We start from the raw sequence: 115,343 nt of genomic DNA on the forward strand, positions 1-115,343 counted from the left end.
CGACCACAAGCAAAAATTGCCCTTTTTGAAGCCTTGCAAATTGGTATGGGTGATAGTGGGCGCAATGCTGGGTTTTTAATTGATGTTCCCCATTCTTTTGGTGAGCCGGGGATTACGATTGCCGATCATAAATATCGCTTTCATTTAAATAACCTCATCATCAAACGCTTGCGCAAGCTTAAAAATGACCATCAGCTTGCAATTGATTGGCTGGATTGTGGCAAATATCTTGCCGGCCACGAGCAAAAATATTTAAAAAATCTTGATGCAATGGCAACAATCCTTGATCAAATTGGTGCGTCAAGCCAATTTGTCGAGCATGACGAATTAGTCACGCGCATGGGCACGCATTATTATAAGCGCGCTTTATATACGGCTGGCACTTGCCTTATTAATCCATCTGAAACGGTGCGGGCTTTTGCCAGTGTTTTGCCTAAAAATGTCGATGTTTTTGAACAGTGTCCTGTCTTAAAATTTGACGATGGCAAAGTGGTAACCATTACTCTCACCAATGGCAAAACCGTAAAAGCTGGGCAATTATTGCTATTGGCGGGGGTTTTTATAGATCGTTTTGATATTGAGAAAAAAGGGCGGATGACGCCTGCAGGTAGTTTTGCAGCTTTTAGCCGTGAATTAAATAAGGATGAACTCGCATCGATTAAAAATATTGCGCCATGGGGTTGCACTTCCGCCCATGCAGCAGGTACTACGGTGCGCTTTACATCAACCAACCGCATTTTTGTGCGCAATGGCTTAACCTTTCCCACTCATTTAACCCTGTCACCAGAACGGGTTTTTAAAGCACGTAAACAATTGCGCAAAGCCTTTGAAAATCGCTTTCCAAGTTTAAAACATGTTAATTTTGAATATGTCTATGGTGGTATGATACCGCTTACGATGAATGGCGATTCCTTCTTTTTTCAAAAAAGCCCCCATATTTATGCCGCGGCAGTGGGGGATGGCTGCGGGCTAACACGAAGTTCGATGCTTGGCACTTATCTTGCGGATCTTGCTTGCAATGTTGATAGTGAAGAAATGCGCTATTTGCTAAAAACCAGTAATCCCAAATGGTGCCCACCAGAGCCGATTAAAACCATTGGTGCAACCATTCGTATGAGCATTGAAGAGTGGCAAGCCACAGGAGAAATATAAAGCGGAAGAAATATAAAGCGGGAGAAATATAAAGAATTTCCCGCATTTTCGCGCCATAACTTGGTCAATGAAGCCAAAACAGTTAAGCGGCATTTGGTTATATTGCCGATTGCCAACCTTTGCTATCACATTTCATAATGCTTAGTTTTTACAATTCGCCTGCAACAGCAATAAAATGCACGGAAACCACTTGGGCATGAGGAAACCGCAATTCCTTTGGCGGATTAAATTGTGATAGCACCAATTCTTGCGCATTGTGGCGCACAAAACGTTTGACAAAAGCATGAGGGGTTGAAAATTCATCCATTTGGATTTGCGCCACCACATAATCGCCTTGCTTTACACGCCTTTGCGGGTTGAGAAAAACCACCTCACCATCTTCATAGCGCGGCGACATAGAGTCTCCACTCACCACAACGCCATAAGCATCTTTTACATCACATAATTGTGGTGGGCATATAACATCATAAAGCACGTTGCCATTGAGCAAAAACTCTCCATCAACCCCTGCAACCGCTTGGCCATAAATAGGAATTTTGCGGCTTGTATCAAAATGGATGGGACCCACTATTTTAGCATTGGGCGCGTCAAGGCTAAGCCTCGCGGCTTGCTCTGGTGTGCTTGCCTCTAAAAGCTCTGCCATATCTAACTCAAGCGCTTGGGCTAATTGCGCAAATTTATCGTTCCTAAAGGATTTTTTACGCCCCGATAGGAAATCTCGAATATAGCCTTTTTCAAGCCCAACCTTGGTGGCAGCTTCAACTGCACCGATATTGAGCGCTTGCAAGCGTGCTGCAATAATTTTACGTAATTGTTCCATATTTGTCATTATAGGATATTTCCAACTTTTTTGAAAGAGGGAAAATTACACTTGCAAAGTTGGATAAATACAACTATTATCCAACTATGAAAAAACGAGTCGTACAATATTTTCTAGCTCATTACCTCAGATTTTCTGAAATAGATAAACTCAAACTTTTTACTAAAAATAACTTTAAAAACAATATGAAAGCGAGCATTGGCACGCTGATCCCTCAATTCTTAACCCATTATCAAAGCCTAAAAAATTACAAAGCCAAAATTATAAGTGGTTTTTATACCGCTTTATCCCTTTATTTGCTGCTACCAATAAGTTGGATATTAATAAAGTTGAGGTGGCGCAATGAGTGAAACATTTTCACAAGCGGCAAAGCGGCTATTAGCGGGGCTTGATGCCAAGGCCAAGCTTGTGCATTTGCCAGTAACACCGGCAGGGCGCGCATTATTACGCCACGTCCTACAGCAAAATAAAATGAATGGAGCTACATTTTCTAACCGCAATTTTGACCATGAGGCCGCCACTCATTTTTCGCAAAAAATGGGTCGTTTTAACCTTAAAAAAAGTGAGCATTAGTTTATGGCCGAATTTTCAAATGCATCGGTTAATCAAAACGCTTTTATACCCGAAATCGAGCAAGATTTGCTTGGTGGTTGCCTGTTGGAAACAGAATGTTTCATCAAGGCATCGGCTATTTTATCGGCTGATAATTTTATTGAGCCACTGCATCAAAGTGTTTTTAATGCCATGCAGCGCGGCTTTGATACCTATCAATCAACCACCTTGCCAATTATTGTAAAAGGCTGCCCGCAAGGGGTTGAAGAACAATTAAAAGCGCGTGGCTTTGTTAATTGGGCAGAATATTTGGTGCGCCTTACCATGAGCACCATTACCCGTCCTGGGAGTGTTGAAGAACGGGCAATGCGCGTGCTTGAACAATGGGGCAGGGTGCAATTATCCGATCACGCGCAAAATATCGCTATTGCTGCACAAGACCCGTTAGCATCGCTTCAAGGGCTTGTTTCTTCAACTGTTGCAGCCTTTGATGATATTTTGGTAAAATGCCGTAAATCCACCAGCAGCAATGCTAGAACATCCCTTTCACGCGCCATGCAAAGTGCTTTTATTGCTGCAAGAAAAGCAGCAAGCTCTAACCATGGTTTAACGGGTTTAAATTGGGGGCTTGTTGATTTAAATGCGATTACCGGTGGTATTCAAAAACGTGATTTAATTTTAATTGGTGCGCGCCCATCGATGGGTAAAACCACTTTTGCCACCGCTATTGCCCGTGCGGTTGCTAAATCTGGCAAGCATGGCGTTGGTATTATTTCGCTTGAAATGGATAAGGATAAGCTAGCGGCGCGTATGGCAAGCGATATTGCTTTTGATAAGCGCATGGATATTCCCTACACCCATATTATCAATGGCAAAATTGCCCTTAATGATTTGGAGCAAATGGAAGAAATTTGCCAAGCTATTGGTAATTTGCCGATTTTGATTGATGATCAATCAGGCATTACCATTGCACAAATCCGCGCCAAGGTTGAAGCGATGAAAGCTGAATTTATCAAAGGCGGCGCTGAATTATCGGTGTTGATTATTGACCATTTGGGGCTTATTCGCGCGAGCAACCGCTATAGCGGCAACCGCAATAATGAAATTGCCGAAATGACCGCAACCTTAAAAGCCATTGCCCGCGATTTTGATATTGCTGTGGTGGTGCTATCGCAGCTTAACCGCGAGGTGGAAAAGCGCGGTGATAAACGCCCTCAACTATCCGATTTGCGCGATTCTGGTGCCATTGAGCAAGATGCTGATACGATTATGTTTTTGCATCGTGAAGCCTATTATCTTGACCGCGAAAAATATGCCGATTTTGACAAGGAAAGTGCGCGTGTCGAGCGCTTAATTGACACGCAAAATACAATGGAAATTATTGTGGCCAAACAGCGCAATGGCCCGTTGAAAACCATTGGGGTTTTTGCCGATATGGCATGTGCAGCAATTAGAAATGGAGCAAGACCATGAGTATAAAAGCTGTTGCTTGGGTTTTAGATCAAACAATAAAAGACCCAACCGCCAAACTGGTGCTTATATCATTAGCCAATTGCTTAAACAGCAAAACAGGCAAATGCTTCCCAACTTTTGAGCGCATCAGCCAAGAAAGTAGCTGCGCGCGCAGCACGGTTATTCGCAAATTGCAATGGCTTGAGCAAAATGGCTGGATTAGCATTAACCGTGAATTTGGTGATGATGGCCGCCAATTAGCAAATAGCTATATTTTGCATTTTGAGGGTGGCAATTTGCTATCCGTGGATAGCAATTGCAAAGGCGAGGGTGGCAAGCTGCAACGGGCGGGTGTTTTGGCACATACGGGGGAGGGTTGCATTGTTGATACTCCTTATAAGAAACTGGAAGAAATACCAGAAGATTATTCTTTGTCGGAAAAGCATTCCGACCCACAGGAAAACTTAGGCGAAAACCAAAAAGAAAAATCACAAGAAGAATTATTCGCGTCAAAAGCTAAAAACAAAAAGCCAAACTATCCACAAACATTTGAAAATGCTTGGAAATTATACCCAACTGACTGCAATATGTCAAAAAAACAAGGTTTTAGCGAGTGGCAGCGTTTAGATGCGAGCGACCGCGCTTTGCTACTTGCTGCTATCCCCAATTTTAAGGCGCATTGCCAGAAAAACCCAGATTATCGCCCAGTGCATTTTTGCCGTTTTATCAGCCAAAGGCGCTTTGATGGCTTTCAACCCCAAGAGGTAAAACCTTTGGCGCACGATTGTAATATTAGCGGCTTTGATGATCAACGCTGGCAAAAAATATTAGATTTTGGCCGCAGCCGTAAAGAGTGGCAGGTAAGCCTTTGGGGCCCAATGCCCAATCGTCAAGGCTCACTTGTGCCAGCTAAGCTTGTTTTGCCAAATGATGGCATAGGCTGGGCTGAAACATATTTAGCCGCCGCGCAATAACGCCACAATAACGCAATTTATCAATTTAAAAATAGGAGAATGATCATGGCACAACAAAAAGCAAAAACAAAAGCTCAACATGTTAAAAAAAGAGGCGGTCGTCCACGCATACATGGCAAATTGCGCGAGCCTAATGGGCGTGTTTCAAGGGCTAAAGGGCCACAAGAACCAATTGATAAATTAGCAATTGAAGTGCGGGCGCGCCGCTTTGGTTTAAATGTTCATGAGGCGAGAAACCCGATGGCCGCGACTTTTATTGGCCGTTTAGCGATGAAAGGCGCTGCCAACGGTTTAAGCCAAGATCAATATGATGCCGCCCTGCAATTTTTAAAAATCCGCAATGATTATCGCTGTTCGCTACTGTCGCCTGGTGCATTTTATGAAAAAACAGGGCAGTCCATGAATGTCGATAATATGCAAGAATACACCGATTGGGTGTTGAGGGCGCGCCAGCGTTATCAAAATGCGATGAAAGCCATACAAGAAGCGCAATTTGATAATGGCCATGAAAATCTTTATGCAGCACTGCAATATGTGATTATTAATGATGTTGAACTTGAAAATTTAATTGGCGCCGCCCGCATGGTTTTAAATGCATTAGTGCGCCATTTTTGCGCCAAAACTAACGCTCCTCGCCGTTTTTCATAAAAAATATTTTTGTCAATTTTTTTGTTGACGAAGCATATGTCATAAACCTCTTATATAAATTGTGGCTAAAGAACAAAACATGAACTAAGCCGCAATTGCTAAGACGCCTTCAAAACTTAGCAGTTATGAAATTTATACTACAAAGGCTTTTTCTTAAAAAGCTAGCGTGTGATTTAAATGAAAGGAATTTAAAATGGCAAATATTATTCAAACCAACAGTGAAGGACGTTATTTGGTTAAAGGCGGGGTGGCACTCAATGTCATGTCCCATACTGCCTTCACCAAGAATGGTTTGATCGTACCTTTGGGGCATCCTGATGGTATTGTTTATGCTGGACGCATAGTAAGTCAAGATGATCCAGATAATACCAATGGCCAAGATGGTGATGTTGCAGTAAACGTTCAAAATTATAGTAGTTTGCAATTTTTTGCGTCAGATTTAGCCAAAGAATTTGATGTAAAAATTGAAAATCTCAATCAGCAAGTTTACTTGTCTTTTCCTGAAACTCTTCATACTACATCAGGTACGGGGCGTGTGCCTATTGGCACTTTAACAAGTGTGAAAAAAAATAATAATACGGACCCAACTCGTGATCCTAATGAAATTGTTTATGAAATCAATACAAGCAAAACTGCGCCGATTTTTCGCTAATTTTGGGTTGGCGCTATGCTGATAAAGCGTTGCTGTAATAGCGATGCTTAAAGCCAAATTCTCAACAAAATATAAAAAATTTGCTTAGTTTTGTTAACGAAGCGTAAGTCAAAAAATTCTTATATAAATTGCGGCTATGGAACAAAACGTGAATATAGCCGCAATTGCTGAATAAATTTAAACTATCAAATTAAAAACTGCCGCTGCTAAAACGAGGCGGGCAAAACGAAATTTACTTGAAAGGAATTTAAAATGACAACTACAAATTTATCAATTGGTTATACTTACCCAGAATTAAATCGTGGTTTAAAAGGTGGTATCAAGCTCGATTTTGATATGTTGGTCGCCTATACAGAAGAACGCTATTTGGTGCCTATCGAGCATCCAGATGCAGCCAGTTTTGCTGGCATTACGCTAGAAAAATATGTTGGTGATCCTGAACTTGAGGTAATGTATAACTCTACGCACATGGAACAATTTTTAGATAATAGTAATGGTCAAGATGGCGATAAAATGGGTAATTTTTATAGACCTATCTGCGGTTTTCCTATTAGTGATTTTGCGTCTTTGGAGTTTAGCCAGCAGGATTATGGTCAAATTGTTTATGCATCCGCTAATCGCACATTCCATAAAACACCAGGTAAAGGTCGTTTTCCCATCGGTATTTATCTCATGACTGGCCCTGCAAAACACAATATATCTGGTGAACTTTCCATCGAACTTTTCCACTGGATTGATACAAGTGTAAATTTGCCACGCTATAAAGCGTAAGCCCATATTTTAAAATATATAAAGGCAGCCACATTGGTTGCCTTTTTCCAAACAGCCTATTGGCTTGGCAAAGCATAAGTCAGAAACTTCTTATATAAATTGCGGTTATAGAACAAAACGTGAATATAGTCACAATTACTGTATAGATACAGAATAAAAAATTAAAAATGCCGCTGCAAAATCAGGACAGGCGAAATGAAATTTACTTAGAAGGAATTTAATATGATTATTAAAGGTGTAATTGAGGCTCATATAGATAATTACTATCCAGTAAAAGCGGGTGTTAATTTGAGAGGAGGTAATTTATTGGCATTAACAAAGAATAGATTGCTTGTTCCAATTAATCATCCTGATGCTGTTGTATTTATTGGTTACGTGTCAACACAATACGAAGAGGGCATGTATGACAATACAAATGGAGAAGACGGCGATATTAAAGTTCGACCAATGCAGGGGGGAGAAGTAATGTTTATGCCTGATGCTTTGGTAAAGCCATTAGACGTAACAATTGTTAATATTGGCCAAACTATTTTTGCATCAAATCATGATGCGTTACATTTATCACCGGGTGAGGGACGTTTTCCAATAGGCATTTTAAAAGACATTGGCCCAGCTGCGCAATGGTCTATTCCTGTTGGGGGAGATGCCAATGCAATTTATTATCAGCTCTCCCTAAACACTTTGCCTGTATTCTATTCATAAATAAGATTTAAGGTTTAGCCCTAAATCTTATAGTTCGGGCACTATTTACGAAAAAAATGTTGGGCAGTAACTAAAAAAAATCTGCTCAACATTTTTTAATGCTGATCGACCGAAACACCATTTTCGTTAAGTTTTAGTTCAATGCCTGATGGTTGTTTTTCTTGCTTATAGGTGTAGTAACCAAAACCAATAACAACGACAATAAGCGCACCAATAATGAGATAAAGAAATCGGTTCATAATTTAGATCCTAAAAATATTGTAACTTTAGATCTATATGGAGCGAAAATAAGCGATTCAAGGTGCGGCTAAACATCATTATTAATATTGGCAAGCTGTAAGTTGAGGTAAATGACTGGTTTTGCTCTCTTTATTGTGACTTGCGGTTAAGCTAAATATGGATATTGATGGGTTATATTTCATCTGCGAGTAGTTATATTATGACATCATTATTTGTTAGAACGAACCCTAAAGATCGGCTATTTGGCGTTGCTGTAATTGTCGGTTTAGCCGGTGGCATTATATCCGGTTTTGTTAAATCTGGAGTTGAAGGTGTTCTGCCTCCGCGCACCCCCGATAGATTGATCCCACCTGCGGAAGTGTTGCAAAGCTTTGGTATTGATTCCAGCAATATGATTTATCATTATTCAGATCATATAGTTAATTGGGGCGTATCGGGCGTTCATTATTTATTTTCGATTGTTTTTGCTGTTGCTTACTGTATCGCCGCTGAAATTTTTCCAAAAGTTAAACTTTGGCAAGGTCTTTTATTTGGGGTTGTCGTGACAATCGGTTTTCATGGCTTGGTGTTACCAGTCGGTGGCTGGGCGCCGCCAATTTGGAAATTGCCTTTTGACGAATTATTTTCAGAAAGTTTCGGGCACCTAGTTTGGGCATGGACGATTGAAATTTTTAGACATGATTTAAGATATAGAATAAGTGGTAAAACGGATGTAATGGCAGCTTAATAATGAGTTGTAAGCATTGGCAGACAAGCAAAGATATAAGATTAGGCTAAACTATATGCTTGCCTGCCAATAGCTTAAATTGCTAACCATATTACTTTTACATTAAACATAACCGCCTTTATGAGGCGGTTTTTTGCGTAAAATAACCTTGATGACATCTAAAATAACCGCTAATGCCAGTTAAAAAGTGGCTAAAATGATGCTAAGGTGTATGGCAATTATGTTCTTTGTCTTTGTATCTATATTGTCATTGGTAAACTGTGAAATAAGTTCCAAATATTCTATCAACTGGGCTCGTGCATAAAGACTAATCGCTGCGCATTGGTAGCAGAAGACCAAAAGCGCTTAAAACAATTAAACAATCAAAAAATTGACATTGAAAATACGGTATAAGGCTTAGGCCAAATTTATTGCTACCACCACCCTCTTGGAGTAACGACAGGTCTAAAGAAAATATGGGCATTTTTGTCTAATGTAAAACCCAAATTTTGCATGCATAAACTTGTTTTTACATTTACGTTATTCTTAGCTGCATCGTTCAAGGTGTAATTGATAATGTTATTTTTACTCTTTTGGAAGCAATCACCAAGCGCTTTTTGGGTATCTTCAAGGCTTACCCCTGGTTTATGAAAAGAGGCGGCAGTTGGTAAAGGAGGTTGAATAACTTGCGGCTGACAACCAATTAAAAGGCATAATAAAGGAAAATAAACTAAGGAGAATAATATTTTTTTCATGTTTAATCCTTTGTATAAATAAACTTAAATAGATATATATAGTACTCAATTATACTAATTGCTGCAATCATTTATAAAATAAATCTATACTTTAGCTTATCGGAATTTATTAATATTGAGCCATGTAGAAGTGTCAATATGTCACAAATTGCAAAATAAAAGCGGTTCACTGCCAAATAAACTATCAACTTTAATGCAATTTAAGCCGCCTATGCGCAGGCTACAGCCATAAAACAGCCAATGGGCAATCTTTGTTTAAGTAATGCAAAGAAAACTAAATATTAAAACCTTTTATTGCCATTTGTTGTCATGATATTAGCTAAAAAGATAATAAAGCCATTGTGGATAGATGTTTTCAATCTTTAAAGCATTTTGATATTTTTGAAAAATTGGCTGGGGAACCTGGATTCGAACCAAGACTAGCGGAGTCAGAGTCCGCTGTTCTACCCTTAAACTATTCCCCAAGACAGATTAGCGGCAAATATATTGAAGCCGAATCTTCTAGTGCGGTGACTTCTATCATATTTTTCAAGCCAATCAAGATAAAAAGCATCAATTGCATATTCTTTTTGCTCTGTTTTTAAATTCTATTGCGCAAATATGTCAGCGACAAAATATCGTCTTTTTGACTAACTTTTATAATCATTGGTAAAATAAATTGATGATCGCCGTTTAAACGCCGTAATTTTTGGCGATGAAAACTGCAAGCCTTGATGATGTTTTTTGCTTTTTTGCAGAAAAATACGTCAAAAAGTGATAAAAATTTCAAGTTTATCGTTTGTTAACCATAGTTATTGAATTGCCTTTAATGAACTTAGGCTAAAGACAAATTATCAACAGACCAACTAAGGGAGTGCCGGCACATGCGCCGTTTCCAGACAATTATACGCCATCCCGTTACGGTAGCACTTTTTCTTTCGCTTACCCTTGCTGGTTGCGCTAAGAAAAACACCGGTTTAGATGCCAATGGCCAATTTGGTGCCAATGGTCAATATGGTGCCAATGGCCAATATGGCTCAGGTAGTGCAAGACCTGGAACAGCACAAGATTTCACCGTAAATGTTGGTGATCGCGTGTTCTTCGAGCTTGATTCATCCTCTATTCGTGGCGATGGTCAGCAAACTTTGATGCGCCAAGCCCAATGGTTGAAGCGTTATCCTAACTATACCATCACCGTTGAAGGCCATGCCGATGAACGCGGTACCCGTGAATATAATATCGCCCTTGGACAGCGCCGTGCAGTTGCTGCCCGCGATTTCTTAATTTCACAAGGTATTTCACCTAATCGTATGCGCACCATTTCTTATGGTAAAGAGCGTCCGGTTGCTGTTTGTGACGATATTTCTTGTTGGTCACAAAACCGCCGCGCTGTTACAGTGGTTAATAATGCGCCAAATAGCTAAATCTTGGCTTTATTGCGGGCTTTAGAGCGCATTTCGATCTGATTGGATCAGATCAGCGCTTTAATCCCTTGTTTACACCGCGTTTTTTGTCCGAAAACCGCTTCACACTTTTCTAAAAAACGCTCTAAGATTTAAGTATTTATAAAAATGAAAGGCTTATCCGTTATCATATGGGTAAGCCTTTTTGTTATTCGCAACTTAGATGGAAAGACCATAATGCGTGAAGAATCAAATGATATAGAGCTATTACCTGCCAAGCCTGATGTATTATTGGCCCGCAAAAATTGGCTTGAAAATCTTTTGCATACACGGCGCTTATCAAACTTGACCATTGAAGCTTATGAGCGTGATACACGGCAATTTTTGCATTTTCTTGCCCAATATAATGGTGATGCGGTATCTTTTGGCGATATAAGTGCTTTAAAAGTGAGCGATTTACGCAGCTTTCTAGCAGCAAGGCGGCGCGATGATATTAGTGCGCGCAGTTTAGGGCGTGGTCTTGCCGGTATTCGTTCATTTTTTGATTATCTTGGCCGCCAAGACCTTGCCCATGTTCCCGCCGCTAAAGTTATTCGTAGCCCCAAACCAGATAAGCGTTTACCAAAACCGCTTGCGCCGCAAAGCGCGCGCGACGTGGTTTCCATCGCCGCGCAAGATAGCGACGAGCCGTGGGTTTGCGCCCGTAATGCTGCCGTTTTAACACTGCTTTATGGTTGCGGCTTGCGTATTTCGGAAGCCTTGTCGCTGCAAGCGAAAGAGCTTGAAAATGCCGCGCAAACCAGCCTTTATATCACCGGTAAGGGCGGCAAAACTCGTCTTGTGCCAATATTACCAGCAGTTTTTACCGCTGTTAATCATTATCGCAAGCTTTGCCCTTTTGCCTTGGAGCGTGAAAAACCGCTATTTCGCGGGGTAAGGGGCGGTGCTTTGCAGCCAGCTATTATTCAGCGTGCTGTGCAGCATATGCGTGGCAGCCTTGGGCTTCCAGATAGTGCAACACCCCATGCATTGCGCCATTCTTTTGCAACCCATTTATTAACCGCCGGTGGCGATTTGCGTTCTATCCAAGAATTGCTTGGCCATGCCAGTCTTTCAACAACGCAAATCTATACCCAAGTGGATACAGAGCGTTTATTGGCGGTTTATCAAAATGCCCATCCGCGCGCTGATCGATAATCATATGCACAAAAAAGCCTGCTGCAATGTTTGAAGGACTGCAGCAGGCTTATTGTTGGTTATGTCTTAAAGATTAATCTTTCTTTTTGAAAGATACATCATAGCCAAAATATTGATTGGATAATTTGCTCACCGTGCCATCAGCAGTTAATTCGCTAATTGCTTTATCAACGCGAGCCTTTAATTCGCTATTGCCTTTTTTCATCGCAACGCCAATGCCTTGGCCAAATTCAGGATAATCAGCACCAGTAAGGATTGGGCCAAAGCGTTCAATCTTATGATCGTCCTTCAATAAGCCTTCCCAAACAGTAATTTCAAGAAGAGCAGTATCAAGACGGCCAGCTAAAATGTCGTCCACGATTTGTTCATTGCGCTCATAAATACGCACATCGGCATCTTTAAAATGGGCTTTTACCACAAATTCATGGGTGGTGCCACTTTGTACGCCAATAACCTTATTTTCTAAAGCTTTTTCAAGCTCGGCAGTGGTTTTAACGCTTTTAAGCGGGCTATCAGCTAGGGCTGCAAATTGATAAGGTGATTCACCATAAGGAATGGAGAAGTCGACATTCTTTGCCCGTTCTTCAGTGATGGAAATGCCAGAAAGCAACATGTCAAATTTACCAATTTGCAAGCTTGGCAATAAGCCATCATAGGCTTGGTTGGTCCATGTGCAGGTGGCATCAATCTTTTGGCAAATTGCATCGCCCAAATCGCGCTCAAAACCGGTAATTTCGCCACTTGGTGTGGTGAAACCCCATGGTGGGAAATCGGCGCTTATACCAAGGCGCAGATTTTCAGCATTGGCATTACTGATAAAAAGCGCTGCTGCCATCGTGGCAATTGCAAATAATTTCATACTCGTTCCTTTTAACCCAATATTCAACCCTTAGCCTAACATATGCCATAAACCGCGTTTGTTAAACCTGTTTTTTGTAAATTTTATTGGGGCTTTATTGGAGTGGCTTTATTTTGTTAAATTTGAAAAATCGTCAAAAACAGCTACAAAATCCCGTCATGGGCGCTAACAGCTGTAAGATATTGCTAATAACCTAAATTTTAAAGCAAATGCTTTCAATCAATACTTGTTTGATTTGCCTTTTCAATGTTAAAGGCAATAGATATAAATTTATCAATTAACTCATGTATATACATGTATATATGGGTTTTAAAGACAGTAAACGAAAAGACAAAGGCGAAAGCAAATGGCTAAAGACAAAGAAAAAACCAAGGCAAGACTACCGCGTGGATTTGTTGACCGCCATCCTGCCGAATTGCGTGCCGCCGAAGAAATGATGTCAACCATTCGTAGTGTTTATGAGCTTTATGGTTTTGAACCCGTTGAAACTCCGATTTTTGAATATACTGATGCTTTGGGCAAGTTTTTGCCTGATCAAGATCGCCCTAATGAAGGGGTATTTTCGCTACAAGATGATGATGAACAATGGTTATCGCTGCGTTATGATTTAACTGCGCCATTGGCGCGTTTTGTTGCTGAAAATTTTGAAACCTTGCCAAAGCCCTATCGCAGCTATCGCGCTGGTTGGGTGTTCCGCAATGAAAAGGCAGGCCCTGGTCGTTTCCGCCAATTTATGCAATTTGATGCCGACACGGTTGGCGCTGAAAATGTAACAGCAGACGCTGAAATTTGCATGATGGCTGCCGACACATTGGAAAAGCTTGGCATTGCGCGCGGTGATTATGCAATCCGCGTTAATAACCGCAAAGTGCTTGATGGCGTTTTGGAATTGATTGGCCTTGGTGAGGCGCAAAATAGCGCTAAGCGCCTGACGGTTTTACGCTCAATTGATAAGCTTGATAAATTTGGCGAAGAGGGCGTACGCGCTTTGCTTGGTAAAGGACGCGCGGACGAAAGCGGCGATTTTACCAAAGGCGCAGAGCTTAGCGAAGACGCCATTGAAAAGGTCATTGCTTTTACGGCTGCTGGCGGAACAACTGGCAGTGAAACAATTGCCAATTTGACAAAAGTGGTTGAAGGCAGTGAGCGCGGTCTTGAAGGCGTGCGCGAATTGCAAGACATGAACGTGCTATTTGATGCAGCAGGCTATGAAGGGCGGGTTAAGATTGACCCTTCCGTGGTGCGCGGCCTTGAATATTATACTGGTCCAGTTTTTGAAGCCGAATTATTATTTGATGTGGTTAATGAAGATGGCCAAAAGGTTGTTTTTGGCTCGGTAGGCGGCGGCGGTCGTTATGATGGTTTGGTGTCGCGCTTTCGTGGTCAGCCAGTGCCAGCCACCGGCTTTTCCATTGGTGTATCACGCCTTATGACTGCGCTTAAAAATCTAGGCAAGCTTGATCTTTCAACCAGCGTTGGTCCTGTTGTAGTATTGGTTATGGACCGCGACAGTGAAGCGCTGGTGCGTTATCAAAAAATGGTGGCTGATTTGCGCCTTGCCGGTATTCGCTCCGAGCTTTATGTCGGTGATACGGGCATGCGCTCGCAAATGAAATATGCGGATCGCCGTAACGCGCCTTGCGTTGTCATTCAAGGTTCTAACGAGCGCGAGGCAGGCACAGTTGAAATTAAGGATCTATTGGAGGGGCTACGCCTATCGGCTGAGATTGCTGACAATGAAACATGGCGTCAAAGCCGCCCTGCGCAAGTAACCGTTGGTGAAGCCGATCTTGTGCAAGAGGTGCAAAAAATCCTTGCCGCCCAAGAAGAAGATAGAAAAGCGGCAAAGCCGCAATAAAAGCGTAATAAGAATAGATCAATATTATTCTTTAACCTATGAAGGCGGATTATTGGCTTTCATAGGTTACGTTACTAAGTATAAAGACAGGCAACATCATGACAGCAGAAAGACCAACAAACGCGGCACGCGTCACCGCAGTTTTTAGCCAAATGGGGTTAGAACCTGTAAATGTGCCGATTTTACAACCTGCCGATCCTTTCCTTGATATTGTTGGTGAAGACTTGCGCCGCCGCATTTTCATGACTGAAAATGAAAATGGTGACAGTCTTTGTTTGCGCCCTGAATTTACCATTCCTGTTTGTTTAAACCACATTGCTGAAAATCATGATACGCCGCGCCGCTATGCCTATATTGGCGAGGTGTTCCGCCAAAGACGGGTTGGCACCGGTAGCTTTGTGCAAGCAGGCATTGAAGATTTGGGCGAAACCAATGAAGCCGAGGCTGATGCGCGCTCTCTTCATGATGCATTTACACTGGTTGGTGACGTTTCATCGCTAACGATTGATAAGATTTTAATTGGCGATCAGGCACTTTTTGCCGCTGTTTTAAATGCGCTGGGCCTACCTCATGGTTGGCAAAAAAAGCTCATGCGTTGTTTTGGTAATGATCAGCTTTTGCAAGCACTGCTTGCGGATTTTGCAAAACCCCGCGAGCCGCTAGAATTGCCCGCTCATATCGCACAAAAAATTGCAAATCATGATAAGGATGGTTTGCAAGACTTGCTTGAAGCGGAAATGATTAGTGCTAATATTTCGCCGGCATTTTCGCGCAGCCCTAAAGAAATTGCCCAGCGATTAATTGAAAAGGCAGAGCTTGCAGAAGTGCAATTAGATCCAAAATCTATGGCGGCTTTGCAAGAATTTTTGAAGTTTGATGTCGCGCTTGATAAAGCGGTTGATATTTTAAATTGCTTTGCCAAAACAAACCATTTGCAGCTTGATGATGTAATTGAGCGTTTTTCTGCCCGCAGCAAAGCGATTGTAAAAGCAGGGTTTGATCTTGATAAATTACATTATGATGCCGCTTTTGGCCGTCCGCTTGATTATTATACCAGCCTTGTTTATGAAATCCGCTCGCAAAATGGCGAGGTGATGATTGGCGGTGGGCGCTATGATAGTCTTTTAACCATGCTTGGTGCAAAAAAGCCTATACCTGCCGTTGGTTTTTCCATGTGGCTTGATCGGGTAGGGGGAGATTTATAAAATGGCAATTACTTTAGCACTTCCCTCCAAGGGCAGATTAAAAGAAAAGTCGTTGGAATTATTAAAAAAGGCAGGGTACGAGGTGGTCTTGCCTGAAGATGACCGCAGCTACCGCGCCCATATTGCCAATGCACCAAAAATAGATTTGCAATTCTTGTCAGCCTCTGAAATTGCCCGCGAGCTTGGCTATGGCCGGGTTGATCTTGGTGTTACTGGTGAAGATTTAATCCGTGAAACCCTTGCCCATGCTGACGAGCGGGTTAAGGTGGAATTGCCCTTGGGCTTTGGCCATGCGGATGTGGTGGTGGCTGTGCCGCAGGTTTGGCATGATGTATCAACTATGGCTGATCTTGATGATGTGGCGGCAGATTTTCGTCAGCGTCATGGCCGCCGTTTGCGCATTGCCACAAAATATTGGCGTTTGACGCAAAAATTCTTTTCGCAAATGCATGGCATTCAAGTCTATCGCATTGTTGAAAGCTTGGGGGCAACAGAGGGCGCGCCTGCCGCTGGCTCTGCCGATATGATTGTTGACATCACCTCAACCGGGGCAACTTTAACCGCCAATCAGTTAAAAGTGCTTGATGATGGGGTGATTTTGAAATCAGAGGCTTGCCTTATTGCATCAAAGCAAACCAAAGAAAAAGCTCTAAGTGATGAGGTTATAAGCCGCATGAAGGCTATTATTTAATTTAACTATGGCAAGATTATCGCGTGTTTTTATAAAATATTAAGGGCTTTATTTCACTTTGAATAAAGCCCTTAATAGTTGGCTATTGAATAGTTGGCTATTGTTTTACCAAATTGCTATTATAAAGTTGTGGCCAATCCTCTTGCTGAACGAGCGCGCAAAAAGGCATGGCACGAGCAGTGCTTAACTGCCAAACCTTGCCATTATAGACAAAACCAAAATCGCGGCCGCAATCATTATTGGAACTAAAACGAATGGTTGAACGCAATTCAAGTCCAGCATTATTTGCGGCTAAATTATATAGCCAATTTTCTTGAGATAAATTCGCTTTGCCATCAAATTGAGCCGCTATCATACCTTGTGGGTTTTGTTTTTGTAAGCGATAATTATCTGTATATCTATTTGTATAATCATCACAAACTGCAATGAAGTGTTCACCATTGTTTAGCTTAATATTTAAGTCTATTGGTTTATCACTTTGGCAATTCGAACTATCTTCACCATGTAGCGCAATTGGCGTATTAAGGGTAAAAGCGAGAGCCGAAATTTTCGGCAAAGGCGAAATTTTATTGCCAAAAAGCGCATTAGCATTATCTTTTTGAGTGTTATAAAAATTTGCAAATTCTTTAAGGGAAATATTAGCGCGAGGTAGGTCTTCAACATCAACACCAAAGGTTAATTCTTTTTCGGTTAAAAGTGCCTTCATAAAATTTGCGCTGTCTTTATCGCCAATATGAGCCGCAAAAATGACGGGTTGAGGGGCGCTATCATTAATAAGCCCAAATTTAAGATTTTTCTTGGAAAAATGATAGATAAATTCACCGCTTGTAATATGTTGATCATTGCTTGCCACAATGAAGCGTATAAGAGGTGGTTTCGTGCTGTTATATTGCCAATGGATTGCGATATATTGGCCTTTATCATATATAGTATCAATATTAGGGTAGCCAATTGCGGTGCAGCTAAAACCTTGGTCGCAACCAAAAAGCCAATCACCCTTGTGCGATATTTTACCAATATTGGCAAAATCTGATAATGCGCTGGTTGTGGCTGTATCATTCCCAAAGGCTAGTTGTTGAATGCGGTGGTCAATAATTGCACTTTGGCAGCTTTGATATTGGAAATTATTATTGGCATTTTCATCAAGATATTGGGTAAAGAGGCAAGCCTTATCCAAAAAACTTTTAAAATTATTTTTATCACGTAATGCATCTTTTTCAAAATTGATGCCATAATCCTTTTCAAGCTCAGCAATTTCTTGAGCGCTGTTTTCTTGATCCGGATCACTTTGATTGAAACTTTTTTGATTTGGCGTCTCAAAATAATCAAGAATAGATTTTTCCGTTTTAATATCGATAAAATCACGTTCAACCTGTTGATCAAAGCCACATTTTTCTTGATAACAATAATGGTTGCGCAGTTCGTCAATACGGTTAGCAAGTAAGCTATTATTACAGTTGGGAGCACTGAGCACTTGTCCATCGCGGCCCCAATAACCGCTTTCATAAACTGCACAAACATTTTGGCGATAGTTTAACCATGCCCGTTGCTCTGCAATTAAGCTTTTGCGAATGCCTTCAGCTTTGGGGTGGCCGTCATAACTTGCTAAAACAATTTTCCAAACCGCATTTAATTGGTTATCAAGCCGTTTCCAGTTTTCACTACCGCATGCAGTCCAATCTGAATTAGTACCAAATGGATTTTCTGCCATACATTGATCATAAAGTGGATCAGCTTTAAGTGTTGGGATTATTGTGAAGTAAAATAGTACTATAAAAATAAAGGAAAAAAATAACCGCATATTATTCATGGCCCCACACCTTGCCGAAAATTTATTAGTGACTATAATATTTTTAAAACATTATTTAAAGTACTTAGGGTCAGGACCTATTAATTTAAATGAAATGGCACAATAAACAGCAAAAATATACAAGGAGGAAAGCGAAAAGTGGGTGGTATACCCAGTTAAGCTTTACGACGCAGTAGATTGCAGCTGTTTTTGTGTCCTTTCAGGATATGGGAAATTTTTGCGATAACTTTGTCGAAGCCCCTTGAAAATATTTATATTTCCTGCGTTTCTTCTCCTTGTTCTCACAAAAATTCCCTCATACCATTTTGTTCAAATTAATAGGTCCTGACCCTAACTATCTAAAAGTAATTTATTTATGGGTTGTTATAAATATAATTGCTTAAACATCTTAGCCGGTGATTTAAAGGAATGTTTCGTGCGTCATTTGCAAGTTTGATAATGGTTACCTATATAGCAAATATTTAAAGCAATGAAAAACCGCAATGGTTCTTAAAAAAGCTGTTTTTTGTTTGGCTTATGCTCTAAAACAGGATAAGGTTGACCAAATCTTATCCTTGTTGTGTAAGAATAGTTCATTTAGATTTTAAGGCAGGAGACTGACGAAAACAATGGAATTTGATGTTGTACTCGTAGTATTTTTCGTATTGGCAGTTGTCATATTTTTGCAATTGCGCAGTGCGCTTGGTAAGCGTACCGGTAATGAAAGACCTCCCTTTGATCCGATGAAACGTACACCAGCAAGCAGCCCAGCGCGCGGTGATGATAATGTCGTACCAATGGCGAAAAAACAAAATCGCCGGAGCGATGATTTTTCTGATATTGATGCAGTTGCCCCGCAATCAAGCCGTTTAAATGAAGGATTGCGCGCTATTCGTGCCGCCGATGGCTCATTTTCACCGCAAAGCTTTAGCGATGGTTCGCGCATGGCCTATGAAATGGTGATGACTGCCTTTGCTAATGGCGATACCAACACTTTGAAGACGCTTTTAGCAAAAGATGTTTTTGATGGTTTTAATACCGCAATTAGCGAGCGTGAAGCAAATGGCGAAAAGGTTAAATTTTCGTTTGTTGGTATTGATAAGGCGGATATTGTTGCTGCCGATTTGAATAACGGCGTTGCAGAAATTACGGTGCGTATTGCAAGTGAAGTGATCTCTGCTACCTATGATAAAATTGAAAATTTGGTTGAAGGTGATCCGCAAGAAGTAACTCAATTGCATGATTTGTGGACCTTTGCCCGTGATCCACGCTCGCGTGATCCCAACTGGCAAGTGATTGCCACCGATGAGGATGCGTAAGGATTATTCCTTGGATTTTAAAAGCCGCTTTTAGCGGCTTTTTTATTGAAAAATAAAATCTGTTTTTTTAAATGACAAAATTAATCAAAAAAATGAAATTTTAAAAATTGGTCTATTCGCTCGATAGGTGAATATGCTATATAGCACAAAATTAGAAATATTGGTTTTAAAATGCAAAGCGATTTCGGCAAGAAACAACAAAAAAATACAAGTGGCAAAAGCCGCTTTAATGTTTTGCGCCCTGAAGACAAAGCTTTGTGGGATGCGGTGGCAAAATCCATTCGTCCCTTGCGCATGAGTACCGCTATTGCTCAAGCTGATAGCGATCCGGCTGAATTTAAAACCATGCTGGCTAGCGGTGATATTGCACCTTTGGATAAAAACAAAGCCAAACGGGCGCAAGCAGATAATTATTCGCCAAAATCTAGCCGAAGAAATAATGATGGTGGATTAATCAACCCGATTGACCGCAAAACCCACCGTAAAATCGCTAAAGGCAGGCTAGATATTGATGGCCGCATTGATTTGCATGGTCTTACGCAAAGTGAAGCTCACACGCTGCTCTTGCGGTTTTTACAATCGGCACAATTTCGTGGCTTTCGTCACGTTTTAATCATCACCGGCAAGGGTAAGTCGTTGCAAAGTGATGGCATTTTGCGCCAACTTGTTCCCCATTGGTTGTCAACCCCAGCTTTTCGCATCTATATTAGCGCTATTAATGATGCGGCGCGTCATCATGGTGGCGATGGTGCAATCTATCTAAAATTGCGCAAATTATCAGCATAATCAACAGGCAGTAATCAATGACCCCTTTTGGTTTGAAAATGCAAAGCTTGCGGCGCAAAAAGGGCGTAAGCCAAAAGGAAATGGCTAAGGCGCTTGATGTTTCAGCCGCCTATCTGTCCGCCCTTGAACATGGGCGCAAAGGTGCGCCGCCTTTTGCTTTTGTGCAGCGGATTATCGCTTATTTTAATATTATTTGGGATGAGGCGGATGAAGTATTAAAATTAGCCGATTTTTCCCATCCGCGTATTATTATTGATACTAAGGGATTATCGGCAGAAGCTACCCATTTTGCTAATCGCCTTGCTAAGGATTTGGCAAAAATTGATAATGCTGACAAATTATTATTAATGCAAAAATGTCTTGATGATTTACTTGCCGATTTATCTTAAAATTAGCCGATATATCGTTAGATTGTGAGGCATTAATTAAACACCTCACAATTTTAAGTTTTTAAAGACCGCTTGCTAACTCTTTGACCAAACGGCTTGTCGCTGCAACAATATCGGCTTTAACCGCGCCATTGTCATCAAGGCTTTGTGCGACCGCATTAACAATCGCTGAGCCCACCACAACGCCATCGGCAAGCTTCGCAATATTGGCAGCTTGTTCTGCGGTTTTAATCCCAAAGCCAACCACGACTGGTAAATCTGTATGCTGCTTAATGCGCGCAACAGCATCGCCAATTTGCTCAATTTGCGGCAAGGCTTGGCCGGTAATACCCGTCATTGACACATAATAAACAAAGCCAGAGGTATTTTGTAAAACCTTTGGTAAGCGCTTGTCATCGGTTGTTGGGGTTGCAAGACGAATGAAATTAATGCCAGCTTTTAAGGCAGGCAAACAAAGCTCATTATCCATTTCAGGGGGGAGATCGACCACCAATAAGCCATCAAGTCCTGCTTCTTTGGCATCTTTCAAAAAGCGATCGACACCATAAATATAGATTGGATTATAATAGCCCATCATTAAAATTGGCGTAACATTATCATGGATGCGAAAATCCCTAATCAATTGCAAGGTTTTTGCAAGAGTTTGGCCATTTTTTAGTGCCCTTTGGCCGGCAAGCTGAATGGTTGGGCCATCGGCCATTGGGTCTGAAAAAGGCATGCCAAGTTCAATAATATCAGCACCAGATTTTGGCAAATCCAACATAATCTTTAAGGATTCATCATAATTAGGATCGCCAGCCATAATATAAGTGGCAAGAGCACTGCGACCTTCAGCTTTTAAGGCCGCAAATTTATCATCAATACGCGTCATAGTTAAAATCCTTAAAAAGCGTTACATTGCCATGCCGAGCAAATTGCCGACCGTATGCACATCCTTATCACCACGCCCCGAAAGATTGACGATGATAATTTGATCTTTGCCCATTTTAGGTGCGCGTTTTACTGCCTCTGCCAAGGCATGTGAAGATTCAAGCGCTGGAATAATACCTTCAGTACGGGTTAATAGTTGAAATGCGTCCAAAGCTTCATTGTCAAGAATAGGCACATAACTAACCCGCTTCGTGTCTTTAAGCCATGAATGTTCAGGGCCAACACCTGGATAATCAAGACCTGCAGAAACTGAATGGCCTTCAAGAATTTGCCCATCACTGTTCTGCAAAAGATAGGTGCGGTTGCCGTGAAGAACGCCGGGGCTTCCAGCACTCATTGATGCGCAATGCTCATCGCTATCAAGGCCGTGACCACCTGCTTCAACGCCAATAATTTCAACACTTTTATCATCAAGGAAGGAATGGAAAAGCCCAATAGCGTTAGAGCCACCACCAACGGCGGCAATAATCATATCAGGCAGGCGGCCTTCACGTTCTAAAATTTGTGCGCGCGCTTCATCACCGATAGTGGTTTGGAAATCGCGCACCATTTCAGGGTAGGGGTGCGGGCCGGCGGCAGTACCAATGAGATAATAAGTATCATCAACATTGCTAACCCAATCGCGCAAGGCTTCATTCATCGCGTCTTTTAAAGTGCCATTACCAGCCGATACTGGCTTTACTTCAGCGCCAAGAAGGTTCATGCGAAACACATTGGGCTTTTGCCGCTCAACATCGGTTGCACCCATATAAACAACACAAGGAAAGCCAAAGCGCGCGGCAACGGTTGCAGTAGCAACCCCGTGTTGACCGGCACCCGTTTCAGCAATAATGCGTTTTTTGCCCATGCGCTTTGCTAAAAGCACTTGGCCCAAACAATTATTGATTTTATGGCTGCCGGTGTGATTAAGGTCTTCACGTTTTAAATAGATTTTTGCGCCGCCAAGATGTTCTGAAAGACGATCGGCATAATAGAGCTTTGATGGACGGCCGGCATAATGGGTTAAAAGATTGGACAGCTCGGCTTTAAAGGCAGGATCATTTTTTGCTTCATCATAAGCATCTTGAAGCTCCAATATAAGTGGCATCAAAGTTTCAGCAACAAATCGACCGCCAAAAATACCAAACATGCCATCTTCATCAGGACCTGTCCGATACGAATTTAAGTCAATTGCGCGATCATCTTGCGCCCCATCAACCAGCTTTGTCACATCATTCTCCATTATTGCCATCTTCATTCAACTGTCGAATTTTATTAAATACTGCTTATAGTCATAAAAAACCAATTTAGGCAAAACATTTTAAATTGGTGGTGCCGTGCAAAGCATTGCATCGTTATTTTTGCTGGGCGATTAAAGCATTTTGTACCGCGTTAAAAAAACCGTTCATAAGGGCAAGATCTTTAACGCCTGGTTCACTCTCAACGCCTGATGAGACATCAATGCCACTTGGGCTAATCGTTGTTAATGCATCATGGATATTTTCAATGCGCAAACCACCAGAAAGCATGTAATCCATGTCGCTATCAAAATTATTTAATAATTGCCAATCAAAAGACACGCCATTCCCCCCGGGAAGATTAGAACCTTGTGGGGCTTTGGCATCAAATAAAATGCGGTCGCTAACTTCCCTGTAGGGAATAGCGTTTTGTAAATCTGGCGCGGTATGGACTGAAATTGCTTTCATCACGGGTAGATTATAGCGCTTTTTAATTTCAGCAACGCGGCGCGGCGTTTCATGGCCATGTAATTGCAGCATATCGGGCTTTACAATATGGACAAGGTCATCAAGAAAAAGATTATCAGCATCAACCGTTACGGCAACGGTTTTGGCGCGCTTTGCGACTGTTTCACAAAGCGCGGCTGCTTGCAAAAATGAAATATTGCGTGGACTTTTGGGAAAAAAGATAAAGCCAATATGGCTTGCACCATTGGCAATGGCCGCTTCTACCGCCTCATTTGTCTTTAATCCACAAATCTTTATATCAAGTGCCATTTTGGTTTTCCCATTTTGGTGATCCAAGTGAATTCTTTATTTTTTAAAAAGCCGATCATAACTTCATATCGGCCTAGAATCGTATTGATCTTTCTGTTTTGGTTCTCTTTTACTGCCAGAAAGTGATTTGTGCAAATAGGTCATCATGGCTGCTGCAAATAGCGGTGTCAATAAATTGAGTATCGGAATGGATAAAAACAAGGCAATCACCAAACCTGCACAAAAAACGTTCCATCGGTTTTGTAAGTAAAATTCATGACCACCTTTTTCAGCACGTAAGCGGCTTGCGGCAAATTCAAAATATTCTCGCCCTAAAAGATAGCCGTTAATGACAAAAAAGCCTATGAGATTAACCCCCGGTACCAATAATAATAAAAGCGCAATAATATTGCCGATGATGGAAAGGCAAAGAAAGCGCGCCGCGATAATCATCGAGCGACCAAGCGGCATTGCAGTTCCGACTTTATCTTGTGGGTAATCTTGCTTTTCAATAATTTCAGCCACATCATCAATAAAAAGCCCACCGATAAGTGCGGTAATTGGCCCCACCAATAAGGCAAGAATAGCTGCAAGCCCAAAGCTAAAAGTAATAATCCACACAATGCCAAGCCAGCCAAGCCAATCAGGCATGCCAGAAAAATAGGGTGCAAGCCAAGGAAAAACCGATTGAATAAATATTTGGCGTAAGAAAAACCATAGAAAAATCAAAAGACCAATTGTATAGCCAAGGGACTTCCAGAAAATTGTTCTAAATTGCGGCGACCATAAACGTTGTAGAGCCCAAAAGGCAGCGTTGAAAATCATTTTTTTCCTGACTTAAAACTGAAAAAGGCGAAACGAGGTTTTATTTTTATACTGGCATTTATTTTTTTAAAGCATTAATAATCATATATCGTAAAGCCTTGCCAATTTTAAAAGTGGATTGTCCGATATTTTTGGTTCTGATATGCTTTTTTAAAATTTTTTGTGCATTGGCGTTCAATGTCCGTTTTAACCAAATCCTATGGGTAAATCTATTTATCCTTTATATAAATCTAACTGTTCAAGAGTTTAAGTCTTTTATCCATTTAAATGTATAATTGTGTTCTTGTTTTGAACTTATGGAGCTTTTAATCCATGCCGAAATTCGATGTTTTAACTATTGGCAATGCCATTGTTGATGTTATTGCCCGTTGTTCTGATGATTTTCTTATTCAAAACGGCATTGTAAAAAATGCGATGAATTTGATTGATAGCGGCCGTGCTGAGCTTTTATATAGCCGTATGGGGCAAGCCATAGAGTCTTCAGGCGGTAGTGCTGCCAATACGGCGGCAAGTGTTGCCAGCCTTGGTGGTAAAGCTGCCTTTATGGGCAAGGTTGCAAGCGATCATTTAGGGCAAGTCTTTGCCCATGATATGCGCGGCCAAGGTGTTTCTTATGATACGCGCCCCTTAGAAAATGGTGCGCCAACCGCAAGATGTATGATTTTTAATACGCCCGATGGCGAGCGGTCGATGAATACTTATCTTGGCGCATGTATTGAGTTTGGCCCAGAAGATATTGAAATTTCCAAGGTTGCTGAAGCCAAAGTTACTTATTTTGAGGGGTATTTGTGGGATCCTCCACGCGCCAAGGAAGCAATGCGCCTTGCTGCACGTATTGCTCATGAAAATATGAATGAAGTTGCTATTACTCTGTCAGATTCATTTTGTGTTGAGCGCTATCGTGATGAATTTTTAGAAATGATCCGCTCTGGCATGGTTGATATTGTTTTTGCTAATGAAGCAGAAATTCTGGCGCTTTATGATACAACCTCATTTGATACAGCTATTCGCGCTATCCGCACCGATTGCAAGCACATTGCTTGTGTAACGCGCGGTGATAAGGGTTCGGTTATTGTTCAACGTGATGAAACCTTTACGATTTCGCCGATAGCGGTTGAAAAGGTTGTTGATACAACTGGCGCTGGTGATCTTTATGCGGCAGGCTTCCTTTATGGTTATACCAATGGGTTAAGCCTAGAAGATGCAGCGCGTCTTGGTTCGCTTGCTGCCGGTCTTGTTATTCAGCAAGTTGGTGCGCGCGTACAATATTCTTTGTGTGATGCAGCTATTCAAGAAGGCTTGATTGAAAAACGCTAAAGCAATTTTGAAAAATTGATCATACTATATAATCAGGGCACCTCTTCATTTTTGGGGTGCCTTTATCATTTTTGATAAATTAACAGCAAAATTCATCACGATTATTTCCATAGATTTGTTGTTGTCTTTTTGCTAGAAATTTTATCAATGTGATTAGAGCGTTTTTTAGAAAAGTGTGAAGCGGTTTTCGGACAAAAAACGCGGTGTAAACAATGCATTAGAGCGCCAATCTGAACCAAACAGATCGAAATACGCTCCAAAAAGGTGTAGCAAACATGATGACATTTTTGCCAGAATGGTCAATTTTTTTAAAATTTGCGCTTTATTCGATTATCTTGACACTTGTTCCCGGCCCTGATCTTACATTGCTTATTTCACGCTCTATCCTTGATGGGGCAAAAGCTGGCTTTGCTTGCTTGCTTGGCGCTTATAGTGGCATTTTTATCCACGTTATTGCCGTGTCTATTGGGCTTTCTGCGCTCATTATTGCCTCGCCAACTGCGTTTTTTATCTTAAAATGGCTTGGTGCTGCTTATCTTGTTTGGTTGGCTATTCAATTATTTCGCAACCGGTCAACTTTTAAGCTTGATATGGAAAAGACCAAAACATTTTCTTTCAAAAAGAATTATTTGGCTGGCTTGATGTCCAATTTGTTAAATCCTAAGGTTATTTTATTTAATATGACCTTTTTGCCGCAATTTGTGTCGGTGACAGATCCTCATGCTGCGGGTAAATTGGTTTTTTTGGGGCTATCTTTCATTCCCGTTTCCATGCCTTTTGTTGCCGCAATCATTATTGCAGCTGACCGCGTTGCTAAGCTATTAAAGGAAAACCCGCAATTTATTCGCGGTTTGAATTGGGTGATGGGAGCAATGTTCATGGGTTTTGCAGTAAAACTATTGGCCATTCAAGCAAAATAAAGCATGTCGATAAAATAAATGGGAGGATTTATGAACAAGGTTATTGCATTTGTTTCTCGTTATAATGGTGAGGAAACACAAAATTGGTTGGACGCATTAAATAAGGCATTTAATGGTCAAAAAATTATGGCAATATCAGCAATGAGCGATATGCAAAAGCATGATTGCTCGGTGGCAATTGTTGCTAATCCCGACCCTAGCGAGCTTGCTTTGCTGCCTAATTTACAACTTATCCATAGTTTATGGGCCGGGGTTGAAAGATTGGTTAGTGAGCTTCCACTAAATTGCGCGCCAATTATCCGCCTTATTGATCCTGAATTAACCCGCACCATGGCGGAAGCTGTGCTTGCTTGGAGCTATTATATTCAACGTGATATGCCGGCCTATCGGATCAGCCAAATTGCAAAACAATGGCAACCGCGTGAATATCGCCCACCTCATAATATGACTGTTGGCATTGTTGGCTTGGGGCTGCTTGGGCAAGCGTCAGCAAAATTTTTACAGCATGCCGGTTTTAATGTCATTGGTTGGAGCCGTAGCCCAAAAGCTATTGATAATCTTGAAAGCTTAACAGGTGATGACGGTTTAACGACATTGTTGCAGACAAGTGATATTGTTGTTTTACTCGTCCCCCTAACCAATGAAACCACTGGCTTGATGAATGACAAGCGGTTTTCTCAAATGAAAAAAGGTGCAGCTTTAATTAACTTTGCCCGTGGGCCAGTTGTTGAAGCGCAAGCCATGCTAAAATCTATTGAGCAAGGGCAACTCGGACATGCTATTCTTGATGTCTTTAATGTTGAGCCATTGCCGCCAACATGCCCCTATTGGCATAATCCAGCGATTACCATATTGCCCCATATTGCCGCGCAAACGCCTAAGGAAACTGCGGCAAAAATTGTTGCACACAATATTGCCACTTGGCAAAAAACCGGTGATTTACCGCCATTTGTCAATCGCAAATTGGGCTATTAATGCTGATTACAAAATTTATCTAAACTTTAGATAGAGCATTATCCAAGCAAAAACTATTATTTATAGGAAATTTATTAGTCGGCTAATTATTTAGTTGTGTTAAAAGAGTCACTAAAATAAGCAAATATGAATTTACATATATAAATTGAAGCTTATCAATTGAATTGCTAACAAGTCAATGTTATTTAAGGGAAAATTTTTTAGCAAGTTTAGCGGGATTCCCTATAATGTATAGACATAAACTTTTTTCATGGAAAAAAATTATTTTTTGCAGCACTTTTTTATGTTGTTTAAACACAAGTTTTTCTTATTCACAAATGGTCAATGACACCATTATTAGTTCGCCAGATACAGCATTAACACTTGATAATAATTATAACGGTTTAACCTTTGAAAATACAATAACCGGTCAGGTTTTGGGGGTAAACCGCGGAATACTTGTTAATGTAAACAATACAGTTAGCATTACCAATGCTGGTATGATTTCTGCCATACAAAATGCAGATCGTTTTTGGGAAGATGCAGGTATTCAAAACAGGGGTGTTATTACGAGTTTTGTCAATTCAGGCACGCTAAAATCGTCTTTGGGCTTGGGGCTGTTTAATCAAGGCACGATTGGTTCAATATATAACACGCAAAGCGGCGTTATTTCATCAGATAACACGACAGCTATTTTGTCTACTGGTGCTATTGATAGTATAACCAATGATGGCGTTATATCAGGTGTTGACGCGGCTATTATTACCACGGCTAAAATCAATACTTTGACTAATTCTGGCGTTATTTCTGGCTATAATGCAGGTATTCAGTTGGATGGTCCAGCAGCGATTGATAAGATAATAAATAATAATATTATCGAAGCGCGCGGCGATCATACAACTTGGTACAATGCCGCTATTTTTACCAATGGTGGTACGGGATATATCGGGTCTATTGATAATCATGGCCAGCTTAAATCTAGTCAATATGGTGTATTGACTTATAATGATATTGGCCAAATTAATAATTATGGCACCATTGAAACAGGCCAAAGCGCCATTATTCAAAATAGGGGTACGATTGGAGTCATTAATAATTATGGGACTATTGGTAGCAAGGATGTAGAAAACTCCCAAGCCATTATTCTTAATAATATTAATCCCATTGCACAAAGCAATGTCATCAATAATTATGGTACTATATATGCGCGTCAATCATTGGGTATTATGGTCAATAATACAAATGGCAATCAAAATACTGTAAGTATCAATAATTATAAAGACATAAGCGGTGTTGTTGGTATAGAGCTTACTGGCAGTACGGGTAGTGTTGTTATCGAAAATAGTGGCAATATTAATGGTGTTAATGTGGGGGTCGAATCCTCTTTCCAAAATGCTATTATTAAGAATTTTGAAGGTGGCGTTATCCAAGGTGGCGGCGCGTCTATTTCTGTTTCGGCAAATGGTCAAGTCTTAAATTATGGTTCTCTTTTAGGTGAAGTGAATTTACGCTCTGCATCTCTTTACGCTCTTGGTGATAAAAGCATTATCAAGGGTAATGTGATTGGTGATGAAGATGCATTATTTTCTGTTGGTAAGGGTACACAAACCGCAAATTATGACGCGCAGGATTTAACTGTAGTTAGTGTTGGAAAAATTGCCGTTGAAGCCAATTCATCTTTAAAACTGTATGACACGACAAGTTGGGAAACATTGTCTAGCGAACAAGATGCGTTTAAAAATCTAGGCACTTTATACATTAATGGTAATGTCAGCTTAAAGTCTAATGTTACGAATGATGGCATAATTTCATTCTCTTATGATAATACTTATAAGACTCTAAAAATTGATGGTAATTATGCTGCCAATAATGGTCAAATTTTTATTAATACCGTATTGGGTGATAGCAATTCTTCAACCGATCAATTGCATATTTTAGGCGATGCAACGGGTAGTACTTGGGTTAATATCCTTAATCGCAATGGTATTGGCGCACTAACAACTGGAAATGGTATAAATATCATTAAAGTTGATGGTACATCTTCTGCCGATGCATTTACTTTAAAATCTGATTATTCGTTTGAGGGACGCTCAGCAATTATTGCAGGTGCTTATGCCTATTCACTTTATGCAAGCGATGCTGCGGGTAATTTTGATGGCAATTGGTATTTGCGTTCGCTTAGTACAAAAGATGATGATGATACTGAAGACAAACCAGTAAAGCCAGTAAAGCCAGTTTATTCAGCCACTGCGCCCTTATATGAAGCCTATCCGCAAATACTTCAGCAGTTGAATAAGGTTGGAACGCTGGAACAGCGCGTTGGTAACCGCACTTGGCTCAACACGTCAAAAGATTCACAAGCCAATACAATTGATCAAGCGGATGGTCGTGGCTTTTGGATGAAGATTGATGGTGGTACAGGCCACATTAAATCTGATATTAGTAAAACCAATTCTTCATATGATATCGATTTGGTAAAAACATTATTAGGATTGGATTTTATTGCCCAAGAAACTGCTCATGGTAAATTTATTGGCGGTGTTTATTTCCAATATGGTCATGCAAAAGCTGACATTGATTCACGCTATGGTGATGGTGAAATAACTACAGATGGTTATGGCTTTGGTGGAACTTTAACTTGGTATGGCGCCAATGGGCTATATGTTGATGGTGTAGCTCAAGTGATGTTCTATGATAGTGATATCCGTTCCAATTGGCTAGAAAATGGATTTGGTAAGCGCGTTGTTGATGGCAATCGCGGTCGTGGTTATGCTCTTAGCATTGAGGCAGGTAAGAAAATTGCTCTTAATCAAGAATGGGCAATGACCCCACAAGTTCAGTTAAGTTATAATGATGTCGATTTTAATAGTTTCAATGATAATTATGGCGGCCATGTCAATGCAAAAGATGGTAATGCATTAACGGGTCGTTTGGGCATGCAATTTGATCGTGAAGTAAGCTGGAAAACATCAGAAGGTGATTTACGCCGTTTAAAGGCTTATGGTATTGGCAATCTTTATTATGATTTCTTAAATGGTACCAATATTAATTTGACCGGTGTTAATTTCCGTAATCGTTCAGATCGTTTCTGGGGTGGTCTTGGCACAGGTATTTCTTATAATTGGAAAGATGATGCCTTTACCATCTATAGTGAAATTGATGCGCGTACCAGTTTTACAAATTTTAGCGATAGTTATAGTTTTAATGGTACAGTTGGTTTTAAAGCCCGCTTTTAAGTGTCGTTTCTTTCATCAAAAAAAAGGCAGCCAATTGGCTGCCTTTTTATTTTTAAACACTATTCATGCTTTGTATATGAGGTCATGACCCTAGATCATTTGTGCAATCGTGAAACAAGGTTATTGGTGAAGCGTTTTGAAGCGGGCAATTTCCTTATAGCCAATATCTTGGCGGCAAAAACCTTGTGGCCAATTGATCTTATCAATGGCGGCATAGGCTTTTTGTTGGGCTTCTAACACGGTTGCGCCCTTAGCGGTAACATTTAAAACCCGTCCACCATTCGCAATTAATTTCCCTTCCTTTAACGCGGTTCCAGCGTGGAAGATGACAACATCTTTTTCTTTGGCTGCTTCTTCAACGCCTTCAATAATCGTGCCTTTAAGTGGATGATCGGGATAGCCTTCGGCAGCTAAAACAACGGTGAGTGCCGCCTCATTTGCCCATTTTGGTGTAACGCCTGCTAGATTGCCGGTTGCCGCCTTCTCAAGCAGTGGGATAAGATCATCTTGCAACAGCATCATTAATACCTGACATTCAGGATCACCAAAGCGCACATTATACTCAATCAGTTTTGGACCATGGTCGGTTAGCATTAAGCCTGCATATAAAATACCGGTAAATGGCGCATCAATGGCAATCATGCCGCGCATGGTTGGTTCAATAATTTCGCGCATGGTTTGGGCAATAAGTTCATCACTCATGATTGATGCCGGTGAATAGGCACCCATGCCGCCCGTATTAGGCCCAGTATCACCATTACCTACGCGCTTATGGTCTTGGGCCGTGCCAAAGGGAATAGCGTTTTTGCCATCGCAAAGGCAAAAAAAGCTTGCTTCTTCGCCTTGTAAAAATTCTTCTACCACAACTTCAGCGCCCGCTTCGCCAAAAGCACCATCAAAGCAAGCATCAATGGCATTTAATGCGTCTTCCAAGGTCATAGCAACAAATACGCCTTTGCCGGCGGCCAAGCCATCGGCTTTAACCACGATTGGTGCACCTTGTTGGCGAATATAGGCTTTGGCGCTATCTGCATCACTAAAGCGGCCATAGCTAGCGGTTGGGATATCAAAGCGGCTACAAATATCCTTGGTGAAGCCTTTTGAGCCCTCAAGCTGTGCGGCTTGCTTGGTTGGGCCAACAACTTTAATATTAGCGGCGATCAAATCATCGCAAATGCCAACAACAAGCGGTGCTTCAGGGCCAACCATAACAAGGTCAACACCATTATCTTTACAAAAAGCAATAACCGCTTGGTGATCGCTAATATCAAGACTGATATTTTCAGCAATGTTTGCAGTTCCAGGATTGCCGGGGGCGCACCATAATTTTTCTAATAGGGGGGAACGTGTCATTTTCCATGCCAAAGCATGCTCGCGCCCACCAGAACCAATAAGAAGAATTTTCATGCCACAGCCCCATTCCCTGTTAAAAGTCATCATTGAACTTTAATCTTTAAATCATCTAACATGGATGCGGCAAGCAAATAACATCAAAAAATTATGTTAAACACATAAAGCATGCTTCTTGCAAAAGCAGGCTAGCCTTTTGGGGGAGGGGGCAATTTTTATATGCCCTATATCAGATAATTTTTGTAAGTTAGAATAACAAAGCTTGGCAAAAGGCCTCTCGCGGATAACCTATCATATAATAACCAATTACCGAACAATCACCAATTCTTCGGCGGCACGGGTTATTGCGGTATAAAGCCAACGCTCTCTTGTTTCACGAAAGGCATAGCTTTCGTCAAACAATACCACCTTATCCCATTGTGAGCCTTGCGCTTTATGGGTGGTTAAGGCGTAGCCATAGTCAAAATCATCATAGCGTTTTTTCAAGTTCCAAGCAATTTCCGCATCGGGATCTTCAAATTGCGCTTTTAATAATTTGATTTTTGCCATGCCGCGATCATCATCTTCTGGGTTTATCAAAAGATTAATACCCGGCTTTACTGTTTCTTTAGAGGATTGAAACACTTTCCAAAGCGAGCCATTAAGCAAGCCTTTTACAGGGTCATTGCGCAAGCATACGAGTTTATCGCCAGCTTGCGGATAAACAGCGTCAAAGCCTTTTAACTCTCGCAAACGTTGATTATAGCGCTTTCTTGTCCGATTGGTGCCAACCAATACTTGATCTGCCGCCAAAACCAGTTCTTGATTAACATCGTTACGGGTGATGATCCGTGCTTTGCCATAATCACCATAAGCAATATCGCGCCCCTCGCGCACATCAAGTGCAAGGCGAATAATTGGATTGTCTTTGGCTTGACGGTGAATTTCAGTTAATAAAAAATCAGGCTCTGCCTCGGTAAAAAAGCCGCCACCGGAAATAGGTGGCAATTGCCCGGGGTCACCTAGCACCAAAATCGGTGTGCCAAAACTCATCAAATCGCGGCCCAATTGCTCGTCTACCATTGAACATTCATCGACAACGATTAAAGCGGCTTGGCTAACGGGACTTTGGCGGTTAACCGAAAACATCGGCGCAATTGAGGTTTTACCAGTAATTTCGTCTTCAACCGCTTCTTCGCCGCGTGGCCGATAGATAAGCGAATGCAGCGTGCGAGCATTGCTTGCGCCTTTGGAGCGCAAAACTTGCGCGGCTTTGCCGGTAAAAGCGGCAAATTGCACCGTGCCATCAATTGTTTCAGCAAAATAGCGAGCAAGGGTGGTTTTACCCGTACCGGCATAGCCAAAAAGCCTAAAAATAGGAGACCGCCCCGCTTTTAACCAGCGAGCCACTTCGTCCAATGCTTTTTCTTGTTCAGGTGAAAACTTCATGAAAAGAACAAAACAGGATTCGAGTAAAAAGCGCAAGCTTGAACTATCTTTGTACACGCGATTTTTATTCAGTAAAGAATAACATATTTAAAACACAAGAGGATCATTATAGTAAAACATCTATAATGCTTGTTAGGAATAGTTATTGGTTAATCTAAGGTGGAAAAGGGCGCGCTATGGAAAAATTATTCACAACGATTTGGGAGGCTCGTGATAGCTATCTTATTATTCTAAACGATAATGGCATGATCTATCACACCCAAACCGGCGGTGAATTACACGATGAAGAAGAGGCGCAAGGGTTTTTGCTACCTTTTCCAATTTATAAAAACAAAGAATTTTGCCATGCTATAATTTCTTTATTTCAAGACCACTATTATCAATATAGTGACCAATGCTATTTACATCACAATCCGCAATTGCGTCAAAACTTGAGTAACCTTTTTGAAGAATTTCAACTTGCGGAGCTAATTGAATTAGATGAGGGTGAGCTCGATAAATCTTATAATCAATGGATTTATGTTAATATTAAAGCCGGATTTCAAGATATGTTCACCGTACCACAGCAGCAATTACCGCTCAAAGCTGTTTTAACATGGTCTTTCAATGATCCATTTGTTGAGCGGCCAGATTATCATATCTATGCGGAAATGGTAAAAAAATCACAAGAAATTATACTTAAGGCAAAGAGGCGAAAAGAGGAAATGGGGCGCAATGGATAAGGCAAATAATCCACCTAACAAGGCGTTTAAGCTGATACTGCATATCATTTGCTTTATTCTTGCCTGCATTGTGGTTATAAATGCCGAGCTATCGCTAATTGCTGATACATGCAATCAATCAATGTCGGATAGTTTTCAAGGCATTGTCTTTTCGGTGATTATTTGGGCGGTTCTCATTGCACTGAATCTTAAAAGCAAAAGCTATTTAAACTTTTGGATAAGTTTGCTGTTACCAAGTTGCTATTTTATTGCCGTTTTACCGCGCAGCATTGCGGTATTTAACCATGTTGTTATGAACAATCAAAATATTTGCACGATAAATATGATGATGGTTGAAGGTCGTATTGATACGGCGGACTTGGTTGGTGGGTTTTGTTGGCTTTTCCTAAGCCTTACAGCAATTTATATTTTTGCCCTTGGCTTACGGCGGCTTTTAGCTTGGGGCAAAAACAATATAGCAAACATAAAAAAGCGCTTTAGCAAATGTTAGGCAGCTAAAGCGCTTTTTAATTTCTATTTTTTACCAATCAATATTTATTCTTTTACAACGCCAACAAATGGCAATTGGCGGTATGAATGGGCAACGTCCATGCCGTAGCCAACCACAAATTCATCAGGGCATTCAAAACCAACATAATCGGCAGAAATATCTGCTTGGCGGCGTGTATGCTTGTCAAGAAGAACGGCAATGCGGCTTGATTTGGCACCGCGTTCACTCACCAAATTTTGCACAAATTGCAAAGTGTTACCTGATTCAAGAATATCATCAATCAGCAAAACATCGCGGCCAGCAATATCACTATCAATATCATGGACAAGGCGGATATTACCGGGGATCTTGCTTTCGCCATAGCTTGATACAGTGATAAATTCAACCGATGAAACGATGCCAGTCTTATGCAAAGCACGGATCAAATCGGCAGCAAAAACAAAAGAACCTTTTAAAATGGGCAAAACCAAAAGACGGCTAGGATTTGAAGCTGCAATTTCGGCGGCAATAAGATTATTGCGCTCTGCGATTTGTTCTTCTGAAAAAAGAACATCAATTTGTCGACCGTCTATATGGGGCATTAACTTTTTCTTTTTGCTAGGAATTAAGAATCAATGGGGAATGGGCTCTATTTATAAGCTATTGAGGATTGGCGCAAAGGAATTCGTTAAAAAAAACTTTTTCCAAAGCTTGCAACCATTTTTTTGTAGTTTTAGCTAGGCTTGAAAACTAAGTAGATGATAAAAGTTGTTTTTAGCGCTGGCCTTAATGCAAAAGATTGTAAATGCCGACTAATCACCTCAAAATTGCCTTATAGAAATATTTAATTAGAGTTAAGCTAAAAATTATCAGCCATAGTTTCATATGTCTTAGGTTAAAACTGATTAATAATATTTGCGACAAGGTTAGGGGGGTAATCCTAAATTGGTTGTTTGAGTTCATGAATATCAATCTTATTGAAATAATTAATTTTACTCATGGGTAAAAGGCTTTTAAAAGCTGCAAGCAGAAAAAACAGGGTAAGTATTACGTGATTCGCTTTGATAATGTAGGTTTGCGCTATGGTATGGGGGCTGAAATCTTAAAAGATGTCAGCTTCAATATACCATCAGGCTCATTTCAATTTTTAACTGGTGCATCAGGTGCTGGCAAAACCACGCTTTTGCGTTTGATGTTTTTGGCATTAAAGCCAACGCGTGGGCTTATCACCGTTTTTGATAAGGATACATCCTTGCTCGCGCGTAATGAAATGCCGCAATTGCGCAAGCGCATTGGCATTGTTTTTCAAGATTTTAGGCTTCTTGATCATTTAACCACTTATGAAAATGTGTCGCTGCCCTTGCGCGTGCGTGGCCGTGAAGAACACACCTACCGCGCTGAGGTAGAAGAATTATTGCATTGGGTTGGCCTTGGCGAGCGCATGAATGTTTTGCCCCCTGTATTGTCTGGCGGTGAAAAACAGCGTGCAGCAATTGCCCGTGCCTTGATTGATCAGCCTGAAGTGCTTTTAGCCGATGAGCCAACCGGTAATGTTGATCCGCCAATGGCACGACGTTTACTGCGCTTATTTATTGAGTTGAATAGGCTTGGCACTGCGGTTGTGATTGCCACCCATGATTTACCACTAATGGACCAAGTTGATGCACGCCGGATGATTTTGGAAGAGGGAAAGTTGAAAATTTATGACTGATGCTGTGCAGCAAAAATCACCCAAGCGTCCAATTGGCCGGTTTTTGGGAAAAAAATCCAATGGTCTTACCCCGATTGTTCCTGAAGGTGACATTCGTGGTTTTGCTTTGGCTGTAGTGCTCACCATTATGACATTTTTAGCAAGCCTTTCCCTTGGCGGTGTTAATCTTATCAACTCTTATGCAAAAAGCTGGCAATCGGATATATCGCGTGAAGCAACAATTCAAATTATGCCGGGCGATAATGTCAACATGGAAGACGCGCTTAAAAATGCTGTGCGGCTTGTTACTGACTTTCCGGGGGTTAAAGAAGCGCGCGTTCTTGACCGGGAGGAAACGCAAAGCCTGCTTGAACCCTGGCTTGGTAGTGGTATTAATGTCAATGAGTTGCCAATTCCGCGCTTGATTATTGTGACTTTTGATCAAGGTACGGCTCCCGATACTTTTAGTTTGCGTGAGCTGGTTAAGCAAAATGTGCCTAATGCCTATTTTGATGATCATCGCATGTGGGTCGATCAATTATCTAGCGTTGCCAATAGCTTTGTGGCAGTTGGGCTTGGTGTCTTTATACTGGTGCTTGTTGCATTGATTTTAACCATTGTTTTTGCAACACGTAGTACACTTTCTAACAATAACCATATTATTGAAGTCTTGCACTTTATTGGAGCCGAAGCTGGATTTGTGGCGAGACAATTTGGCTGGTATTTTTTCAAAACCGGTTTAAAAGGGGCGACTATCGGTGCTTTGGCGGCTTTGTCGCTATTTTTTGCTTTTTCTTTTTGGTCATCTTATAATAGTCAATCGCCGCAAGCTATGGAACTTACCATGTTGCTTGGTACCTATTCTATCGGCTGGTTAAGCATTGTTGAGACGTTTTTACTTATTTTCTTTGTGGCATTTTTGACCATGTTTACTAGCCGTATTACGGTCATTCGCCAATTGCGTGAAATTGACAGCAAGGAAACAGGCTTTTTTGCTATAAATGCGTAACAATTCATTCTAAAGTATAAGTCCTTATCATTTGCTGACTGATAAGGACTTTTTAGAGCGTTTTTTGAAAAGTGTGAAGCGGTTTTCGGACAAAAAACGCGATGTAAACAATGCATTAGAGCGCCGATCTGATCCAATCAGATCGAAATGCACTCTAATGTTGAGACTTAAATCAGCGACTTTACAATACGTTCTAATAAAGCAAGATCTTGTGGGCGGGATAAGCGATGGTCGCCATCATGCACCAGGGTTAAAGTCACATCATTGAGCGGCAAATGTTCCATCAGCTTCATAGTTGATTGATAAGGAACCACATCATCTTTCATGCCTTGGACAATATGCACTGGACAGCCAGTGTCAATAATGCCCTTTAAAACAAGATTATTGGCGCCATCATCAAGCAGTTTTTTTGTATAGGGGGTGGAGCCATATTCTGTTTCAATTGTAAAATAGCCTTGTCGAGCCAAATCTTCGCGGTTTTGGTCGGTAAGACTTGGTTCAACAAGGGTTTTGGTAAAATCAGGCGCTGGTGCCAATAAAATAATTGCTGCCGGTGTAATGTTTTTCTTCTTTAATTCTTCAACCATTCGCAAAGTAATCCAACCGCCCATGGATGAGCCGATCAAAATTTGTGGGCCGTTACTAAAATGCTCAAAAATAGCAAGGCTTTGGGCAAGCCAAAGAGAAATTGAGCCGTCAAAGAAATCGCCTTTTGATTCACCATGGCCTGAATAGTCAAAGCGTAAAAAACTATGGTTTTCTTTAACCGCCAATTCTTCTAAAAATACTGCCTTTGTTCCAAGCATATCTGAACGATAGCCGCCAATCCAGACAAGCCCAGGAGCTTTGTCGCCTGTTTTTTGGCGTAAAGCAATGTCAATACCTTCAACATTATAAAATTGCGCGGGGTTTATATCAACATTGGTCATCTCACCATATCCTTTATTTGCAATATCTATTTCGCAAGCCATGCTATCATATTTGTTAAGGGGCAGATCAACTTAATTTTGATAAAATATGAAAAGAAAATTGCGGGCATCATTTTGACGGCGGCAAAGCTATTGTGAAAATTTAAACCTATTTTAAAACGCCTCCCACAAAGCTGCAATCAATAATGACATAAAACTCATTCACATATTTTGATAGATTAGCAGGTCCTGACCCTAAACAAGATTAATATAATTAACTATTTTTATAATGCCATTATTTCTAATCTAAGACTAATTGCTGATTACTTGTTGCTAGGGGTAATTATTTGTAAATCAGGTAATATTGTTATTTATAAAATTGTACTTATTATGGTTATTTGATAGCAATTTAAAAAATCTACGTTGGATTTTACTGGCTTAGCGTTAAAGCATAATAGAATCACTGTGTTTAGTCTATTTGAGTTCTTGTTTGATAAAAGCTTATTTTTGGGGGGGGGTGCTTTATATCAAATTTCAAAAAATAGGGTCAATTGGTTATTGAAAAGCTTGATAATAACTAAAAATAGTCATCTTTAGTGCAGCTTGGTTAATTGTCAGCAGTTTAATAAACTGATAAACTACAATTTATTGGCTATTCAATTGTAAAGTTCTTGCATTTATAGTCAAAAATGTGCAATTTGCTCAAACTTGAAATGTGGGGTTCCCACATTTATATATATAGGCGGTTAAGCCCTTTAAATTAGAGAGATTTAGAGCCTAACTGTTCTGGTAATGTTAATAATTTTAGGAGAATAAGACCATTCGCCGACCGTTTAAAGCAACCCCCGTTCAAAAAGACGGGCCACGTTCTAATCAAGATATCCGTGTTCCACGCATCCAATTGATTGATGCGGAAGGGCAAAATCATGGAAATATTGCAACAAGTGACGCACTTGCTATGGCACAAGAGGCAGGGCTTGATCTTGTAGAAATCGTGCCTAATGCTGAACCGCCTGTCTGTAAAATCATTGATTTGGGTAAATTAAAATATCAAAATCAGAAAAAAGCAGCAGAAGCGCGCAAAAAGCAAAAGACGGTTGAGATTAAAGAAATCAAGATGCGTCCCAACATTGATACCCATGATTATGAGGTAAAAATGAAAGCTGTTGCACGTTTCCTTGATGAAGGCGATAAGGTTAAAGTAACATTGCGTTTCCGTGGTCGCGAAATGGCGCACCAAGAATTAGGCATGAGATTGCTTGAGCGCATGAAAGAGGATACTGCTGAAATTGCAAAGGTTGAAGCAGAGCCTAAACTTGAAGGCCGTCAAATGATGATGGTTATTGCGCCGCGCTAAACCTAAGTTAAAAATCAAGATCACGCAGTTATTTGCATGGTTTGATAATTATAATTTGAAGCCTTGGAGGAATAGATTTCCTCCAAGGTTTTTTTTATGATTACTATTCACATTTTGGTTGAATATTGCAGTGTGGTTTTACTTTATCGCTAAATTGTTTTAATCTGTTGACCTAGCCATCTGGAATAAAGTTTAAAATGCTAAAAAAACTCAATAAGATTATTATGTTTATCGCTTATGCGGCCATGCTTGCCTTGTGCATTATTTTGCTGGTTGTATCGTTTAGTAAGGCGCAGGATAAAGAAAATAATGATAGACTTGCCGTTTTGGGTACACCTGTCACCATGCAGCCACCGCAAGGATTTAAACCATCAGCTGAGTTTACGGGCTTTTTAAACCAAGATACCAATGCTAGCATTGTGGTTGCGGTGTTTCCTGATGATGTTGCCCCCCAAATAGGTAGCCTATTTACCAATAGAGAAAATTTTACCAAGCAAATGGCAGCGCTTGGCTTTGAAGTGCAAGGCGTAAGTGAATTGCAGCGCATTAATTCCGATGTGCCGCTTATGGTTTATAAAGGCATTCAAACAGATCAAGGTAAAAAATATGATAAATGGGCAACGCTGATTGCCCATGGCGGTCTTTATATGGTGACAATTCAAGCCCCTCAAGATAATCCGTTAAGTGAAGAAGAAGTTGACGCCGCATTTCAATCCATAGATTTTACCGCCAATTTTACACTTGCGGATCAAATTCTTCATCTACCATTTTCTTTTGTGAGTGAAGCACCTTTTGAGCCGAAAGCAACCATTCTTGGTAATGGTGTCAGTCTTGAAATGAAAGATGCAACTGGCAAGACTGGCGATGCAACAATTTTTATTTTACGCGATAGCCAAGCGCTTGATATAAATAACGCGATTTTGGCGCAAAATCTTTATCTAGCTTCAATTATCAAGGTTTTTAAGCTACAAGAAACCACTATTGAGCGCGATGAGCAGTTTTTGCAGCGCAATGGCCGCTTGTTGATTGGTAGTGGTGTCAGCGCAGATGGAGTTGAGCAGGATATTATCCTATATAGCGCGATTGATAATGACCAACACCCGATTTATTTACAGGCGCTTGCGCCAAAAGGTGAATTAGCGGCTTATCAAGCAATTATTCAAAATATTGCAGCAAGTGTAAAATCTAAATTATAATGGCAAATAGTTTCTTATTGCGCCGTTAGAGCGTTTTCAAACAAAAACGCGCTGTAAACAATGGATTAGAGCGCTGATCTGATCCAATAAGATCGAAATGCGCTCTAAAATTAGAGAGATGAACGGCTTGCAATTATAAGATCAAGAGTGGATCATCTTTAACTGCCTTGATGGTAAGGGCAGTTCTAACCCCATCAACATTGGGGGCAGCAGTCAAGCACTCGATAACAAAAGTTTGGAAACTGCTAAGATCAGGGGCAATGCAATAAAGCAAAAAGTCAGATTCGCCTGATACCATCCAAGCTTTGCGCACAAAAGGCCATTCATTGGCGCGTTCAGCAAAAGCTTTTAAATCGCTTTCTGCTTGGTGGTGCAGGCTGACTGAACAAAAGGCAACGAGATCTTGCCCTAAAATTTTGCCACTAAGCAAGGCGCTATAGCCCTTAATAATGCCAAGTTGTTCAAGCCGGCGCACCCGTCTTAAACAGGGCGGCGCTGAAATGCCAATTTTTGCTGCAAGTTCAACATTGCTCATACGCCCATCATCTTGCAGCTCTTTTAAAATCTTCCAATCGGTTTCATCAAGATCTGCTTTGATCGGCATTGCATTCCAGTCCTTAAAAATAAAATGATAAGCCTTTAAGGCAAAAAATATATTGCCTAAAGATGCCCAATTATTGATTGGATTATCAAATATGAATTCCATTTAAATATATTGAGCTATAATCAATTTAGATTAAACTAATAATAATTTTGGCTCAAATATGCGTCACGCAAAATGAATCATAAGAAATGATCTAATTTACTTGGCGACAAGTTTTACCATTGAATTTATAAAAGGTCACGCAATAAAATTACTTGTTAGAGTGGTTTTTTATGGCAATCATTACCAAGTCGCTTGATGCAGGTGGTAAAATGATTGCCGTTGTTGGTTTAAAGCGTTTTTGCGAAAAGTGTGAAGCGGTTTTCGGACAAAAACGCGCTATAAGCAATGGATTAGAGCGCCGATCTCACCCAATCAGATCGAAATGCGCTCTAAGAGCGCAGCGCAGTCATAGGGGATTGTCGCCATGCCATGAAGGCAGGTACAAGACTAATGATGGCGGCGGTAAAGATAAGGCGCAATAAATTGCCAAGATCTTCATCGCTTAGCTCAATTGGCAATGGAATACCACTTGCTTGCCCTAAATGGCTAGCAATGACATGGCTTACTAAAAAGCCGCCACTATAGCCAACGGCTATACCAACCATAATCAACACCATCAATTCCAGCCATACCATGGTTAAAATTACACTGCGCGAGGCGCCAAGGGCACGCAATGCACCAATTTGGCGGCGCCGGTCATGGATATGGGTAATTGCCACAAAGATAAGTGCCGCAGCAACTAATATTTGCGCCCCATCAGCAATAAGGCTCAACAGCTTTCTGACATCGCCAAGTGTACCATAAAGGTTGGTTAAAATTTCACCGGGAAAGACGGCCAAGGCTTGATCATTGCGATAGGCTTGGCGAATTTTATAAGCATCTGCGATCGATTTTGGTTTGACGATAACCGCAGGCACTCCCGGTAAACCGGAAGCGGATAGCCGATGGTCGTGTTGACTATTATTGTAATTTTTAAAATCAAGGCTTGGATATGTCGCTTCAGCATTGTCTTTGGTGTCTTTTTTATCTTGGTTTTCTTGGCTATTTGCGCTATCCGCCACACTTGGCTTATTATCATCGCCTTGCTTGCCAAGGCCATGGACATTCCAAACAGTTTCAATTGGTACAAAAATTGCCTTATCCCAAGCTGTGCCAGATGGCTTTAACTTGCCAATAATCTTATAGCGAACGTCAGTGTGGATATGGCCGCCTTCACTAAGGCTGCCATGCATGGGAGCAATGTGCTTACCAATGGCAATATCCACATGAGCACCAATAACCGCTTCACCATCTTTTGGCATAAGGCTGCCACTTTCAACATCATGGAAAAGGCTTTTTAAGATGGATTCATCAACGCCGATAATTGGATAATCTAAAAATGTGTCGCCCATGCCAACTGGGCTTGCAAATTCCACTCTTGGATCATTTTTCAATTGTTGCAATACATCGCCCGACATTAAGGGCAGGGCAGAGGGTTGCAAAAAAACAGTTGAAAGCACCAATTGGGTTGGGCTGCCCGGCGCACCGATTATAATATCAAATTGGTCTGCAGCCCTTGCGCTGCCAAGGCGAATAGCGCGCTCCATTAAGGTAACGGTTAAGCCAAGGGTAACTGCAAAGCCAATTAAGATAATGATAGCCATAGCGCCAAGCCACATGCGCCTAAGGTCAGCTTTAATAAAACGTATCATCGCTTTTACAGCCTTTCATCTTTTACAATGCGGCCGCTATTTAATTCAAGTCGCCGATCCATGCGTTTTGCAAGCTCAGTATCGTGGGTGACGATAATCAAACTGGTATTTTCTTCGCGCCCTAATTGCTGGATTAAATCACCAATGATTTTACCATTATCGCCGTCAAGACTGGCGGTTGGCTCATCGGCTAACAATATATCGGGCTTACGAAGCAAGGCGCGTGCAACGGCAACCCGTTGCATTTCGCCGCGTGACATCATTTTAATATCGCGTTCTGGCTTTTTTAAATTGGTACGCTCTAAAAGCTCTAAAGCGCGTTTTTTATCATCCGCGCGTACAAGACCAGAAAGCGCCAAAGGCAGTAAAACATTATCAATTGCACTTAGACCTTGAAAGAGATGAAAATCTTGCATGATAAGACCAATATTTTTGCCACGCCATTTATCGCGCTTACCTTGAGATAGGGTGTAAATGTCACTATTGCCCCATTTAACCGCACCTTTATCTGGCTTGGTAAAACCGGCAAGCACATTAATAAAAGTTGTTTTGCCGCAGCCCGATGGTCCGGTTATGGCTAGATGCTGGCCGCTTTCAAGCGTAAAATTGGCAATATCAAGGGCTGGCGCTTCAAGACCAGAAAATTGAATCTCTAAATCCATTATATCAAGGGATAGCATTTTATACCTGTCACTTATAGTCAATCAACGCGATATTGCGCATCAAGCAAGCGTAATTGGCTCACAAAGCCAGTTTCTGGATCCGTCCAAGAGCCGACATCAAGGCGGCCAGTGACGACAATATTTTGCGATGGTTGAACAAAGGTTTGCTTTTTATCCAAATAAACAACCACAATATTATCAGGCCAGTCGGAGTCTGAGCTGCAAAAAGGGCAAATGGACATGGGAATTTCAGTCAGTACAAAAAACTTGGCTTCAGCTTTTAATGGCGGTGCCATAAAGCCGCGCATATCAATTTTCTTTTGGTTAAGGTCATGAACCTTTTGGGAAAACTCAAGCCCAAGTACGGTTATTTTGCTATAAAGTTCGCGGAACTTTAATTCTTCCGACATTGCTGGAGTTATAAAAGCAATAAAACCAAGCGAGCTAAAAATTAAGCAAAAGACCCGTCTAAAAAAAGTGCGGTCCAGCATTTGGGTAATTCCTTGCCAATCAAATGGCGAATAATGCAAAAAATAAGTGGTTGAAGCCTTAGCAATGTCGCATATTACTCGATTTTATCAGTTACAGCATGCTTTAAACGACACTTCAAAGACGTGGCTGGACCTAAAACCCAGCCACGCGGCGCATTAATCAAATGCCTATTGTATATTCTGGCAGCAAAAGGCATTTGCCTATTGCGCGCTATTATTCGCCTTTGCCGCCAAAGCCCAATGCGTCAGCAAGAACTTTATAGACATCGCTTTGTTCCATATAGCCACGGAAGTTTTCTGATTGTGGACCTGTTGCTTGCAACACCACATCATCAACCGCATGGATTGCTGTGTCGTTAGAGCGTGGCAAATTACCGGCTCTAAAGACTGCACCAGGAACATCCTTATAGGCTTCGTTGGCTACATATTCGCCTTTTTCATTTTTGACAGCGGGCACAAATGGGCCATCAAGCTTGGGGCGGAATGTTTCATAATAATCAGGGAAGTTGCTAGAAAAGACTGCAAGGCGGTGACTTACATCAACGCGGTCTGGGAAACCATCGCCATTGCTATCAACATAATTGGGGAAGCCAGCATGCTGATAAACACCAACTTTTTCGCGCATTTCATCGCCAGCAATTTCATCATTTACTGTGCCAACAACAGAAATACCATGGGTATGATCGCCGGTTACCACAATTAAGGTATCTGGGTGGGTTTTAGCAAATTCCATGGCAACGCCAATGGCTTGGTCAAATTCGATTGTTTCATAAAGAGCGCGATCCCAATCCATAGGGTGGGACATTTTATCAATTGACGCGCCTTCAACCATTAAGAAAAAACCGTTTTCATTTTTGGATAAACGCTCAAGGGCAACCTTGGTCATATCAACAAGGCCGGGTTGTTCTGGGAATTTTTCAACCGTGCCTTTTTTAAGCTGTTTACGGTCAAGAACCGTATCAAGGTTGCCGGTATGGAAAAGACCAAGCAATGGGCCATCGCTATCATTAGCGGCAAGCAATTCTTTTTCAGATGTTACCAATTTATAGCCAGCATCTTCAAACTTTTGGATATAATTAATGTCGTCTTTACGTTTTGAGCCATTGGTGGTTTTTGGCAAGAAGTAAGCAGAACCACCACCTAGCAAGACATCAGGTTTAACATCAAGCAACATGCCGACAATTTCAGGCTTGTCATAACGATTGCGCGTATGGCTAACCACTGCAGCAGGTGTTGCATCTTCTACTTCGGCTGTTGTTACAATACCAAGGGATTTCTTGGTGGTGCGGCGCAAGGCCTCGGCGATATTTTCAATGCGAGGATCATCAAGGCTATCAGCTGTGCGGTCAGCATAAACGCCAATTGCATTAACCGATGATTTGTGACCAGTCATATAAGCAGACATAGTATTAGCACTGTCGGTTGCAATTGAGTTAACCGCTGATGTGCCGATAAAGGCCATACGGTCAAGATCATCCATATTAAGGCGGCCATTGGCCTTGCCCTCGGTCATGCCTTTTGACATGATACGCGCGCCAGTTCGGTGAGCAACCGACATGCCATCACCAAGCAAGAAGATGACGTTTTTGGCTTTTGGCGTTGCAGATGCACCATAAACATGCCAATTGACGGTTTTTTCTTCATTGCCAGCTTTTACAACAACCTTATATTCGCCCGGTTCGCTAATTTTTACATTGCGAAGAATAAGGGCGGAACCAAGTTCCTTGTCGTCTTTGCCTTTTTCAACTTCGACAAATTCGCCTTTTTGACCAAGGGCAGAATCATAATCCTTGCCATTGATTGAAATAGAAATGTCGCCAGCTTTGATTTTATTGTCAAACTCAACCTTGAAATCAAAAGGCGAGTTGGCAAGAACCGTTGCACGATCAATGGGATAGACGCTCGCAGCTGAAGCTGCCGACATCATAAATGTAGACGCAATAAGGGTAACTAATAAAGAACGCATAAGATAAGCTCCAAGTTTATCATGGAGCGGAAAATATGGAAGCTATGTTGCGATAATGTTGCGGCTAGATGACAGTTTTATGACAGGATGTGCGTTAAAATTAAGCTAATATTTGAAAAATAACGCGAATATGGCAATTTGGATAGAATTTTATTTTAAAAATAAATTGATAAGCGTAACAATGAGCTTATAAAAAAGCGCCAAGGTTAATTGGCGCTTTTGGGCATATTATTCAACAACGAAGCGTAAAATAAATAAAGCAGCAATAATCCAAGTTGCTAGATGGACATCACGCCATTTACCAGTGCATGTTTTTAGTATGACATAGCTGATAAAGCCAAATGCCAAACCATTTGCAATAGAATAGGTAAGAGGCATCATGACGGCAGTTAAAATGGCGGGAACAGCTTCGATTAAGTCATTCCAATTTACCTTAGCAAATTCACGCGCCATCAAGCAGCCAACAAATAATAGCGCTGGTGCTGTGGCATGGGCTGGAATAGATGTGGCTAAGGGTGAAAAGAAAAGCGCAATAGCAAAGAAAAATGCAACAGCCACGGCGGTTAGACCAGTGCGTCCGCCAACGGCGGCTCCTGCCGCGCTTTCGACATAGGCGGTGGTGCTGCTTGTACCAAGGAGCGAACCTGCAACAATGGCTGTACTATCTGCAAATAAAGCCTTGCCAAGATTATTGGGCTTATTGGGAGTAATAAGACCTGCGCGTGTGCCAACGCCGATAAGTGTGCCTGTCGCATCAAAAACTTCAACCAACACAAAAACAAGCAAAATATAGAAAAAACCTTTTTGGAAAACCCCCATAAGATCAAGCTGCAAGAAAGTAGGCGCTAGCGAACTTGGCATTGAAATAACACCATTAAATTGGCTGATGCCCATAAGCATAGAAATAAGGGTGATGAAAAGAATACTGGTTAGCACGGCACCGCGAAAGCGGAAGTGATCAAGAACGATGATAAGAAAAAATCCAAAACCAGTTAAAATAGCGCTCATATTGGTCAAATTGCCCAATTGAACCATCGTAAATTGATTGGCTACAAGGATGTTAGTGCTGTGTAGCGCGACAATAATGAGAAAAAGACCAATACCTGCAGCAATCGCGCTGCGTAGGGATTGCGGAACACCGTCAATAAGCCAACGACGAATACCCGAAGCGCTTAAAACGATGAAAATAACACCTGAAATAAATACCGCTCCCAAGGCTTGTTGCCAAGTAAAACCAAGCTGGGTCACAACAAAGGCAAAAAATGCGTTAAGCCCCATGCCGGGTGCCATACCAATTGGCCAATTGGCAATAAACCCCATGATGAGGGAACCGATGATGGCTGCAATACAGGTGGCGACAAAGACCGCGCCGCGATCCATACCCGTATCAGCCAAAATATTGGGATTAACTGCCAAAATATAGGACATGGTCAAAAATGTGGTTAAACCGGCAAGAATTTCGGTTTTTACTGTTGTGCCATTGCGCGATAAGCCAAAGAGCTTTTCTAACATTTTGCAAATACTTTCTTACGCTCCAGCCCCTAAAATAATACCGTTTTTCGCATTGAATTAGGGTGGATAATAAAAGGTCTTTATGCCACTAACCTGTTTAATAAAAGCCAAGTTAATTAGGAGACCGGGTTGAGCTTAGTTTAAATTTGAGTACGGTAATTTTTCTTAAAGCAAATATTTAATTTGAAATAAGGCGTTGCTTTGCAAACGCAACCATTTCTCGACTAAATTTTTATTGCTAAACTTTTCTTACCCTATCTTGTCAAATTATGCCATGGGGCCATTGCACAATTTTGCCATAATTCACGCAATTTCGTGTTTTTAAGCCATTACCAAAGATAAGATTTATAAAATTTAAAAAATACTATCGATCGCTTATTTTATTAAATATGCCGTTAAAGACATAAAAAAAACCCGTCAACCAAATTGCCTGATAAATTAGGTGACAATGGTTGACGGGCGTGAAACCGATTGGAGGTCGAATGTTTCAAGATACTTATAGCTATTCATTGTGGCAAATTTATTAAATTAACTATATTTAATATTGGCTGGCACAATGGGTTTTTAATGCAGTTTAATGCGTGTTGATTGCTTGCGCCGCATAATAACCAATGGCGGTTGCAATAAGGCACAAAACAACCGATAAAACTATATTCATAAAAGCCCTTAATGGCGCACCATTTATCAAAAGCTCAAATGTATTTAAACTAAAACTGGAAAAAGTGGTAAAGCCGCCGCAAATTCCTACCATAACAAACAGCCTTATGTGTTCAGGCATTGGAAAACGGCTATTCATCAAGGTTAAAACGGCAAAAAAAGCAATAATAAACGAGCCAACAACATTAATTGAAAGTGTACCTAAGGGGAAATTGCGGCTAAGTGGCGCCATTAAAAGCCCGACCCAAAATCGCGCAACACTACCTAAGGCGCCCCCCAATGCAACCCATAGCGTTTGCATCCATAAAATATGTGTCATTGGCTTTTACATCCTTAACAGTTTTACAACCCTTGATTATTATCGTTTTTTACACTTGTAATAAGGTGATAGCAGTTTTTTTAAACTTGCAATATTCGTTGTTTTTTAAGGAAATGCAAGAAATGAAAAGACAGTTTGAAAAGAAATACCTTATCAATCATGACAGATTTTTCGACGTTTTCGAATATTATGTTAAGACTGACGAAATGTGTTATGTGGATATTATGAAAATTTTTAGGGGCTGGCATAGATAGCGAAAATAGCTATTGGTACTAAATAGCTAAGTCGCAATGCAAAGCTCGTATTTTACAACCCAAAACTGCTTTTACTCTTTCGCAACAGGCTTGACTGTACATTTTCTGCTATTTTAGCGATCGGAAAAGCATACCTTCACTCTATTTTTATAAGCAACAATCGCATTTTTATAAGACATTTTTAAAGGGAAAAAATGCTATTATGGTTTGTTTTGATAAGCGATTTAACTTAAAATACTCTGCTTCACGCTTTGCTTTAGCTTTAGTATTTGGTACAGCTATTGTTGCAAGCCTAGGATTAGCCAATGCGATAGCTGATACAATTAGTTATGATGATACATCATCATCAGCTACATTGAAAAACGCACCAACTTATGTCTCTTTTGGTTCTAATTCGCTTTATGTTGGTACATTTACCTCACCGGCGGCTTCCAACAATACAGTGACGTTAGATTATACAGGGGCAAATAAAACTTCGCCTAATAATGTCTTTGGTGGTTTGGTCAGAAATGGAACCTCTGAAAACAATGTGGTCTTGATTAAAAACGGCAGTGTAATTTCTACTGGGATTGGTGGTAATGTTTATGGCGGTTATGGCGCCGGTAGTCAAAGCGTGACTGTTAAAGGCAATAGCGTTAATATTAGCGGTGGCAATATTGGCGGTTCTGCTTATGGTGGTGTTAGTGCTGCTAATGCTGGAGTTCTTATTGTTAATGATAATTCTGTTACCCTTGGTGGTACTGGCAAGGTTGCAGGAAATTTGATTGGCGGTATGGCATTTGGTCTTAACAATGCGTCATCAATTACAGTTAATGGCAATTCAGTAACTGTTACCTCTGGCAGCGCACGCAATATTAACGGCGCTGTTATACAAGGCAATAAAAGTCTTGACACGACTGCTAACAATAATTCAGTTACAATAACTGGCGGTCAAACTGGTTCTGTTAGCGGTGTTTTTGCCCATGGCAATGGCATTATTAATGTTAACTCAAATGTTGTTAATATAACAGGCGCGACAGTTCGTGGTAATATTTACGGCGGCGATGGCGCAAGTACTGATTCCGTTACCGTTAACAACAATTCTGTTCATATTAATCATTCGGGTATGGTTGAGACTATTTCCGGTGGCAAAGGTGAAGCAAACAACAGTGCCACGGTTAGTAATAATTCTGTAGAGATTAGTGGCAATGGTTCGGCGGTTTTTGTATATGGCGGTCAAGTCTTTAGCGGTGGCAATGCAACCGTTGCAATTAGCGGTAATAGCGTTTTAATAAATGAAAGTTCTGCTGGGCAAATTGCTGGCGGCTTTAATCTTACTGATTTTGGCACTAATACTAATTCAATAATCAGCAATAATTCTGTGATTATTAACGGCGGTACAGTCGGTAGTATTTCTGGTGGTTATAGCGATGGTGCAAAGATAACGATTGTCAATGGTAATTCAGTCAAAATTAACGATGCTACAGTCTCTTCTGTTTATGGTGGTTATGCAATAAGTTTTAGTCAAGGTACAGCAACTGTAAAAGTTAGTAACAATTCTGTAGAGATTAGTGGTACAAGTACAATTGGTTTTATTGTTGGCGGACAAGTCTATGCATCTAGTAAAACGGATATCAATGTAACCAATAATACTGTTACTTTGATAGGAGACAAAATCACTATTGCTACCTATAGTGAAGAAGATGATTCATTAGAAGCTTATGGCTCCATTTGGGGCGGAAGGGCTCTCGCCAATACAGACGTTACTGATTTTGATAAGGTTGTACAAGGGAATACATTAAATCTTGTTGGTTATCGTGGTACAGTTTCGGGTATTTATAATTTTCAAAACTATAATTGGACATTGCCAAGCAATGTTGTCAATGGCGATACGCTTGTAACAATTGCCGATGGTGGTACAGCGGTTGATCTTACCAACACCAGGCATAGTATAGCTGACATGCAAGTCAGTGATAACCGCCTTCAAAATGGTGATAGTGTTACATTCATCTCCAAAACAACCGGTGATTGGTCGGCCTCTAGCCCTTATACAATTAAACAAGGGCAATTTATTATTTATGAAGCAACCCTTGCTCAGCAAGCAAGCGGAGCTGGGAATGCGCTTGTATTAACCATTGGCGGTAAAACGGATACAACACCGGCTGGGTCTAAACCTGTTGATGGGATTGGTCAATCAGCTGCACAAGTTAACCCTCAGTCTGAATCTTACTCAGAAGGACGAGCCGCATCGCTTGGTTTTGCCAATCAAGGTGCCGATCTTATTTCAAGCGAATTGGGTGGCATTGCGAGCGAATCTTCTGCGCAAGGTAATGGTGCATCAGCAATGCCCTTCATGATCATGAATGGTTCATCACAACGCAATAATACTGGTAGCCATGTTGATATTAAAGGCTTTAATATGGCGCTTGGTATAGCAACGGGTTTTGATTTTAGCGCCGGCCATAAGGTTACGCTTGGTGCTTTCTTTGAATATGGTCGTGGTACCTATGATACCTATAATAGCTTTACAAACTTTGCCTCAGTGCAAGGCGATGGCGATAGCGAATATAAAGGCGGCGGTGTTTTTGGTCGTTTAAATCTAGCCGGTACTGGACTTGGACGGGTTAGCACACTTGCCCCAGATCAAACAGATGGTGTTTATCTTGAGGCATCTTTGCGGGCTGGGCGTATCAGCAGCAATTTTGATGCTGGCCGCAATATGCGTAGTTTTAGCAATGATGGCGATGATTATCGTGGTTCCTATGATAGCAAAAGCAGCTATTATGGTGGGCATATTGCTGGTGGCTATGTGTTTAATTTTGATGAAAAGCAATCGCTTGATACTTTTGGCCGTTATTTATGGACCCATATGGATGGTGATACAGTTTCGGTTGGTAATGAAAAGCTGAGCTTTGATAGTAGTACGAGTTCACGTATGCAAATAGGTGGTCGGTATGGCTATGCTTATAATGAGCAATTCAAACCCTATTTAGGTGCTGCCTACGAATATGAATTTGGTGGTGAAGTTGCAGCTAAAGCCTATGAGTTTGATATTGAAAAACCATCGCTTGGCGGCAGCACTGGCATTTTTGAAGCTGGCTTTAACATTAAACCAATAAGCACCAATAAGGCTTTAAGTTTAGATGTTAATGGGCAAGGTTATGCTGGCCAACGCCAAGGCGGCGGCGGCGGTGTAAAGCTTAAATATCAGTTTTGATTTTTGTCTAAAATTATTATCTAAATTATCGTCATAAAAAGATAAGAGCCAATATATTTATATATTGGCTCTTTTTATTTTTAAGCAATAATATGCTCGAGGATCAGGAGCCTAGCTTTCTCTAAACGCGCGGTTAACTTGGTCCATAAGCGGTTTTATAAAATAAGAGGCAATTGTGCGTTCTTGTGTGGTAATAAAGGTTTCAACCGGCATGCCTGCCACTAATTCCACATCACCAAGGCGCATAATTTCCGCTTCGTCAATCGCAAGGCGCGCAATATAATAGGTTTGGCCAGTTCTTTGATCGGTGGTAATATCTGCCGATACGCGCTCTATATGACCGTTAATTTCTGGCGTGGTTTTTTGATTAAATGCCGAAAAGCGCAATCTTGCAGCTTGTCCTTTGTAAATCTGGTCAATGTCTTGGGGGGCAACTTTAGCTTCGACCACCAACTTATCCACCTTGGGCACAATCATCATAATGGGTTCTCCAGCAGATATAACTCCGCCTTTCGTATGTACTGTCAATTGATGCACAATACCGGTTTGTGGTGCGATAATATCAATACGGCGTAATTGATCTTCCGCCGCTATTTTACGCTCACTATATTCGGCAATATTATTTGCCATTTCGCGTAAATCATTGCCAACTTCTTCGCCCCATTGCTCATCAACTTGAATAATTTGCAATCGGGTTTCTGCTATTTTTTCATTAACTCCGGCAATGGCTGATATTAGACGACCAATTTCACCATCAATATTGGAAGCTTGTCTTTGTATTGCGCTAAGGCGGCTATGCTCAACCAGTTTTAGTTCATAAAGTTGCAAAAAGCGTGATAATTCGTCCTTAATCAGCTCACGAGAATGTTCATTGGCTTGTTTTTGCGCCATTAGCCCTTTAATTTCGTCATCAAATTGAGCGATACGGCGTTGTAATTGTTGTTTTTTACTGATGCGGACTTCTCGGCGGTTAGAAAGTAGGCGCTCTTCTGCCTTCATCATCGCCGCAACGTCTTCATCACTAGCACGCGCCAATATATCCTTATGAAATTCTATATAATTTAAATGATCGCGTTCACTTTCAAGACGGGAACGGCGTACTATAAATTGGTCAAGACTATTGCTAATAATTGCAAGATTAGCCTTGGTGGTGGTGGCATCAAGCCGCATAACTACATCGCCTGCAGTGATGAGGTCGCCTTCTTTGACCAATAAATCCTTAACCACACCACCAACAGGATGTTGCACTTTTTTCAAATTGCTTTCAACAACAATTGATCCTTGGCTAATCACAGCGCCAACGATATTGGTGTTGAGCATCCAACCAATAACACCAACCAATAAAATAACCACGGCCAAACAACCAATTAACAGATGTCTGCGTAATGAGCGTTGTAATTCTTGCCATTCATTCATCTTTTTTTCCTCAAGCGTGAACAACTTTTAGGGTTGCTGATGGTGTCGGTGTTAATACTTTGGCTAAGACTTCATCTTTAGGGCCAAAAGCCTGCAATTTTCCACCATTGAGCATCAACACTTGATCGACAGCAATGAGAGCGCTTGGACGATGGGCAATGACAATGGCAATACCATTTCTTTGGCGAATAGATAAAATTGCGGCGGTTAAAGCCTCGTCTCCTTGCGCGTCAAGGTTGGAGTTTGGCTCATCTAAAATTGTTATGAAAGGATCTCTAAAAAGGGCGCGTGCAAGTGCAATACGCTGTTTTTGTCCTGCCGATAATGGGTGGCCAAGTTCGCCAACTTGGGTATCATAGCCATGCTCAAACGTAATTATAAGATCATGAACCCGCGCATTTTGTGCAGCGTTAATAATTTCAGCAGCGGTTGCCGTTGGATCAAAGGCTGCAATATTTTCAGCAATTGTACCATCCAATAATTCGATGCTTTGCGGCATATAGCCGATATGCCGCGCAAGGGTTGCAGGTGCCCATTGGTCAAGAGTTGCGCCATCAAAGCGTATGGTGCCACGGGCAGGCAACCAAATGCCGGCTAAAATTCGCGCTAAGCAGCTTTTGCCTGAACCGCTTGCGCCAATAATGCCAAGTCCCATGCCTGCTTTTAATGAAAAACTGATATCGTGCAGCACGGGATTTTGAAATTCGGGCGGGATAGCTGTAACATGGTCAATCGTAAGTTCGCGCGTTGGTGCAGGCAGATCCATGATTGCCTTATCATCTGGCAATAGTTTTAAAATATTTTTAAGCCGTGTGCGGCTTTGGCGCGCGCCAATAAATCCCTTCCAGTTAGCAATGGCAAGATCAACCGGGGCGAGTGCGCGTGCTGAAAGAATGGAGCCTGCAATAATAATGCCCGGTGTTGCTTGTTGTTGTATAACTAGCCAGGCACCGACTGCTAAAATACCCGATTGCAATAGCATACGCAGCGCTTTGCTTAAAACGCCTAAGCCGGATGAAATATCGCTTGCTTGGCGCTGATGGCGGGCATAGCTGCGGCTTTCTTCATGCCAGCGTTGCTTTAAATGCGGTAGCATACCATGGACCGTTGCAATATCGGCATTACGCCTACTCATATCAATCATGCGGCTACGTTTTATCGCTTGGCGTGCGGCTTCCTCCACTGGGCGCCGTGTAACCATTTCGGTGACAAGGGTAACCAATGCCAGAATAATCGCGCCGGCAAGGGCTGTCACCCCAAGCCAAAAATGAAAGAAAAAGCAAATGGCAATATAAAATGGCAACCATGGTAAATCAAAAAGGGCGATGGGACCGCTACTTGATAAAAAGGCACGAATACTATCAAGGTCGCGCATGGGTTGGTTGTTACGCGCGCTAATTGGCATGATTAGTTGGATGCGCATAATAATATCATAAATGCGCGGTGCCAAAGCTTGATCAAGACGATCGGCAATGCGGATTAATAATCGTCCGCGTAAACTATCAAAAACGCCTTGAAACGCATAAAATACAATAACAAGTGCCAATAAGGCAATTAAGGTTGGTATGCTGCGGCTTGGCAGAACTCGATCATAAACCTCCATCATGAATAAGGAACTGGTTAAATAAAGCAAATTGACAAAGGCACTTAAAACAGCAACACCGATAAATGCTGTCATGCAGCCAGAAAATATGCCACTTAAACTCTTTGATTTATTTTCCGTATTAGGCTTATTAATCATAAATTATTTTCCCTCAAAAACCCTTGCATCTGCTGTTTTTATCAACGCCTTTTGACAAAGTGATTTCAGCAAAGGCAATATTTGACCTTTGCTGAAATCTTTTTTAAAAACTCATTGAGTGCATGTTCACTTAATGATGTTGCAGGGCAGTAATCATGGCCTAAGCAAAGCGGAAATCATCAATGCTAAAGTCTTGAATGCGAACACCATTTACGGTTATTGTTGATCCATCATTGAGAACAATTTGAGCGCCATTGGCGGTGTCTGTTATATGACCTGATGTCATTAATGCATCAAAATCGGCAAAGATTTCTTTGGCAAGAACAATGATATCGCCATTAGTTGCACCGGGCTTAAAATCCATGATCAAATCATGACCATTATCAACAGCTTGGAAAACAAATGTATCATTGCCATCGCCGCCCCATAATATGTCATTGCCTTTGCCACCGATTATGTAATCATCGCCGGTTCCACCATTGATTTGGTCGTTGCCATCGCCGCCATTCAAGACGTCATTGCCATCATTGCCCATAATGATATCGTTGCCATCACCGCCGTCAACAATATCATTTCCCGCGCCGGCCATGATGCGATCATTGCCTTTGCCACCGCTGATAAGATCATCACCATCGCCAGCTATGATTGTATCATTGCCATCAAGTCCATCAATCATATCATCGCCATTTGTACCGATGAGAATATCAGCCGCGTTTGTACCATGAATGATGTTATAAGGGGTATAACCATCAATACGGATGGTTGCGGTGCCTGTGGCTGTGCCGCCATTGCCATCGCTAATGGTATATTCTAGTGTGACTGTGGCAAACTCCCCTTTATTTAATGCCGCAAATACATTTGCAGGATCGGCAAATAATTTACCATCAACAATTGAAAATGCGGCTTGGGCTTGTTGCGGAGTAAGCGCAATGCCTTCGACAGTAGTTACTTGAAAACCGGTTAAACTGATCGTGTCACCATCGACATCAATGTCATTGGCGGTAAGGTCAAAGAAAGCCGTTTCATTTTCAGCAACACTGCCAAAATCAGCAACCGCAATAGGCGCATCATTCACTGGTGTAATGGTGATATTGATGGTGCTTTCAGCAAAACCACCATTGCCATCACTGACAAGGACAATAAAGCTATCAAAGCCATTAACATTTAGATTAGGTGTATAGATCCATGCGCCAGTCTTTGCATCAACGGTTGCGGTACCATTTTTAGGGCCATTATTAGGTTTAATGGTATAAGTTAATATGTCGCCATCAACATCACTTGCAACGACTTGTCCACTAATTGCCTCATCTTCCTTAGTTTCAACGTCAATTGATGATGTAACTGGTGCATCATTAACTGGGCGAACCACAAAAGAGGCGCTTGCTTGGCTGGTGCCACCACGGCCATCACTTACCACATAGTTAAATGAGGCAGTGCCGTTGAAATCTTGGGTTAAAGAAAAGCGAATAGCATCCCCTTCAATCACCGCTGTTCCACCAATGGGCGTGCCAATGGACACAATCGTTAAACTATCACCATCAAGGTCATAATCATTTGCAAGTAAGGAACTAAATGGAATGAGGAATGATGGCGTATCTTCATCAACTGTTGCAAGCACATCATTACCCGCTGATGGACCGCGATTGGTAAGATTAGACAAGATTTGCTCGCGGTTTAATACAGTACCGTCAGCAAAGGTAATCAATTCAACGCCGCCATCGCGCATTTGCAGGTTAAGCCGAATTTTTGAACCATCGTTCACAACCAATTCAACCGCATCATGGGATTTATATAAGGTGACTTCGCTGCGGTTAATATCATGAAATGCCAAAACATCTTGCCCGCTATCTTGTGCAGCTTCGGTAATATTATCCGAGCCATCGCCGCGCCCATAAATATAGGTATCTGAGCCATTACCACCTACCAATAGGTCATCACCACGCCCACCTTCGATAATGTCATCGCCATTGCCGCCAAAAAGCGAGTCATCGCCATCTTCGCCCATAAGCACATCATTACCATTACCACCTTCAAGACGATCATTGCCGGTGCCGCCCATCAAAACATCATCGCCATCGCCGCCGTATAATTGGTCGTTGCCACCAAGACCGAGCAAAGTATCATTGCCGGCAAGCCCATAAATTACATCATCACCATCGCCGCCGGCCATTATATCGCTAGCATCGGTGCCGATTTTGGCATTTTGGTCTATGGTTGATAAATCGCTTACGGTAAGATCATCAAAAGCAAGCCCTGCATTGCCCCAAGAATAAAGGCCAAAAGTACCTGTATCATGACCGCGATCGCCAATTGGCTCTGCAAAAAGCTGTTCGCCATTAAGATAAGCCATGATTTTATCGCCTGAAACTTCTAGCCGCAATCTCATTGGCTCATCGGGTTGATATTTACCCGGCATTTGCGCAAGGATTTGCTCCACACCATCTTTCATGCGGATCAAATTAAAAATGCTTCCCGCGCCATTTCGTGCGTTGCGGTCGAAAGTACCACTGGCATCAAGTTCAAGCTTATAATAGTTTTTATCGTCTGTATAACGGAAAAGGAAACCAAGCACATCATCATCAGGCGTGGTGATTGTGGCTTCAATTGCATAATTTTGCCAAGCCATGGCGGCTGAATCATTATATAAGGCATAAGTACCAAGGCGCAACACATTGACACCATCGCCAAGCGGGCTCCAGCCGCGTTGCCAATAGTCGCTTGCGGTTGCTCCTTGCCAAGTTAATTGGCGGCTAGCAAGTTCAGTTGTTTGCACCAATTTACCATCTTGCCAAATCCATTGCGATTTGCGGCCATCGCTGCCAATGCCGCCAAATTCACCTTCGTCAATAATTGTGAAGCGTGAAAGCGAGTCTTGGTTTGAAAAGTCTTCATGCATTAATATTTTTGACTTATTCACCACGTTAATATCAATGCGATCTGTTGAAACCAAACCATCACTATCGGTGACTTTTAACAGTAATTGATTGTTTCCGGCAGGAAGTTCGGTGGTTAAAGTTTTGCCAGTACCAATCACATTGCCATTAAGATCAGTCCAACTGTAATCGACAATGTTTTTGGTGCTAAAGGAAGCACTCGCATCTAAAGTAACTGCAGCGGTGCCGTTACCATCAAAATCATAAACATTTTGATCAATTCCAGCTTTTGCAGTGGTAATGGCTTTGGTTACCACAAGATCATCAAATACAGATGAGCGTTGTCCACTTGAGTAAACGCCAACTGTACCGCCTTTTATGGTCATTGTATCATCAACAACGGGTCCGCCAAAAACATTTTTATCATTGATAAAAACGTTGATATTATTATCGGTTATCGCGATGGTTATTGGCAAGCGGATGTTAAAAGGCGTACCTTCATTTACTACCGCTAGCAGCGTTTCTTGACCATTTTCTACTTTGATTAATTGACGTTGGTTATTTTCGCCATCCATGCTGAAGCGATAGTAATTATTGGCATCTTGATAGTAGAAGTAAACACCTAAAGCATCATTGTCGAGCTGAGTGAGAGTTGCTTCAAAAACATAATTGCTCCAGTCTTTAGAGCCTTCACCAATATAAACGAGCTTATTATTGGCAGCATCACTTTGATCGTAAAGGGAAGCTTGGGGCGCGGCTAAACCATCATCATGAGCGGGGCGAGAAAATACAGTGCCTTTTAACAAAAATTTACCCGTATCGCCATCAGCTGCACCATAATCGGTCGCCCAACCTTTAGCATCACCGTCGTTAAAGTCTTCCACCATTAATGTCCGATCGCCGCGCACAATAACTTGGATTGTATCGGTGGTTTGAATACCATTTTTATCAATGGCGGTGAGTTTTAAGTTATGTTTACCAAGGCCAAGCTCTGCAATTGCATCCTTACCATTTGCAACGATATCACCGTCTTTATCGGTCCATATCCATGATGTGACCGCATCTGGCAAAAGCGATTTTGCAGCAGATAGATTAACGCGTGCAAATTCGGCGCCCTCGGTTGCTTGGGCTATAATGTCATCACCCGCCTTTGCCAATGCATAAGCTTGTGCAGGACCTAGATCAATATTTTCAATAACTTCTTGATGATCCTTATATGGACCAGTTAGACCATCGCGATCAAGCTCTTCTTGGGTGCGATATCCATCAAGATATTTATCCAAAGCAACAAAATAGGTCTCAGTGGTGATACGATTATTGTCAGGGTCAATCGTTACCAGACGAATAGCACCGTTACCGCCATTATTGCCCTTTGATTCATCGCCATTTCCGGTAATTTCGCGTGATACACCATTTTGATAATTGACAAGAAATTGATAAACTGGTTGGCCATATTGATTATAAGAAATATCAGTTTGTGCGCCATCACCAAAAATATGACCCGAAAATGTCATCACAATATTAGGGTAACGGGTTAATAATTCTCGTGCAATGGTTTCACCATCAGTTGAGCCGCGTTGATCCTTGCCTATTCCATAATCATAGCCTGCGCCTTCATCATAAAGGGGAAGCGAAATATTGTCTTGCCGGCTAGCATAACTTGTCAGCGCGTGGGTGGTTAGCATCACCTTATAATCAGGATGGGCTTCAATCACATCACCTGCCCAACGAATAACATCATCGCGTGGCCCAAATTCTAGTGAAATGGATAGCCATTTTGTTCCATCTGGTGCGGTAAATGTGCTATATGTGTTACGCGCGCTATTGGTTTCTTGATCATAAGCGCCGCCAAAATTATTGGGATTGGTGGCTTTTTGCTTATCTGGCGAAAAACGCTCATCAAGGTGGATAGATGAGTGATCTGCGGCACTACCGCCAGTTGCCTGATCATGATTGCCTGGCAATAAAGCATAGGGAATTTTACCATCAAGCTTACGTAAAGCAGCCTCTGCAATATCCCATTGACGAGTGGTATTATTGTTCGTAACGTCACCGACATGGGAAACAAAGCTAATATTATGGCTATCCTTATTATCAACCAACCATTGCATCATATCGCCAAATATATGGGCAAGACCGTCACTTGCGGTATAATCTTGCGTATCTGGAATAACTGCAATTGTATAGGCATTAGGACCTGCAACACGCACACGAAAATCATCGACAACTGATGTTTTTCCGCTACTGTCGGTTGCTGTAACTGAAATATCGGAATGACCAAGAGTATTAAAATCAAGGATAAGCTGATTGTCAACCAGCGTTGCAGCAACCACATCGCCATTTTTATTGGTAATAGTGTAGGTTAACCCCTCACCAGAGAAATATTGTGAAAGGTCTATTGTGACATTTTCTGCGTCTGGGGTTACCATAATATCACGAATTGATGCAACTTTTTGCACAAGCGCCGGGTCGGTTGTACCAGATCCGCCGCTATCTTTCTCAACGGTAAGGGGTGTGTTAATGCCTTCTAATGAGGCACTGCCAAAAATTGGCTCTGCTGTGCCGTTATTAAAGCGAAATTCACTGCCGTTAAATTTTACTGCTTCATCATGAAGACTATCAGGAATAATACCACTTGGCTGAAAATTGCCAAGAGCGCCCATCTCGTCGGCGGTAAGCACTCTTTCACCGTAGAAAAAATTGCTAAGCTGTGCGGGCGATGTTTCGCCATCATTATCGGAAAAAATCAAAAATCCTTTTTCATTATCAATAATATAACGCTCAGCATTACTGCCGGTAATTTGTTGGTCATCTATATGGATACCATTGATATATTTATGCATGGTAACGCTGTTATCAGCATTTTTTTCAATGGTTATACCAATGCGGTTCCAACTATCGAGTTCGGCAACGCCGCGATAATTTCCGCCTATGCCAATACCATAGCTGGTTCCGCCCATTTTGCCAAAAATATCAGCATCATTTGTATTGGTTACGTCAGATTGAAAAAATGAAACCCAGCCGCTTGTAGCAGTCTGTGCTGGAACATAAACATCGAAAATTAAACTAAAAGATGTGACTTTTCCCGTGCCGCCCGTATTGACATGAATGGCTTGATTTGGGTTGAGCGCATCAATTTTCAAAAAGCCATCTGCCGCTGTATTAAAAAGCGATGTATCTAACGGCAATGTCATTAAAGGTGGTGTATTTGAATTAGCTGATATTGTACTCATAAAGGTTTTCCTCAAAGCAAGTAAAAGCAGGTATTTTGCCGTTAAAAGCTATGGTGGAAATATGACAAACAGGTTGCATTTGTTTTGCTAAGCTATGAAAAACCGATAGTTTATTTCTATATGGGGTATTCATTTTTTAATGTGTCATACAACTGTAAATAAAAGATCTTAGCGTAAAGTAAGGTGTTTAGGCGTGTTATTCGCAAGGACTTAGGGGGGACTATGTCATTTACACAACTAAAGGCTTTTCACTATGTTGCGCTTTCTAACAGTTTTTCACGCGCATCACGTCAAATGGCCATTAGCCAATCAACTTTGTCAACTCATGTGCGCCAATTAGAAACCAAATATGGTCTTAACCTGTTTGAACGTAAAATGAATGGTGTTGTGTTAAGCGCTGTTGGTAAAGATCTTTTTGAAATAACCACCAAGCTATTTGATGCCGAGCAACAGGCGCAGGAATTTTTAAAAGGTGAGCGGCTTGTTTATACTGGACGTATAAGGGTGGCGGCTGATGGCCCAATATTGGTTTTGCCAATTTTAACCCATTTGAAAAACTGTCATTCAAATTTGACTTTTTCATTATCGATTGATAATTCTGTGCATGTTGTTGAGCAACTTATTAATCAACGTGTTGATATTGCTATTAGTGCTTTTTTGTCAAAAAATCAGGAACTTGCAGCCGAACATTTTTTAAGCATGCGCCTTGGCCTCTGTGTTTCTTGTCACCATCCCTTAGCAAAACGAATTTCGGTTTCGATGCAGGAAATCAAAAATCTACCTTTTGTATTGCGTGAGATTGGCTCAAGAACGAGAGAAGTTTTTGAAGCAAATATAAACCACCACGGTCTTTCATTAAAAAATATTGTTGCAACATCATCGCGCGAGGGCGTAGCTGAAGCAGTAGCCTTGGGAGTTGGAGCTAGCATTGTCGGTGATCGGGAATTTGGCAATGATGACCGACTTTGTTTCATTCCAATTAATGACGCAGATATAACTATTGATGAATATATTATCTATTTTAAAGAACATAAAAATTTTTCGCTTATCAAAAAATTTATAGAGACTGCAAAACTCCTCTATCAATAGAATATCTTGTTACTTCATGTAAAATCAATAGGTTCTAACTCTCGCTAAAGCTTGCGACACCATCATGCCCAATTTTGTTTTGACTTATGAGCGCAAACAATACAAATTGCTTTTCTAAAATGAGTTGATTGCTAAGGCTTTTGGGGTTTTTATGAAAAGCTGCAAGACTATAGTGAGGGAGAGCCACATTGAAAGCAGGACGCAAAGAACTTCAAGCTTTTTTGAATGATCTTGGCATTCGTGTCAAAACCTATGATCATGAGACGGTTTTTTCTGTTGGCGAGGCGGAACATCTTAAAGAAACTATTAGTGGTGCTCATAGTAAGAATTTGTTTTTAAAAGATAAAAAGAGTAACTATTTTTTGATAACTGTTGAAGACAATGCCATTATCGATCTTAAATCCATACATCATAAAATTGGTGCATCGGGGCGTGTTTCTTTTGGCTCGCCAGAAAAACTTGATGAATTTTTAGGTCTTTATCCTGGTGCAGTTAGTATTTTTGGCGCGATTAACGACAAAAATCAGCAAGTAAAAATTATTATTGATGAGCCATTATTTAATCAACCATTGATTAATGGCCACCCCATGAGCAATGATGCGACCATGAGCATTGGTAATGATGACCTTGCACGTTTTATCAAAGCAACTGGCCATGAGCTACACATTATTAAAGTCAGTGAATAGCTTTATTGAAGCCTTGAAAACTATCTTTGAGAATACGATTTTATAAGAAAAATATTTTGAGTGTCTATCATTGATAGATAAAAGATTAATCGCTTAGAAACAGGAATTGGAAAAAATGAGTACAATCAATGGTCTTGCAAACGGCGCAATAGGTAGCCAACCAAGCCAATGGGTAAGCGATACGACGACTGCAACCTTTCAAAAAGACGTGCTTGAGGTGTCTAAAAAACATGTCGTTCTCGTGGATTTTTGGGCGCCATGGTGCGGGCCATGCAAGCAGCTTGGGCCAACGCTTGAAAAAGTAGTCAATGAAGCCAAAGGCGCTGTTCGGTTGGTTAAAATGAATATTGATGATCATCCATCAATTGCTGGGCAGCTTGGCATTTCATCTATTCCGGCAGTTGTTGCATTTGTTAATGGGCAGCCAGTTGATGCTTTTATGGGCAATGTACCAGAAAGCGAAGTGCGTGAATTTATCAGCCGTCATTCATCAGCAGATCAAAAGCCAGATATGCAAGAAGCGGTTGAAGCTGCGCAAGAATTGCTTAAAAACGGTGATTTTGTTCAAGCACTTAATATTTTTTCGGCAATTTTACAGCAAGAGCCTGAAAATATTCCTGCAATCGCCGGCCTTGCAACGTGTTTTCTAGAAGCCGGTGAGGTGGAACAAGCCAAGGCTATTCTTGCGACCGCCCCTGAAAATAAAAAAAGTGATGCAGCTTTAAGTGCGGTTTTGGCTCGTATTGCCATTGCAGAGCAAATTAAAACGCTTGGCGACCCAATTGCATTGCAAAAACAAATTGATGAAGATCCCAAAAACTTTTCGGCGCGTTTTGATCTAGCCCTTATTTTTAACGCCCAAGGTGAACACGCAAAAGCTGCTGATATGCTGCTTGACCTCATGCGTGAAGACCGCACATGGGAAGATGAAAAAGCCAAAAAACAGTTGCTACAGTTTTTTGAAGTTTGGGGCGCAACTAATCCTGTTACTTTATCCGCGCGACGCAAATTGTCTTCACTGCTTTTTGCTTAAGATGAGGTAAGTAAAGTTTATAAAGGCCAGTGGATTTTTCTATTTACTGGCCTTTTTATCTCGTAGGACAATGGATATTTTTAAAAAATTTGATTTTTCTAATGGGCAAAGGGCGTGAAAATTTATTATGAAAAATTTGGGCCTTGCCGCAAACTTTAAATAAAATATATTTATTTCCTAACCCTAATATGTTGTAAATATCTTATCGCTTAACAATAGCGAATACACTTAGCTGTAAACCGAATATTAATCATTGTGTCAAAGTAGCAACGTTTAAAGTTATTGCTTGCCTAATGGTATAATTTTCTATTTAATCTTAATGGATTATAGGTTTTAAAATAGGAATACTCAAAAATGAGCTTTTCAAAGACATTTTTTACGCTCATGCAGAGTAAGGATAATATTTAAGCTAAGGACAATTAAATGTATTTTGAAGAAATTACTAAATTAATTGCAACTTTGAGAAGCTATAAATCCAAGGTAAAATTGGTATCTGCTGGTAATTTTGACTTAGATTTATTTCCTTGTATGAAAATACGCGGTGAAATATCGCAATTTGGCTATTTTAAGCGCAATATTGACAATGAAGATCATGGGATTAACTGGGATAAATACAAAATTATAAAAAATGCGATAATCAATAATGGAACAGAAGAGGACGTTGCCGACAATTTTTTACATTGCATGTTATACCTTTAACAATCTAAATTGTATCTATAACTATATTTTTTTGATAATTGTTAATCAATTGCGTTCGGTTTAATCTAACCAATCCATTTGATGTTTCCGCTTTAGCGGATTTGATTTAATAAAATTTGTTCTGTGTTCTTTTATTATCCAAAAAATAGACCCGTGATAAAAATCTTATGGTGTTGTGGTGTAAACCGCTTTCCAGTTTTATGAAAATGCTTTAGTTAATCGATAAAAGCTTTGTTTAAACAAAAACCATGTGTATCATAAAGGCCATATGACAAACGATCTGTTTCAACCAACAAAAATTGTATCTGTGCTCATTCCTGTACCGACTGAGCGGCCATATAGCTATGCCGTGCCAGAAGGTATGAATGTCGAGGTTGGCTCTATTGTGCAAGTGCCGCTTGGCCCAAGACAGGTGGCGGGTCTTGTTACCGATGATGCAACCGATAATGTACCGATAAAAAAGTTAAAGGCAATACATCAAGTTTTTGATTGCCCGCCAATAAAAGCCGAGCTTTTACAATTTATCAAATTTGTTGCAAATTATACGCTGTCGCCGCCCGGTATGGTGGCACGCATGGCCTTGCGTGTTCCAACTGCCTTTGAGCCAGAGCCGATGATTACAGGTTTTCGCTGGAATGGGAATGAAGTTGAACGGCAAACTCCGGCGCGATTACGCGTGATAGACCATATTCAAGATGGCTTACCTTGGACGAAATCCGGCCTTGCTCATGCTGCGGGTGTTTCCACTAGCGTTATTGACGGGCTTATTGCGCAAGGCCTATTTGATGAAGTAAAGCTGCCACCACCTGCCGTTGTTGCCGATCCTGATCCTGCTTATTCACCACCAAAGCTTGAACAAGACCAACAATACGCTGCTGATGCTTTGGAAATTGCGGTTTTTGATAATGCTTTTAGCACAACCTTACTCGATGGTGTCACCGGTTCTGGCAAAACTGAGGTTTATTTCGAGGCGGTTGCCCGCGCTATAGAGCTTGGCCGCCAAGTTTTAATTCTTTTGCCTGAAATTGCCCTTACCCAACAATTTCTTGACCGTTTCCATGCGCGTTTTGGTGCGCCACCTGCTGAATGGCACTCAGATATGTCGCCGCGCCAACGCGAACGGGTTTGGCGGCAAGTGGCAGAAGGCAGAGTTAAGGTGGTTGCCGGCGCGCGTTCCGCTTTATTTTTGCCGTTTAAGCAACTTGGGTTGATTATTGTTGATGAAGAACATGATGCTGCTTTTAAGCAAGAAGATCGCGTTTTTTATAATGCGCGTGATATGGCTGTTGCGCGTGGTGCTATTGCCAAAGTTCCGGTCATCTTATCATCGGCAACACCATCAGTTGAAAGTCAGGTTAATGCCCTGCAAGGGCGTTACAAGCAAATTAAGCTTACCAGTCGCTTTGCTGCTGCTGCAATGCCTGATCTTCATGCAATTGATTTAAGAAAAAACGCACCAGCGAGCGGCCATTTTTTGTCACCGCGCCTGATTGAATCTATTCATAAGACTATTGAAAAAGGTGAGCAAAGCCTATTATTTCTTAATCGGCGTGGCTATGCGCCGCTAACCCTTTGCCGTGTGTGTGGACACCGTTTTTCATGCCCCAATTGCTCAAGCTGGTTAGTGGAGCACCGCTTTCGTGGTGAGTTATTATGCCACCATTGCGGTTATCACGTACCAACGCCGGAAAGCTGCCCCGAATGCGGTACATTTGACCATTTGGTTGCCTGTGGCCCGGGGGTTGAACGGATTGCCGAGGAAACGGAGGCAGAATTTCCCGATGCGCGTATTCTGGTGCTTTCCACCGACCTTATTGGTGGTGTCAAACGTTTGCGCCTAGAACTTGAAGCAGTGACCAAGGGTGAAGTAGATATTGTCATTGGCACGCAGCTTGTCGCCAAGGGCCATCACTTCCCCAATATGACCCTTGTTGGCGTGGTCGATGCTGATATTGGTCTTGCTAATGGTGACCCGCGCGCGGCTGAACGCACTTTTCAACTTTTATCGCAGGTGACGGGACGCGCTGGGCGTTCAGGTGCGGCGGCAGAAGGGCTTATTCAGACCTATCAGCCTAGCCATCCGGTGATGCAGGCAATTATATCGGGTAATGCACTAGCCTTTTATGAGCGCGAAATTGCAGCGCGTGAGCGTGATCACTTGCCTCCCTTTGGGCGCTTGGCGGCCATTATTATTTCAGCTGAAAGCCGGCAAGAATCTGAAAATTATGCAAGGCTCTTGCGTCAAGCCGCCCCAAAAACCAATGAAATCAGTGTTCTTGGACCGGCTGAGGCACCGCTTGCGATTATTCGAGGTCGCCACCGCTTTCGCTTACTTATTCATGGCTCAAAACGCGCTGATATTCAAAGCTTTATTAAAGCCATCATTGCAACCGCGCCACCACCACGTGGCTCGGTAAGGATACAAATTGATATTGATCCACAAAGCTTTTTATAAGTATTTTTTGTCGTTAAAAATAGCCAATGGTTCGTAAGTTGTTATTTATGATTATTAATGGGGCCTGACCTTCATATGATTTATTGATGATTGTTCTATCGGTAGCTGCCCATAGTTTAGATAACACCACTAGCAAAAAGTTGCGTGCTGCGCGTGAATATTAGCGCGGTTACTGGATCATATAAGACATGAGTTTTACCGCAGCAGCATATTGGATGCACTTGTAGAGCCGCTTTGAGGCCGATGATTTTTAATTGATTATTAAAAACTCCTTGCGTCATTTTTAAATGCTGTATAATTTTATTTCTTAATTTAAAGGGGAAAGATTATATGCTTCATATTCGCGCTGCCACTGAGGATGATTTGCCAGTTATTACCGATATTTTTAACGAAGCAATTTTAAATAGTGATGCTATTTGGACCGAGCATGTGGTTGATATTGCAAACCGCAAATCATGGTTACAAGACAGACAAAAATCTGGCTTTCCGGTACTGGTTGCGGAGGTTGATGGCATAACTTGTGGCTATGCAAGTTATGGTCCATTTCGCCAGTTCCCCGGCTATGTTCATTCAAGTGAATTATCGATTTATATTGATAAGAATGCGCGGAATAAGGGTATTGGTAAAACCTTGCTTGGCGCTTTGATTGAAGAAGCGCAAAATAACAATGTCCATGTTTTAATTGCAGGAATTGAAGCTGAAAATAAGGCCTCAATTGCCTTGCATGAAAAATTTGGCTTTAAGGTTACAGGGCATATGCCGCAGGTTGGTATAAAATTTGGCAAATGGCTTGATTTGGTATTGATGCAGTTAATTTTATAACTTACTGATTAGAGCGTTTTCCGAAAAGTGTGAAGCGGTTTTCGGACAAAAAACCCGGTGTAAACAATGTATTAGAGCGCGGATCTGATCCAATCAGATCGAAATGCGCTCTAATAAATGCACTTTGATGGATTAAGGTGCATAGTATGTTGAAAAAAGCGCGGGCTATTAAGGGGAGATTTTCTGCTATAGCCCGTTAAAAATACCATTGCTTTTTGACCATAAGCTATTGATTGCTTGCAACTTATTATTTTGCAAAAAAAATATACATTTACATAAATATTGCTTGTCATGAAAGAAATAGTTTTATACTTTAGTTTGCTTGTTTAATACTAAAATATAGTTGAAAAATTAAATTATTTATGTTTTTCTGATATTTAGCAAGACCTGAAAATTAAATTTAAAAAAAAATCCCAAATTTGAAAAATTGTCATTGAAAAGTCATTTTTTTATGACTATATGGCAATTGCCCAAAGTCGCACGAGCCTATGGGTGTCCGCCGGTTCCTCGAATGGTGAGGGTAATCGGTAAGGTACCTGGAACTAACCGCTCCAGTCGCTCTCATTGGCCAACCAAAAGAGCGAGGACATCTCGAAGCAACGACGGTGCGGGCCTTTCTAGTGATACGGCTAAGCCGGAAATACTGTAGAGGCACACCCTCATTGCCTTCATTGCGGAAATGGTTTTCCAATTCCAATAAGAGGCAGACAAAGCTGAACAATGCGGTCGCCGCGCTGTTCCTTCATCGCCTGAATTCTATCCTATTTTTAAAAATGGGAGGATTTCATGCACTTTGTTCTGAAGTTTTACAGCCCTTTGATGACAAAGGGCTGCGATGCTTTACATTTGGAAACCAAAAGTGGAGAGTTCCAATGGCTACACAACGCATTCTTGATTTTCTTAAAACCCGCCGCCCAGAAGGCCCATGCGTTGTCGTGGATCTTGATGTTGTGCGCGAAAATTATCACGGTTTTGAAAAAGCACTTCCGCAATCGCGTATTTTTTACGCGGTAAAGGCTAATCCAGAGCCACAAATTTTGCGCCTTTTGGCTGATTTGGGTTCTAATTTTGATACAGCTTCAGTTGAAGAAATTGAAATGGCTTTGGATGCAGGTGCATCACCAGAGCGAATTTCTTATGGCAACACCATTAAGAAAGAGCGTGATATTGCCCGTGCTTATGCTTTGGGTATTTCGCTCTATGCTGTTGATTGCGTTGAAGAAGTAGAAAAAATTGCCCGTGTTGCGCCCGATGCAAAAGTGTTTTGCCGTGTATTAACTGATGGTGAAGGGGCTGAATGGCCGCTATCACGCAAATTTGGTTGTGTGCCTGCCATGGCAATTGATGTGTTGCGCCGTGCCGATGAGCTTGGTTTATCCGCCTATGGTGTTTCATTCCATGTTGGCTCACAGCAAACCAATCTTGATGCATGGGATAGTGCTTTGGCTGATGCGGCTGGTGTGTTTGAAGCGCTTGCTAAAGAAGGCATTAAATTGCAAATGGTGAATATGGGCGGTGGCTTTCCAACCCGATATTTGAAAGATGTACCAACCGCGCAAGCCTATGGTAATGCTATTTTTGAAGCTTTAAGCAAGCATTTTGGCAATCGTATCCCAGAAACCATTATTGAGCCAGGCCGTGGCATGGTGGGTAATGCGGGGGTTATCCGCACCGAAGTGGTGTTGATTTCTAAAAAGTCGGCTAATGATGAGCAACGTTGGGTTTATCTTGATGTTGGTAAATTTAACGGTCTTGCTGAAACAATGGATGAAGCTATTCGCTATCCAATTGTAACGCCTCATGATGGTGATGTAACCGCGCCTTGCGTGCTTGCTGGCCCAACCTGTGACTCTGCCGATGTTATGTATGAAAAGACACCTTATCCATTGCCTTTAAGCTTGACCATCGGTGATGAATTGTTGATCTTGGGTACAGGTGCTTATACGACTACTTATGCATCTATTGCATTTAATGGTTTTGAACCTATCCGCTCTTACGTGATTTAGAGATTTTGCTCTTTAAGTGAGCAGTAATTTCTATTGCGATCAACCTTAAACGCCTCACGCAAAAGTGGGGCGTTAAGTTTAGTATTTTAAAAAAATTATATGCATTTGTCTTGTAAATTACCAATAAGGTGATTTGCGGTTCTTTTGACATGTCATCTTATAGGGCGATCGAACATGTTGGCTCAAAGCTTAAAAAATATTTCAAATAATGGTGATGCAACGCTTATCAATAACAGTGCAAGTGCAATGATTATCATTGATGATGAACGCTGTGATGAAGTTTCACAGCGTGAAGCTTTGCTTGATAGTGTGATGGGGGCAAACCGTAAACGCAAATCATCAGAAAAAATTCGTAAAAATCGCTTGCCGGCTGTTGGGTTAAACCTTGTTGCGCGTGATGAAAGCGGTATGCTTATTGGCAGCATTCGCCTTTGGCATATCTGCTTGGCAAATAGAAATGGTGGTTTTATTAATGCGCTTTTATTGGGTCCTCTTGCTATTCGTCAAGATTTTGCAGGGCAGGGCATTGGCGCGCGCTTAATGGTGGAAGCTATTTCACGCGCCAAGCTCTTAGGGCATGGTGCTATTCTTCTTGTTGGTGATGCTGATTATTATCGCCGTTTTGGTTTTTGTGCTAGCAAAGCGGCCCATTTATCTATGCCAGGACCTTTTGAGCGCCAACGTTTCCAAGCACTTGAATTGGTTACTGGTTGGTTAGATGATGCAACTGGTGTTGTTATGCCGTCAGGTGAAAAAATAAAGCGCAATTTAAGCCCCTCCAAAAACGTGGCTTAAACAAGTTAAACCCATAGGCCTGCGCTATTTTGTTAGCAAGCTCTTCACAGCTTTTATAATATGTTTTATTGCTATTGCCTGAAATGAACAATAAATGGCTGAATTAACTTAAATATGGTTGTTATAAGCAAAAAACAAAGCACACCTATGGAGCTTGCCTTGCAAGAGGCAAAGCTTGCATTTGAACTGGATGAGGTTCCCGTTGGCGCGGTTATTTTTCATCAAGGCAAATTAATAGCCAAAGCCCATAATTTGACCCGCCATGTTTTTGATCCAACGGGACATGCTGAAATCCGTGCAATAAGAATGGCTTGTGAAGCACTGTCAAGTGAACGCTTGCCAGAATGCGATTTATACGTGACGCTTGAGCCTTGTGCTATGTGCGCAGCCGCTATTTCTTTTGCGCGAATTCGCCGGCTTTATTATGGCGCAAGTGACCCAAAGGGCGGCGCTGTCGAATATGGACCCGTTTTTTTTAATCAACCAACCTGTCATCACCGCCCAGATGTCTATTCTGGTCTTTGTGAACAGCAATCATCTGATCTTTTGACGCAATTTTTTAGCAATAAACGCAAAGTTTAGAGTGTAGATCTTGTTTTAATAGCTGAAATATTGTGTAACAGTGGTTGTGTCTTTATTAAATAATTTACAATTTATTAATCTTACAGTAAATGAAGAAAAACGTTTCCAAAATGATGATATTCATAAGGCTTTTGGGTGCTTTTATTATTGCATTGTGTTTAAGTTTTACTGCAATTTCTTGAGCAATAATTAAAGACCTAGTTTGCTTTAATATTTCTACGATTAACGAAACTATTTCAATATTCTACTGGGGATAAGGATGAATTTAAAAAAATATGCTGTGTCGGCAATGGTTATTGGTTTTTCGCTTTCAACCTTAGCAGGTTGTGGTGGGCGTGCTGCCAAGGAAATTGCTATTACCAATCCAACCGATAGTATCATGGATTGTGCGGGAATTTCTCGCGAGTTCGAAGCCAATGAGCGTCAGGTGAAAGCAACTTTGCATGAGCGCAATGTAGGGCGCGGCAAAAATGTCGCTCTTGGGGCTGCTAGCATTGTATTTTTCCCAGCATTGTTCTTCATGGATCCAAAATCGCCTGAAGCGGTTGAAATCGCAGCTTTGCGTAACCGCAATGGTGTTTTAACTCAAATGGCAGCTACTAAAAGATGTGCAGCACCGCAATCGCAATTGACGGAAGTTTATAGGGAACTTGATGGCCGTTCATCAAAGAAAAAGCAAGAAGACCGTAATTAAGCTTTTTTGGTTTTTTATAAGCAAGGTAAAGGCGCTTACAAAAAGAGTGAAGCGCCTTTAAAAATTAGAGATTTAGAGCATTTGGGGAGACACTTATGGTGCAAATGCTCTCGCTTTTTTGGGGAAGGTATTACCAATATCCCAAGAATTTCCACCATACCCCGCCGATTATTGCGAAAATGGCAAGATTTACTACCGCCATGATGAAGCCGACAGTCCACCAACGACTTAAAGTGACAAAACCTGAACCAAAGATAATCGGTGATGTGCCAGTGGCATAATGGGTAAGACACATCATGATTGCTGATGCCGCGGCCATTAACAGCATGAATAAATTGATATATTCTGCTGGGATGAGGTGCACGCCAACGGTTAAGAAAGCCAGCATCATGGCGCTGATATGGGCTGTTGTACTTGCAAATACATAGTGAGAAAACATAAAGGTAAGAATAAGGATCGTCATTGCGGCTGGCCAACTCATACCACTTGTTTCAATTGCAGTACGCAAGCCATCTGAAAACCATCCAACAACGCCAAGCTTATTAAGTTGACCGGCAAGCATTACGAGAGCGCCAAACCAAATTAATGTATCCCACGCGCTTTTTTCTTTTAAAACATCATCCCATGATAATGTGCCGCTTAGCAATAAAATTACTAAACCAACAAAAGCAACAGCAGTTGGATCAAAGAGGTAAGAATCGCCAAATATTGCGGCTGGAACGCCTGCCCATAATAAAAGCATAATTGCGAAAGTTATTAGCATCACAATCTCAGAGCTTTTAACTGATCCAAGTTTTGTAAGTTCACCATGAGCAAAGGTAACGGCATTTGGTGTATGCTTTAATTCAGGCGGGGATATGAGGTAAATTACAAATGGCATAGCAATCATTGCGATGAGGCCGGGTAAAAGCATGCATAATGCCCAACTGCTCCATGATAAGGATAGGCTACCACCGGTTGCTTGGCTAATATATTTTACCACAAGCGGATTGGGAGCTGTTGCTGTAATAAACATGGCTGAGCTGATTGGATTGGCGTGATAATTTACCAAAGCAAGATATGTACCAACCTTGCCTTGCGTAGCTTTTTCAGGGCTTGAATCAAAGGCCGCAGCAATGGATCGCATGACAGGATGTATAATACCACCACCACGCGCCGTATTGCTTGGGGTAAAGGGTGCTAATAGCAATTCACAAAATGCAAGTCCATATCCAATGCCTAAAGTCCTCTTACCAATAAGGCGGATGAAATAATAGCCAATGCGGGCGCCAAGTCCCGTTTTGATTAAGCCACGTGACACCATGATTGAAACCACAATCAGCCAAATGAGGGGACTGTTAAAGGCAGCAAGGGCATCTGCAACAGCCTCTTTTGATGTGGGCGATGTAACCCTTGAAAGAACCACAACAGCTATTGTAATCATTGACATGACGCCAATAGGCATAACTTTTAAAATAATGCCTAATATTGCGGATACAAATATTGCAACAAAATGCCATGCATCATCGGTTAGTCCAGTTGGTGTGGGTGTAAAAATAAGCCCCCAATAGACCACAACACAAAAAAAACCGGGAATAACGCGGAATGGAACGAAGAGAGAAAATCTCTCATAAAGATTATAAAGTGACTTAAACATTAGGCCCTCTTACTAGGTGCCTCCCGAATAAATCCTATACCCTTTTATTGGAATAGCAAGAAATTATTCATATAAATATGTCGTTATTTTGACTTGTTAGGTCGTATTTTTTCAGCTTAAAAACGTGCCTTAATAAAAAGGAATTTTAGGCAAGTTTTATGGATTTGATGACTTAAAATCACTGCCCTTTTTCCATATAGGATTTTACCGCTAGTTTTCGGCTAATAGTTTTAACATCGCTTCTTCGCCATCTTTTTTGCTTATCAATGGGATAGAGCTACTTGTCTCATCATATAATTCTAGCGCATATGTTAAATTTTTATATAATAGGCTATTTCCATCAGTCTTATATTTCATAAGCTGTTGTTCTAAATACGGTTTTGAAATAATTTCAAAAAAGCTGTGATGTGCAAGCTGATGTAGATAGATAAGCGCAATATGCGTATCGAATAGACCATGACGCTGGGTTATCGCATCTTTATCAGGATTTAATAACCACCATGCTGACAGCGGGTCATCGATAAAGTCAGCAAAATAATAATCAATTCTTTCGTCACGCTGTTGAAATAGATAATTAAAAATTTCCCGAGGGGCAACACGTAAATGAATAAGGCATGCAATAATTGTTTTTAAGCTAAATGCTATTGGACTCATTGTAGTATAATCATTGGTTTTAAATTGGCCGATGGCAGGACCAAGCGGCGCAGGATTATTATGGGCAATAAAATTTATCAAACAACGGCAAAATAATTGGCGTAAGGCATCTTGTTCGCATTGGCGCCAAAAACTGACATTTTCACAAGCGAGTTTTTCATAAAACTCAAAAGTTGAACCAGCGCGGTCATCAAGTATTAATTTTTCTAATATACGGGGCAGCCAGAATTTAAAGCTATTTATTCCGCCAACGCAGTCAATAGGTTCACAAACAAACAGACGGCAGGCTAAGTTATCAGCGCAATCGGCATTATCAATGCTGTCTATTATTTGTGTAAGCATTTCATCTGAAACGCATGTGTCGCAATAATCCTCGCGTTTGCGACAAGGTTGATATTGGCTAAAGGCTTGCTTAACGGCGTGCATGCAGCTTTCCGCCGAGGGCGGCGATAAATCTAATGGGTAAAAAAGGGTTTGATTATTGTCCAATGTTTTGCTGCCTTTATGCTGGTATAGAAAATTGACCTTGTTGAATTAATTTTAAAATAGCCTCTTCCCCGTTTTGTTGACTTATTAATTGGGGGCGTTTTTTTCTTTCATCATAATATCCAATTGCAAGCTCGAAGTTTTGTACCAAAAGTTGGTTTTTAGCTGTTTGGTATTTAATCAATTGTTGGGCTAAATAGTCCTTGGATACATGGTTTAAAACAGCTTGCATGGCATTTTGATCTAAAAATATATTGACCTTATCATAATTAGTTAAATTATCTGGTAATCCTTCGTCTAAATCACCAAGCCACCATGGTTCCATCTCAACAATGATGATGTGCGCTAAAAAATAATCAATCCGCTCATCGCAATGCTTAAAAACATAGGCAAAGATATCTTGCGGATTAACGCGTAAAGCAATGAGACTGCCGATAATGGCTTGCAAAGCAAAATTGGTCGGCCAAGCTTTGTCATAATCATTGGAGGCAAAATTAGGCAACTGGGGCCCTAAGGGTGCCGCATCCATGTGTTCAACCACGCCAATTAAAGACCGCGTAAAAACTTGTCTTAGTGCCTTTGTTTCGTGAGGAGGCCAAAAGCCGATATTTTGGCTTTTGTATTTTTCAAAAACTTCAAAGGTAAAGTGTTTATTGGAATCTAAAATTGATGTTTCTAATGTGCGTGGTAGCCAGAATTTTAAATTATTAATCGTGCCGACACAATCAATATGTTCATGAAAAAAGAGTTCGTAAACCCAAGGTTTTGCAGTATTGGGGTGATCAATTGCATTTTGAAATTCAGGAAAGACTTCTTCAGCTATGCAAGAGTCACAAAAATCATGGCGTTCACGATAGGGCGCATATTGGCTAAAGCCTTGTTTAACGGCGTGCATGCAGCTTTCAGCCGAGGGCGGCGATAAATCCAATGGGTAAAAGACTTGCTGCATATTTGTTCCTTTGAAGATGATAAATAGTCAATTTAAGCGGATAAATCCTTCTTAAGAGGGAATTTTTGCAATAAGTGACGCAAAGTCCTTTCATCTGCGATTTGGTCTTTATCATCTTGAATGATTTTTTGTTGTTCATATTGTTGCAGGGCATGTTTAATTTGACAACATAATATTTCGTCGCCTTTCGCCTTATATTTTTCTAACAGTTGCTGGAGATCATCGCTTGATATTAATTGAAATAGGCTTACTCGCGCACGTTTACTTAATATTTCGGTCACATGTTTTAAGTCATCATTATTAATATAAATTTGCTCAGAAAACCTATCCAAGTGCTCCATGCTAAGCCAAGGGTAATTTATTTCGCTGCACAGGAAAAAATCAACGCGCGCATCATCATTGTTTAAAAGATATTTGAAAATATTTGTTGGTTCGACACGTAGATAGATTAAAGTCGCGATTATGATCACAAAAATATCGCTTATATGCAGTAAAGCTAAACGCCTATCATCTTGATTATCTAGTAATTCGCCTTTTAGCGGCGAGGGGTCGCCAGTTTCAATCAAATTTATGAGGGCACGGCTAAATGTAAGGCGCAAAACCTCTTGTTCATGATCTGGCCAAGCTGAAAGGCCAAGATTTTGATATATTTCATGTATGCCGCTATATGGCATGTGTTGTAGTGATGTCAGCATATAGGTTTCAAGAGTGCGCGGCAGCCAAAATTTGATATTGTCCGCGCCGCCCACGCAGGTTGGGGTTTCCCAATAAACCCCGCAAAAGCTATCAACGGGTGCGGTATGGGGTGATTTACTCGCCTTGGCTATCGTTTCAATAAAATCATCGCGTGTGCAAGTTGTGCAGTATTGTGCTCGTTCCAGGGCAGGTTTGTAATCAGCAAAAGCCTCGTAAATTGTAAGCATACACTCATGAGCGTTTGGTGTTTGTATATCAAAGGTATAGAATAAAGATTTTGGCATTTTATTACGCCTACTATAATTAAAATATTTCATTATAATGCAGTATCTAACAGTTTGTGCAATAATAAACTATCATCATCTTCGTTTAAATCTTCATTATTAGATTTTTGACTATTATAGTCTTGCAGGGCTTTTTCGATATATTGGCATAAAATTGTGTTACCTAATTTTTCATATTTATCCAATTTATCAAATAAGTCTTCAATGGAAATAGCATTAAAAAGGGCAGTGCGTGCCCGTCTGTTTAATAGCTTGGTTAAAAGTTTTAAATTGTCATTGTTATTGATTGTTTCAGCATCATAATAGGCTTCTTCATCGATGCTTAAAAAATCATCACTTATCTCTCGGCATAGGAAAAAATCAATATTTTCATTTTGGTGGGCTTTTAAGTAGGCAAAAATGCCTTTTGGCTCAATACGCAAATAGATGAGCATGCCAATAATTATAGTAAAAATATCGGCATGTTGTTGCAATTCTTTACATCTGTCGCGGCTCTTCGTTAATAATGTGCCGTTTAACGGTGCGGGGTTGCCGCTTTCAACAAAATTAATCAGTGCGCGGCAAAAAGTAAGCCGCAAAACCTCCTGCTCATCAAAAGGCCAGAGAGACAGTCCTATGCTTTGATAACGCTCAACTATGTTTGTAAAAATGCCATTATCGACTGGCGTTAATATATATGTTTCAACGGTGCGCGGCAGCCAAAATTTTATATTGGATATGCCACCCATACAATGGGGGCCTTCCCAATAAATCCCGCTAAAGCTACTTGCTGGTGCTTTACTGGGGGATTTGCATGCTTCAACGATAATTTCAACAAATTCGTCGCTTGCACAGGTTCGACAATAATTGCCGCGACCGCGCGCTGGTGGATAATGAGAAAAAATATTATAGACCGCGCTCATACAATCAATAGCGCTTGGCGGCTGCTCTTCAAAAATATAAAAGAGCTGCGGTTTTTTATTGCCGATTAGCTTTCGTGTCGAGTTTTTCAAAATAGACATAGCTTAACATTACTCACTTATTCATTTTGTTTTCGATTAATTACCATTGTGTTCCGACCTAGAGCTTATCAAAATACCATCTTTGTCAGTGGAGCACTGGCTAATTATCATTTGGGCGATATGGTTGATTGGTTTATTATGAGTATTATGGGGGGCAATGGCTAACCATGTCATATGTTTTATGATAGGTTTAAGTCCGTCGAATTCTAATAGCTTAAATTCGCCTGATTTTAGTTTTGGAGATAAAATTCGAATTGATTCAAGGCCAATACCCATTCCATTTTCAATAGCAGATACCAATTGCGATGCACGGTTAACCGTCATGGATTTTGTTATATTGATTGGTATATGGTTAAAACTTAACCATTCTTCCCAAGTTGTTCGGGCAAATGCATTGCGAATAAGTATAAACTGTTTAAAGTCTTCAATCGTTTTGATTTTATCATAGATATTTTGATGGCAGAACGGATAATAATAATCTGGCCCCAAGTCTAAAGCGTGAGAAATGTGGGCTGCTTTTTCATCAAGAAAAACAGCTATATCGTAATTTTTTATGTCCAGAACGTCTTTTTCTTCATTGGTGATAAGCCGAATATCTTCGTAACCTTTTTCTAGTAGTTCAAGAATTATAGGCTGCATTAAAAAATTGGCAAAGCCCGGTGGACAAAAAAGAGTGATGAAGTGCTCTTTGTTGGTGATGTGATCTATACCTTTTTCAATCTCTTGTAGCCCTGCCTCAACGAAGGATAATAAGGCCTGGCCTTTTGCAGTTAATTCAACACTGTTGGAATTGCGGATGAATAAACGCACTCCTAGCAAATCTTCTAGTTTTTTAGTTGATTGGCTAACAGCACTTGTTGTCAATAACAGTGCTTCACCAGCAAGCTTGAAAGACTGCAAACGTGCAGATATCGCGAAAATATTGAGTAAATTTAGAGGTATATTTTTCATTCTAGGTTAAATCCCACTAAATCAAGATTGAAATTTATTAAATTGATGGTCGAAAAAATATAGCTATATTGGAAATAGAAACGATTACCAAAATACCTCAATTTGCAGCAAAAAGAAATTACCTTAGCAATAACAAGCCGTTAAAATTGGTAAATGCCATTTAAATGGCGGTGCTTATTCCTATAGCAATTGAGGGTGTTAGCTCTAATTAACTGAATGTCTAGTCTTTGCTATATGAACAATTAATTAGTGGTGTGATTAGTCGTATTTAATTAGATAAGTCAAATTCTGAATTGGAAAAATTATGACCAAAGCTATTTCTCAGTTTTCTACAGTTAATGCTTTAATGTCTGGACTATATGATGGTGTATTTTCTGCTGAAACTATTCTTAAAAGCGGCGATTTTGGACTAGGCTGCTCTCATGCATTTGGAGGCGAAGTCATTATTATTGATGGAAAAATGATAGAAGCGCGTGGCGACGGCATCGTTCGTACCATGTCTTCAGCAGAAAAATTACCCTTTGCGCAAGTAACCAGTTTTAATGCGGAAAAAAACATATCTATAAAGAATGTTGCCAAAGAGCAATTGCATGATGTTTTATCGTCTTATACGAAATTTGATAATATATTTTTGGCGGTAAAATATAAAGGTAGTTTTGATAGAATTAAAATTCGCCGCCCTTTGGAGCAAAAAAAACCTTATAAATCTGTTTTAGAAGTCGTGTCAGATCAAGTCGTTGATGAATTGAAAAATGTTTCTGGCACACTGATTGGCTTTTTTTCTCCAAGTTATTTTTCAACCATTTCTGTTTCGCAGTTCCATGTTCATTTTATTTCTGATGATGGGACAAAGGCTGGTCATGTAATGGATTTTGCCATGGCAGAAGGTAATCTAGAATTTGAGCGTAAATTGGGTTTAGATATTAAGTTGCCCGATGATCCTGAATTTTTAAACCAAAATCTAGATATTGATGATATGGTTGAACTTATAAAGCACGTTGAAAATTAAACTTTAGTACAACATTTAAAAAGCCCCTTTTATTAAAGGGGCTTTTTTTGTTTTTATGGCTAGGTTCTTGAGTGGTAAGATGGGAAAGCACCAAGACTGCAATAATGTCTTAAGCTGCTAGCCAAGATAATGGAATTTATTTTTTCAGATTTAAAGACAGCTAGAAAAACGCTAGCCTACTTGCATAAGGCCGCAAAAATCGTTTTTTACCTCCCTTTTAAATTTGGTTCTTTAATATGGTTGTTGGTGGGTTGAACAAGTCTCTTTCGATCAATACAGCTTAGATTTTTTGCCAGAAAAATCGAGGAAATTTCACTCCAATTATAATTAGCTATTTTGGGTGATGCTTCAGCGCATTATTGCCGAGCTATTGCGACGACAAAATCCATTATTGGCTTTGATTGTGGCAAATCGAGACATTTATGTTGCCATTATGTCACGATGGCTTTTTTTTGTTGAAATCTTGAAAAATTTTTTTTTGGGGAACCAAATTTAAAGTTGCGCGTTCAAGAAAAATTCGTGCCAATTTGGCTTTGTTTCATAATAAGAAAATAGTTTTCAAGTTAAATAATTTTAATATTCTAATATTAATAATTAATTTTTCACATTATTTAGAAAATCAAATTACATTTAAGCATTAAGTTATATATTTATTAAATTTTATCAATTGAACTTTATATATATAATTTTTTAATTGATTTTATAGGTATTTATTTAACCTTATATTATAATCCTTAACTGGTTATTATCTTTATATTAGATATTTATTATGTATTTATATTATTACATAATATTGCATGAAATATTAAATTATGTTAATGAGATATACACAGCTGTAACTTTATGAAAGTGAAGTTGTACTCGTGGCTATGTTCGAGGTTTTCGGCGTTTTGCGAGTGCTGGAGTGTAAAGGATCACGCATTTGTGATTCAGCATGCTTAAGTGAGTCTAGTTCAAGTGTGTTCTTGGCGGAGTGTCTTGGGTTGCACTGACTTAATTTTATTTATGAGTTTCTGCGTAAGTGCGTAGTTAAGAATTTATATGTGTATCTACATTGGGTGGGTTAAATGACAAAAACTATTAAGAATAAAAATACTTCTTTAGCAGTTGAAAATCGTCATCGTCGTCGCGAAAGCTTATTGTCTGGCGTTGCAGGTGCTGGCCTTGCAGCTGCTGCGGTGTTGTCTGTTGGTGCAACGTTTACAGCTTCGACCATTGATGTGGCTCAAGGTGCTATTGCAATCAGTGATAACGGGTCAAATTTCCAAAAATGGGATTTGGCAGGCGATTGGAGCGCTCTGCCTGCTGCAATTAAGGGGACTTCAGGTGGTGGCGGTGCTAACGCAAGTAATAATGGTATTGCATTTGTTGGTGACGGTGATTGTTCTGTTTTTACTGGTGATGATACGTATGCAGGCGTTTATGGTGATGATGCTGCTTTTGGTGGGGGGCTTTATGGTTTTGGGAGGCAGACCACAAGTGCTACTTATAATATAAATGCCAATGCTGGTGCTAATACCGCGAAGAATATAGGTATTCAAGTATGGACACCTCCAGCGCAAACTTTTGGTACAGGGAATACGCTTAGTTATCTCGGTAGTGCTACTCAGGCAAACAATCAAACTCAAGCGTTCGGTGTGAATTCATTTGCTGTTGGTTGTAACTCAAAAGCATTGGGTCTTTCTTCCACTGCTATAGGTTTGAATGCGCAGGCAAATGGCACGGGTAGTGTTTCTATGGGGCAGCATTCTATTGCTGACGCTGGCGGTACAATTGCTTTGGGTATTTCTGCTAAAGCTATGGCTGAGGATGCAATTGCATTGGGTTCTTTGTCGAATGCTTCAGTTAGGAATGCGATTGCGATTGGGTCTAATGCTCAGGCAACTGGGGTTGGTGCTACTGCGTTTGGTTCTACTGCTAATGGTAGTGTTGATGCAGGTGTGCTTGCGAGTGGTGCAGGTTCTACAGCTATTGGTGGTAATACGACGAAAGGTGCTAATGCGACCGGTGCAGATTCAGTGGCTATTGCAGGTCAATCACTTGCTAGTGGTGCGTCATCTGTTGCTATTGGTTTAAGTTCGACTGCAAGTGGTGCGTCAGCGATTTCTGTTGGTAATGGCTCGACCGCAAGTGGTGCTCAATCAATTGCAATTGGTGTTGGTAATAATGTAAGTGGTGCAAATTCTGGTGCTATTGGTGATCCAACAACGATTACTGGTGATGGTTCGTACTCTTTAGGTAATGATAATACGATTGCTGGCGCTAATGCCGGTATTTTTGGTAATAATGGCAATATCGGTACAGCTGGCGCTGGCGCTCGTATCATTGGTAATAATGGTAGTGTCAATGTAGCTGATGGCTTTGTTCTTGGTAATTCAGCCTCTGTTACAGCTAGCGGTGGTGTTGCTATCGGCTCATCTTCTAAAGCCTCGACAGCTGCTGGCGGCATTGGTCTTGATCCTTTCACAAATAAGGCATCAGCTACAACTGGTGGTGCATGGGTTGCCACAAATGGTGCGGTAAGCGTTGGTGATGGTTCAACCGTTACTCGCCAAATTACTGGCCTTGCTGCTGGTACTGCTAGTACTGATGCGGTTAATGTTGCACAGCTTAGCAAATTACGTGATTATGCAGCGCAGGGTTGGAATTTAACTGCAGGCGGTGAAAATTCAACCAATGTTGGTGTTGCAGGCGCTATTGATCTAAGTGCTGGTAGTACGAATTTGCTTGTATCAAAAGGTGCAGATAATAATAATGTAACTTTTGACCTTGCTAAAGATATCAATATTACAAGTGTTACGACTGGCAATTCTAAGTTAACAACAAGTGGTCTTGCTATCACTGTTGGTTCTGGTGCAACGGCAGGCACAACAAGTTTGACTGGTACTGGTCTTTCAATCGCCAATGGCCCAAGCGTCACAACGACTGGTATTGATGGTGCAGGGAAATCTGCAACCAATCTTGCAAATGCAACTTTGTCTGCAACGTCAACTGATGCAGTGACTGGTCAGCAACTTTTTGCAACCAATACCACGGCTACAACAAATGCTTCACGCATTAGTAGTTATTTGGGTGGCGGTGCTAATGTTGGTGCTGGTACTGCGCCTACTTATTCCATTCAAGGTGCGAATAAGAGCAGTGTGGGCGATGCATTTGCATCAGTTGATAGTGCACTTGATAATCTTAATCTTAATGCGCTACAATGGAATTCAAGCTTATCAGCCTTTGACGCAAGTTATGATAAGGATGGTACAGGTACAAAGACTGCTCAAAAAATCACTAATGTTGCTGATGGTGAGCTTTCCACTACATCAAAAGATGCTGTTAACGGTTCGCAGTTAAATACTACCAATACGAATGTATCTACACTTGATACTAAGGTTGGTACTTATGCAACTCGTACCAATACCTTCCTTGGTGGTGGTGCAGATATTGCAAATAATAAAGCGCCTAGCTATTCAATTCAGGGTACATCTAAGACCAGTGTTGGTGATGCTTTCTCAGCTGTTGATACAGCAATTACAACAAACAAAACAAATATTGCCACCAATGCTGGTAATATTTCTAACTTGCAAAGAGATGCTCTGCAGTGGAATTCAACCACAAAAGCATTTGATGCTAGCTATGATTCAGCTGGTACAGGCACAAAAACAGCTCAAAAAATTACCAATGTTGCGAATGGTACTAGTGCCAATGATGCGGTAAATTATAGCCAGTTGCAGGCTGTTCAGTCTGGTTCTGCTTGGAATGTGTCCGCTAATGGCGATGCAACCGGCAAAACATCTGTTGGTGGCGGCGCAACTGTAGATTTCAGTGCAGGAAGCACAAATTTAACTGTTGCTAAAAGCGGCACAAATCTTTCATTTGATTTGGCTAAAGATATTAGCATTGATAGCGTAACTACTGGTAACACAAAGGTTTCAACCAGTGGTGTTGCGATTGCAGTTGGATCTGGTGCGACGGCTGGGACAACAAGCTTAACTGGAACGGGCTTAACCATTTCAGGTGGCCCAAGCATTACAACAACCGGTATTGATAATGCTGGTAAAAAAGCAACTAATCTTGCTGATGCAACATTGTCTGCAACTTCAACCGATGCAGTTACAGGTAAACAATTGTTTGCAACCAATGCAAATGTAACAACTGTTGATGGCCGCGTTACCACGCTTGATACAAAGGTTGGTACTTATGCAACGCGCGCTAGCACCTATTTGGGTGGTGGTGCAGATATTGCTGCTGGTACTGCGCCAAGCTTTACAATTCAAAGTACAGCTTATGGCAATGTAGGTGCTGCTTTAGGAGCTGTTGATACAACATTGACAGGTCTTAAAACTGACGCTCTACAGTGGAATGCAACATCATCTGCTTATGATGCAAGTCATGGTACAACATCTGCGCAAAAAATTACCAATGTTGCTGATGGTACGTTATCTGCTACATCTAAGGATGCAGTTAACGGTTCGCAGCTTAATACAACAAATGCTAATGTAACTGCTGTTGATGGTCGCGTAACGACCGTTGATGGCCGTGTTAGCACGCTTGATACTAAGGTTGGTACTTATGCAACACGCGCTAGCACCTATCTTGGTGGTGGTGCAGATATTGCTGCAGGCACTGCGCCAACATTTGCTATTCAAGGCGCTAACTACAACAACGTAAATTCTGCCTTTGGCGCAGTTAACTCAACGTTGACTACGCAAAATACTAATATTTCTGCATTGCAAACTGATGCATTGCAATGGAATAGTGCTTCCCTTGCTTATGACGCAAGTCATGGTAGTGGTTCAGCTCAAAAAATCACCAATGTAGCAAATGGTACTGCTAGTTCAGATGCTGTTAACTATGGCCAGTTAACCAATGCGATTAATTCTTCTGCTTGGAGTTTGGCAGTTGGTAGTGAAGCCGGCACTGCTATTGGTAATGGTGCAACAGTTAAGTTGTTGGCTGGTAGTAGCAATCTAACAATTGCTCGTGCTGCTGGAACTAATGATATTACTTTTGATATCTCAAAGAACTTGAGCCTCACCAGTGTTACTGCAACAGGTGCTGTGACGGCAAATAGTCTTGTCGCTGGTAATTCAACTATTAATAATAATGGTTTAACTATCGCTAATGGTCCTAGTGTTACAGCAACTGGCATTGATGCAGCTTCATTGAAGGTTACTAATGTTGCTGCAGGTACATTATCCGCTGCTTCAAAAGATGCCGTCAATGGTTCTCAGCTTTATACTACCAATACCAATGTGGCTTCGAATAAGACAGCTATTACTGATCTCCAAACCAATGCATTGCAATGGAATGGCACAGATTCTTTTGATGCAACACGTAATAGTGCTGCACAAAAGATTACAGGTGTTGCTGCAGGTACATTATCTGCAACTTCAACTGATGCTGTAAATGGTGCTCAGCTCAATGCAACCAACACCAATGTTTCAGCAAATAAGACAGCAATTAGCGGTCTCCAAACCAATGCACTGCAGTGGGATGGCACAAGTGCTTTTGACGCTACACGCAATAATGCATCACAAAAGATCACAGGTGTTGCTGCAGGTACATTATCTGCAACTTCAACTGATGCTGTAAATGGTGCTCAGCTTAATGCTACAAACGCCAATGTCACCACAAATAAGAACTCAATTACGGCTCTTCAAAGTGATGCATTGCAATGGAATGCAAATCTAAGTGCTTATGATGCAGGTCATGGTACAGGCACAGCGCAAAAAATCACTAATGTTGCTGATGGTACTTTATCAACTACATCTACAGATGCGGTGAATGGCAAGCAGCTCAATACAACGAATACCAATGTAACCGCTGTTGGCAATCGCGTTACTGCGCTTGATACAAAAGTAGCTACACAGGCTAATAATGTAAGCACTTATCTTGGTGGTGGTGCTGATGTTGCTGCTGGTGTTGCACCTACTTATACCATCCAAAGCGCTTCTAAAACGAGCGTTGGTGATGCTTTCTCAGCCGTGGATACCGCACTTACTACCAATAAAAATGCAATAGCTACCAACAAAACAGCTATTACTAACTTGCAAACAGATGCTCTACAGTGGAATTCTGCTTCAGGTGCTTATGATGCAAGTCATGGTAGTGGTACAGCTCAAAAAATCACCAATGTTGCTGCTGGTACTTTGTCAACAACATCAACCGATGCTGTTAATGGTGCCCAGCTTAATGCAACCAATACCAATGTGACTGCCAACAAGACTGCAATTGCTGCAAGCAATGCTAATATTGCAAATCTTCAGGCAAATGCTTTGCAATGGAATGGTACAGATAGCTTTGATGCAAATCGTGGTGGTGCAGCTCAGAAAATTACTGGTGTTGCAGCAGGTACATTGTCAGCAACATCAACTGACGCTGTAAACGGTGCTCAACTTAATACAACTAACACCAATGTAACTGCTAATAAGACAGCAATTACAGCTAATACTAATGCAATTGGCGCTCTTCAAACCAACGCATTGCAATGGGATGGTACAGGTGCTTTCGATGCAACTCGTAACGGCGGTTCTCAGAAGATCACTGGCGTTGCAGCAGGTACATTGTCAGCAACTTCAACTGACGCAGTAAATGGTGCTCAGCTTAACGCTACCAATAATAATGTAACTGCAAACAAGACTGCAATTACTAGCCTACAAACAGATGCACTTCAATGGAACGCCGTTTCTGGTGCATATGATGCAAGCCATGGTAGTGGTACAGCACAAAAAATCACCAATGTTGCTGATGGTGCGTTATCAACTACATCAACTGATGCAGTTAACGGTAAGCAACTTAATGCAACCAACACCAATGTAACTGCTGTTGGTAACCGCGTTACTGCTCTTGATACCAAAGTTGGAACTTATGCTTCTAACGTTGATAGTTATCTTGGTGGTGGGGCTTCAGTTTCTGGCGGTACTGCGCCAAGCTTCACAATCCAGGGCGCAACTAAAAATAGCGTTGGCGATGCATTCACTTCTGTTGATACTGCTCTTACAACCAACAGAAATGCAATTAATGCAAATAAGACTGCAATCACAGGTCTTCAGACTGATGCACTTCAGTGGAATGCGACTTCTGGTGCTTATGATGCAAGTCATGGTACAACCTCAGCACAAAAAATTACTAATGTTGCAGCGGGTACTTTATCTACAACATCAACCGATGCTGTAAATGGTGCACAGCTTAACGCAACCAATGCAAATGTTACTGCAGTTGGTAACCGTGTGACTGATGTTGATACTCGTCTTGGTACAGCTGTTAGTAACGCCAATAAATATTTTGGTGGTTCTACAGATTTAGCTGCAGGTACTGCACCAAGCTTTACCATCCAAGGCAATGCAACTAACAATGTAACCTCTGCATTTGGTGCAGTTGATACAGCCTTGACAGGCCATGGCACATCAATTGCTGCGCTTCAAACCAATGCTCTTCAATGGAACCAAAATCTTGGTGCTTATGATGCAAGCTATGGTTCGAATGCACCGCAAAAAATTAGCAATGTAGCTAATGGTACTAACACCAATGATGCTGTTAATCTTGGTCAATTGAATGAGCAAATTGGTCAAACTGGTTGGAATCTTTCCGTAAATAATGCTAATTCGACAAAAATTGGCAAAGACGCTACGGTTGATCTAAAATCAGGCAGCAGCAATTTGACTATTGCTAAAGCAACAGGCAGCAATGACGTAACTTTTGATATTGCCCGTAATCTTGATCTTGATAGTATCCAAGCTGGTAATGTTAAGCTTGATAATACCGGTCTTGTTATTACTGGTGGTGCAAGCGTTACAACAACTGGTGTTAATGCTGGTAATCAAAAAATTACCAATGTTGCACAAGGTACAGCTGCAACTGATGCGGTTAACTTTGGTCAATTGACAACAACCAATAATAATGTTGCAGCTAATACGACTGCGATTGCTGCCAATAAAACAGCAATTACAGCCAATACAACTGATATCACTGATCTTAAAACCAATGCATTGCAATGGAATGGTACAGATTCATTTGATGCAACACGTAATGGTGCTGCACAAAAGATTACTGGTGTAGCAGCAGGCACTGCAGCAAGTGATGCTGTAAACTTTGGTCAATTGACAACAACAAACAACAATGTTGCTGCCAATACCACTGCAATTACCACCAATAAGAATGCAATTGCTACCAACACAACTGACATTGCTGGTCTTAAAACCAATGCTCTACAATGGGATGGTTCTGGTACATTTGATGCAACACGTAATGGTGCTGCACAAAAGATTACTGGTGTAGCAAATGGCACTGCAGCAAGTGATGCGGTTAACTTTGGTCAGTTGACAACAACCAACACCAATGTAACAAATGTCGGAAATCGCTTAACAACAGCTGTAAGCAATACCAATAAGTATTTTGGTGGTACAACAGATGTGGCTGGCGGCGTTGCTCCAAGCTTTGCTACCCAAAACGGCACTGCAAATAACGTGACTGATGCATTTAGTGCAGTTAACACCAGCATTACTGGTCAGGCTACATCAATTGCAGCTCTTCAAACCGACGCTCTACAGTGGAGTTCTTCACTTGGTGCGTATGACGCAAGTCATGGTAGCAATGCACCACAGCGCATTTCAAATGTTGCTGCTGGTACAAGTGCAACCGATGCAGCAAATGTGGGCCAGTTAACGACAGCTATCAGCTCAACCGGTTGGAACCTTTCTGCTAATGGTTCTAATGCAAGCAAAGTTGGTAATGGTGGTACTGTTGATCTTCGTGCAGGCAGCAGCAATCTTACCATTGCTAAGGCAACCGATAGCAGCACTGTAGCTTTTGACATTGCTAAAGATCTTGATCTTACAAGTGTTAAGACTGGTGACGCTACACTCAATACCAATGGTCTTACCATCACTGGTGGTCCAAGCGTAACCAAGACTGGCATTGATGCAGGCAATACAAAAGTAACTAATGTTGCTGCAGGTACTGCTGCTAGTGATGCGGTTAACTTTGGTCAGTTGACAACAACCAATACTAATGTTGCAGCTAATACGACAGCAATTGCCGCTAATAAAACAGCAATTGCAACCAACACCACTGATATTTCTGGTCTTAAAACCAATGCATTGCAATGGAATGGCACAGATGCATTTAATGCAACTCGTGATGGTACAGCGCAAAAGATCACTGGCGTAGCAGCAGGTACTGCAACAGGTGACGCAGTCAACTTTGATCAATTATCTGCAACCAATACCAATGTTGCAGCTAATAAGACAGCAATTGCTGCCAATAAGACAGCAATTAACGCCAATACATCAGATATTTCTGGTCTTAAAACCAATGCATTGCAATGGAATGGTACAGATTCATTTGATGCAACACGTGGTGGCGCTGCGCAAAAGATTACTGGTGTAGCAAACGGCACTGCTGCTAGTGACGCTGTAAACTTTGGTCAGTTGACAACAACCAACACCAATGTAACCAATGTTACAAATCGCCTAGCAACCGCAGTAAGCAACACCAATAAATATTTTGGTGGCACAACTGATGTTGCTGGTGGAGTTGCTCCAAGCTTTGCTACTCAAAACGGCACTGCAAATAACGTAACTGATGCATTTAGTGCAGTTAACACCAGTATTACTGGTCAGGCTACATCAATTGCAGCTCTTCAAACTGATGCTCTACAGTGGAATTCTTCACTCGGTGCTTATGACGCAAGTCATGGTTCTGGTACACAGAAGATTACCAATGTTGCAGCTGGTACCAATAACACCGATGCAGTTAACGTTGCACAGTTGAATGACAAGATCGGCCAAACTGGTTGGAACTTGACAGCAAATGGTGCAAATAGCAGCAAAATCGGTAATGGCGGTACTGTTGACCTACGTGCAGGCAGCACCAACTTGACTGTGTCAAAGACTGCGGACAGCAATGCTGTAAGCTTTGATATTGCTAAGGACCTTGATCTTACCAGTGTTAAAACTGGTGCAGCTACACTCAACAATGACGGTCTAACAATCGCCAATGGCCCAAGTGTAACAAGCACAGGTATCAATGCAGGTGCGAAGAAGGTAACCAATCTTGCTGATGGTGATGTAAGCACTACATCAACTGATGCAGTAACTGGTCGCCAGCTCAACACAACCAACACCAATGTAGCTGCTAATAAAACTGCAATCGCTGCTAACAAAACAGCAATTGAAGGCAATACAACAGCAATTACAGGTCTTCAGACCAATGCATTGCAATGGAATGGTACAGATTCATTTGATGCAACACGTAATGGTGCTGCGCAGAAGATTACTGGTGTAGCTGCTGGTACTTTATCAGGAACATCTACTGATGCGGTCAACGGAGCTCAGCTCAATGCAACCAACACCAACGTTACCAATGTTCAAAATCGTGTAGCTGATGTTGATACCCGTCTTGGTACAGCAGTAAGCAACACCAATAAGTATTTTGGTGGCACAACTGATGTTGCTGGTGGAGTTGCTCCAAGCTTTGCTACTCAAAACGGCACTGCAAATAACGTAACTGATGCATTTAGTGCAGTTAACACCAGTATTACTGGTCAGGCTACATCAATTGCAGCTCTTCAAACTGATGCTCTACAGTGGAATTCTTCACTCGGTGCTTATGACGCAAGTCATGGTTCTGGTACACAGAAGATTACCAATGTTGCAGCTGGTACCAATAACACCGATGCAGTTAACGTTGCACAGTTGAATGACAAGATCGGCCAAACTGGTTGGAACTTGACAGCAAATGGTGCAAATAGCAGCAAAATCGGTAATGGCGGTACTGTTGACCTACGTGCAGGCAGCACCAACTTGACTGTGTCAAAGACTGCGGACAGCAATGCTGTAAGCTTTGATATTGCTAAGGACCTTGATCTTACCAGTGTTAAAACTGGTGCAGCCACACTCAACAATGACGGTCTAACAATCGCCAATGGCCCAAGTGTAACAAGCACAGGTATCAATGCAGGTGCGAAGAAGGTAACTAATCTTGCTGATGGTGATGTAAGCACTACATCAACTGATGCAGTAACTGGTCGCCAGCTCAACACAACCAACACCAATGTAGCTGCTAATAAAACTGCAATCGCTGCTAACAAAACAGCAATTGAAGGCAATACAACAGCAATTACAGGTCTTCAGACCAATGCATTGCAATGGAATGGTACAGATTCATTTGATGCAACACGTGGTGGTGCTGCGCAGAAGATTACTGGTGTAGCTGCTGGTACTTTATCAGGAACATCTACTGATGCGGTGAACGGAGCTCAGCTCAATGCAACCAACACTAACGTTACCAATGTTCAAAATCGTGTAGCTGATGTTGATACCCGTCTTGGTACAGCAGTAAGCAACACCAATAAGTATTTTGGTGGCACAACAGATGTAGCAGCAGGTGTTGCACCAAGCTTCAAGGTTCAGGGTACTACTTATAGTGATGCTACCTCTGCCTTTGGTGGTGTTGATACAAGCCTAAACAGCATTAAGAATGATGTTGCAAGCATCAGCACTGATGCCTTGAAGTGGGATGCAACAACAAATGCATTTAACGCACAGCGTACCGATGCTGCAGGTAACACTTCTAACGGTAAAATCACCAATGTTGGCGATGCAACCTTGTCTGCAACATCTAGCGATGCGGTAACGGGTTCACAGCTTTTCGCAACCAATAAGGAAGTGACTGCTAATCAGGCACGTATCGCAAGTGTTGCTGATAAGACCAGCCTCTATCTTGGCGGCGGTGCAGACTTAGCAAGTGGTACAGCGCCGACCTATAATATCGGTGGCAACAGCTTTAACAATGTTGGTAGTGCATTGACTGCGGTTGATTCAACTTTAACTGGTCACGGCACAAGCATTGCAACCTTGCAGCGCGACGCCATGCAGTGGAATGATGGTCTAAACGCATTTAGTGCAAGCCGTAATGGTGCTGCACAGCGTATTACCAATGTTGCGAATGGTACCGAAGCAACTGATGCAGTTAATAAGAGCCAATTGGATACAGCTGTAAGCAATTCTGGTTGGAACTTGTCAACAGATGGTCAAAATTCCACGAAAGTGGGTGCTGGTGACAGCGTTGACTTGAAGTCCGGCAGCAACATCAATGTAAGCAAATCGGCTAATGGTCGTGATGTGACATTTGATCTTGCTAAAGACATCACTGTTGATAGCGTAACTGCAACAGATGTAGCTGCAACCAATGTAACTGCAGATAGCATCAAAGCTGGTAATACAAGCATTGATACCAATGGTCTTACAATTGCCAATGGTCCAAGTGTAACAGCTTCAGGCATTAATGCGGCATCGAAGAAAGTTACTAATGTTGCTGATGCAACCTTGTCAGCTACTTCAAAAGACGCAGTTAATGGCTCACAGCTCTTCGCAACCAACAGCAATATTGACCAAGTTGCAGCAAATACCAGCAGCTATCTTGGTGGTGGTGCTGATGTGAAAACGGGTCAAGCACCTAGCTATTCAGTACAAGGCGGTACCTACGATAATGTTGGTTCAGCACTTGGTGGTGTAGATGCAGCCTTTAACAATGTTAACAGCCAGATCAGCACAATCAACAATAGTGCATTGATGTGGAGTGTTGGCGAGGGTGCATATGATGCGGCTCGTGATAAGGGTACAGGCACAAAGACCAATAGTAAGATTACACATCTTCAAGACGGTACTTTGTCAGCTGACTCTAGCGATGCTGTAACTGGTTCACAGCTTTGGAAAACTCAGCAAGATGTTAATGACACGAGCTTGCGTTTGACCAATATTGCAACCAACACCTCTAACTATCTTGGTGGTGGTGCCAATGTTCAAACTGGTGAAGCACCAACCTATAAGGTTCAGGGCGACACTTATCGCAATGTTGGTGATGCATTTAACGGTGTAGATACAAGTCTTACTAATGTTCAAAACCAGATCGCTAACGTCAATAAAGACGCTTTGATGTGGGATAGTTCATTAAGTGCCTACAATGCTGCCCGTCCTGATGCTACTGGTACTAGTGTTGCACGCCGTATTACTGGTGTTGCTGAAGGCAATGTTAATGCGTCTTCAACCGATGCAGTTAATGGCTCACAGCTTAATACAACCAATTTGAATGTAGAAAGTGTTACAGACCGTGTTAATACAGTTGCACAAAATACCAATAAATATCTTGGTGGTGGTGCAGATGTAGCAAACGGCGTTGCACCAAGCTTCAATGTTCAAGGTACTAAATACAATAATGTTAGTGCAGCATTTGGTGGTGTTAATGCAAACTTGACTGATATTAAAGATCAGGTTGCAAGTATCAATACAGATGCCTTGAAGTGGGATAGTGACTTAAGTGCATTTAGCGCTGCCCATGATGATGGTACAGGTACGAAAGTTGCAAGCAAGATCACTAATGTTAAGTCAGGTCGTGTAGCTGCAGATTCAACTGATGCTGTAAATGGTTCGCAACTCTTTACAACAAACACCAATATTGCAGCGGTTAGAACGACTGTTAATGATCACGCAGAACGCGTAGCCACCTATCTTGGTGGTGGGGCTGACATTATCGGTGGCACTGCGCCTACCTATAATGTTCAGGGCCAAGCTTACCGTGATGTTGGCTCAGCATTTGGCGGCGTTAACTCCAATCTTACCGATATTAAGGGTCAGATTGCTGGTATTAATAACGACGCTCTTATGTGGGATGCTACATTGGGTGCATTTAGTGCAGCTCATGACAATGGTACTGGTACTAAAGTTGCAAGCAAGATCACCAATGTTGCTGCAGGCGAAGTTAGTGCAACTTCGACGGATGCAATTAATGGCTCGCAGCTATTTACTACAAATACTCGTGTCACAACCATTGCTAATACTACATCTGCCGCTCTTGGTGGTGGTGCAGACTTGGCAAACGGTAAAGCACCTAGCTATCAGATTTCATCAATTGGCTCTGGTGCAACCACTCGTTCAGCTAGTGCATTTGGTATTGAAGCTTTTGCTGATGGTGACACTGTTACTAACTTTGATAATGTTGGCGATGCGCTTACTCAGCTCAACACCAATGTTAACACTGTTAACACCAAGGTTGAAAATGTTAAGGCAACAGTGACAGACCTTTCCAATAACGCATTGGTTTGGGATGAAACAGCTGGTGCATTTAGTGCAAACCATACCAAGGATGGCGTAACAACCAAGAGCAAAATTACCAATATCGCTGATGGTTCACTTACTGCCGGCTCTAGTGACGCTGTAACAGGGGGACAATTGTACTCCTCTAACAGCCAAATCGCTAGCTTCTTTGGTGGTGGTGCAGCCTTTACCAACGGTACTTGGACAGCTCCAACCTTCATCGTTAGCCAGGTGAGTGCAAATGGTACACAAACCAACGGTACCTATAGCAATGTTAATGATGCCTTTGGTGGTGTAAATAGCAGCATCAACAATGTTAACCAACGCGTGACTGATGTTCAGGACCAGATTAATAATATGGGCCCAGATGGAAATGCTCTTCGTTATGATGAGACAGCTGGTGGCTATAATGCTGGTGCAAAGAACAATCAGCCTAACAAGATTGTTAATGTTGCAGATGGTTCAATTGCACAAGGTTCGAAAGACGCAGTCAATGGTGGTCAGCTTTGGGATACAAACCAGAGGATCGATAGCATTCAAACCAATGTTAACGATGTTGCCAATAATTCTGTCATGTATGACAAGGATGCAAGCGGTAACAAGACCAACTCGATTGGTCTAAAGGGTGCTGATGCAAGCAAGCCAGTAACCATTAATAATGTTGCTGATGGCAAGATTGAAAAAGGTTCACAACAGGCAGTTAATGGCGGCCAGCTCTATGATTACACCAAAGAGCAAGCTCAAGTTACACTTAATGAATCGAAGGCTTACACTGATCAGCGTGTTGACAACATCGTACAAAATTCTGTAGAACAGTCTAACTACTATACAGATACGAAGTTCAACCAGCTTAACACTAGCATTACAAATGCACGTAAAGAAGCCCGTCGTGGCGCAGCAATCGGCCTTGCCGCTGCTAGCTTGCGTTATGATGATACACCAGGTAAATTCAGCGTAGCTACCGGTGGTGGCTTCTGGAAGAGCGAAGGTGCATTGGCATTCGGTGCGGGTTATACCTCTGAAACCGGTAAAGTGCGGTCTAATATTACCGCAACAACAGCTGGCGGCGATTGGGGTGTTGGTGCAGGTGTAAGCATAACCTTGAATTAATTATGGTTTTGAAAAAACTTAAATTTACAATAATCGCTCTCGCCTTCTCCCTAATGGGGGGAGGCGAAAGCTTTTCACAACAGCCAGAACAAAACTACTTTCCTCATCCGCCTGAGCTTTCAGTGCCCGATGGTGAACCTGGTCAGATTCGCCGTGCGATTATGCAATTTAATAATTGGACGCTTATCTGTGACGAGGACTTGCCTGCTAAAAAGCAGGTTTGCAATGTTACGCAATCAATTGTCGATCGTACAGGCAATGTGGTTTTTAGTTGGTCGCTAGCTGCGAGTGATAATGGGCAGCCGTTTTTTTTGCTTCGGGCATTGCCGACAGCTGATAAAACCAAGCCAATACAAATGTTCTTTCAAAATCGCAAGGAGCCAGTAAATATCGATTATGTTGATTGTAATGAATCGCTTTGTCTAGCACAGACGCGGGTTGGACCAGTGCTTAGCGCAGCAATTGATACAGGAGCGATGGCGTTTATTTCTTATCCGTTGCAAGATGGCAGTAATTTTCAATTTTATGCGCCATTGAAAGGCCTAAAAGAAGCAGTGCAATCGATAAAGTAGTTGTTGGATTACTTGTTAAATAAGTCTAAAAGCATATTGACATAAATACTTTTTGTCTATGGTTATTAGACATTGAAATTAGTATCAAGGTTTCTAGATTATAACATTTGTTGCGAGATAAATTTGTAAAAGTGAAAGGTAATTGGAGTGATTGCTGATCGCTTATTGCAATAATTCTTCTATTTGTATTGATGCTATTTTTTAACTTTGTTTAAGATTTAAAAAATTGCACATATTTTGCCCTTGGTTGCATTCCGCTTTGTGGATATTGTCGGGGGAAAGCAGGAAAAAATGACATCAGATCAAAATAATAATTCGCCATCTTCTATCTATCAAACCAAACCCAAGAAAAAGTCATTTTTGGCTCAGCCAGTATTTTGGCTTATTCTACTAGTGCTTATTCTTATTGGTATTGCTGGATTTTTGGTTGCCGATAAATTGAGTGGCTCAACCACACCACAAGCACCAGCTGCAACAGAGCCGCAAACAGGCAATGCAACAAATATGATTAATAATGAATTTGCCAAACAAGCGCAGGAAATCGGTGCCAAAAAATGTGCAGCGCTTTTCTCTAATCTGGGTGATGCAGTTATTAGCGGTTCAACTTATGATGCAATTTATACAGGTAGCCAACAGGGCGCTGATGAAAATCCAATTGGCGCGTTGATCGGACAGGTGTATACATCTACTAATGGCCGTGGTACAGGCGTTGTTTTTGCTGCTCCAACACCTAATGGCTGTGCTGGTGTTTTGACACGGACAATTTTGCAAATGCAATCATGTGGTGAAATTGCACAGCAATTACCGGCAGGTAGTGAACGGCTTAAGGATTTGACTGCAACTGCAGTATTCAAACTACCCAATAATTTTAATGTAATGCTTATGCCTGCATCCGAAACGAGTTGTGTCATTGTTACGTCGCTTAATTTAACTGATAAAAAATAGACCGGCAATTTACATATATGATTGCTATTTTTTAAAAGTAAGTAGGTTTTTACGTCCGGCGTTTGTGTTGGCATTTAAATTTTTCTTTTAAAAATTATATTTATCGAAACGGCTCCTTTTTTCAAAAGGGGCCTTTTTTAGTTTAAGAGTTCAATTAAAATTTTTGCGAAAGCAATTCCTGCTTGCTAAGATGTAGTGGTTTTCAACAAGGCCATTGAAAAATTTGTCGATATTCGCGCTCGTGCCGGAATCTCCCATTTAAACCGGTACATCCTATTTAAATACGTAAAATCTTAATCTCATTATTTAATATCCATAAAATCTTGTTATGGAAGCCCCCACTTTTTACACCTTATCAAAGCTTTAGGGTGAAGTATTTTTCTTCATTTTAGTGTCCAAATTTGTTGGCGATTTAGTCTTTTAAATTGCTAGTTAAAATAGTGTTATAAGTTTCTTAAAAAAAATGGAACCAAATGTCTTTGTAGACGTTCATTTGTTATTAAATTAAAAAAATCGGTCGTAAATAAATGATTTAGTTAATTATAATTAAGTCGTTAATAAATTAGATTTTAATCAAAATATAATCTTTTTAAAATATTTGTTTAAGTTAAATAAAGTTAAGGTTATATTATGAAAAATAATTCGTTTTCAATAGATTATAATTTAGTTATTTAAAAATTTGCGTTTTTTTCGATTTAATACTTAGTTGTTGAAATGCGATAAGTGTTATGCGGTTACAATTATTGGCGCTTTGATCATAGAAATGGATGTTATCATGAGAAATTCCACAAACATTAAATTGAAAAAATTGGCATCTAGTGCTTCTGCGGTCAAGCTTAACAATAGTTATTTCCCTCGGCTTGATATAAAGAAAGCTGCTGCTGCATTGTTGTCTGCTGGTGTTTGTTTCACATCATTTCAGGTTGGAACTGCACAGGCTGCTATTGCAATATCAGATAGTGGTATAGCTGCAAGTTCGCCCCCACAAACACGACCTGGTTCTAGCGGTGGTGGTGGCGCTAATACAAGTAACACAGGTATCGCTATGGTGGGTGACGGTGATTGCTCTATTTTTGCTGGTGATACTGTTTATTCTGGCGTTTATGGTACAGATGCAAGCACGTATCTGGGCGGAATGTATGGCTTTGGTTCTCAATCGGTTAGCCGAGACTATGCCGACCCTTCGAACGCGGCAGCTAATTCAGGTATAATTAGTTATCAAAGCGCGGAGCAATCATTTGGCAATGTAACTTTTCATGGTTTTGCAAATAGCGCACAAGTTAATAATAAAACCAATGCATATGGCGTTAACTCTCTTGCAGTTGGTTGTAATTCCAAAGCTCTAGGCGTGTCTTCAACCGCTATTGGTATGAATGTACAAGCTAATGGTACAGCAAGTATTGCGATGGGGCAGAGCTCGATAGCAAATGCCGGCGGCACGATCGCGCTTGGTTTGTCGGCACAGGCATTGGACACTGATGCTATTGCTTTGGGTACCTTATCTTATGCGTCAGTAAAAAACGCGATTGCTATTGGTTCCAACGCGCAAGCTACAGGTATTAGTGCGACAGCATTGGGTTCTACCGCCAACGGCAGTTCTGATGCTGGGGTAATTGCTAGCGGTGCAGGCGCAGTAGCACTTGGCGGCAATGCAACGAAAGGCGCATCTGCAACTGGAGATGATGCTATTGCCATAGCAGGTGAATCAAGTGCTGCTGGCACTTCGGCGTTAGCCATTGGCAGAGGATCTTCTGCGTCAAAAAATCTATCTATAGCAATTGGTGATGGTGCTCAAAGCTCAATCGTCGGTGGTGTTGCTCTTGGGGCAAATTCTATCGCTTCGATTGATGCAGGCGTACCAGGCTTTGATCCTTTCAGCAACGCAGCATCTACAACGACTGGTGGTACTTGGGTTAGTACTACGGGTTCAGTCAGTGTTGGCAGTGGTTCAACCATAACAAGACAAATTACTGGTCTTGCAGCAGGTACTAATGATACTGATGCAGTTAATATCGCACAGCTTAAACAAATGCGTGCTTATGCTGCCCAAGGATGGAACATATCCGTTGGTGGCGGTGATGCAAGCAATGTTGGCCTTGGAAGCCAAGTTGATTTTAGTGCTGGTAATTCTGGTAATTTGTTGGTTACAAAAGGAACAGACAATAACAATATCAGCTTTGAACTTGCAGAAAATATTGATGTAAGCAGTGTTAAGGCCGGTAATTCATTATTGAATACGAATGGTCTTGCAATCACTGTTGGTGATGGCTCAACAGCCCTTAGCGCAACTGGTCTTACAATTGCTAATGGTCCAAGTGTGACAACATCAGGTATTGATGCTGCAGCTAAGAAAGTAACTAATCTTGCTGATGCAACCTTATCAGAAACTTCAACAGATGCAGTAACTGGTAAGCAATTGAATGAAACCAATACCAATTTGGCAACGACGAATACTAATCTTGATACAACCAATGCAAATTTGGCAACGACCAATAGCAATGTAACTGCGCTTAATAGCAAGGTTAATGACCATGCTACAAATATTAACGCAGCACTTGGTAGTGGTGATATTACAGATGGTACAGCGCCAAGCTTTAGCATTCAAGGCGTTGTAAAGAACAGCGTTGCTGCTGCATTATCTGCAGCTGATAGCGCAATCACGACCAATAAGGATAATATTGCAACCAACACCACCAATATTGCAACAAATTCTACTGATATTGCTAGCCTTCAAGCCAATGCTTTACAATATAGCGGCGGTGTATTTTCGGCGACCCGTAACGGTTCAGCTCAAAAAATTACTGGCGTTGCCAATGGTACTGCTGATAGTGACGCGGTAAATTATGGTCAGTTAAGTGATGCAATCAGCGGCGCTTCTTGGAGCCTTTCCGTTGGTGGTGAGAATTCTACCAAGATTGGTAATGGTGCAACCGTTGATTTTAGTGCTGGAAGTTCTGGTAATTTGTTGGTTACAAAAGGAACAGACAATAACAATATCAGCTTTGAACTTGCAGAAAATATTGATGTAAGCAGTGTTAAGGCCGGTAATTCATTATTGAATACGAATGGTCTTACAATCACTGTTGGTGATGGTTCAACAGCCCTTACCGCAACTGGTCTTACAATTGCTAATGGTCCAAGTGTGACAACATCAGGTATTGATGCTGCAGCTAAGAAAGTAACTAACCTTGCTGATGCAACCTTATCAGAAACTTCAACAGATGCAGTAACTGGTAAGCAATTGAATGAAACCAATACCAATTTGGCAACGACGAATACTAATCTTGATACAACCAATGCAAATTTGGCAACGACCAATAGCAATGTAACTGCGCTTAATAGCAAGGTTAATGACCATGCTACAAATATTAACGCAGCACTTGGCAGTGGTGATATTACAGATGGTACAGCGCCAAGCTTTAGCATTCAAGGCGTTGTAAAGAACAGCGTTGCTGCTGCATTATCTGCAGCTGATAGCGCAATCACAACCAATAAGGATAATATTGCAACCAATACAACTAATATTGCAACAAATTCTACTGATATTGCTAGCCTTCAAGCCAATGCTTTACAATATAGCGGCGGTGTATTTTCGGCGACCCGTAATGGTTCAGCTCAAAAAATTACTGGCGTTGCCAATGGTACTGCTGATAGTGACGCGGTAAATTATGGTCAGTTAAGTGATGCAATCAGCGGCGCTTCTTGGAGCCTTTCCGTTGGTGGTGAAAATTCTACCAAGATTGGTAATGGTGCAACCGTTGATTTTAGTGCTGGTAACTCTGGTAATTTGTTGGTTACAAAAGGAACAGACAACAACAATATCAGCTTTGAACTTGCAGAAAATATTGATGTAAGCAGTGTTAAAGCCGGTAATTCTTTATTGAATACGAATGGTCTTGCAATCACTGTTGGTGATGGCTCAACAGCTCTTAGCGCAACTGGTCTTACAATTGCTAGTGGTCCAAGTGTGACAACATCAGGTATTGATGCTGCAGCTAAGAAAGTAACTAATCTTGCTGATGCAACCTTATCAGAAACTTCAACAGATGCAGTAACTGGTAAGCAATTGAATGAAACCAATACCAATTTGGCAACGACGAATACTAATCTTGATACAACCAATGCAAATTTGGCAACGACCAATAGCAATGTAACTGCGCTTAATAGCAAGGTTAATGACCATGCTACAAATATTAACGCAGCACTTGGCAGTGGTGATATTACAGATGGTACAGCGCCAAGCTTTAGCATTCAAGGCGTTGTAAAGAACAGCGTTGCTGCTGCATTATCTGCAGCTGATAGCGCAATCACGACCAATAAGGATAATATTGCAACCAACACCACTAATATTGCAACAAATTCTACTGATATTGCTAGCCTTCAAGCCAATGCTTTACAATATAGCGGCGGTGTATTTTCGGCGACCCGTAATGGTTCAGCTCAAAAAATTACTGGCGTTGCCAATGGTACTGCTGATAGTGACGCGGTAAATTATGGTCAGTTAAGTGATGCAATCAGCGGCGCTTCTTGGAGCCTTTCCGTTGGTGGTGAAAATTCTACCAAGATTGGTAATGGTGCAACCGTTGATTTTAGTGCTGGTAACTCTGGTAATTTGTTGGTTACAAAAGGAACAGACAACAACAATATCAGCTTTGAACTTGCAGAAAATATTGATGTAAGCAGTGTTAAAGCCGGTAATTCTTTATTGAATACGAATGGTCTTGCAATCACTGTTGGTGATGGCTCAACAGCTCTTAGCGCAACTGGTCTTACAATTGCTAGTGGTCCAAGTGTGACAACATCAGGTATTGATGCTGCAGCTAAGAAAGTAACTAATCTTGCTGATGCAACCTTATCAGAAACTTCAACAGATGCAGTAACTGGTAAGCAATTGAATGAAACCAATACCAATTTGGCAACGACGAATACTAATCTTGATACAACCAATGCAAATTTGGCAACGACCAATAGCAATGTAACTGCGCTTAATAGCAAGGTTAATGACCATGCTACAAATATTAACGCAGCACTTGGTAGTGGTGATATTACAGATGGTACAGCGCCAAGCTTTAGCATTCAAGGGACAGCTTATGACAATGTAAGTTCAGCTTTTAGCGGTGTTGATACAAGTTTAAATGCAATTAAGGGGCAGATTAATAGTATAGACACAGATGCACTTAAATGGGATACGACGATAAATGCGTTTAATGCTTCTCGCAATAATGACAATGGTGAAGCAACAGCTAGTAAAATCACCAATGTTGCGGCAGGCGATATAAGCGCAACTTCAACTGATGTTATCAATGGTTCGCAATTATATTCGACCAATGAGAGTATAAACTCAGTTGCGAACCTTACGTCAAGCGCACTTGGTGGCGGCGCTGATCTTGCTAATGGTGTGTTGCCAAGCTTTCAGATTTCAACCATCGTTGCTAATGATGCGCGGATGTTGCGTTCTGGTTCATTAGTTTCGACTTATGATAGTGTTGACAGTGCATTAACTCAGTTGGATACCAACATTAATGTCGTAAATGATAAGGTGGAAGCAGTTAGTAGCGATGTAAGCAATCTTAGTTCCAATGCATTGCTTTGGAATGATACAGCAGGTGCTTTTAACGCAGGCCGTACAGTTGATGGTGAAGTAACCAAGAGTAAAATAACGAATATTGCAGATGGGTCATTGGAGGAAAATTCTAGTGATGCAGTAACTGGTGGACAACTTTATTCATCAAATAGTCAGATAGCAAGTTTCCTTGGTGCTGGTGCATCCTTTGTTAATGGTACTTGGACCGCTCCTAATTTTTTGATTAGTCAAATTGATACAAGCGGCAATAAGACCACCGCAAATTATGGAAATGTTGGTGATGCCCTTACTGGCGTTAGCAGTAGTATTGATAATGTTAACCAACGTGTCAGTGATGTGCAAAGCCAAATAGATAATATGGGTCCAGATGAGGATGCCTTGCGTTATGACGAAAGTGCTGGAGGTTATGATGCCGGATCCAAGAATAACCAACCAAATAAGATTGTTAATGTAGAAAATGGTACAATCGCTCAAAACTCAAAAGATGCAGTAAATGGTGGACAGCTTTGGGATACTAATCAAAGGATTGACCAAATTCAAAGTAACGTCAATGATGTGGCAACTAATGCTGTAACCTATGATAAGGACGAAAATGGTAATAAAACCAATTCAATTAGTCTGAAAGGAGCTGATGCCAGTAAGCCAGTCGTTATAAATAATGTGGCAGATGGTAAGATTGAGAAAGATTCAAAGCAGGCGGTAAATGGTGGTCAGCTTTATGATTATACTAAGGAGCAAATGCAAGTCACACTTAATGACTCCAAAGCTTATACTGATCAAAGAATTGAAAGCATGACTCAGAATTCGGTTGAACAAGCTAATTATTATACCGATGCTAAGTTTAATCAGCTCAATGGTAGTATTAATGATGTTCGTAAAGAAGCACGACAAGCTGCCGCTATCGGACTTGCAGCCTCTAGCTTACGTTTTGATTCAACCCCTGGCAAGATAAGTATTGCAGCCGGTGGTGGCTTCTGGAAGAGTGAAGGTGCTTTTGCAGTAGGTGCTGGCTATACATCTGAAACAGGTAAAGTACGCGCTAATGTTACAGCTACATCTGCCGGTGGTGATTTTGGTGTCGGTGCCGGTGTTAGCTTCACGTTGAATTAACCGGTAACTGCAAAAATAAACCCTTGCCATATTGCGCTTAAATGTAGTTTGGCAAGGGCATAATGCATTAATTATTTTTGATGACAAAACATATATAATAAATTGGGCTATTGGGTAAATTAACCGATAGCTTTTTTTAAAAATTTAATTAAGACGTGCTTACAATGAGCACTTTTTATTCAAAAATATTCATCACTTTTGCTAAAGACATTATTCTTGTAGTTGTATATTTTGATTTGCTTTCTTTTGTAATGGCTTTACCACATTGATCAAAATTTCGGCAAATTGTTCATATTCCTTATCGCGAGGACTGCGTTCTCGCCAAAATAATGAAATGTCACGTTTAGGATGGCTATGTTTGAAGTTTAAAATTTTCAAATTTTTTAAATTGCTATCATCAATACAAGCAATTTGTGGAATAAGCGTTACGCCAAAATCGTTAGCAACTAATTGCAATAGCGTGGTAAGACTGGTTGCGCCATATTCTTGCAAATAATTATTGGCGCTGCAAATATCGAGCGCTTGATCACGTAAACAATGGCCTTCTTCAAGTAAAAGTAATTGTGTAATATCTATATCATCGACATTATCTACGCCCTTATCGTAACGCTGCTCTTGTTTTGAGGTGCCAAGGTAAAACGGGTCAGAAAATAAGTGTTTAGATTTTACAGCATCTATAGGAAAAGGTTCGGCAGCCAGTGTCAAATCTAAATTGCCGATAGCTAATTCACTTGCTAATGTCGTTGTTTTCGCTTCATGTAATTCTAATGAAAGATTGGGGTAGTTTTGTTTGATTACAGGTAAAAGGCTAGGTAAGATATAAGGAGCAAGAGTGGGAATAATACCAATACGTAAAATCCCATGAAAGGGACCGCGATACAGCGAAGACATTTCATCAAGAGTTTTCACTTGCTTCAATATAGAACGAATAATCGGCAAAAAGTCACGTCCAGTAGTCGTTAATATAACGCCTTTTGGCATACGCTCAAAAAGTGGCAGGCCAATTGCTTTTTCCATTTCGGCAATTTGTACTGATAATGCTGGTTGTGATACTCCAACTTTATCAGCAGCGGCGCCAAAATGCCGAATTGTGGCTAAAGCTTCAAAATAGCGCATTTGTCTTATAGTAAACATAAATAATTCCCGATTGAATAGAATTTATTTATATGCAAAATATTATAAAATTAAATAAATTATTGATTTAATTAGAAATTAAATTAAATAAATTTTCTTTTTTATGCCTAATTTAGAAAGTATATTTAATTTTTAATTTTTTTATTAATCAAGATTCCTAATTAAATTAAACTAATTCCACTTTTACAAAGAAATATAAAGCATATACTGGTTTTTGATTGTTTTGTCCGCTTTGGCAGTCTTACAATTTATTAGCTTAATTTTAAATACTCAAGCGCTTGATTAATGTTAAATTAATTAGTTTTCCGGCAAAATAATTTTTATTTGAATAATTTTTAATTTGGCAACGCAATTTGCGCATTTAAATTAAATATATCATTCTTTCACTAAAGGTTGTAGCTGAAAACTTGATTAAAATTCTCCTAAATATGGTGGTTTTGTACAAAAAGAGTTATGCAAAGAGATATTTCACGCTTTACATAGGGTATTAGAATGGGTTTAGTAGGTTTGCTATTGTAAGGTTTCGGTTGGAAATATTATAAGCCATAAATGTGGCATCTTTGTCAGTAATATTTCATATATTGGCGCACTATGTAAACCCTAATTGGAAAGGATAATGCCAACATGAAGGTTTTGGTCTGTGTGAAGCGTGTCGTTGATTATAATGTTAAAGTTCGCGTAAAAAGTGACGGTTCAGGTGTTGACCTTGCCAATGTTAAAATGTCGATGAATCCCTTTGATGAAATTGCAGTAGAAGAAGCGATCCGCCAAAAGGAAGCCGGGAATTTTAATGAAGTGGTTTTGGTGTCTGTCGGGCCGCAAGCTGCCCAAGATGTTTTGCGTACTGGTCTTGCTATGGGGGCAGATCGCGCCATTTTGGTTAAAACCGATAATGTTGTTGAACCATTAAATGTAGCTAAAGCGGTAAAGGCCGTAACGCAAAATGAAAAGCCTGATATGGTTTTTCTTGGCAAACAAGCAATTGATGATGATAGCAATCAAACCGGTCAAATGCTTGCTGCATTATTGGCATGGCCGCAAGCAACCTTTGCTTCAAAATTGGAAATGGCTGGTGATAAGGCAATTGTTAGCCGCGAAGTTGATAGCGGTATTGAAACAATTGCAGTGACGCTGCCTGCCGTTTTAACGGTCGATCTTCGTTTGAATGAGCCGCGCTATGCTTCCCTTCCTAATATTATGAAGGCGAAGAAAAAGACAATTGATGAATTGAGTCTTGAAGAACTTGGTGTTGATGCAAGCCCACGTCTAAGCGTTTTAAAAGTTGAAGAGCCGCAGGGGCGCAAAGCAGGTATTAAGGTTGCAAGCGCTGAAGAGTTGGTAGCTAAACTTAAAAATGAAGCCGGAATTTTTTAAGGAAGGGATGAAAATGGCAATTCTTATTTTAGCTGAACATGATAATGTGAACCTTTCCGAACAAACGGCAAAGACATTGCTTGCAGCGCAAAAAATCGGCGGAGATATTGATATTTTAATTGCTGGGCATAATGTTGGTAATATTGCCGCTGCTGCTGCAAAGTTATCTGGGGTTAGAGCTGTATTGGTAGGGGATGCTCCCCATCTTGAGCACCAATTGGCAGAGCCTGTTGCCGATCTCATGCTATCGCGCAGCAATTTTTATGATTATTTGCTGAGCCCTGCAACATCTCGGGGTAAAAATATATTACCGCGCGTTGCCGCCTTGCTTGATGTGATGCAGATTTCAGACATTGTAGAAGTGGTTGATAGTAGCACATTTAAGCGCCCCATCTATGCTGGCAACGCTGTTGAGACGGTAAAAAGCAGTGAGGATAAAAAGGTTATCACTGTGCGCACAACGGCGTTTAGTGGTGCTGTAGAAGAAAACGGTAATGCCAGAATTGAAGCCGTTGAAGTGCCGGAAGATAAAGGCTTATCGCAGTTTATCAAGGCTGATGTTACTGCCAATGAGCGGCCTGAACTCACCTCTGCTAAAGTGATTGTGTCAGGTGGACGTGCCTTTGGTTCAGAAGAACATTTCATGCAGCTTTTATTGCCGCTTGCTGATAAATTAGGCGCTGCGATTGGTGCAAGTCGTGCGGCGGTTGATGCAGGCTATGCCCCTAATGATTGGCAGGTTGGCCAAACTGGTAAGGTGGTTGCACCTGCACTTTACATTGCCATTGGCATTTCTGGCGCAATTCAGCATTTGGCTGGTATGAAAGATTCAGGCATTATTGTTGCTATTAACAAGGACGAAGAAGCACCGATCATGCAGATCGCAGATTACGCTTTGGTTGGTGACTTATTTGATATTGTACCAAAGCTAAATGACCTACTCTAAGCTTTAACCCATTTTAGCTCTTTGGAAAGCGTATCAAAATCACGCTTTCCAAAGCAGTATCTATTTTCCATATTAAAAAAAATAATTGGAATTTAATAAAGGCGTTGATTGCCAGACATTATTTCTTAAACTTGTGGTAAGTTTTCCTTCATGGTTAAATGATAGCCGTCATAGATATCGACATCTTCAATAGTGCAGCCATCATAAATAAGTGTTTGCCAATTTGAAATAACCCACTCTTTATTAATTGCAAAAATTCTGCTTTCAAAGCCTTCGATTTTCCTTTTGGTAAAAGCCTCTTTGGGAAAAACAAAGGGTACTTTTTTGCCAGCATGATAGCCAGTGGTAACGATCAAGCCCAGTGGGTATTCGTCATAAGATGTTTCATATATCATAAAATCTACGCGGTTTTCATAGGGATATTGGCCCTTTAATCGAAAAATTGTGCCGGGCCATAATATCATTTCCTCATAATCTAAAAGCTTGCTCAATGACTTCATACCTTTTCTGGTGCATGTATGATTGTTCTATAATTGTTTGGACGCGTTATTTAAAGTCATGCATTGCGTGAAATTCGAAGGGTGGCGTTTTAATGCTTTTGCAAAGCAATTGTGATTACGGCAAGCTAAAGCTAGCCGTTTAATTTAGGATTGTCATCAATAATAATACCACAATTCTTATTGACAATTTTGTTCCGCGTCGCACGGCATTCTTTTTAGCTTCTCTTTCATTGTTCATAAATTTAAAAAAACATGTGTTCGTTAAAAAAATACTATCTTCCCTCTTGCCAAAAGAAAATTCATGTCATAAAAACGTTATGTTATTTTATAACATTTAGTTTGTGGAAAAATTTTGTTCATGAAAGAGGCTTGGTTTATGTCTGATATTATTTCAAAATGCGTGGGTGCATTTGGTGCAACAGCACTTCTTTTAACTCCAGTTGCTAGTTTTGCAAATAGTGGCGCGCAGCAGGTTGCCGCCGCAGAACATGATCACGCCCATGAACATTCGCACGCCCACGCCCATGATGAAGAGCACGGCCACAGTGATCCAATTTATAAGGGCTATTTTAAAGACGACCAAGTAAAGGCGCGCGAACTTACCGATTGGGATGGTGATTGGCAGTCCGTTTATCCATATTTAATGGATGGCTCACTTGAATCTGTTTTAGAAGCTAAAGCAAAAAAAGGTCCGCAAACGATTGAGGAATATCGGGATTATTATAAAACTGGTTATAATACCGATATTAATCGCATTGTCATTGATGGCAGCAAAGTCACTTATTATAAAAACGACAAACCTTATAGCGGTGAATATGCTAGCGATGGTCATGAAATACTCACCTATAAAAAAGGCAATCGTGGTGTAAGGTTCATCTTTAAAAAGATATCTGGCGATGCTGATGCACCACAATTCATCCAATTTAGTGATCATGGTATTTTCCCAGCTAAGGCTGAACATTATCATCTTTACATGGGTAATGACCGCGCTGAATTGCTAAAGGAAATGGACCATTGGCCAACCTATTATCGCTCGTCATTAAATGCCAAGCAAATTGCTGATGAAATGCTTGCCCACTAAAATTGTTAAGCTGATTTAAAAGTTTTCCGATCATGATCATTCCCATGATCGGCGCGCGCCAGAATGTTTATGTATAAGCTCCAATTTATCACACCTATTCTGGCGCGCTTTTTTTGTTTAAAAATTAAATAGTGATAGTTAAACTGCTCTATCAAAAATATTGGCTTTAGGGCCAGGACCTATTAATTAGCATTGGTAAAAAATTTTGATTTTGTTGACGATGTCTTTATATGGGCTCATATAAAACCGACATATATTTAACCGAAATTCTAAACACCAATTGAAATCTCGGTCTGTTAACCAAACGCGGTAAGCATTATTAAAATGCTCTTGAAGTTCCTTCATGATATCATAGCAATTACCACCAAAGTAACCTTCTTGCAGCTCACCTAGTTAAATAAACATAGCCATAAATAATTAAGCTTTTTCTTATGTTACTTAACCATTTACCAATATTTTGATCGCCACGTTCGAAAATGATGGGTATAGATTTTTGGCTATTTATATAACTAAATTCCCAAGGAAAATTATTACCCAGTTTTTGATCTAGCTTTTGCTTATACAATTTGTTTTAAAAATGCTTAGTTGCTTTTTGGGGTACAGATAGCGCCACCATCTTTTTCATTTGCAATTATATGTAAGATTTTAAAATACTTTTTTTTTTATTTGCGCAGTGGTTTTTTGTCTTTATAAGATTAAATAGTTTATTCAATTTAAGACTGCAACGCAAATTTCAATCAAGGCTAAAAATGAAAAAAATTACAATCCTTCTTGGTGGGCAGTTAGAAGTAACGCCGCGATTGATGGGGCAAATTGCTGGGAGTACTGTTATTGCTGCTGATAGTGGTATTCGACATGCTGAAACGTTGGGTGTTGAACCTTTCTTATGGTTAGGTGATTTTGATTCGACCCAAGAAGCAGATATTGCCCGCTATAGCGATATTCGTCGCCAATCCTACCCTGTTGAAAAAGACATGACGGATGGCGAAATTGCCGTTCATGTAGCATTGGCTGAAGGAGCTGATGAGATCATTTTATGTGGGGCTTTTGGTGGTAGCCGTAGCGATCATGCCTTATTGCATATGACCATGGCGGCCGCTTTAGCACAAAAGGGTGTGAAGCTTTTATTGACAAGCGGTGGCGAGGAGGCAACCTCTCTTGCGCCTGGCGATCATGTATTTGATTTGCCTGATGATACGCTGTTTAGCATCATTGCATTTTCGCAAATGTCAGAATTATCTATTCAAGGTGCGCATTGGCAATTGCAAAATGCGCAATTGGATTTTGGCTCTTCGCTTACCTTATCAAATAGGGTGCAAGGTACGCTTTTTGTGTCATTTGAAAACGGTTCTGGCATTCTTATTGCAAATTTGAAAGAATAATTGATTAAATATAGCTTTTAGCAGTCAATCTTTGTAAGATATCACAATTATTCATCACTTGTTCATCAGTTATAGAATAAGTTAACGATAAAGCATGATTTCATGGTAACAAAAAAGTTGACTGATAGGCTATTTATTCTGACTTTTTTTAGCCGTATTATCAACACATGATAGTGAAATCAGATATTGATTTGAGAGAGGTATTTATTATGTTGAAACGTATTTCAGTTATTGCTGTTACCGCAATTATGGGTTTTGCAGCCGTTGGTTGCACCCAACAAGAACAGCGCACAGCTGGTTATGGTGTTGGTGGTGCAGCGCTTGGTGCGCTTGCTGGTGGTGCAATTACTGGTTCTGGTCGCGGTGCCCTTGCAGGTGCTGCTATTGGCGGCGCTGCAGGTACTCTTCTTGGTGTTGCTCAAACACGTAATGGCGTTCAATATTGTAACTATCGCGATGCTTATGGTCGCGTATATCAAGCACCTTGTAACTAATAATCTATAATAGTTGACAATAATAAAGCAGCGTTTGCTTCATGCAACGCTGCTTTTTTATATTTAAATTTGTGATGCATTTGGTTTGATACATTATTCACCCCAATAAAAAACGCTGCTATAGCAAAATAGCAGCGCTTTAAAAATCAATTATTTAGACTAAATAGCTTTATTTAATCACCATAACAGGGCGTTCACTCATCGCCATTACTTCTGATGCTTGGCTACCCAGAATAAGACGGTTAACGCCACGGCGGCCATGTGATGCGACAATAATGAGATCGGCATCATGCTCATTAGCTGCATCCACAATACCAGCTGCTGCCAACTGATTTTCCGCATGGATACCCTGCGCTTTTACGTTAAATTGATGAGCTTTATTTAAAGCAGATTCAAGAATTCTTTTTGCACTTGATTCCATTTCCTTACGAAAATCTTCAAATGCACCAGGGCTTGATGCCCATTCTGCACCCATAACAATACCGTAAGAAGGCATCATACTGGTGACTGTTACAATAAATAGCTCGCCACCTGTTTTTACAGCCAGTTCAATTGCTGCATCAACGCCTTTTTCAGCAAGCTCTGACCCGTCTGTTGCAACTAAAATTTTCTCATACATTTGCAAAACTCCTTACTTGCTTGCTAATAATGGTCAGATCTTCCGCCTTTAGCATTTTCAATTAATCGTGATGCCTAATTTTCCATCATATGATTTTGATAAAAATGCTATTGTAGTTTTTCTGTCCTCACATAATAGATATTGGCATGTTTCATCAAAAAAACAACCAATTTTGCCAAAAATTTCGTATTATTTCGCAGCTTTTAAGTCCTTTTTAAACTATTTTTAGAGCTAATCTAATTGAGGGGGCAAATCATTGATTATAATCAATTTGAACTTGTAGATTTTAATACTTCTGGGTGAGTTATTTGCTTATATCTATCAAAATACAAATGATGGCAGAAAATTAACAAATATGCATTATTGCTACCAGATGGTTAGATAATTGACACATTTGACCTATAGGGCAATGAAGTAAAGTTTTGTTGCGCAACGAAATGTTGTCTTATAAGTTTAGGCTTCAACTTAATATGGATTTTATTGGGGTGTAAATGTTGTAAATTCACCTTAAAGTTGAGGTGTTATGCATTTTTGTATGAATATTAATATAAAGCGTATTATTGAAACCTAAAAAAGTACTTTTAGGCAAAATATGTTTAAGGTAAAGGTCAAGGCATTTTGATTATTCAATCTTTGATCAAGATGTTTAAGGAAATTGGAAATAGTGTAATGTTTAGATTTTTAGCTTTAATTTTGTCGCTTAGTATAACTGTTTTTTCTTTTTCCTCCGCTTTTGCTAATCCCTATATTGTTGTTGATGTGCAAACAGGTCGCGTGCTTGCCCATAACGAAGCTTTTGATCGTTGGTATCCTGCCTCTCTTACTAAACTTATGACCGCTTATGTCACATTTCGTGCATTACAGCGTGGAGAAATTAGCCTAGAAACACCTATCCGTATTACCACGACTGCTGCGCAATTACCGCCAAGCAAATCTGGCTACAAGGCTGGCTCCACATTGACCCTTGATACAGCTTTAAAAATTATGATGGTTAAGTCGGCCAATGATATAGCATCATCTATTGGTACTGCGGTTGGCGGTTCTGATGATGCATTTGTTGCGCGTATGAACTCCGAGGCGACTAGGATTGGTATGGTGGGTAGCCATTTTGCTAATGCAAGCGGACTACCCGATCCTGCTAATTATTCAACTGCACGTGATCTAGCTGTTTTAGCAGCGCAAATTCGTCGTGAGTTTCCTCAATATGCGCATTATTTCAATATTCCAGCTATTGATTATGGCAATGGGGCCAAGTTGGTTCCTAACACTAATAATTTGATTGGTCGCTTCAATGGTGCCGATGGCATGAAAACCGGCTTCATTTGTTCTTCAGGCTTTAATCTTGCCGCTTCAGCAACGAGAAAAGGGCGCATTCTCGTCGCTGTCGTCTTGGGTGCAGAACGCATTGATCAGCGTGAAGGCCTATCAGCGCAATTATTAAATGATGGCTTTAAAAGCGCTGGTTCACAACAATTAACCTTAGTGACATTGCGTCCATATGGCAGTAAATTATCGCAAGCAACTGATTTACGTCAAACAATTTGCACAGAAACTGCTTGGCAGGAGCGTTTGCAATATCGTGATGAAAATGGAAAAATTCAATTTTCTTCGCCGTTCATGTCGGCATTGGATATAAATAACATAGCTGCTATTCCGGTTCGTTTATTGGCTGCGCCTCCAGTTTTAAAAGCTGGGCAAGTGCCAGATTGGAAAGTGCCCGTTCCAGTTGCAAAGCCTTCTTTTTAAAAAAGGGCTTACCAAGCCTTCAAGAGCAAAACATTAAATAAACGTACTTTCAATGTTGTAATTTTGATTAGCAAAATTGTAACATTGATCGATAATGTCTAAATATCTTATATTAAGAGCGATGATTTATTAGCTTCGAACTTAATGAGAAATATCAATTTGCTTAAAAATTAAGATTGTTAACTATTCATTCACCATAAGTCTATAAATATTATAAACGAAAGAGGACCGATCTATTGGTTCATTGATTTGATATAATAATCTGCTTGCCATTTTGGGCTAGCCAATGACGGGAGATCCAGCTGTGACATCCATGCTCGCGGATAATTTGGATTTTAAAACATCGACTGCATCCATTGCTGTGCAGCGTTGGGCACGCCGTCTAAGTGTTGGGCCGTTTTTTCGGTGGCGTTTTAGCGGCTTTAGTCCGCAACAGATTTTAAATCGTCCCATTGATTTACATTTAGCTGATCCCTATCTTGCTCATGAATTTTATCATGGGCGGTTTCCACTTGCTGGCCGTATTGTCCAGACCGGATCTATTTCACCCTTTGTGGTTGTCCCACCAACCAGAGAGTGGCAAAACGCCTTGCATGATTTTAGCTGGCTACGCCATATGGCAGCGGCTGAAACGGAGCTTGCAAATGCTCATGCGCGTTCATTATTGGGTGATTGGATTGATATTTGCGGTAAGCGTATTCACGGCAATGTTTGGGATGGTGCAGTTACTGCTGGTCGGATTATTTCATGGCTCACACATTCAGATATTTTATATGAAAGTGGCAATACCGCGTTTAAAAAGCGGTTTTTAAGGTCACTTGGCCTGCAGGTACGCTATTTGCGCACCGCGGTCAAAACTATGGATCTAAATGAGCACCGTTTGCTCGCTCATATTGCCCTTACTTTTGCGGCTTTAGCTTTACCTGTATCACAACGAGTTGCAAAGCGCACGACGCGCAATTTGGAGCGCGAATTGCAAAAGCAAATATTGCCCGATGGTGGCCATATTTCACGCAATCCAGCTATTTTATTAATGCTTCTATCGCATCTTATTGCGCTGCGCCACTGCTTTGCCCAAAGCGATATTGAGGTGCCAGAGGTTTTACATGCAGCCGTTGAACGCATGTTGCCTGCCTTGCGTTTTTTTCAGCATCGTGACCAAAGTCTTGGTAATTTTAACGGCGTTGGCCCCACGCTATCTGATCGCCTTGATATTATTTTGCAATCGGATGAAACTGCTGGTAATCCTTTTAGTCATGCACCTCATTCTGGTTATCAGCGTTTGGCTGCGGGTGGCACAACCGTCCTTGCTGATACGGGCAAGGCACCAAGTGGCGCAATTTCAAAAACAGCCAATGCAGGTTGCTTATCCTTTGAAATGTCGTCTGGTATTAAAAAATTTGTGGTAAATTGTGGTGTTGATCCATATGGACCAGAAGAATTTCGTTTTTCTGGTCGCTTGACTGCGGCTCATTCTACGGCAACCATAAATGATACTTCATCATGCCGTTTTCGTAAAAATGGTCGGGTAGATAGCGCCATTACAGCGGGGCCGTCTAAGGTTGTGGTAAAACGTCTTGAACAAGATGGTCAATCTGGATTTATAGCTCTTCACGATGGTTATGCACGTAGCTTTAATGTGTTGCATCAGCGCACGATGATGCTATCTGATGATGGCATGGTTTTGGAAGGTGCGGATTCATTTCTTAAAGCTAATAAAGCACACCCCTTCAAAACTGCAAAAAATATTGCAACAATTCGCTTTCATTTGCACCCTGACGTAGAGGTTAGTCGCAGTGAAAGCGGTGCTTTACGTTTGGAAGTAATGGGCGCAGATAGTTGGAGCTTTCAAACTGATGCACCCTTGCATTTAGAAGATTCTATCTATTTTTGTGGCCTAAAAGGGCCAACAAAGACACGTCAAATCGTTATTTCATGTGATATTGCCAATGCCAATGAAGTTTATTGGGCATTTCAACGATTATCACCTATTGCTAAAAGCCAATCTAATTTGTCGCTTGATTTTGCTGTTGATGATATTTGAGCTACGGATTAGAAATCTGCTCATACTCTTCTTAAATAAATGGGGTAGTTAAAAATAATTTGCAAAAAAGGGTTTATACTTCTTGCGAATTGTTCTAAAAACACCATTTGTTTGACAAAGAATTTTGACTTGTTACTGCAAGAGTAGTAAAAGAGTTAAAAATTCCAGCCATTGAGGGTAGACATATGGAAAAATTTACAAAGCTCACTGGCGTTGCTGCTGCCTTGCCAATTGTCAATATCGATACAGAT

At 41.0% G+C, this 115,343-nt stretch carries 83 protein-coding genes and 1 tRNA gene (2 of these 84 only partly in view); 51 read left to right on the forward strand and 33 right to left on the reverse strand.

Annotated features, from left to right (window positions below; genetic code table 11):
• Positions 1 to 1,152, forward strand: partial view of an FAD-binding oxidoreductase gene (locus H3299_RS02135; RefSeq protein WP_182418695.1) — the 3' portion only. The gene continues 174 nt to the left of window position 1, outside the view; the window shows 1,152 of its 1,326 coding nt (coding positions 175-1,326); its start codon lies off the left edge, out of view; it ends in the stop codon at positions 1,150 to 1,152.
• A 148-nt stretch (positions 1,153 to 1,300) separates the two neighbouring features.
• Here the strand turns inward: H3299_RS02135 and H3299_RS02140 are convergent, their stop codons facing one another.
• Entirely contained in the window at positions 1,301 to 1,981 is a 681-nt protein-coding gene (locus H3299_RS02140; RefSeq protein WP_371739716.1) for an XRE family transcriptional regulator, read from the reverse strand.
• A gap of 333 nt (positions 1,982 to 2,314) precedes the next feature.
• Here H3299_RS02140 and H3299_RS02145 point away from each other — a divergent pair, with 333 nt between their 5' ends.
• From H3299_RS02145 to H3299_RS02175, 7 genes are all read left to right on the forward strand, one after another.
• The gene (locus tag H3299_RS02145) at positions 2,315 to 2,545 is read left to right on the forward strand and encodes a hypothetical protein (protein WP_182418696.1); all 231 of its coding nucleotides are present in this window, start codon (positions 2,315 to 2,317) and stop codon (positions 2,543 to 2,545) included.
• 3 nt (positions 2,546 to 2,548) lie between these two features.
• Entirely contained in the window at positions 2,549 to 3,997 is a 1,449-nt protein-coding gene (locus tag H3299_RS02150; RefSeq protein ID WP_182418697.1) for a DnaB-like helicase C-terminal domain-containing protein, read from the forward strand.
• A complete protein-coding gene (locus tag H3299_RS02155; protein ID WP_182418698.1) occupies positions 3,994 to 4,950 on the forward strand; it encodes a helix-turn-helix domain-containing protein in 957 nt (318 codons plus the stop codon). The genes H3299_RS02150 and H3299_RS02155 overlap by 4 nt, the downstream gene beginning before the upstream one ends.
• 45 nt (positions 4,951 to 4,995) lie before the next feature.
• Positions 4,996 to 5,598 (forward strand): hypothetical protein, encoded by a 603-nt coding sequence (locus H3299_RS02160; protein WP_246708112.1) that lies wholly within the window; start codon positions 4,996 to 4,998, stop codon positions 5,596 to 5,598.
• A gap of 193 nt (positions 5,599 to 5,791) precedes the next feature.
• Positions 5,792 to 6,250, forward strand: coding sequence for a hypothetical protein (locus H3299_RS02165; RefSeq protein ID WP_182418700.1), 459 nt, complete (start codon positions 5,792 to 5,794; stop codon positions 6,248 to 6,250).
• A gap of 252 nt (positions 6,251 to 6,502) precedes the next feature.
• Positions 6,503 to 7,021 carry a hypothetical protein gene (locus H3299_RS02170; RefSeq protein WP_182418701.1) on the forward strand — a complete coding sequence of 173 codons (519 nt, stop codon included), beginning with the start codon at positions 6,503 to 6,505 and terminating at the stop codon, positions 7,019 to 7,021.
• A gap of 222 nt (positions 7,022 to 7,243) precedes the next feature.
• Positions 7,244 to 7,723: a hypothetical protein gene (locus H3299_RS02175; RefSeq protein ID WP_182418702.1), complete on the forward strand. Its 480-nt coding sequence runs from the start codon at positions 7,244 to 7,246 to the stop codon at positions 7,721 to 7,723.
• Between the two features lie 95 nt (positions 7,724 to 7,818).
• Here H3299_RS02175 and H3299_RS02180 read toward each other — a convergent pair whose 3' ends face one another.
• Positions 7,819 to 7,962, reverse strand: a complete 144-nt coding sequence (locus H3299_RS02180; RefSeq protein ID WP_182418703.1) for a hypothetical protein — start codon at positions 7,960 to 7,962, stop codon at positions 7,819 to 7,821.
• 167 nt (positions 7,963 to 8,129) lie between these two features.
• Between H3299_RS02180 and H3299_RS02185 the strand changes: the two genes are divergently transcribed.
• Entirely contained in the window at positions 8,130 to 8,690 is a 561-nt protein-coding gene (locus tag H3299_RS02185; RefSeq protein WP_246708113.1) for a DUF1440 domain-containing protein, read from the forward strand.
• Positions 8,691 to 9,103: 413 nt separating this feature from the next.
• On the opposite strand, the gene H3299_RS02190 is transcribed toward H3299_RS02185, so the two are convergent.
• Positions 9,104 to 9,424, reverse strand: coding sequence for a hypothetical protein (locus H3299_RS02190; protein WP_182418704.1), 321 nt, complete (start codon positions 9,422 to 9,424; stop codon positions 9,104 to 9,106).
• A 390-nt stretch (positions 9,425 to 9,814) separates the two neighbouring features.
• Positions 9,815 to 9,888: transfer RNA gene (locus H3299_RS02195), tRNA-Gln, on the reverse strand.
• Positions 9,889 to 10,287: 399 nt separating this feature from the next.
• Here H3299_RS02195 and pal point away from each other — a divergent pair.
• Both pal and H3299_RS02205 read left to right on the forward strand, forming a co-directional pair.
• Complete coding sequence (gene pal, locus H3299_RS02200; RefSeq protein ID WP_182418705.1) at positions 10,288 to 10,827, forward strand: peptidoglycan-associated lipoprotein Pal; 540 nt, start codon at positions 10,288 to 10,290, stop codon at positions 10,825 to 10,827.
• A gap of 216 nt (positions 10,828 to 11,043) precedes the next feature.
• The gene (locus tag H3299_RS02205) at positions 11,044 to 12,003 is read left to right on the forward strand and encodes a tyrosine recombinase XerC (protein WP_182418706.1); all 960 of its coding nucleotides are present in this window, start codon (positions 11,044 to 11,046) and stop codon (positions 12,001 to 12,003) included.
• Between the two features lie 73 nt (positions 12,004 to 12,076).
• Here the strand turns inward: H3299_RS02205 and H3299_RS02210 are convergent, their stop codons facing one another.
• Complete coding sequence (locus tag H3299_RS02210; protein WP_182418707.1) at positions 12,077 to 12,862, reverse strand: transporter substrate-binding domain-containing protein; 786 nt, start codon at positions 12,860 to 12,862, stop codon at positions 12,077 to 12,079.
• A gap of 346 nt (positions 12,863 to 13,208) precedes the next feature.
• Between H3299_RS02210 and hisS the strand changes: the two genes are divergently transcribed.
• From hisS to hisG, 3 genes are all read left to right on the forward strand, one after another.
• Positions 13,209 to 14,720 carry a histidine--tRNA ligase gene (gene hisS, locus H3299_RS02215; protein WP_182418708.1) on the forward strand — a complete coding sequence of 504 codons (1,512 nt, stop codon included), beginning with the start codon at positions 13,209 to 13,211 and terminating at the stop codon, positions 14,718 to 14,720.
• A gap of 98 nt (positions 14,721 to 14,818) precedes the next feature.
• Positions 14,819 to 15,925, forward strand: coding sequence for an ATP phosphoribosyltransferase regulatory subunit (locus H3299_RS02220; RefSeq protein ID WP_182418709.1), 1,107 nt, complete (start codon positions 14,819 to 14,821; stop codon positions 15,923 to 15,925).
• A gap of 1 nt (position 15,926) precedes the next feature.
• Positions 15,927 to 16,616 (forward strand): ATP phosphoribosyltransferase, encoded by a 690-nt coding sequence (hisG, locus tag H3299_RS02225; RefSeq protein ID WP_182418710.1) that lies wholly within the window; start codon positions 15,927 to 15,929, stop codon positions 16,614 to 16,616.
• A gap of 97 nt (positions 16,617 to 16,713) precedes the next feature.
• On the opposite strand, the gene H3299_RS02230 is transcribed toward hisG, so the two are convergent.
• A complete protein-coding gene (locus tag H3299_RS02230) occupies positions 16,714 to 18,426 on the reverse strand; it encodes a lysozyme inhibitor LprI family protein (RefSeq protein ID WP_246708114.1) in 1,713 nt (570 codons plus the stop codon).
• Between the two features lie 608 nt (positions 18,427 to 19,034).
• Between H3299_RS02230 and H3299_RS02235 the strand changes: the two genes are divergently transcribed.
• The 3 genes from H3299_RS02235 (at position 19,035) to H3299_RS02245 (ending at position 20,899) form a co-directional block, all read left to right on the forward strand.
• Positions 19,035 to 19,724 (forward strand): Tim44/TimA family putative adaptor protein, encoded by a 690-nt coding sequence (locus H3299_RS02235; protein WP_182418711.1) that lies wholly within the window; start codon positions 19,035 to 19,037, stop codon positions 19,722 to 19,724.
• A 171-nt stretch (positions 19,725 to 19,895) separates the two neighbouring features.
• Complete coding sequence (locus tag H3299_RS02240) at positions 19,896 to 20,510, forward strand: Smr/MutS family protein (protein ID WP_182418712.1); 615 nt, start codon at positions 19,896 to 19,898, stop codon at positions 20,508 to 20,510.
• Between the two features lie 17 nt (positions 20,511 to 20,527).
• Complete coding sequence (locus H3299_RS02245; protein ID WP_182418713.1) at positions 20,528 to 20,899, forward strand: helix-turn-helix domain-containing protein; 372 nt, start codon at positions 20,528 to 20,530, stop codon at positions 20,897 to 20,899.
• Between the two features lie 61 nt (positions 20,900 to 20,960).
• On the opposite strand, the gene trpA is transcribed toward H3299_RS02245, so the two are convergent.
• From trpA to H3299_RS02265, 4 genes are all read right to left on the reverse strand, one after another.
• The gene (trpA, locus tag H3299_RS02250) at positions 20,961 to 21,770 is read right to left on the reverse strand and encodes a tryptophan synthase subunit alpha (RefSeq protein WP_182418714.1); all 810 of its coding nucleotides are present in this window, start codon (positions 21,768 to 21,770) and stop codon (positions 20,961 to 20,963) included.
• Between the two features lie 21 nt (positions 21,771 to 21,791).
• Positions 21,792 to 22,958 carry a tryptophan synthase subunit beta gene (trpB, locus tag H3299_RS02255; protein ID WP_246708185.1) on the reverse strand — a complete coding sequence of 389 codons (1,167 nt, stop codon included), beginning with the start codon at positions 22,956 to 22,958 and terminating at the stop codon, positions 21,792 to 21,794.
• Positions 22,959 to 23,163: 205 nt separating this feature from the next.
• The gene (locus H3299_RS02260) at positions 23,164 to 23,823 is read right to left on the reverse strand and encodes a phosphoribosylanthranilate isomerase (RefSeq protein ID WP_182418715.1); all 660 of its coding nucleotides are present in this window, start codon (positions 23,821 to 23,823) and stop codon (positions 23,164 to 23,166) included.
• A 63-nt stretch (positions 23,824 to 23,886) separates the two neighbouring features.
• Positions 23,887 to 24,627 carry a sulfate transporter family protein gene (locus tag H3299_RS02265; RefSeq protein ID WP_182418716.1) on the reverse strand — a complete coding sequence of 247 codons (741 nt, stop codon included), beginning with the start codon at positions 24,625 to 24,627 and terminating at the stop codon, positions 23,887 to 23,889.
• Between the two features lie 312 nt (positions 24,628 to 24,939).
• Here H3299_RS02265 and H3299_RS02270 point away from each other — a divergent pair, with 312 nt between their 5' ends.
• From H3299_RS02270 to H3299_RS02285, 4 genes are all read left to right on the forward strand, one after another.
• On the forward strand, positions 24,940 to 25,944 hold the full coding sequence (locus tag H3299_RS02270; protein WP_182418717.1) for an adenosine kinase: 1,005 nt from the start codon (positions 24,940 to 24,942) through the stop codon (positions 25,942 to 25,944).
• A gap of 278 nt (positions 25,945 to 26,222) precedes the next feature.
• Positions 26,223 to 26,864, forward strand: a complete 642-nt coding sequence (locus H3299_RS02275) for a LysE family translocator (protein WP_182419604.1) — start codon at positions 26,223 to 26,225, stop codon at positions 26,862 to 26,864.
• Positions 26,865 to 26,894: 30 nt separating this feature from the next.
• Positions 26,895 to 27,839: a glyoxylate/hydroxypyruvate reductase A gene (locus H3299_RS02280; protein WP_182418718.1), complete on the forward strand. Its 945-nt coding sequence runs from the start codon at positions 26,895 to 26,897 to the stop codon at positions 27,837 to 27,839.
• Positions 27,840 to 28,066: 227 nt separating this feature from the next.
• Entirely contained in the window at positions 28,067 to 31,054 is a 2,988-nt protein-coding gene (locus tag H3299_RS02285; RefSeq protein ID WP_182418719.1) for an autotransporter outer membrane beta-barrel domain-containing protein, read from the forward strand.
• 120 nt (positions 31,055 to 31,174) lie between these two features.
• Here H3299_RS02285 and purD read toward each other — a convergent pair whose 3' ends face one another.
• A complete protein-coding gene (gene purD, locus H3299_RS02290) occupies positions 31,175 to 32,461 on the reverse strand; it encodes a phosphoribosylamine--glycine ligase (RefSeq protein WP_182418720.1) in 1,287 nt (428 codons plus the stop codon).
• Between the two features lie 249 nt (positions 32,462 to 32,710).
• A complete protein-coding gene (locus H3299_RS02295) occupies positions 32,711 to 33,832 on the reverse strand; it encodes an ATP-dependent RecD-like DNA helicase (RefSeq protein ID WP_182418721.1) in 1,122 nt (373 codons plus the stop codon).
• Positions 33,833 to 34,008: 176 nt separating this feature from the next.
• Here H3299_RS02295 and H3299_RS02300 point away from each other — a divergent pair, with 176 nt between their 5' ends.
• Positions 34,009 to 34,554 carry a DUF6210 family protein gene (locus tag H3299_RS02300; protein ID WP_182418722.1) on the forward strand — a complete coding sequence of 182 codons (546 nt, stop codon included), beginning with the start codon at positions 34,009 to 34,011 and terminating at the stop codon, positions 34,552 to 34,554.
• Positions 34,547 to 35,044: a hypothetical protein gene (locus tag H3299_RS02305; protein WP_182418723.1), complete on the forward strand. Its 498-nt coding sequence runs from the start codon at positions 34,547 to 34,549 to the stop codon at positions 35,042 to 35,044. Before H3299_RS02300 ends, H3299_RS02305 begins: the two co-directional genes overlap by 8 nt.
• 44 nt (positions 35,045 to 35,088) lie before the next feature.
• On the opposite strand, the gene hpt is transcribed toward H3299_RS02305, so the two are convergent.
• A complete protein-coding gene (hpt, locus tag H3299_RS02310) occupies positions 35,089 to 35,625 on the reverse strand; it encodes a hypoxanthine phosphoribosyltransferase (protein ID WP_182418724.1) in 537 nt (178 codons plus the stop codon).
• 449 nt (positions 35,626 to 36,074) lie between these two features.
• On the opposite strand from hpt, the gene ftsE reads away from it, so the two are divergent.
• On the forward strand, positions 36,075 to 36,734 hold the full coding sequence (gene ftsE / locus H3299_RS02315; RefSeq protein ID WP_182418725.1) for a cell division ATP-binding protein FtsE: 660 nt from the start codon (positions 36,075 to 36,077) through the stop codon (positions 36,732 to 36,734).
• Positions 36,727 to 37,722 (forward strand): ABC transporter permease, encoded by a 996-nt coding sequence (locus H3299_RS02320; RefSeq protein ID WP_182418726.1) that lies wholly within the window; start codon positions 36,727 to 36,729, stop codon positions 37,720 to 37,722. The genes ftsE and H3299_RS02320 overlap by 8 nt, the downstream gene beginning before the upstream one ends.
• 167 nt (positions 37,723 to 37,889) lie before the next feature.
• Here H3299_RS02320 and H3299_RS02325 read toward each other — a convergent pair whose 3' ends face one another.
• Positions 37,890 to 38,651: a carboxylesterase gene (locus H3299_RS02325; RefSeq protein ID WP_182418727.1), complete on the reverse strand. Its 762-nt coding sequence runs from the start codon at positions 38,649 to 38,651 to the stop codon at positions 37,890 to 37,892.
• A gap of 799 nt (positions 38,652 to 39,450) precedes the next feature.
• Here H3299_RS02325 and infC point away from each other — a divergent pair.
• Together infC and H3299_RS02335 are read left to right on the forward strand one after the other, a co-directional pair.
• Positions 39,451 to 39,987: a translation initiation factor IF-3 gene (gene infC / locus H3299_RS02330; protein WP_182419605.1), complete on the forward strand. Its 537-nt coding sequence runs from the start codon at positions 39,451 to 39,453 to the stop codon at positions 39,985 to 39,987.
• A gap of 197 nt (positions 39,988 to 40,184) precedes the next feature.
• The gene (locus tag H3299_RS02335) at positions 40,185 to 41,183 is read left to right on the forward strand and encodes a hypothetical protein (RefSeq protein ID WP_182418728.1); all 999 of its coding nucleotides are present in this window, start codon (positions 40,185 to 40,187) and stop codon (positions 41,181 to 41,183) included.
• A 133-nt stretch (positions 41,184 to 41,316) separates the two neighbouring features.
• On the opposite strand, the gene H3299_RS02340 is transcribed toward H3299_RS02335, so the two are convergent.
• The 7 genes from H3299_RS02340 to crcB all read right to left on the reverse strand — a co-directional run bounded on the left by H3299_RS02340 (position 41,317) and on the right by crcB (position 49,118).
• A complete protein-coding gene (locus H3299_RS02340; protein WP_182418729.1) occupies positions 41,317 to 41,787 on the reverse strand; it encodes an Lrp/AsnC family transcriptional regulator in 471 nt (156 codons plus the stop codon).
• Positions 41,788 to 42,218: 431 nt separating this feature from the next.
• Positions 42,219 to 43,520, reverse strand: a complete 1,302-nt coding sequence (locus H3299_RS02345) for an ABC transporter permease (protein ID WP_182418730.1) — start codon at positions 43,518 to 43,520, stop codon at positions 42,219 to 42,221.
• Between the two features lie 5 nt (positions 43,521 to 43,525).
• Positions 43,526 to 44,200, reverse strand: a complete 675-nt coding sequence (locus H3299_RS02350) for an ABC transporter ATP-binding protein (protein WP_182418731.1) — start codon at positions 44,198 to 44,200, stop codon at positions 43,526 to 43,528.
• A gap of 20 nt (positions 44,201 to 44,220) precedes the next feature.
• Entirely contained in the window at positions 44,221 to 44,592 is a 372-nt protein-coding gene (locus H3299_RS02355) for a hypothetical protein (RefSeq protein WP_182419606.1), read from the reverse strand.
• A gap of 295 nt (positions 44,593 to 44,887) precedes the next feature.
• Positions 44,888 to 46,639: an alkaline phosphatase gene (locus tag H3299_RS02360; protein ID WP_182418732.1), complete on the reverse strand. Its 1,752-nt coding sequence runs from the start codon at positions 46,637 to 46,639 to the stop codon at positions 44,888 to 44,890.
• A 228-nt stretch (positions 46,640 to 46,867) separates the two neighbouring features.
• Positions 46,868 to 48,151 carry an NCS2 family permease gene (locus tag H3299_RS02365; protein WP_182418733.1) on the reverse strand — a complete coding sequence of 428 codons (1,284 nt, stop codon included), beginning with the start codon at positions 48,149 to 48,151 and terminating at the stop codon, positions 46,868 to 46,870.
• 574 nt (positions 48,152 to 48,725) lie between these two features.
• Positions 48,726 to 49,118 (reverse strand): fluoride efflux transporter CrcB, encoded by a 393-nt coding sequence (gene crcB / locus H3299_RS02370; protein ID WP_371739825.1) that lies wholly within the window; start codon positions 49,116 to 49,118, stop codon positions 48,726 to 48,728.
• Between the two features lie 465 nt (positions 49,119 to 49,583).
• Here crcB and H3299_RS02375 point away from each other — a divergent pair, with 465 nt between their 5' ends.
• On the forward strand, positions 49,584 to 52,577 hold the full coding sequence (locus H3299_RS02375; protein ID WP_182418734.1) for an autotransporter outer membrane beta-barrel domain-containing protein: 2,994 nt from the start codon (positions 49,584 to 49,586) through the stop codon (positions 52,575 to 52,577).
• A 111-nt stretch (positions 52,578 to 52,688) separates the two neighbouring features.
• Here the strand turns inward: H3299_RS02375 and H3299_RS02380 are convergent, their stop codons facing one another.
• From H3299_RS02380 to H3299_RS02390, 3 genes are all read right to left on the reverse strand, one after another.
• Positions 52,689 to 53,993, reverse strand: a complete 1,305-nt coding sequence (locus H3299_RS02380) for an HlyD family type I secretion periplasmic adaptor subunit (protein WP_182418735.1) — start codon at positions 53,991 to 53,993, stop codon at positions 52,689 to 52,691.
• 10 nt (positions 53,994 to 54,003) lie between these two features.
• On the reverse strand, positions 54,004 to 55,734 hold the full coding sequence (locus tag H3299_RS02385) for a type I secretion system permease/ATPase (RefSeq protein ID WP_182418736.1): 1,731 nt from the start codon (positions 55,732 to 55,734) through the stop codon (positions 54,004 to 54,006).
• A 160-nt stretch (positions 55,735 to 55,894) separates the two neighbouring features.
• Complete coding sequence (locus tag H3299_RS02390) at positions 55,895 to 61,840, reverse strand: Ig-like domain-containing protein (protein WP_246708116.1); 5,946 nt, start codon at positions 61,838 to 61,840, stop codon at positions 55,895 to 55,897.
• Between the two features lie 222 nt (positions 61,841 to 62,062).
• Between H3299_RS02390 and H3299_RS02395 the strand changes: the two genes are divergently transcribed.
• The 10 genes from H3299_RS02395 to H3299_RS02440 all read left to right on the forward strand — a co-directional run bounded on the left by H3299_RS02395 (position 62,063) and on the right by H3299_RS02440 (position 72,701).
• Entirely contained in the window at positions 62,063 to 62,929 is an 867-nt protein-coding gene (locus tag H3299_RS02395; protein ID WP_182418737.1) for a LysR family transcriptional regulator, read from the forward strand.
• 188 nt (positions 62,930 to 63,117) lie between these two features.
• Positions 63,118 to 63,615 (forward strand): prolyl-tRNA synthetase associated domain-containing protein, encoded by a 498-nt coding sequence (locus H3299_RS02400; RefSeq protein WP_182418738.1) that lies wholly within the window; start codon positions 63,118 to 63,120, stop codon positions 63,613 to 63,615.
• Positions 63,616 to 63,730: 115 nt separating this feature from the next.
• Entirely contained in the window at positions 63,731 to 64,648 is a 918-nt protein-coding gene (gene trxA / locus H3299_RS02405) for a thioredoxin (protein WP_182418739.1), read from the forward strand.
• A 423-nt stretch (positions 64,649 to 65,071) separates the two neighbouring features.
• Positions 65,072 to 65,347 carry a hypothetical protein gene (locus tag H3299_RS02410; protein WP_182418740.1) on the forward strand — a complete coding sequence of 92 codons (276 nt, stop codon included), beginning with the start codon at positions 65,072 to 65,074 and terminating at the stop codon, positions 65,345 to 65,347.
• 268 nt (positions 65,348 to 65,615) lie between these two features.
• Positions 65,616 to 67,802, forward strand: a complete 2,187-nt coding sequence (locus tag H3299_RS02415; protein ID WP_182418741.1) for a primosomal protein N' — start codon at positions 65,616 to 65,618, stop codon at positions 67,800 to 67,802.
• Between the two features lie 330 nt (positions 67,803 to 68,132).
• Positions 68,133 to 68,624, forward strand: coding sequence for a GNAT family N-acetyltransferase (locus tag H3299_RS02420; protein ID WP_182418742.1), 492 nt, complete (start codon positions 68,133 to 68,135; stop codon positions 68,622 to 68,624).
• A gap of 872 nt (positions 68,625 to 69,496) precedes the next feature.
• Positions 69,497 to 70,630, forward strand: coding sequence for a type III PLP-dependent enzyme (locus H3299_RS02425; protein ID WP_182418743.1), 1,134 nt, complete (start codon positions 69,497 to 69,499; stop codon positions 70,628 to 70,630).
• Positions 70,631 to 70,876: 246 nt separating this feature from the next.
• Positions 70,877 to 71,425 carry a GNAT family N-acetyltransferase gene (locus tag H3299_RS02430; protein WP_182419609.1) on the forward strand — a complete coding sequence of 183 codons (549 nt, stop codon included), beginning with the start codon at positions 70,877 to 70,879 and terminating at the stop codon, positions 71,423 to 71,425.
• A 114-nt stretch (positions 71,426 to 71,539) separates the two neighbouring features.
• The gene (locus H3299_RS02435) at positions 71,540 to 72,007 is read left to right on the forward strand and encodes a nucleoside deaminase (protein WP_182418744.1); all 468 of its coding nucleotides are present in this window, start codon (positions 71,540 to 71,542) and stop codon (positions 72,005 to 72,007) included.
• A gap of 259 nt (positions 72,008 to 72,266) precedes the next feature.
• Positions 72,267 to 72,701: a hypothetical protein gene (locus tag H3299_RS02440; RefSeq protein WP_182418745.1), complete on the forward strand. Its 435-nt coding sequence runs from the start codon at positions 72,267 to 72,269 to the stop codon at positions 72,699 to 72,701.
• A 130-nt stretch (positions 72,702 to 72,831) separates the two neighbouring features.
• On the opposite strand, the gene H3299_RS02445 is transcribed toward H3299_RS02440, so the two are convergent.
• The 6 genes from H3299_RS02445 to H3299_RS02470 form a co-directional block, all read right to left on the reverse strand.
• Positions 72,832 to 74,337: a DASS family sodium-coupled anion symporter gene (locus H3299_RS02445; protein ID WP_182418746.1), complete on the reverse strand. Its 1,506-nt coding sequence runs from the start codon at positions 74,335 to 74,337 to the stop codon at positions 72,832 to 72,834.
• 210 nt (positions 74,338 to 74,547) lie between these two features.
• Positions 74,548 to 75,417 carry a hypothetical protein gene (locus H3299_RS02450; RefSeq protein WP_182418747.1) on the reverse strand — a complete coding sequence of 290 codons (870 nt, stop codon included), beginning with the start codon at positions 75,415 to 75,417 and terminating at the stop codon, positions 74,548 to 74,550.
• Between the two features lie 76 nt (positions 75,418 to 75,493).
• Positions 75,494 to 76,426: a hypothetical protein gene (locus H3299_RS02455; RefSeq protein WP_182418748.1), complete on the reverse strand. Its 933-nt coding sequence runs from the start codon at positions 76,424 to 76,426 to the stop codon at positions 75,494 to 75,496.
• 32 nt (positions 76,427 to 76,458) lie between these two features.
• Positions 76,459 to 77,406, reverse strand: coding sequence for a hypothetical protein (locus H3299_RS02460; protein WP_182418749.1), 948 nt, complete (start codon positions 77,404 to 77,406; stop codon positions 76,459 to 76,461).
• Between the two features lie 32 nt (positions 77,407 to 77,438).
• On the reverse strand, positions 77,439 to 78,407 hold the full coding sequence (locus tag H3299_RS02465; protein ID WP_182418750.1) for a hypothetical protein: 969 nt from the start codon (positions 78,405 to 78,407) through the stop codon (positions 77,439 to 77,441).
• Positions 78,408 to 78,443: 36 nt separating this feature from the next.
• Entirely contained in the window at positions 78,444 to 79,358 is a 915-nt protein-coding gene (locus H3299_RS02470; protein ID WP_182418751.1) for a LysR family transcriptional regulator, read from the reverse strand.
• A gap of 304 nt (positions 79,359 to 79,662) precedes the next feature.
• Here H3299_RS02470 and budA point away from each other — a divergent pair, with 304 nt between their 5' ends.
• The 5 genes from budA to H3299_RS02495 all read left to right on the forward strand — a co-directional run bounded on the left by budA (position 79,663) and on the right by H3299_RS02495 (position 103,772).
• On the forward strand, positions 79,663 to 80,367 hold the full coding sequence (budA, locus tag H3299_RS02475; protein ID WP_182418752.1) for an acetolactate decarboxylase: 705 nt from the start codon (positions 79,663 to 79,665) through the stop codon (positions 80,365 to 80,367).
• 1,067 nt (positions 80,368 to 81,434) lie between these two features.
• On the forward strand, positions 81,435 to 95,561 hold the full coding sequence (locus H3299_RS02480) for a YadA-like family protein (RefSeq protein WP_182418753.1): 14,127 nt from the start codon (positions 81,435 to 81,437) through the stop codon (positions 95,559 to 95,561).
• Between the two features lie 2 nt (positions 95,562 to 95,563).
• Positions 95,564 to 96,133, forward strand: a complete 570-nt coding sequence (locus tag H3299_RS02485; RefSeq protein ID WP_182418754.1) for an invasion associated locus B family protein — start codon at positions 95,564 to 95,566, stop codon at positions 96,131 to 96,133.
• A 291-nt stretch (positions 96,134 to 96,424) separates the two neighbouring features.
• Positions 96,425 to 97,078 (forward strand): hypothetical protein, encoded by a 654-nt coding sequence (locus H3299_RS02490; protein ID WP_182418755.1) that lies wholly within the window; start codon positions 96,425 to 96,427, stop codon positions 97,076 to 97,078.
• Positions 97,079 to 97,853: 775 nt separating this feature from the next.
• Positions 97,854 to 103,772 (forward strand): YadA-like family protein, encoded by a 5,919-nt coding sequence (locus H3299_RS02495; RefSeq protein ID WP_182418756.1) that lies wholly within the window; start codon positions 97,854 to 97,856, stop codon positions 103,770 to 103,772.
• A 210-nt stretch (positions 103,773 to 103,982) separates the two neighbouring features.
• On the opposite strand, the gene H3299_RS02500 is transcribed toward H3299_RS02495, so the two are convergent.
• Positions 103,983 to 104,906, reverse strand: coding sequence for a hydrogen peroxide-inducible genes activator (locus tag H3299_RS02500; protein WP_182418757.1), 924 nt, complete (start codon positions 104,904 to 104,906; stop codon positions 103,983 to 103,985).
• A 624-nt stretch (positions 104,907 to 105,530) separates the two neighbouring features.
• Between H3299_RS02500 and H3299_RS02505 the strand changes: the two genes are divergently transcribed.
• Together H3299_RS02505 and H3299_RS02510 are read left to right on the forward strand one after the other, a co-directional pair.
• Positions 105,531 to 106,280, forward strand: coding sequence for an electron transfer flavoprotein subunit beta/FixA family protein (locus H3299_RS02505; RefSeq protein ID WP_182418758.1), 750 nt, complete (start codon positions 105,531 to 105,533; stop codon positions 106,278 to 106,280).
• A gap of 13 nt (positions 106,281 to 106,293) precedes the next feature.
• Positions 106,294 to 107,226: an electron transfer flavoprotein subunit alpha/FixB family protein gene (locus tag H3299_RS02510; protein WP_182418759.1), complete on the forward strand. Its 933-nt coding sequence runs from the start codon at positions 106,294 to 106,296 to the stop codon at positions 107,224 to 107,226.
• 125 nt (positions 107,227 to 107,351) lie between these two features.
• Here the strand turns inward: H3299_RS02510 and imm45 are convergent, their stop codons facing one another.
• Positions 107,352 to 107,717 carry an Imm45 family immunity protein gene (gene imm45, locus H3299_RS02515; protein ID WP_182418760.1) on the reverse strand — a complete coding sequence of 122 codons (366 nt, stop codon included), beginning with the start codon at positions 107,715 to 107,717 and terminating at the stop codon, positions 107,352 to 107,354.
• A 385-nt stretch (positions 107,718 to 108,102) separates the two neighbouring features.
• On the opposite strand from imm45, the gene H3299_RS02520 reads away from it, so the two are divergent.
• From H3299_RS02520 to H3299_RS02530, 3 genes are all read left to right on the forward strand, one after another.
• The gene (locus H3299_RS02520) at positions 108,103 to 108,807 is read left to right on the forward strand and encodes a metal-binding protein ZinT (RefSeq protein ID WP_182418761.1); all 705 of its coding nucleotides are present in this window, start codon (positions 108,103 to 108,105) and stop codon (positions 108,805 to 108,807) included.
• Between the two features lie 749 nt (positions 108,808 to 109,556).
• A complete protein-coding gene (locus tag H3299_RS02525) occupies positions 109,557 to 110,189 on the forward strand; it encodes a thiamine diphosphokinase (protein ID WP_182418762.1) in 633 nt (210 codons plus the stop codon).
• A gap of 209 nt (positions 110,190 to 110,398) precedes the next feature.
• Positions 110,399 to 110,683, forward strand: a complete 285-nt coding sequence (locus H3299_RS02530; protein WP_182418763.1) for a hypothetical protein — start codon at positions 110,399 to 110,401, stop codon at positions 110,681 to 110,683.
• 169 nt (positions 110,684 to 110,852) lie between these two features.
• On the opposite strand, the gene H3299_RS02535 is transcribed toward H3299_RS02530, so the two are convergent.
• Positions 110,853 to 111,302: a universal stress protein gene (locus H3299_RS02535; protein ID WP_182418764.1), complete on the reverse strand. Its 450-nt coding sequence runs from the start codon at positions 111,300 to 111,302 to the stop codon at positions 110,853 to 110,855.
• A 669-nt stretch (positions 111,303 to 111,971) separates the two neighbouring features.
• Between H3299_RS02535 and H3299_RS02540 the strand changes: the two genes are divergently transcribed.
• The 3 genes from H3299_RS02540 to leuD form a co-directional block, all read left to right on the forward strand.
• Positions 111,972 to 113,048, forward strand: coding sequence for a D-alanyl-D-alanine carboxypeptidase family protein (locus H3299_RS02540; RefSeq protein ID WP_182418765.1), 1,077 nt, complete (start codon positions 111,972 to 111,974; stop codon positions 113,046 to 113,048).
• A 313-nt stretch (positions 113,049 to 113,361) separates the two neighbouring features.
• Positions 113,362 to 115,092 carry a heparinase II/III family protein gene (locus tag H3299_RS02545; protein WP_182419610.1) on the forward strand — a complete coding sequence of 577 codons (1,731 nt, stop codon included), beginning with the start codon at positions 113,362 to 113,364 and terminating at the stop codon, positions 115,090 to 115,092.
• A 185-nt stretch (positions 115,093 to 115,277) separates the two neighbouring features.
• On the forward strand, positions 115,278 to 115,343 hold the beginning of the coding sequence (gene leuD, locus H3299_RS02550; RefSeq protein WP_182418766.1) for a 3-isopropylmalate dehydratase small subunit. 540 nt of this gene lie beyond the right edge of the window; the window shows 66 of its 606 coding nt (coding positions 1-66); it begins with the start codon at positions 115,278 to 115,280; its stop codon lies off the right edge, out of view.

The sequence above is a fragment of the Bartonella sp. HY038 genome (assembly GCF_014117425.1).
In the GTDB taxonomy this organism is placed as follows: domain Bacteria; phylum Pseudomonadota; class Alphaproteobacteria; order Rhizobiales; family Rhizobiaceae; genus HY038.

Bases quoted from the DNA above. Each gene is read 5' to 3' on its own strand.
- H3299_RS02140 (WP_371739716.1), bottom strand. From the start codon at position 1,981: ATGACAAATATGGAACAATTACGTAAAATTATTGCAGCACGCTTGCAA.
- H3299_RS02145 (WP_182418696.1), top strand. From the start codon at position 2,315: ATGAGTGAAACATTTTCACAAGCGGCAAAGCGGCTATTAGCGGGGCTT.
- H3299_RS02150 (WP_182418697.1), top strand. From the start codon at position 2,549: ATGGCCGAATTTTCAAATGCATCGGTTAATCAAAACGCTTTTATACCC.
- H3299_RS02155 (WP_182418698.1), top strand. From the start codon at position 3,994: ATGAGTATAAAAGCTGTTGCTTGGGTTTTAGATCAAACAATAAAAGAC.
- H3299_RS02160 (WP_246708112.1), top strand. From the start codon at position 4,996: ATGGCACAACAAAAAGCAAAAACAAAAGCTCAACATGTTAAAAAAAGA.
- H3299_RS02165 (WP_182418700.1), top strand. From the start codon at position 5,792: ATGGCAAATATTATTCAAACCAACAGTGAAGGACGTTATTTGGTTAAA.
- H3299_RS02170 (WP_182418701.1), top strand. From the start codon at position 6,503: ATGACAACTACAAATTTATCAATTGGTTATACTTACCCAGAATTAAAT.
- H3299_RS02175 (WP_182418702.1), top strand. From the start codon at position 7,244: ATGATTATTAAAGGTGTAATTGAGGCTCATATAGATAATTACTATCCA.
- H3299_RS02180 (WP_182418703.1), bottom strand. From the start codon at position 7,962: ATGAACCGATTTCTTTATCTCATTATTGGTGCGCTTATTGTCGTTGTT.
- H3299_RS02185 (WP_246708113.1), top strand. From the start codon at position 8,130: ATGGGTTATATTTCATCTGCGAGTAGTTATATTATGACATCATTATTT.
- H3299_RS02190 (WP_182418704.1), bottom strand. From the start codon at position 9,424: ATGAAAAAAATATTATTCTCCTTAGTTTATTTTCCTTTATTATGCCTT.
- pal (WP_182418705.1), top strand. From the start codon at position 10,288: ATGCGCCGTTTCCAGACAATTATACGCCATCCCGTTACGGTAGCACTT.
- H3299_RS02205 (WP_182418706.1), top strand. From the start codon at position 11,044: ATGCGTGAAGAATCAAATGATATAGAGCTATTACCTGCCAAGCCTGAT.
- H3299_RS02210 (WP_182418707.1), bottom strand. From the start codon at position 12,862: ATGAAATTATTTGCAATTGCCACGATGGCAGCAGCGCTTTTTATCAGT.
- hisS (WP_182418708.1), top strand. From the start codon at position 13,209: ATGGCTAAAGACAAAGAAAAAACCAAGGCAAGACTACCGCGTGGATTT.
- H3299_RS02220 (WP_182418709.1), top strand. From the start codon at position 14,819: ATGACAGCAGAAAGACCAACAAACGCGGCACGCGTCACCGCAGTTTTT.
- hisG (WP_182418710.1), top strand. From the start codon at position 15,927: ATGGCAATTACTTTAGCACTTCCCTCCAAGGGCAGATTAAAAGAAAAG.
- H3299_RS02230 (WP_246708114.1), bottom strand. From the start codon at position 18,426: ATGAATAATATGCGGTTATTTTTTTCCTTTATTTTTATAGTACTATTT.
- H3299_RS02235 (WP_182418711.1), top strand. From the start codon at position 19,035: ATGGAATTTGATGTTGTACTCGTAGTATTTTTCGTATTGGCAGTTGTC.
- H3299_RS02240 (WP_182418712.1), top strand. From the start codon at position 19,896: ATGCAAAGCGATTTCGGCAAGAAACAACAAAAAAATACAAGTGGCAAA.
- H3299_RS02245 (WP_182418713.1), top strand. From the start codon at position 20,528: ATGACCCCTTTTGGTTTGAAAATGCAAAGCTTGCGGCGCAAAAAGGGC.
- trpA (WP_182418714.1), bottom strand. From the start codon at position 21,770: ATGACGCGTATTGATGATAAATTTGCGGCCTTAAAAGCTGAAGGTCGC.
- trpB (WP_246708185.1), bottom strand. From the start codon at position 22,958: ATGTTTGGTATTTTTGGCGGTCGATTTGTTGCTGAAACTTTGATGCCA.
- H3299_RS02260 (WP_182418715.1), bottom strand. From the start codon at position 23,823: ATGGCACTTGATATAAAGATTTGTGGATTAAAGACAAATGAGGCGGTA.
- H3299_RS02265 (WP_182418716.1), bottom strand. From the start codon at position 24,627: ATGATTTTCAACGCTGCCTTTTGGGCTCTACAACGTTTATGGTCGCCG.
- H3299_RS02270 (WP_182418717.1), top strand. From the start codon at position 24,940: ATGCCGAAATTCGATGTTTTAACTATTGGCAATGCCATTGTTGATGTT.
- H3299_RS02275 (WP_182419604.1), top strand. From the start codon at position 26,223: ATGACATTTTTGCCAGAATGGTCAATTTTTTTAAAATTTGCGCTTTAT.
- H3299_RS02280 (WP_182418718.1), top strand. From the start codon at position 26,895: ATGAACAAGGTTATTGCATTTGTTTCTCGTTATAATGGTGAGGAAACA.
- H3299_RS02285 (WP_182418719.1), top strand. From the start codon at position 28,067: ATGTATAGACATAAACTTTTTTCATGGAAAAAAATTATTTTTTGCAGC.
- purD (WP_182418720.1), bottom strand. From the start codon at position 32,461: ATGAAAATTCTTCTTATTGGTTCTGGTGGGCGCGAGCATGCTTTGGCA.
- H3299_RS02295 (WP_182418721.1), bottom strand. From the start codon at position 33,832: ATGAAGTTTTCACCTGAACAAGAAAAAGCATTGGACGAAGTGGCTCGC.
- H3299_RS02300 (WP_182418722.1), top strand. From the start codon at position 34,009: ATGGAAAAATTATTCACAACGATTTGGGAGGCTCGTGATAGCTATCTT.
- H3299_RS02305 (WP_182418723.1), top strand. From the start codon at position 34,547: ATGGATAAGGCAAATAATCCACCTAACAAGGCGTTTAAGCTGATACTG.
- hpt (WP_182418724.1), bottom strand. From the start codon at position 35,625: ATGCCCCATATAGACGGTCGACAAATTGATGTTCTTTTTTCAGAAGAA.
- H3299_RS02320 (WP_182418726.1), top strand. From the start codon at position 36,727: ATGACTGATGCTGTGCAGCAAAAATCACCCAAGCGTCCAATTGGCCGG.
- H3299_RS02325 (WP_182418727.1), bottom strand. From the start codon at position 38,651: ATGACCAATGTTGATATAAACCCCGCGCAATTTTATAATGTTGAAGGT.
- H3299_RS02335 (WP_182418728.1), top strand. From the start codon at position 40,185: ATGCTAAAAAAACTCAATAAGATTATTATGTTTATCGCTTATGCGGCC.
- H3299_RS02340 (WP_182418729.1), bottom strand. From the start codon at position 41,787: ATGCCGATCAAAGCAGATCTTGATGAAACCGATTGGAAGATTTTAAAA.
- H3299_RS02345 (WP_182418730.1), bottom strand. From the start codon at position 43,520: ATGATACGTTTTATTAAAGCTGACCTTAGGCGCATGTGGCTTGGCGCT.
- H3299_RS02350 (WP_182418731.1), bottom strand. From the start codon at position 44,200: ATGCTATCCCTTGATATAATGGATTTAGAGATTCAATTTTCTGGTCTT.
- H3299_RS02355 (WP_182419606.1), bottom strand. From the start codon at position 44,592: ATGTCGGAAGAATTAAAGTTCCGCGAACTTTATAGCAAAATAACCGTA.
- H3299_RS02360 (WP_182418732.1), bottom strand. From the start codon at position 46,639: ATGCGTTCTTTATTAGTTACCCTTATTGCGTCTACATTTATGATGTCG.
- H3299_RS02365 (WP_182418733.1), bottom strand. From the start codon at position 48,151: ATGTTAGAAAAGCTCTTTGGCTTATCGCGCAATGGCACAACAGTAAAA.
- H3299_RS02375 (WP_182418734.1), top strand. From the start codon at position 49,584: ATGGTTTGTTTTGATAAGCGATTTAACTTAAAATACTCTGCTTCACGC.
- H3299_RS02380 (WP_182418735.1), bottom strand. From the start codon at position 53,993: ATGAATGAATGGCAAGAATTACAACGCTCATTACGCAGACATCTGTTA.
- H3299_RS02385 (WP_182418736.1), bottom strand. From the start codon at position 55,734: ATGATTAATAAGCCTAATACGGAAAATAAATCAAAGAGTTTAAGTGGC.
- H3299_RS02390 (WP_246708116.1), bottom strand. From the start codon at position 61,840: ATGAGTACAATATCAGCTAATTCAAATACACCACCTTTAATGACATTG.
- H3299_RS02395 (WP_182418737.1), top strand. From the start codon at position 62,063: ATGTCATTTACACAACTAAAGGCTTTTCACTATGTTGCGCTTTCTAAC.
- trxA (WP_182418739.1), top strand. From the start codon at position 63,731: ATGAGTACAATCAATGGTCTTGCAAACGGCGCAATAGGTAGCCAACCA.
- H3299_RS02410 (WP_182418740.1), top strand. From the start codon at position 65,072: ATGTATTTTGAAGAAATTACTAAATTAATTGCAACTTTGAGAAGCTAT.
- H3299_RS02415 (WP_182418741.1), top strand. From the start codon at position 65,616: ATGACAAACGATCTGTTTCAACCAACAAAAATTGTATCTGTGCTCATT.
- H3299_RS02420 (WP_182418742.1), top strand. From the start codon at position 68,133: ATGCTTCATATTCGCGCTGCCACTGAGGATGATTTGCCAGTTATTACC.
- H3299_RS02425 (WP_182418743.1), top strand. From the start codon at position 69,497: ATGGCTACACAACGCATTCTTGATTTTCTTAAAACCCGCCGCCCAGAA.
- H3299_RS02430 (WP_182419609.1), top strand. From the start codon at position 70,877: ATGATTATCATTGATGATGAACGCTGTGATGAAGTTTCACAGCGTGAA.
- H3299_RS02435 (WP_182418744.1), top strand. From the start codon at position 71,540: ATGGTTGTTATAAGCAAAAAACAAAGCACACCTATGGAGCTTGCCTTG.
- H3299_RS02440 (WP_182418745.1), top strand. From the start codon at position 72,267: ATGAATTTAAAAAAATATGCTGTGTCGGCAATGGTTATTGGTTTTTCG.
- H3299_RS02445 (WP_182418746.1), bottom strand. From the start codon at position 74,337: ATGTTTAAGTCACTTTATAATCTTTATGAGAGATTTTCTCTCTTCGTT.
- H3299_RS02450 (WP_182418747.1), bottom strand. From the start codon at position 75,417: ATGCACGCCGTTAAGCAAGCCTTTAGCCAATATCAACCTTGTCGCAAA.
- H3299_RS02455 (WP_182418748.1), bottom strand. From the start codon at position 76,426: ATGCAGCAAGTCTTTTACCCATTGGATTTATCGCCGCCCTCGGCTGAA.
- H3299_RS02460 (WP_182418749.1), bottom strand. From the start codon at position 77,406: ATGCCAAAATCTTTATTCTATACCTTTGATATACAAACACCAAACGCT.
- H3299_RS02465 (WP_182418750.1), bottom strand. From the start codon at position 78,407: ATGTCTATTTTGAAAAACTCGACACGAAAGCTAATCGGCAATAAAAAA.
- H3299_RS02470 (WP_182418751.1), bottom strand. From the start codon at position 79,358: ATGAAAAATATACCTCTAAATTTACTCAATATTTTCGCGATATCTGCA.
- budA (WP_182418752.1), top strand. From the start codon at position 79,663: ATGACCAAAGCTATTTCTCAGTTTTCTACAGTTAATGCTTTAATGTCT.
- H3299_RS02480 (WP_182418753.1), top strand. From the start codon at position 81,435: ATGACAAAAACTATTAAGAATAAAAATACTTCTTTAGCAGTTGAAAAT.
- H3299_RS02485 (WP_182418754.1), top strand. From the start codon at position 95,564: ATGGTTTTGAAAAAACTTAAATTTACAATAATCGCTCTCGCCTTCTCC.
- H3299_RS02490 (WP_182418755.1), top strand. From the start codon at position 96,425: ATGACATCAGATCAAAATAATAATTCGCCATCTTCTATCTATCAAACC.
- H3299_RS02495 (WP_182418756.1), top strand. From the start codon at position 97,854: ATGAGAAATTCCACAAACATTAAATTGAAAAAATTGGCATCTAGTGCT.
- H3299_RS02500 (WP_182418757.1), bottom strand. From the start codon at position 104,906: ATGTTTACTATAAGACAAATGCGCTATTTTGAAGCTTTAGCCACAATT.
- H3299_RS02505 (WP_182418758.1), top strand. From the start codon at position 105,531: ATGAAGGTTTTGGTCTGTGTGAAGCGTGTCGTTGATTATAATGTTAAA.
- H3299_RS02510 (WP_182418759.1), top strand. From the start codon at position 106,294: ATGGCAATTCTTATTTTAGCTGAACATGATAATGTGAACCTTTCCGAA.
- H3299_RS02520 (WP_182418761.1), top strand. From the start codon at position 108,103: ATGTCTGATATTATTTCAAAATGCGTGGGTGCATTTGGTGCAACAGCA.
- H3299_RS02525 (WP_182418762.1), top strand. From the start codon at position 109,557: ATGAAAAAAATTACAATCCTTCTTGGTGGGCAGTTAGAAGTAACGCCG.
- H3299_RS02530 (WP_182418763.1), top strand. From the start codon at position 110,399: ATGTTGAAACGTATTTCAGTTATTGCTGTTACCGCAATTATGGGTTTT.
- H3299_RS02535 (WP_182418764.1), bottom strand. From the start codon at position 111,302: ATGTATGAGAAAATTTTAGTTGCAACAGACGGGTCAGAGCTTGCTGAA.
- H3299_RS02540 (WP_182418765.1), top strand. From the start codon at position 111,972: ATGTTTAGATTTTTAGCTTTAATTTTGTCGCTTAGTATAACTGTTTTT.
- H3299_RS02545 (WP_182419610.1), top strand. From the start codon at position 113,362: ATGCTCGCGGATAATTTGGATTTTAAAACATCGACTGCATCCATTGCT.